The sequence below is a fragment of the Pyxidicoccus sp. M15 genome, assembly GCF_056858435.1.
This window is the reverse complement of the sequence record NZ_CM166495.1, coordinates 2,341,807-2,452,539: the sequence shown is the minus strand read 5'-3', so window position 1 is coordinate 2,452,539 and position 110,733 is coordinate 2,341,807. Positions and strand designations below refer to the sequence as shown.

Genomic DNA, 110,733 nt, shown 5'->3' with positions numbered 1-110,733 from the left:
CAGCTGTGCCCTGACTTCCTCGATGGCCTGACGCGCGTCGTAGGTCTTCGCCTTGCCAGAGACGACATCCCGGGCGCGGCGCTCGAGCTCGGTCGACCACTCGGCTTCGCCGTCAGCCCCTGCTTCCCCTTCTTCGAGGCTGAGCAGCAACCTGTGCGCGAGCCGGGCCCGCTCCTCGGGCGGCAGCTGGAGTGCATCAGGCAGAAGGTCGTCCGCGGAGGAGGCCATACGCGAAGTCTAGCACTGGCCCTGGCGACAAGCTGCCCGCACCGGGAGGGAAGTCTACAGTGCGGCAGTCGGGCAGACAGGCGGGTTCTTCCACGTCCCATCACGCCGTCTTGATGGCCTCCGCGTCCTCCAGCCCCAGCTCGCCCACGGACAGCTCGCGCATGCGGAACTTCTGCACCTTCCCCGTCACCGTCATCGGGAACGCGTCCACGAACTTCCAGTAGCGCGGCACCTTGTACGTGGAGATGCGCCCGGTGCAGTGCTTCCTCAAGTCCTCCGCCGTGAGCGTCACACCGGGCTTCGTCTTCACCCAGGCCATCACCTCCTCGCCGTACTTCTTGCTCGGCACGCCGATGACCTGCGCCTCGCTCACGCCGGGATGCGTGTGCAGGAACTCCTCCACCTCGCGCGGGTAGATGTTCTCTCCCCCCCGGATGATCATGTCCTTGATGCGGCCGACAATCTTCACGTAGCCGTCCGCGTCCATCGTGGCCAGGTCGCCCGTGTGCATCCACCCCGCCCTGTCCACCGCCGCCTCCGTGGCCGTCGGGTTCTCCCAGTACCCCAGCATCACGCTGTACCCGCGCGTGCACAGCTCACCCGGCTGCCCCCGGGGCACCACCGCCCCCGTGTCCGCATCCACAATCTTCACTTCGAGGTGCGGGTGGATGCGCCCCACCGTGGACACCCGCTTGTCCAGCGGGTCATCCAGCGCGCTCTGCGTGGACACCGGCGACGTCTCCGTCATCCCGTAGCAGATGGTGACTTCGCGCATGTTCATCCGCGACTGCACCTGCTTCATCACCTCCACCGGACACGGCGAGCCCGCCATGACGCCCGTGCGCAGCGACTTCAAGTCGAACTCGCCGAAGCGCGGGTGGTCCAGCTCCGCGATGAACATGGTGGGCACGCCGTACAGCGACGTGCACCGCTCCGCCTGCACCGTCTGCAGCACCGCCAGCGCGTCGAACGCCTCACCGGGAATCACCATGGTGGCGCCGTGCGACGTGCAGGCCAGGTTGCCAATCACCATGCCGAAGCAGTGGTAGAAGGGCACGGGGATGCAGACGCGGTCCTCGGGCCCGTAGCGCAGCGCCTCGCCGATGAAGAACCCGTTGTTCAGCACGTTGTGGTGCGACAGCGTGGCGCCCTTCGGGAAGCCCGTCGTCCCGGACGTGTACTGGATGTTGATGGGGTCATCGAACTGGAGCGACGCCTCGCGCTGCTCCAGCGTCCCCTCGCTCACGTGCTTCGCGTTGGAGAGCAGGAGCTGCCAGTCGTCGTCCATCACCAGCGTCACGCGCAGGCCGGGGCAGCGGGGACGGACCTCCTCCACCATGGACTTGTAGTCCGTCTGCCGGAAGCCGCGCGCGAACAGCAGCACGCTGACGCTGGCCTGGTTGAGCGCGTACTCCAGCTCCGAGGTGCGGTAGGCGGGGTTGAGGTTGACGAGGATGGCGCCGATGCGCGCGGTGGCGTACTGGGCCACCACCCACTCGAAGCGGTTGGGAGACCAGATGCCCACCCGGTCCCCCTTCTCCACGCCCAGCGCCAAAAGCCCCAGCGCCACCTGCGTCGTCGTGTCCCAGAGCTGCCGGTACGTGGCCCGGTAGTTCTGCGAGGCCACCACCAGCGCCTCCCTGTCGCCGTACCGCTCGACGGTGCGGCGCAGGTTCTGCCCAATCGTCTCCCCGAGCAGCGGGGTGGAACTGGTGCCGTGGACGTAGGAGGGAGTCATGCCGCCATCGTCCCGCCGCCACCCGGGGCGCGGCAAGCGTGCGCGAGGGCAGGACTACGCGGCGTTGACACCTCGCCGCCGAGTCCTGGCCACGCGAGGCACCGCGTCCACGCCCTGACACCCGGCACAGAAATACAGCCCCCGCCCGCCCAGCTCCTGCTTCCGCACCTTCGCGCCACAGCGTGGACACGGCAACCCGTTGCGGCCGTACACACAGAAGCGCTCCGCGCGCTTCTTCCCCGGCACCGCGTCCGCCACGGGCGGCGCCCCCGGGATGACGATGTGGCCGTCCTTCGCGCCGTCCGCCAGCATCCGCCGGAGCACCTCCCACAGCCGCGCGAAGCCCGCGTCGTCCAGCTCACACGCCGGCATCAGCGGCGGCAGGCCCGCGACGAACAGCCCCTCCGCGCGCAGGATGTTCCCCACCCCCGAGATTCGCGACTGGTCCAGCAGCGCCTGGGCCAGCGGCACACGCGTCCGGCGCAGCAGCGCCAGGGCCCGCTGGGGCACCGCGTCCGCGCGCAGCGGGTCCTCGCCCAGCCGCGCGCGCAGGGCGGCCTCCTCTTCCGGCGCCAGCAGCTCGCACGCATTGGGCCCCGCCAGGTGCAGCGTGGCGAACGGGGACACCAGCCGCAGCCGGCACGCCTCCGAGGGCCGGGGCGCCCCTCCCCGGAAGTGGCGGAAGAGCCCGAACAACCCCAGGTGGATGTGCAGCCGCACGCCACCTTCGAAGGTGTAGAACAGGTGCTTGCCGTGCGCCTCCACGTCCGTGAGCACCCGACCGGACAGGACGAGGGCCCCGTCCACGAAGCGCCCCTGCGGCGAGTCCGCCGTGAAGCGCCGTCCCACGAGCCAGCGGCGGTGCACCCGGGCAACCCGGTGGATGATGTTTCCTTCAGGCATCCCCCTGGGTAACCCACCCCCTTCCGCCCCGCCATCGGCCCCCCGCTGCCTGCTCGGCCTCCGGCCGGAGCGGCCCGCCCGGCTCCGTCCGCCTGTCCCCTGTCCTACATCTGAGGGGCCCCGGGCCGGGTTCCGGGACAGGGGCGACATTCAAGCCGTGCGGCACCCACACACGGCGCGTTAAATGGAGGCGCTCATGGACGACTCCAACTCCCGGTTGGTCGCGGCCCTGCTCGATGCCCGGCAGCGCCACTGCTTCCCCCCAGACGTGCGTCGCGCGGCCCCCGAGTTCGTCAGCCAGGTGCTCGGCCTGCTCTTCCCGCACTTCGCGGAGCGCCTGGAGTGCACCGCCGCCGCCGTGCGCCGCGACGTCACCACCGTGGAGGCCAGCCTCCACCGCATCCGCGAGACGCTCGCCCCGATGTACGCCGAAATCAGCCCGTCGCTGCCCGCGCGCTTCATGGAGCGGCTGCCCGACCTCTATGAGTGGCTGCGCCAGGACGCCCAGGCCATCTTCGAGGCAGACCCCGCCGCGCGCACCGTGGACGAGGTCATCCTCACCTACCCGGGCTTCTACGCCATCGCCATCTACCGCGTGGCCAGCGCCCTGCACGTGCTCGGCTTCCCACTGCTGCCGCGCCTGCTCACCGAGTACGCCCACCAGCGCACCGGCGTGGACATCCACCCCGGCGCCACCATCGGCCGGCGCTTCGTCATCGACCATGGCACCGGCGTCGTCATCGGCGAGACGACGCTCATCGGCGACAACGTGAAGCTCTACCAGGGCGTCACCCTGGGCGCGCTCATGGTGGAGAAGGCGCTGGCGGACAAGAAGCGCCACCCGACCATCGAGGACGACGTGGTGGTGTACGCCAACGCCACCATCCTCGGCGGAGAGACGGTGGTGGGCCGGGGCAGCATCATCGCCGGCAACGCCTGGCTCACGCAGAGCGTGCCCCCGCAGTCCGTTGTCACCCGCCGCAGCGAGGTGCGTCCCCGCGGCGCGGATGGAACGCTGGACGCACTCGAGTTCCACATCTGACCCGACGAGGCCCAAGCCATGAAGGCGAACAACATCCTGGAGACCATCGGTAACACGCCGCACGTGCGCATCAACCGACTGTTCCCCTCGCGCGTCACGGTGCACATGAAGCTCGAGCGCGCCAACCCGGGCGGCAGCATCAAGGACCGCATCGCCCTGTCCATGATTGAGGACGCGGAGAAGCGCGGCATCCTCAAGAAGGACAGCGTCATCATCGAGCCCACCAGCGGCAACACCGGCATCGGGCTCGCCATGGTGGCCGCGGTGAAGGGCTACAAGCTGGTGCTCGTCATGCCGGACTCCATGAGCATCGAGCGCCGCCGCCTCATGGCCGCCTACGGCGCCACCTTCGAGCTCACCCCGCGCGCCCAGGGCATGAAGGGCGCCATTGCAAGGGCGCAGGAGTTGGTGTCCCAGGTGCCCAACGCGTGGATGCCGCAGCAGTTCGAGAACGAGGCCAACATCGAGGTGCACCGCCGCACCACCGTGCAGGAAATCCTCAAGGACTTCCCGGACGGGCTGGACTACCTCATCACCGGCGTGGGCACCGGCGGCCACATCACCGCGTGCGCCGAGGAGCTCAAGAAGGTGTGGCCGAAGCTGAAGGTATTCGCGGTGGAGCCCGTCAAGTCGCCCGTCATCAGCGGCGGAGCGCCGGGCCCGCACCCCATCCAGGGCATTGGCGCGGGCTTCATCCCGAAGAACCTGCACAAGGAGGCGCTCGACGGCGCCATCCAGGTGAACGAGGAGGACGCGTTCGAGTTCACCCGCCGCTCCGCGCGCGAGGAGGGCATCTTCGTGGGCATCTCCTCCGGCGCCGTGCTGGCCGCCGTGAGTCAGAAGATTGGCGACATGCCGGAAGGCAGCCGCGTGCTGTGCTTCTGCTACGACACCGGCGAGCGCTACCTCTCCATCGAGACGCTCTTCCCCGCCCAGCAGTAGCCGCTTCAGCCCAGGCGCGTCCGCACCAGCTCCACCAACCGGTCCATCTCCTCGGGCAGGTTGTAGAAGTGGGGTGACAGGCGGACGCGCCCCCGGCGCACGGAGTGGGCGACGTCGCGCTCGGCGAGCCAGGCGCCCAGCGCCCGCGCGTCCCCGTCCGGAGGCAGGAAGGTGAGGATGCCCGCGCGGTGCTCCGGCGAGGGCCCCACATCGCAGCCCAGCCCGCGCAGCCCCTCCTCCACCCGCGAGAGCAGCGCGTGGATGCGCGTCTCGATGACGCCCACGCCCACCTCGTGCAGCAATTCCAGCGCGGCGCCCAGCGCGTAGATGCCGGTGTACGCGGCGCTGCCCTCCTCCAGCTTGAGGGCATCCGTGCGCAGCTCGAAGTGGCTGCGGTTGAAGTTCCACGCGTCGGTGGTGCTGCGCCAGCCCACCAGCACCGGGCGCAGTCGGGGCAGCACGTCCTTCGCCACGTAGAGGAAGCCGATGCCGGCGATGCCGAGCATCCACTTGTGGCTGTCCGCGCTGAGGAAGTGGATGCGGCTCTTCTTCACGTCCACGGGCATGCAGCCCACGCTCTGGATGCCGTCCACGCAGAACAGGACGCCCGCGCGCTCGCACAGCGCGCCAATCGCATCCAGGTCCGCGCGGTAGCCGGTGGCGAACTGCACGGAGGACAGGGCCACCAGCCGCGTGCGCGGGGTGAGGGCCGCGGCCACCGCCTCCGGGGTGACGCCGCCGGAGGACACCTCGATTTCGCGCACCGCCACGCCGCGGTCCTTCAGGTGCTGCCACGGGTAGACGTTGGACGGGTACTCCAGCGACGAGGCCACGGCCACCTCGTCCCCGGGCTTCCAGTCCAGCCCTTCCGCGACGAGGCCCAGGCCGTGGCTGGTGTTGCGCACGAAGGCCACCTCGCCGGGCTCGGCGTTGACGAGCCGCGCCGCCAGCCCGCGCACGTGCTCGCAGTGCCGCTCCCAGCCGCGCTCGTGCTTGATGCCGTGGTAGACGAGGTCGTCCATCCAGCCGCGCACGGCCTCGGCTGCCCGCAGGCTGGTGGGGGCCACGCCGGCATGGTTGAGGTAGAGCTGCTCCTGGAGGACGGGGAACAGGGCGCGGTAGGACTCGAGCGAGCGCGTCATGCGCGCGACTCTACCTGCTGGCCGCTTCACCACGGGTGCTTCTCGTGGGGGTGGTGTCCACCCCGTGGCACGCCCCCCTCCCTCCCGCGCGGCGGGCGGATGCGGTATTCGTCGGGTGCTGGCCACGAGACGAGGGCACCGCATGCGCCGAGAAGCCGGGGGAGCCGTGAGGAACACGCTGCTGGCGGGGCTCACGCTGCTGCTGGCGGGCTGTGCGGGCACCGTGCGCGCGCCCTACCCTCCCATTCGAGCGGACACGTCCCCGGCGGCGCTGGCGCGGGGCGCCACCATCTTCCATGCGAGCTGCGAGGCGTGCCACCGGGGCAACACCGAGACGGCTTCCGGCGCGCCGCTGCGGGAGCTGCCCTCGTACATGGGGAGCTTCTACGCGGCCAACCTCACGTCCCACCCGACGGCGGGTGTGGGCTCCGCGACGGACGAGGAGCTGGCGCGGGCCATCCGCTACGCGGTGAGCCGTGATGGGCGGTTGATGGTGATGCCCAGCTACGCCATGGGCGACGCGGACCTCGCGGCGGTGCTGGGCTTCATTCGCTCGGGGGACCCGTTGTTCGCCCCGGATGCGCAGCCGGCGCCGCGCTCGGAGTTCAGCTTCATTGGCGGGCTGGGCTTCCGCGTCATCACCGGCAACGAGCCCGTGGAGCGCCCCGCCTCGGGCATCCCCGTGCCGGCGAAGGCGGCCACCCTGGAGTACGGCCGCTATATGGCGCATGACGTGTACGACTGCGCGTCGTGCCACACCGACGGCTTCAGCCCGACCAAGACGGAGGGTGACGACGTCTTCGCCGGCGGCATGACCTTCCTGGACATGGAGGGCAAGAAGGTCCGCTCCAGCAACATCACCTTCCACGAGACGGGGCTGGCGCACTGGACGCTGGAGGACTTCACCCGCGCGGTGAGAGATGGGCTCGCCCCGGATGGCTCCGCGCTGCGCGCGCCCATGCCGCGCTTCCGGGGCATGGACGCGGTGGAGGCCCGGGCCCTCTATGACTTCCTGCGCTCCGTGCCCGAGCAGGACAACGAGGTGAAGGGGGCCCGGCCGCGCCTCACCGCCACCTCCGTGCGCCCGGCCTGGGAGGGGGCGAGCGCGGAGACGTCCGGGGGCACCGACGCGGACACCGCGAGCTCCGTGGCCGAAGCCGCCGCCCTGAGCCAGCACGAGGACGCCGCGAGCGCTCCGTCGTCCACGGGCTCCGGGACGGTGGCGGGAGCTCCAGCCGCCAGCGGCTCCGCGACCTCGAAGATGGGCCCTGGGGTGGGAAGCGCGGAGCCGAAGACAGGCACGGTGGCTCCCGCGCCGACAGCGGGCGGCTCCGTGGTCGCGAGCGCCTCGCCATCGAGCACGGGCGCGGTGGACACGGCCCCCCGCGCTTCCTCCACCGCACCGGCCCCCCAGCGCAAGCCCCGGGCCCCCGAGCCGAAGGTGGATGCGGCGAAGCTCTTCGTGCAGCTCGGCTGTGCGAGCTGCCATGGCCCCGGCGCCCGCTACCACGACCGGCTCGCGCGGGCCTCGGGCCGGAGCGACGCGGACCTGGTGCGCTGGGTCCGCAATCCTGAACAGTTCCTCCCGGGCACACCCATGCCCACCTACGCGGACCTGATTGACGAGCGCACCGCGCGGGCCCTGGTGCGCTGGGTGAAGGCCGGTGGCCCCGCCTCGCTGCCGTCCTCCCGCTGAAGTCCTCCGCCTCCGTCGTCGCCGCGCCGACCTGGGAAGGTGACGTGATTTCCACCCGGCCCGGGTGGGAAATGACGGGCGTAATTGCCAGAGAAAAGCCGGTGCGGCGTATCTGGAGTGGAAGTTCCTCGGGAGTGGTTCTTGGTTCCACCCCCGAGGCGCGTGCCACTCCGGTGCTAACCGGCCCCTGCCCCGGGGTGGCACGTGTGACTTCCATCCGCCATGCCTGTTGCCCCGCGCGTGCTCCCGAGGAGGGAAGGCTGCGCCCGGGGGCCGCCTCGCGTAGCGTGGGCCCCCCATGACGGAGTGCCTCCTCAACATCGACCTGGGCGAGCTGCCCGGGGAGGACGAGCAGCTCTACTCGCTCGCCCACGTGGCCAACATCGCCTGTGGCGGGCACGCGGGGGACGACGCGTCCATGCGCCGCGCGCTGGAGTCGTGCGCCCGCCATGGCACGCGCGCCGGAGCCCACCCCTCCTACGAGGACCGCGAGGGCTTCGGCCGCAAGGCCCTGGAAGTCTCGCCCGAAGTCCTGCGCGGCCAGGTGGCCGGCCAGTGCGCCCGGCTCGCGCGGCTCGCGGCCAGCCAGGGCGTGCCCGTGCGGTACGCCAAGCCGCATGGCGCCCTCTATCACTCGGCCAATGCCGCTCCGGAGCTGGCTCGCGCGGTGGTGGAGGGCGTGGTGGAGGCGCTGGGGCGGAGCATCACCGTCATCGGTCCGGGGACGGGCGCCCTGCGCGACGCGGCCCGGGCGGCGGGGCTCGCCTACGCGCGCGAGGGCTTCGCGGACCGGGGCACCCGGGCAGACGGCTCGCTCATTCCGCGCGGGCAGCCCGGGGCCGTGCTCACCGACGTCGCGAGGGCCCGGGAGAACACCGTGCGGCTGGCCACCGCCGGCACGGTGGACACCCTCTGCGTGCACGGGGACACACCGGGCGCGGTGGAGCTGGCCCGCGAGGTGCGCGCCACGCTGGATGCGCTCGCCCTGCGCGCGGAAGCCCTGGGCGAGGGCGCGCTGAGACTGGCGCTGCCGGAGGGCCTGGAGCGCCGGGCCGTGCGCGACGCCCTGAGCGCGCTGCCTCGCGTGGTGGACGCCGTCATCACCGAGGAGCACGCCTGCGTGTACTTCGACCCGGATGCGCCGCCCGAGGAACCCCGGCTGGCGCTCGCACGGCTGCTGCGGATGCCGCCGCCTCCGGACGCGCGCCCGCCCACCCTCCTGCGCGTGCGCTACGACGGGCCGGACCTGGAGGCGGTGGCGGCGCGCACGGGGTTGACGCGGGACGAGGTGACGCGGCTCCACGCGGCGCGCGAGTACACGGTGCGGTGCGTGGGCTTCCTGCCGGGCTTCGCGTACCTGGGCGAGGTGGACTCGCGCATCGTCGTGCCCCGGCTGGCCACGCCCCGCACGCGGGTGCCGGCGCTGGCGGTGGGAATCGCGGGCGGTCGCACGGGGGTGTACCCCTTCGCCTCGCCCGGCGGGTGGAACCTCATCGGCACCGCGCTGGACTTCACCGCCTTCACGCCGGAGCACGGCGCGGTGCTGCGGCTCGGGGACCGGGTGCGCTTCGAGCGGGTGGACTGATGGCGGGCTGGCTGGAAATCATGGGCGTGGGCGGCCCCGCCACGGTGCAGGACGCCGGACGGCCGGGGCAGATGCACCATGGCGTGCCCCCGGGAGGGGCCTGGGTACCGGAATTGCTGGCGCTGGCCAACCGCGCGGTGGGCAACCCGGGGGGCGCGGCGGCGCTGGAGACCTTCGGCAGGCTGGAGCTGCGGGGGCGCGGGCGAGGGATGCGCGTGTCCGTGGACGGGCGGACCTTCAGCGTGGCGGACGGAGAGGTCTTCACCGTGCCCGCCCCGGAGTCCGCGAGCGTGCGCTACGTCGCGGTGGATGGTGGGCTCGCGGTGCCGGAGGTGCTGGGCGGACGCGGCACGCTGCTGGTGGCACGGCTGGGCGGGCACGAGGGCCGGCTGCTGCGTCCGGGAGATGCGTTGCCGCTGGGCGACGGTGGCGGCGCGACGGAGACACTGGAGCTCGGGGATGCGCTGGACGTGACGGCGCCCATCCGGGTGACGCTCGGTCCGGACCTGGAGCGCTTCGGCGTGGCGACGCGGGCGTCACTGCTGGCGGACCCCTTCACCGTGTCCCCCGCGAGTGACAGGGTGGGAATGCGGCTGCGCGGGACGGCGCTGGCACATGGCGACGAAGGGGCCGGCACGTCGCGCCCCATGGCGCGCGGGGCCATCCAGGTGACGCTGTCGGGAGAGCCCATCGTCCTCGGGCCGGACCACCCCACGACGGGCGGCTATCCGCTCATCGCCACCGTCATCCGCGCGGACTGGGGCCGGCTCTGCGCGCGCCGTCCGGGCACACCCGTGCGCTTCGTCGCCGTCAGCGTCAAGGAAGCGTGCGAGGCGTGGCACCGGCACCTGGAGCGCTTCCGTCCCACCGTGTGACGGTCAGGGCGCCTCCAGCTCCGGAGGCCACAACAAGCCGAGGTCCAGTTCCAGGGCCTCGAAGGGCTCGGCCCGGATGCGCGCCTCGCCGGAGTACGTGCCGCGCTCCACCCATTGCCCCTCCTGCCGCCGGAACACCTCCAGCGTGCGAGCGGCCGGGTCCACCAGCCAGACGTACTCCACGCCCTCGCGCGCGTAGATCTCCCGCTTGCGCTTGCGGTCCAGCGACGCGGTGGACGGAGAGAGCACCTCGCAGACCCAGTCCGGTGCGAGGGTGAAGAAGGGCACTCGCCGCATCTGGGGCATGCGCTCACGCCTCCAGCCGGCGATGTCCGGAACCAGCACGTCCTCGCCGAAGTGCAGCTCGGGCTCGTCGACAATCCACCAGCCCTCTGGAGCCCGCTGTCCGGCCTGGAAGGTCGTGAACAGCAGTCCGCCAATCGCGGAATGCGCCACCGCATGCGGGCTCGCGGGCCGCGGCATGGCGATGAGCTCGCCGTCGATGAGTTGCCCGACCATGTTCTCGGGCAGCGCCTCGAGGTCCGCATAGGTCGCGCGCCGCTTCGTCTCGTTGCCCATCCCGATGCTCCCCTGTCCTCCAACATCCAACCCGTCCATCATCGGCCCCGCCTCCCAGGAGTGAAACCCCACCTTCCATGGTGTGTCCACTCCTTCCTACTCCCTGGGTCTGACAGCCGACCGGGCCCCCTGGCAAATCCCCTGCTTCGCGGCCCCCACCCACACCCCGGGTAGGAGTCGGTGCCGGGCACGCAACTTCAGTTCCTCAATGGCCGATACTGTCGGCATGAAGACGCCTGTCTCCGGACCCCGCATCCAGCCCCGCCCCAGCGAGACGCCCAAGCCGGCCGTCCCCCGCAATGAGGTGAAGCCCGCCCCGAAGGCCCCGGCCGCGCGCGCGGACTCGGTGGGCGTTTCGAAGTTCGACTCGGGCAAGGGCCGCGCGGGGAACGTGGCGCTGTCCTCTCCCGTCACCGCGCCCGCCGCGGGCGCCGTCGCCCCGGGCAGCTACCCCACCGCGGCGGACGTGAAGGCCATTGCCGCCATGAAGGACCCGGTGGCGCGCAACTACGCGATTACGCAGGGCTACCACGACCTGTCCGACGCCATGGGCAAGCTGGTGGGCGACGACAACGCCAACTGGGCCACCTTCGGCACGTGGGCCTCGAAGCAGGCCGGCGTGAGCATCCGCGGCGAGGACATGCCCAAGGTCTTCAACGACGTGCTCAAGGGCGCCGGCGGCGTCATGGGCCCCCTGGGCAAGGTGGACGACTTCCTGCGCAAGCTGGGCCTGCCCGCGCTGCCCCTCGGGGACATCGGCGCGGCCGGACAGCAGGCGCTCGCCCGGGTCAGCGAGGAAATCGCCGGCGGCAACCAGTTCGTCTTCAACGAGATTGGCCAGGAGTTCGCCCGCTTCGTCGACACCTTCAAGGGCGACACGAAGCCCGATCCGGCGAAGCTGCAGACGTACCTGGACAGCTTCCCCAAGGAGAAGCCGCTGCTGCGCGAGGCCTTCGGCCACTACGCGCAGGCGATGACCGAGAAGGACCCGAACAAGAAGGCCGAGCTGATGCTCCTGGCCAACAACAAGATTGGCCTGCACGAGCAGACGCAGCTGCAGCCCTACGTCGAGCGGGCCCTCAACGCGCCGGTGAAGGAGGTCTTCCGGAACATCCTCAAGCAGTCCGTCGAGGGTGCCATCAACGGGCTCCCCTTCCCCGCCAACCTCGCCGGCAAGGCCGCGCTGAAGTCAGGCGCCGTGGACGCGCTGCTCAACCCCGTGGTGGACGGCGCGGCGGGCGTGTTCCGGCGCATCGCCACCGAGCACATGATGAAGCTGGCCGTCCCCGGCGGCGCGCTCAAGATTGGCAATGACCTGCCCCCGCCCAAGGGCATGGAGTCCACCCTCTTCCCGCCGCACCTGCGCTCCATCCAGAACCCGGAGCTGAAGGCGCTGCTCGGCAAGCTGGACCACAGCCCCGACAGCCTGAAGGGCACCGGGGCCAAGGACTGGAGCCAGCTGGGCCAGCGGATGGACTACATCATCGACCTCTTCCGCACGCGCCAGTCGGACCCGCACCTGTTCGACCAGCCCTTCGGCCGCGCCACCACGTACCCGCTGCCGAACGCGCCCCGCTGAACCCCGCGAGCCCGCCCGGCCGTGCCCCAGGCGGCCGGCCAGGCGGCGACTTCCGACGCCGCCACACCTTGGGATGAGGCTCCGGAGTGACCAACTTAGGTCACTCCTATGGAGTCCATCGCCTGGTTCTTCATCATCGGGCTGCTCCTGGTGGCGATGGCGCTGGGCGGCTCCGTGCTCAAGCGCCTGCCACTGTCCACCTCCCTGCTCTACCTGGGCGTGGGCTTCGCGCTGGGGCGGCTGGGCCTGGGCCACCTGCACCCGCTGAAGCAGGCCGCGCTCCTGGAGCGCGTCACCGAGGTGGCGGTCATCATCTCCCTCTTCAGCGCGGGGCTGAAGCTGCGCCTGCCCGTGTCGGACCGGGAGTGGCGCGTCTCCCTGCGGCTGGCCCTCGGGGCCATGCTGCTCACGGTGGCCCTGGTGGCGCTGGTGGGCGTGAGCGCCCTCGGGCTGCCGCTGGGCGCGGCGCTGCTGCTGGGCGCCATCCTGTCGCCCACGGACCCGGTGCTCGCGTCGGACGTGCAGGTGTCCCACGCGCTGGACAGGGACAGGCTGCGCTTCGGCCTCACCGGCGAGGCCGGCCTCAACGACGGCACCGCCTTCCCCTTCGTCATGCTCGGGCTGGGCCTGCTGGGCCTGCATGAGCTGGGGACGGGGCTGTGGCGCTGGGTGGTGGTGGACGTGCTGTGGGCCGCGGCGGCGGGCCTCATGGTGGGCGTGGTGCTGGGAGACCGCGTGGGCCGGCTGGTGCTCTACCTGCGCAAGCACCACCGCGAGGCCGTGGGCCTGGACGAGCTGCTGGCGCTGGGCCTCATCGCGCTCTCGTATGGCACCGCGCTGCTGGTGAAGGGCTACGGCTTCCTCGCGGTGTTCGCCGCCGGCCTCGCGCTGCGGCGAATCGAACGCAAGCACACCGGCTCGCGTCCGGCGGAGCAGGTGGAGGAGGCCGCGCGCGCCGCGGACAAGCTGGAGGCGGCCACGAGCCCCGAGCACGCGCACGCGTACATGGCCAACGCGGTGCTGGGCTTCAACGAGGCGCTGGAGCGCATCGCCGAGGTGGCAGTCGTGGTGGTGCTGGGGTTGCTGCTGGCCGTCACGCCCTTCCCGCCGGAGGTGCTGTGGCTGGCGCCGCTGCTCTTCTTCGTGCTCCGGCCGCTGTCCGTCGTGCTGTCGCTGGTGGGCTCACGGACCGACCCCCACCAGCGGGGGCTGATGGCCTGGTTCGGCGTGCGGGGCATCGGCTCGCTCTACTACCTCTTCTACGCCATCGAGCACGGCCTGGAAGGCGGGCTCGCCCACCGGCTGCTCCCGCTGGTGCTGTGGGTGGTGGCCGTGTCCATCGCCGTGCACGGCATCTCCGTCACCCCGCTGATGAAACGCTACGAGGGGCGTGCGCACGAGCGGCGGCGCGAGGCCCCCGCATAGGCCTGGCTCACACCTCGTCCACGACGAACTGGTCCAGCCGGGCGATGCCCAGCTTCTTCATCCGGCTCTGCAGCGTGGACGGCTTGAGGCCCAGCAGCGCCGCCGCCCCACCCGGCCCGTAGACACGGCCGCGCGTGAGCGTCAGCACCCGCAGGATGTGCTCGCGCTGCACCGTCGCCAGCGTGGGCACCGCGCCCTGCTTCAGCGGCGCCTCCGCCGACGCGGCCTCCGCCACGGCAGCCCCGACACGGCCGTCCTCGGCCCCGGCGGCGCCGCGCACCGGCAAATCGAACGCATCCGGCCCCAGCTCCGAGCCGCGCGAGAGGATGGTGGCGCGCTCCAGCGCGTTGGCCAATTCGCGCAGGTTGCCCGGCCAGTCATACGCCTCCAGCCGCGCCAGCCCGGCTGGCGTCACCCGCATGCCCCGCCGGCCCGTGCGCAGGGCCTGCTCCTCCAGGAGGAAGGCGCACAACTGCGGCAGGTCCTCGCGCCGCTCGCGCAGGGGCGGCAGCCGCAGCGGGAAGACGCTCAGCCGGTAGTAGAGGTCCTCGCGAAAGCGCTTCTGCGCAATCGCCTGCTGCAGGTCCACGTGCGTCGCGGCGAGGATGCGCACGTCTGCGCGCACCGTCCTGTCGCCGCCCACCGGCTCGAAGGTCTTCTCCTGCAGCGCCCGCAAGAGCTTCGCCTGCAGCTCCACCGGCAGCTCGCCAATCTCGTCCAGCAGCAGCGTGCCCCCGTGCGCCATCTGGAAGCGGCCCGCCCTGTCGCGCGTGGCCCCGGTGAAGGCGCCCTTCACGTGGCCGAACAGCTCGCTCTCCAGGAGCCCCGCCGGAATCGCCGCGCAGTTGAGGGTGACGAAGGGCTCGTCCGCCCGCGCGCTCCACCGGTGGATGGCCCGCGCCAGCCGCTCCTTGCCCGTGCCCGTCTCGCCCGTAATCAGCACCGGCGTGTCCGTCTCCGCCACCTGCCGCGCACGACGCGACAAGTCCCTCATGATGGGGCTCAGCGACGTCTCGAGGATGCCCTCCGACTCACCGCCGAGCTGCGCCTCCAGCAGCTTCGCGTGCTCGTGGTCCTGCCGGTGCATCTGCTCGAAGGTGGCCCGCTGCTCCGCGGCCTGAATCGCCGTGGCCAGCATCTGCCCGTACACCTCCACCAGGTCCACCACCGGCTGCGGGTACGTCTCGCACTCGGCCCTGTCCAAGGACAGCACGCCGTAGCAGCGCTCGCCCGCGCACAAGGGCACCACCATGCACGAGTGCCCCGGCGGCAGGTCCAGCACGCCGTCGAACGGGTCCCCGTCCCCGTGCGAGTGGTCCTCCTCCGTGAAGGCGCGCGCGCGCCGCGTCTCCAGCGCGTGGCGCAGCGACGGGAACTCCGCCAGGTTGAGCGAGTGCTGCCGCACCTTCGCGTTGGCCAGGGGCCCTCGCGCGGCCACCGAGACGAGGCGGCCCTCCTTCAGGAGGAACACCGTCGCCAGGTCGAAGCGCACCACCCGCGTCAGCCAGTCCAGTCCCCGACGGAGCAGGTCCCCCACCGAGTCTTCCGTGGTTGCCAGCTCGACCAGGTCCCGAGCATCCTGCGCGCCTTCGATTCGGCCTGACATTTCGTCCGACATGATGCACGAGTAATAGCGGTCCACCGAAATTGCAGTGGCGAAACCCACCGAGATTTCGTTATTCACCGGCCCGCTGGCACCGACCCGTCGGGGGGAGTTTTCAACCCCCTGGAATCACTGAAGTCACAGACTGGCACGGGGCCTGCTTTAGAAGTTGGCACATCACACATTCCCTGGGACGTCCATGAGGGCGCCCCCCAACCCCCAAGGAGTCGTAATGCTGACCGTTGGCGACAAGATCCCGAACTTCAAGGTGAAGGCCACCGTGTCCCTGGAGAAGGGCAAGGAGTTCCAGGACATCACGAACGAGACCTACAAGGGCAAGTGGCTGGTGCTGTTTGCGTGGCCGAAGGACTTCACCTTCATCTGCCCCACGGAGATCGCGGAGTTCGGCAAGAAGAACAAGGACTTCGCTGACCGCGACGCGCAGGTGCTGGGCCTGAGCACCGACAGCGAGTTCGTGCACCACGCGTGGCGCACGCACCACCCGGACCTCAAGGGCCTGCCCTTCCCGATGCTGGCGGACCTGAAGCACGAGCTGTGCAACGCGCTGGGCATCCTCCACAAGGAGGAGGGCGTGGCGCTGCGCGCGACGTTCATCGCGGACCCCGAGGGCATCATCCGCCACGTGACGGTGAACGACCTGTCCGTGGGCCGCAACGTCTCCGAGACGGTGCGCACGCTGGACGCGCTCCAGACGGACGAGCTGTGCCCCTGCAACTGGACCAAGGGCGAGGAGACCCTCACCCAGAAGCTGGCGAAGGCGGGGTAAGGCACCATGGCCTCGCTCGAAGTCGTCCGCTCTGAGCTGGCGGACGCCCACAAGGACACCCGCCTCAACCTCCAGGCCGTCCTGGAGGGAGGGAGCCTCACCCCGGAGCAGCGCTGGGGTGTGGCCGTCGCTTCCGCCTTCGCCGTGCGTAACGAGCGGCTGAAGGAGGCGATGCTCAACGAGGCGAAGAAGGCCCTGACGAATCCGGAGCCGGTCATCGAGGACGCGCGTGCCGCGGCGTCCCTGATGGCGATGAACAACGTCTACTACCGCTTCCGGCACATGATCGGGAAGGAGTCCTACTCGACCAAGCGCGCCGGGCTGCGGATGAACCGGCTCGCGCAGGTGCTGACCAACAAGGTGGACTTCGAGCTGGTCTGCCTCGCGGTCAGCGCCATCAACGGCTGCGAGATGTGCATGCAGTCCCACGAGAAGGTCGTCCTCGAGGGCGGCCTCTCCGAGGAGCAGGTGCACGACGCAGTCCGGGTCGCGGCGGTGATTCACGCCGCGGCGGTGGGCCTGGAGTCTTAAGCCCTCCTGTCGCGAGACATCGCAACTGATTCAAGGCGCCCTCCGGTGGAAACACCGGGGGGCGCTCCTTTTCCGGCTGCCGGGCATCTGAACTGGCAAAGCACACGAGAAAGAAAAGGAACGACACCATGTACCGAAGCCCCAGCCCCCTCCCCGAGAAGGCCCGCTCCGCCATCGCCGAGTCGCTCAACGCCCGCCTGGCCGACGGCCTGGACCTGCACTCGCAAATCAAGGTGGCCCACTGGAACATCAAGGGCCCGCAGTTCGCCGCGCTGCACCCGCTGTTCGAGACCTTCGCGGTGAGCCTGGCCAACCACAACGACTCCATCGCCGAGCGCGCGGTGACGCTGGGCGCGAAGGCCTACGGCACCAGCCGCCACGTGGGCAAGACGAGCCGCCTGCCGGACTACCCGCAGGAGACCTCGAAGGACATGGAGCACGTGAAGCTGCTGGCCGAGCGCATCGAGGTCTACCTGGACGGCCTGCGCCAGAGCCGCAAGACGTTCGAGGAGAACCAGGACACGGACTCGGTGGACCTCGTCACCGGCATCATCACCGAGTTCGAGAAGCACGCCTGGTTCCTGCGGGCGTCTCTGGAAGGCTGACGCACCGCGCGTGAGGCACCGCGCACCCGGGGCAGGCCCGCCCGGAGTGTGCAAGGTGCTTCACGCACCCGGGGTGGCCATGCCGCCTCTTCTCAAGGGGTTGCGTGGGGCACGGGGGTTGCTCTGGAGGGGTGCGAGTCCCACCACCCCAGGAGCGCCCCATGCGACGCATCGCCTGTCTGTCCCTCGCTGTCCTCACCGCCGCCTGCGGCGCGGAGACGCCCACGAAGGAGGAGGTGGACGCCGCGCGCGCCACGGTGGAGCGCGCCGTGGCCGCCGCCCACCAGGCGCGCGGCGCGCTGGAGGTGCTGGGCGTGCTGCCGGTGTACACGTGCGGCGAGCCCCGGCGCTCCTTCGTGAGCCGCGCGGCGGAAGGGGTGCATGCGCGGTACGCGTGCGCCACCGCCACGGTGGAGGCCCACGACGCGGTGACGGACGCGGTGGTGATGCGGTTCGACGCGGGTGGCTGCGACATCCACGGCCTGCGCTTCACCGGGCAGGCGGCCTTCCTCTACCGCGGCGGTGAAGACCTGATGGAGGTGCACGCGGACCTGCGCGGCCTGACGGTGGACGGGCACAACCTCCAGGCAGAGGTCGGCTACGGCACCTGCGGCGACGAGACGCGCCTGTTCGCGGACGTGGAGGGCGGCGTGCCCGGGCGTGAGGGCCACACCTTCCACATCGACGGCCGGGTGGGCCTGCGCGGCGGCGTGCCCGTCATCGGCGGCTCGGAGATGGTGCTGGACGGGCCCGGCACGCTGACGGGCCCGGACGGCACGGACCGCCTCACCCTCACCTCGCTGCTCTATGACGTGGGCCAGTACCTGCCGAAGGAGGGCACCGCCGTCCTGGAGACCGCGGACGGCCACCGGCTGGAGGCCCGGTTCCAGGAGGTGCTGTGGCGCGTGGGCAAGGTGGAAGTCACCGTCGATGACAAGGAGCCGGTGACGGTGCCCATCGTCCGCTAGCAGGCACTTCAGTCCCGGGACGCGCGCGCTCGACTTCCGCTAGGGTGTGCCGCCGTGAGCGACGACGTCACGATTCCGGCCTTCCGCTCCGTGCCCCGCACGGGCGTCATCTACGTCACCGCCGAGGCGAGCCGCCGCGGCTACCGTTCCAGCGACCCCGAGTGGTGCAACCTGGGCCAGGGGCAGCCGGAGACGGGGGAGCTGCCCGGCGCGCCGCCCCGGCTGGGCTCGGTGAACATCGACGTGGCGGACATGGAGTACGCGCCCGTCGCGGGGCTGTGGGAGGTGCGCGAGGTCATCGCGAGCCTCTACAACAAGCTCTACCGCAAGGGCCTGCCCAGCCAGTACAGCGCGGAGAACGTGTGCCTGTCCGGCGGCGGGCGCGCGGCCCTCACCCGCGCGGCGGCGAGCCTGGGCTCGGTCAACCTGGGCCACTTCCTGCCCGACTACACCGCCTACGAGGAGCTGCTGGACGTCTTCAAGGCGTTCACCGCCATCCCCATCCTCCTCGAGGGCGACCGCGGCTACGCCTTCACCTCCGAAGACTTGCGCCGCGAGGTGCAGGGCCGCGGCCTGTCCGCCCTGCTCTTCTCCAACCCCTGCAACCCCACCGGCAAGCTGGTGCAGGGGGACGAGCTGGCGCGCTGGGTGGGCGTCGCGCGCGAGCAGGAGTGCTCGCTGCTCATCGACGAGTTCTACTCGCACTACATCTGGACGGGCCGCCCCGGGCACCTGCCGGTGGAGAGCGCCGCGCGCTACGTCGAGGACGTGAACAAGGACCCCATCGTCATCTTCGACGGCTTCACCAAGAACTGGCGCTATCCGGGCTGGCGCATGACGTGGACGCTGGGGCCGCGGCAGGTCATCGAGGCGGTGTCCAGCGCGGGCAGCTTCCTCGACGGCGGCGGCAGCCGGCCGCTGCAGCGCGCGGCCATTCCGCTGCTCCAGGAGGATCTGGTGGTGGCGGAGACGCTGGCCATCCACAAGACGTTCCGCGAGAAGCGGGACATGTTCCACTCGCGGCTGGAGCGGCTGGGCATCCGCACGGACCGGGCGCCGGACGGGACGTTCTACGTCTGGGGCAACGTGTCCGGCCTGCCCCCGCCGCTCAACGACGGCATGGGCTTCTTCCGCGCCGCGCTGGAGCAGAAAATCATCACCGTGCCCGGCGAGTTCTTCGACGTGAATCCCGGCAAGCGCCGCGCGCGGCGGCCCTCGCGCTTCCGCAACTATGTGCGCCTGTCCTTCGGCCCCTCCATGGAGGTGCTGGACAAGGCGCTCTCGCGGCTGGAGGCGCTGGTGCTGCACCAGACCCACGCGCCCCACTCCGCGCCGCCGAAGCCCTGACGGGCCCGGGCGGCCTCACCGCGCCGAGCGGACGGCCCCGGGCTCGGGGACGGTCCACAGGTACAGCGTGCGGCCGCCCTCCTGGATTTCCTTGTCCGGCTGCCAGTCCCCCATGTCGAAGCCGTGGGACACGATGCGCGTCCCCGGCTTCAGCTCGGCCAGCAGCTTCGGCTTGAGGCGCTCGTTGACGGAGGGCAGCAGGTACAGTGTCACCACGGTGGCGTCCCCGATGTCCGCGTCGAACAAGTCCCCCTGGCGGAACTCCACCCGGTCCTCCACGCCCGCGTTTCGCGCATTCTCGTTCGCCTCGGCAACGCGCTCGGGGTTGATGTCCACGCCCACCGCCCGCGCCGCCCCGTGGCCCTTCACCGCGGAGATGACGATGCGCCCGTCCCCGCTGCCCAAGTCGTAGACGACGTCTCCCGGCTTCACCCCCGCCAGCTTCAGCATGCCCTCCACCGCGGGCTCCGGCGTGGGGACGAAGGGCACCTCCGGAGCCTTCTGCATGGCCGTCTCCGGCGGCTCCGGAACCTGGATGGACTGTTGGACGTCGACGTCCTGCGCGAAGGCCGTGGCTCCCACCACGAGCGACAGCATGAGGATGGAGCGCTTCATGTGACCTCCTTCGGTCTCTGCAGCCTGGGGAAGAGCCGCGCGCGGCGCGGGCTGCCACGCGGCGTGCGGCGGGTGCGGGCCACCTCCACGGCGAGCAGCACGCCGCCGGTGCCCAGCACGGCCAGCCCCGCCAGCGCGCCGGGCCCGGTGTACGCGATGCTCGAGTAGAGGACGTACGCACACAGGCCGATGAAGACGAGCGGCGTGAGCGGGTACAGCGGCACGCGGAAGGGGCGCGGGGTGTCCGGCTCGCGCACGCGCAACACCAGCAGCGACACCCCCGTCAGCAGGAAGAAGAGCCAGAAGACGGGCGCCGTGTACTCCACCATCGTCTGGAAGCCCTGCCGCGTCATCGCCCCCAGCCCCACCAGCGCCAGCGTCACCGCCCCCTGCACGAGCAGCGCGCGCGTGGGCGTGTTGGCCCGCGCGTGCCACTTCCCCAGCCCGTTGAAGAGCACGCTGTCGCGCCCGAAGGCGTAGTGCGTGCGGGCGCCGGTGAGCACCGTGGCATTGGCGGAGGTGAGCGCGGAGATGGCGATGAGCACGCTGATGGCGACCGCGCCCCCGGTGCCCAGCGCCCGCGCCATCAGGTCCGCGGCCACCGCCTCCGAGCCCGCCATCCCCGCGTGCCCCAGGCCGCGCAGGTACGCCACGTTGACCAGCAGGTACAGCGCCGTCACGAAGCCCAGGCTCGCCAGCAGCGCCCAGGCGAGGCTGCGCCGCGTGCCCCGCACCTCCGCGGACAGGTAGGCCACCTCGTTCCACCCGCCATAGGTCAGCAGCACGAACACCATGGCCAGCCCCCACGACGTCGTCGCGGGTGCCGCGGTGGCCACGGGTGCCGCCGCCGCGGGGGCTTCCGGTGCGAGCAGCAGCCCCGCGATGCTGATGGCCACCACACCCAGCACCTCCAGGACGGTGAGCAGGTTCTGCGTGCGCGTGCCCTGCCGCAGCCCGGCGATGTTCACCGCCGTCAGCCCCACCACCATCGCCGCCGCGTACACGGCGGACGAGTGCGGCCCCAGCGGGACGAGCTGCGAGGCGTAGTCCCCGAAGACGAAGGCCAGGAGCGCGATGGAGCCGGTGGGAATCACCGTCAGCCGCGCCCACGCGAAGAGGAAGGCGGGCCCGCGCCCGAGCGCGCGGTGGAGGTAATGGTACTCCCCGCCCGCGTGCGGCCAGGTGCTGGCGAGCTCCGCGTAGCAGAGGGCCCCCACCAGCGAAGCGACGCCGCCCAGCAGCCACGCCAGCAGCATGGCCCCGCCGCTGCCCGTCTGCGCCGCCACCAGGGACGGGGCCTTGAAGATGCCGGCCCCCAGGACGATGCCGACGGTGAGCGCCACCGTGTCGAAGATGCGCAGCGAGGGCGAGGGGGCCGCCGGGCCCTCCCGGGATGCCGGTGCTCGCCGGCTGCTCGCCATCGCCTGCTGCTCCCGCATGGAGTCGCTCCCGACTGTCCGCCGCACGCAACAAGCTGCGCCCGGGGTCCAGGCCCCGCGAGCCATGCGACTTCCGGTCACCCGGCCTGTGCCCATGCGCCGTGGGGCTCCGCCGCGCCCTCGTGGAGGGGGCACCACGGGCGGACGGGCGGGCGCCGACTCCCGCGCCCGCCCGCGCGCGAAGCCCTATGCTGCTCGGGCCATGAGACTTCCGTCATCCCGGCTGATGCTGCTGAGCATGCTCTACCTGGTGCAGGGCATGCCCTTCGGCTTCCAGTCCACCGCGCTGCCCGTGTACCTGCGCACGCAGGGCGTGGCGTTGACGACCATCGGCTTCGCCAGCGCGCTGTCGCTGCCGTGGGCGCTCAAGGCGCTGTGGGCGCCCCTGGTGGACCGGTATGGCTCGGCGCGCGTGGGGCGGCGCCGCTCCTGGATTCTCCCCATGCAGCTGGGACTGGCGGCCAGCTGCGCCCTGGCGGCCTTCGCGGCCTCGCGCGAGGCCATGCCACTCCTGTTCGGGCTCGTGCTGCTGATGAACCTCTTCGCCGCCACGCAGGACATCGCGGTGGACGGCTTCGCGGTGGACACGCTGCGGCCGGACGAGCTGGGGCTGGGCAACACCGCGCAGGTGGTGGGCTACAAGTTCGGGATGATGTTCGCCGGGGGCGGTGTCATTGCCTGGACGGGCAACCGCATCGGCTGGCCGGGCCTGCTGCTCGCCATGGCGGCGCTGAGCCTCGCCGCCTTCGTCGTGATGCTCTTCGCGCGCGAGCCCGCCCCGCGCGAGGGCGCCGCCACCCCGCGCGTGGACTGGGACGAAGTCTTCGGCCGGCTCAAGCAGGCGCTGCTGCTGCCCGGCACCGGCTGGCTGCTGCTCTTCGTCCTCACGTACAAGCTGGGCGAGAGCATGTCAGACGTGCTCTACAAGCCCTTCCTCGTGGACGCCGGTATTCCCGCCGCGCGCATCCTCCTGTGGGTGGGCACGTGGGGCACCGTGGCCTCCATCCTCGGCTCCGTGGCGGGAGGGCTGCTGGCCTCGCGCATGCCGCTGCTCGGCGCGGTGGCCCTCACCGCCACGCTGCGGGTGGTGCCGCTGGTGGGCCGGTGGCTGCTCGCGACGGCCGGCGTCAGCGACGCGGGCGTCATCGGCGTCACCATGGCGGAGGAGTTCTTCGGCGGCGCCCTCACCACGGTGATGTTCGCCTTCATGATGTCGCGCGTGGACCGCCGCATCGGCGCCACGCACTACACGCTGCTGGCCAGCCTGGAGGTGTGGGGCAAGGCTCCCGCCGGCCCGCTCGCAACCTGGCTCGCGGACCCGCGGCACGGGCTGGGACTGGGCTACCCGCGCGTCTTCATGCTCGGCATCGTCCTGTCCGTGGCCTTCCTCGCCCTGCTGCTGCCGATGCGACGCCAGCGGCGCACGGCCACCCCGGCCAGCGTTCCCACCTGAGCCACGGTGACAACGGTTCCGTGGTGATAGGAATTCTTGAAACATACGCGATACATGAATGTCGCGTGAGACATGTCAGGCGTGCGTGTTAACTGCGGAGCGGCAACGTTGCCCCCATCCGCGGGCCCCCCGGCCCGCGAGAGGTCCACCGCATGTCCTCCTCACTGAAGTCGCTCCTGGGCGGTGTCGTCCTGCTGGCCGCGCCCCTGGCCCTCGCCGGCAGCACCACCACCATCCCCGCCTTCGACGCGAAGATTGCCACCGCGCGCACGGCCACCAGCCCGGGCAGCACCACCGTCACCCGCGACGAGATGTCCGGCGCGCTCCGCACCTTCATCGAGTTCGATGACGGCGTGGTGGACGCCGCCGAGCGCGCGTACCTGGGCACGAAGGTAAGCAACACCGCCTTCCTCACCGGCGTCGAGGAGACGGCGAAGAAGTTCCTCACCGACTTCTACGAGCTGAACGACGCGGCCACCACGCCGGCGCCGCTGTCCCTGTACTGGCTGCAGGACTCGCCCGAGGACCTGTACGGCGCGGGCGGCCCGCTGGCGGACGCCTCCACCATCCTGGAGGGCTTCATCCCCTACGGCCAGGGCGTGGCCAACCAGCTCACGCTGCTCGAGACGCTCAAGTCCACCCAGGAGTTCGGGTACGGCGCCCCCAACAGCAGCTTCTACCCCATCACCGAAGCCGAGCTCCTCACCACGCTCTCCGGGACGGCTGGCTACGACTACGAGACGCCCTCCCAGGACGAGGTGAATGGCGCGGCGGCCTTCATCACGCAGATTTCCCGCAACAGCCAGCGCCTCTACCAGGCCAGCTGGGCCTGCTTCCGCGGCTGCCAGGGCGACGTGGGCGGTTACGTCATCGCGGCGGTGAGCACCGACCGGCGATTCGTACGCGTGGTGAAGGTCATCACCTGGGTCGAATAGGGCGCAACCTCCGCTCGCATTTTACGAGAATCCAAGGCATTTCCCAGGTCCGCGCCTACCCCCCGTAGGGGCGGGCCTTCACCCAAGGCAGGCTCATCCATGCGTAATCCCCCCCTCCAGGCGCTCCTCGCGGGCGTCACGCTGCTGGTGTCTCCAGCGGCCCTGGCCGGCACCAGCACGTCGGTCCCCACCTTCGAGGCGCGAATCGCCTCGGCCCGCACGTCCACCAGCCCGGGCGGCACCAGCGTCCTGCGCGCGGAGATGATTTCCGCGCTCGACGCCTTCCGCTCCGACGACTCGACGGTGGACACCGCCGAGCGCCAGTACCTGGGCACGAAGCTGTCCAGCAGCACCTTCCTCACCGGCATCAGCGGCCCCGCGAAGAAGTACCTGCAGGACTTCCACGAGCTGGAGGACGGCGCCAGCACCCCGGCGCCGCTGGGCTCCACCGCCGTGACCACGCCCGCCGCGCAGCTGTACGGCGCGAACGGCCCTCTGGCGAGCACCTCCGTCATCCGCGAGGGCGTCATCCCCAGCGGCCAGGGCGTGGCCAACCAGGTGACGCTCACCGCGACGTACGACACGTACTTCAACGACGGGTATGACGACCCGGTCCATTTCGAGCCCATCTCCCTGAACGAGCTGACGCTCGAGCTCAAGCGGAGCGTCGAGGGCGGCACGCCGACGTCCGACGAGGTGGACGGCGCGCTGGCCTTCATCACCGAAATCTCCCGCAACAGCAGCCGCCTCTACATCGCCTACTGGCACAGCTGGGGCAGCAGCGGCGGCCCCGGCGAGTCGGCGGGCCGCATCATCGCGGCGGTCAGCAGCGACCGTCGCTTCGTGCGGATGGTCAACCTCACCTCGTGGGCGGAGTGATTCACATGAACAGCTCTCTCAAGTCGCTCCTCTCCGGCCTCGTCCTCCTGGCCTCGTCCACGGCCCTCGCCGGCAGCGCCACCACCATTCCCGCGTTCGACGCGAAGATTGCCACCGCCCGTGGCGCGTCCAGCCCGGGCGGCACCACCATCACCCGCGCGGAGATGCGGGGCGCGGTGGACCTGCTCATCAACGACGACAACCAGGTCGACGCCGCCGAGCGCGCGCACCTGGGCGCGAAGCTGGCCAGCACCACCTTCCTCACCGGCGTCAACGGCTCGGCGAAGAAGTACCTCAGCGACACGTACGAGCTGAATGACAACGGCACCGTCGCGCCGCTGGGCAGCTACCCCGTGGCCGGGACGCCCGCCGAGCTGTACGGCGCCACCGGCAGCCTCGCCTTCGCCTCCGTCATCCGCGAGGGCTACATCCCCAACGGCCAGGGCGTGGCCAACCAGGCGACGCTGGTGGAAACGTTCAACGCCAATGCCGGCGGCTACAAGTGGGCGAGCTACTTCACGCCCATCACCACGCAGGAGCTCATCGCGACGCTCGGCGCCAACTACTACGCCACCCATGCCACCGTGGACGAGGTGGAGGGCGCGCTGGCGTACATCTACCAGATCTACCGCAACAGCAACCGGCTGTACGTCGCGGGCTGGTCCGGCAGCTACCACAGCGGCTACATGAATGGCTTCGTCGTGGCGGCGGTGAGCAGCGACCGGCGCTTCGTGCGGTTCGTGGAAGTGATTACCTACGGCGAATAGCCGCGCGCCAGGTGACACCTCCGGCCGGACGGCGCACGCCTCGCGCCCTCCGGCCGGAGTCTTTTCAGGGCCTCAGGCCCGCGACAGACGGCGCCACGTCACGCCGGCGAAGAGGAGCGCCGCGGCAGCGGGAAGGCCCCATGGAAGAGACCTCCGCAGGCGGTGCTCCCAGACGTCCACCCGGTCCGCGAGCAGCAGCACCATCCAGTGCCGCGCCCAGTGGTCGGGGTAGCCGTACGCCGCCTTGCGCAGCACGCCGCTCAGGCCCTTGGGGGGCTGCGCGGTGCCGTACACCGGCGGCATGTGCTTGCGCCCCGCGTGTTTGTAGACGGGCACCGCGGAATGCTGCGGAGTAATCGGCACGCGCGCGCCGGCCAGCGGCTGCACGGCGGTCTCCATGGGGACGCCGGGACGGCTGGACGGCTCCAGGTCCGCGCCGGCGCCGGGAATGGGTCTGTCGGGCATGGCTCGCCTCCTCCTCTTCGTTGTCGTCGTCATGCGTGGCCGTGGGGAGCGAGGACGCACTTGATGCACCCGTCGCGCTTCTGCGCGAACAGGTGGTAGGCCTCCGGCGCCTGCTCCAGCGAGAAGCGGTGGGAGATGATGGCCTTCGCATCCACGCGGCCCGAGCGGATGTGCTCCAGCAGGTGCGGCATGTAGCGGCGCACGTTGCACTGGTTCATCCGCAGCGTGAGCCCCTTGTTCATCGCCGTGCCAATGGGGATGAAGTTCCACGGCGGGCCGTACACGCCGACGATGGAGACGTTGCCGCCCTTGCGCACGGTGTTGATGCACCAGGTGAGCACCGTGGGCGCGCCCGCCTCCATCTTCAGCCCCAGGCCCAGCACGCGGTGCGCCCTCGAGCCCTCCGCCTCCATGCCCACCGCGTCGATGCAGACGTCCGGGCCGCGGCCCTCGAACATGTCCTTGAGGTAGAGGACGATGTCGTCCACCTCCTTGAAGTTCACCGTCTCCACCTTCGCGAAGTGCGCGGCGAAGGCCAGGCGCTCCGGCACGTGGTCCACCGCAATCACCCGGCCCGCGCCCATCAGCCACGCGGACTTCATGGCGAACAGGCCCACCGGGCCGGCGCCGAACACCACCACCGTCTCGCCGCCCTTGATTTCGCCCATCTCCGCGCCCTGGTAGCCGGTGGGGAAGATGTCGCTGAGGAACAGCACGGACTCGTCGTCCATGTCGTCCGGAATCTTCATGGGCCCCACGTCCGCGAAGGGCACGCGCACGTACTCGGCCTGCCCGCCGTCGAAGCCGCCCGTCGTGTGCGAGTAGCCGAACACGCCGCTGGCCACGTCGCTGGCCGGGTTGCTGTTCTCACAGTTCCCCGTCAGGCCGCGCTGGCAGTAGAAGCAGGTGCCGCAGGAGATGTTGAAGGGCACCACCACCCGGTCGCCCTTCTTGAGCTGCGTCACCTCGCGCCCCGTCTCCACCACCTCGCCCGTGAATTCGTGGCCGAAGGTGCAGCCCACCCGCGTGTCCGGGACGAGCCCGTGCAAGAGGTGCAGGTCCGAGCCGCAGATGGCCGCGCGAGTCACCTTCAGGATGACGTCCTGCGGGTGCTCCAGGCGGGGGTCCGGCTTGTTCTCCACTTTGACCCGGTAGGGTCCCTGGTAGGTCAGTGCGCGCATCGAGCGGTGTTCCTCCGTCCCCTACGGGTGAGGATGCGCACCGCGTGCGGCAAGGCGCGGAGCCTCCGCAGCCCCCGCTCGGCCGCCCGGCAGGCTCCGTCGCGCGTCAGCCCTTGAAGGACTCTGGCGGCAGCTCCGTGGCGCGCCACAGGTACCAGCTCGCCACCGTGCGCCACGGGCGCCAGCGCTCGCCGTGCGCCAGGAGCTCCTTCGGGCGGGGCATCTGGGGCAGGCCATAGGCGAGCATGAAGCCCTTGCGCACGCCGTAGTCGTCCACGGGCAACACGTCCGGCCGGCCCAGCCGGAAGATGAGCAGCATCTCCACCGTCCACTGACCGATGCCGCGCACCTGCGTGAAGTGCTCGATGAGCGCCGCGTCGTCCATGCGCTTCACGCGCGCCAGCGGCGGCACCGTGCCGTCCAGCGACTTGCGGGCGAGGTCGCGCATGGCGGCGAGCTTGTTGGCGGACAGCCCCGCCTCGCGCAGCGCCTCGTCCGGCACGTCCATCAGGGCCTGGGGCGTGAAGCGCCGTCCCTCGCCCACGCGCTCACAGACGCGCGCGAAGATGGAGGCGGCCGCGCGGCCATGGAGCTGCTGGTAGACGATGGAGCGCGCCAGCGCGGCGAAGGGGCTGTGCAGCGGGCTGAGCTCCATGCGGAAGGGGCCCACCCGCTTCATCAGCGAGCCCAGCACCGGGTCCGCCCGCACCAGGGCGCGGCGGACCGCGGGGGTGTAGTCCTCGGGAAGGCGCGGGGCGGCGGGAGCGGGACGCGGCATGGAAGCGCATGCTGCCGCGCCAGCCGGCCCGCGCAACCCGTTTCCTGCCCGCGGCGGACTAAATCGGCGCCGCCTGGTCCGTCTGGGCGGGCACCTGCTCGCGAGGCTCGCCCTCCATCAGCTCCTCGAACTCCTGTTGCATCTGCAGGCCCAGGTCCTCCAGCTGCTCCTTGGAGAGGAGCTTGCGGACCTTCTTGAAGAGGTCGCTCTCCTCCTCCTCCACGTGGTGGTCCACCTGCTCCTGGAGCACCTGCATCTTCGCGTCGAACTCCTCGTCGGAGGGCTCCATCTCCAGCAGGTCCGCGATGAGGCGCTTGGCGGAGAGGTGCTCCTCGGCGGCCTCGCGCAGCAGGTCCTCGGTGTCCTCGGCCTTGGCCGCCGGATAGAAGTACTGCTCCTCGATGGCGGTGTGCGCGCTGAGGCGGTCGGCGATGGCCTCGAACAGCTCCTGCCGCTTCTCGTCGGCGTGGTCGGCCAGCTTCTCGTACTTCTTGAAGAGCTTCTTCACCTCGTCGTGCTGCTGCTTCAGAAGGTCGAGTGCGTTCATGGTCTCCAGCTCCAGGTCCAGGTTGAAGGTTGCATGGGGGCCCGTGTCAGCTCCGAGGAGGGGAGCGCTCTTCGCCGTCCAACATCCCTGGCCCAAACTAGGAATGAGACGCGTGTGCGATAAGCCGGCGCGTCGGCTCTTCATGCCTGCCTGCCTGCCCAGCTTCAGGGCCTTTGAGATGTGTACAAAGGGACAGTGGCTACCTTCGGATGTTGGCAAGTCACGTTGGCCGGGAAGCCTTTGTGGGGCGACCCGCACCACCGCGCTACAAGAGGGACGTGGGGGCCAGCACCCACCTCGCGTGCCGCGAGCCCAGGAGTCACACGGATGCCCGTGGAAAGAACGGCCGGAAGCACCAGCCTCGTCGACGTCCTGGACCGGATGCTGGACCGCGGTCTGCGCTGGGATGCGAATGCCCGTGCGACGTCGGGCCAGGCCACCGCGGCCTGGAGCGCGACGCGCATCGTGGTGACATTCATGGATGTCCGCATCGACGACACCCCTGCCCGAGGAGAGGCTCCCCGGGCCCCTTCCCCTGGAGCCTGACGCGTTGGCCTCCCCTGTTCCGCTGACCGCCTCCCACGTGCCCGATGCCGAGGCCCGCCTCGCCCTGGCGGAATCGCTGCTCGCCTGCGAAGCGGCCCGGCCGTGCGCGGAGGCCGTGGTGGAGTGGCTCGTGCGCCACACCCAGGCAGGCATGGCCGCATGCCTGGTGCGCGAGGAGACCGGGGACCGGCTGCAGTGCCTCGCGGCCCGGGGGCTCTCCGGGGCGCAGTGTGACGCGCTGGAGTGGGAGCCCGAGGGGGGCGGCCATCCGCTGGCGGAGGTGCTCGCCCACGCGGCGCCGCGCCATCTGCCGGCCGCGCGCGCGCCCCTGCCGGCGCTGGGCAATTGCTTCGCGGTGCCGCTCGGCCGCCCCGGAGTCGCCGCGGTGGGGCTGCTGCTGATTCCGGCGAGCGGGCCCACGCTGCCGCCCGAGGTGGCGTGGGTGGCCGCGCACGCGGGGCCCACGCTGGCGCGCCTGGCGCCCGCGGGACGGCGCCTGGAGGCCGGCACCGGGCTGCTCCGCCGCATCATCGACGCGGTGGCGGACCCGGTGCTGCTGACGGACCTGGACGGGCGGCCGCGCATCGCCAACGCGCGCGCGGAGGCGCTGCTGGTGGCCGGCCCCGAAGCGAGCCAGGGACGCCGCCGCGCGGTGGAGCTCAACCAGCGGGTGTTCTCCACCGCGCTGGCCAGCGGCTCCAGCGGCGGGGCCTCCGGCACGCGCCGGCGCGAGGTGCCGCTGGTGGACCCGGCGGAGGGCATGGACCTGCTCTTCGAGCTCATCAGCACGCCCGTGCACGCGCCCGACGGCCACGAGGCCATGGTGAGCGTGCTGCGCAACGTGACGGACCTGGGCCGCGCCACGCAGGCGCTGGGCGAGAGCTACCGCCGCCTGCGGGCCACCGAGCGCGAGGCGCGCAGCGAGCGCCACCGGTTGGACCGGGTGCTGGACTCGGTGGCGGACCCCATCATCCTGTCGGACCCGTCCGGCGGCACGGTGATGCTGAACGGCCCCGCGGAGAAGCTCTTCGCCCTGCCCCTGGACGGGGGCAAGGCCGCGCAGCGCCGCGTGCGCTCCAACGTGGCGACCTTCTCCTCGTTCCTCGCCAACCTGGTGGATGGCGGCGCGGCCCCGCGCTGGCGCGGCCAGCTGAGCCTGGCGGACCCGGCCACCGGCGCCACCATTCCCGTGGAGGCGGTGGCGAGCAAGGTGCTCGGGGACAACGGCGAGCTGACGGGCATCGTCACGCTGTTCCATGACCGCACCGAGGCCCTGGAGAAGGCGCGCCTGCTGGAGCGGGTGAAGGAGGTCTCCAGCCAGCTGGAGGCGCGGGTGCAGGTGGCCACCGCGGAACTGGCCGAGCAGAACGAGAAGCTGCGCCGGCAGGCGATTCAGCTGGAGCAGGCGAGCGCGGCCAAGTCGCAGTTCCTGGCCAACATGTCGCACGAGTTCCGCACGCCGCTCAACGCCATCCTCGGCTACACCAACATGCTGCTGCAGGGCGTGTCGGGAGAGCTGTCACCGGCGCAGAAGCGCAACCTCACGCGCATCGACTCGAACGGGCGCCACCTGCTGGAGGTCATCAACGAGATTCTCGACATCACCCGCATCGAGGCGGGGCGGATGCCGCTGCACCTGTCGGACTTCGCGATTCCGGAGCTGCTCCAGGAGGTGATGGCGGAGCTGGACCCCATCATCGCCCGCAGCAAGCTGGCGGTGAGCACGGAGCTGGTCACCCGCCTGCCCCCGGTGCACAGCGACCGGCAGAAGGTGAAGCAGATCGTCCTCAACCTGCTGTCCAACGCGCTGAAGTTCACCCACCAGGGCTCGGTGACGGTGCTGGCCGAGTACGTCACGGCGACGTCCACGCTCTCCATCTCCGTGCAGGACACGGGGATTGGCATCGACCCCGCGTACCAGGAAAAAATCTTCGAGGACTTCCAGCAGGTAGACAGTTCGCCGACGCGGGCCTATGGAGGGACGGGCCTGGGGCTGTCCATCTGCCGTCGACTGGCCACCATGCTCGGGGGGCGCGTCACCCTCCAGAGCGCTCCGGGCCAGGGCTCGACGTTCACCCTGCACTTTCCACGACGCGCGAGGCGCGCATGACCAATCCCTCTCCGACAACGAAGCCGCTCGTGCTGGTCGTCGACGACTACCAGGATGCGAGGGAGATGTACGCCGAGTACCTGGAGTTCTCGGGCTTCCGCGTGGCCGAGGCGAAGAACGGGCAGGAGGCGTTGGACAAGGCCTTCGAGCTGCGGCCGGACATCATCCTGATGGATTTGTCGCTGCCCATCATCGACGGGTGGGAGGCGACGCGGCGGCTGAAGAACGATGACCGCACGCGCACCATCCCCGTGGTGGCCCTCACCGGCCATGCGATGACGGGCCAGTCGGACGAGGCGAAGGGCGCAGGCTGCGACTCCTTCGTCACCAAGCCGTGCCTGCCGGACGCGCTGGTGGACGAGGTGCGCCGGGTGCTCGCCACGCGTGGAGGCGCCCGACCAGGGTGAGACGCGCGATGCCCCGGATGTCACGGACGCGAAAAGGCTCCACTCCCAAGGCACCGGGTGCCTCGGCTGGGGCGAAGACCTCCGAGCCAGCGCCGAAGAAGGCCCGGGCGAAGCGTCCCGCCCGGGTGAAGGCCCCGGCTGCGCCCGCGACGGTCATCGTGACGACCTCCTCGGAGGGCGCGCCGCTTCCTCCGGAAGCCTGGACGGAGGGTGCCCCCCCCGAGCCCATGGCCGCACGTCCCGAGCCGAAGCCACCGAGGGACGCGGGCCCGAGCCGCGCGGCCCGGGTGGAGCTGGAGGACGGCCCGCGGTACCTCTACGGCGTGGTGCGCGCGGTGGGCGACCTGGACTTCGGGCTCATCGGCCTGGGCGCGCCACCGGCCGACGTGCACGCGGTGCGCGAGGGAGACCTGGCGGCGCTGGTGTCCGTCGCGCCGGCACTGGTGGTGGACCCCACGCGGGCACACCTGCTCGTGCACCAGCGCGTCACCGAGGCCGTGCTGCGCGAGCACACGCTGCTGCCGGTGGCCTTCGGCACGGTGCTGCGCTCGGAGGCGCAGGTGCGGGAGCTGCTGCGCACCGCGCACGACGCGCTGTCCGACACGCTCACCGCGCTGGAGGACAAGGTCGAGCTGGGGCTGAAGGTCCTCTACCACCGGGAGCACCTGGCACGGCGGCTGGAGCTGGAGGACGCCACGCTGGGCCGCCGCGAGAACGAGTCCGAGGCCGAGCACGAGCAGCGCCTCAGCGTCGCCATCGAGGACCGCGTGGGGCGCGACATGGCCGCGCTGCTGGAGGGCCTGCGGCCGCTGTCCTTCGCGTCCCGCAACTCGGCCCCGGTGGGGGACAGGATGCTGCTCAACGCGGCCTTCCTGGTGGGCCGCGACTGGGTGGAGTCCTTCGAGGCGCGGGTGAAGTCCCTGGCGGCGCGCTGGGACACCTACGCCTTCCGCTTCACCGGCCCCTGGGCCCCCTACAGCTTCGTGGACCTGCGCCTGGGGCTGGCGCCGGAGCCCGACGCGGCGGCCTGAGGCGGGCCGCCGCGCGGGACGCTCACTTCCCCGCGGCCGACGACACCGGCGCGGACACCTTCGCCGCCTCGGCGGCCAGTGCGTCCACGCCCGCGTGCAGGCGCGTCCAGCCGGTGGTGTGCTCGGTGCGGGCGAAGAAGCCACCCTGCCCCTTCGCCACCGTCAGCTCGCCCACGGGCTTGCCGCCCTTGCGGTACTCCACGCGGAAGGCCACTTCCGGCTCGCCGCCCGGCGGCAGCTCACCCCGGCCGAGGAAGTCGAGCGGCAGCAGCCGCCACACCCGGTCATGCCAGTTGCGTGCGAATTCGTCCGGCCGGTCCGGCGACTCCTCCGGCGCCAGGGCCACCGCGCCGGGCGTCTTGCCGCTCGCGGTGAAGGTGCGCGACGTGCCCCCGGCGGTGATGACCACCGCGTCGAAGTCCCCCACGTCGAAGGTGTGCAGCCGTCGGTCCACGAGCCGGCTGGAGGCGTTCTCCAAATCGGGCAGCAGCGCCGGGCCCAGGAGGAACACGCGGCCGTCCTCCTCGCGGCGCAGGTACGGCGTGCCCCAGCCGCCCGGCGGTGAGGCCAGGGAGAAGAGCTGCGGCTTGCCCCCCACCGTCAGCGTCAGCTTGCGCGCGGTGCTGGCCAGCCCCACTTCCTCCAGCTTCTTCCCGTCCATCTCCCCCAGCGCGCGCAGGGCGCGCAGCGGTGCGAAGCGGGCGAACAGCTTCTCCGCCGTCTCGTTGGCGCGCAGCTCACGCGGAGGCTCCGTCGCCGCGGCCACCGGCGCCGTGCCCGCATCCGCGCGCAGGGCCACGGCCGTGCCCGCGTCGCCCGTGCTGGTGGTGGCCACCGCCGTGCCACCATCCGCGCCCGGACCGGCCACCGCCGTGCCGCCATCCGTCGCGCCCACCACCGGCGGCTTCGGCGGCTTGGAGCCCAGCCGCACCCACAGCCTGTCGCGGTCCTTCTCGTCGCGGAACAACTCCACGAAGCGCGTGTCGTCCTCGTAGCGCACGGCATCCAGCGCGCGCGCCGGGGCGTCCACCACCGTCACCTCGCCCGGAGCGCCCGTGGGCTCGCGCTGCCAGACGAAGAAGGCGGCCACGAGCGCCACGGCCGCGAGGCCCCCTTGCAGGGCCAGGTCCCGAACCTTCATCGCTCACCTCCCGCCGCCACCGCGGCCCGAGGAGCACGCCGGCCCCGCCGCCGCGTCTTCACGAAGCCCACCGCCAGCACCAGGGCCGGGCCCAGGAAGACGGTGGCGTAGAACCAGGCCACGTCCTGCTCCCGCGTGTGTTGGATGGGCACGTCCTCCTCGGTGGACACCGTGCCGGAGAGGGCCTCTTCTCCAGTGAGCCACTTCAGCGTGTCCACCGCGAGGTACGCGTTGCCCAGGTTGGTCAGCACGCCATCGCCCAGCGCATCCGCGTCCGCCATGACGACGGCGCGCGTCGGCACCTTGCCGTCCGGCGAGGGCTTCTCCACCGCCACCACCAGCGGCCACGAGCGCCGCAGCTCCCCCGCGTCCTGGGTGAAGTTGCCGTTGGCATCCGCGAACGTCGCGCCGTGCGCGCGCACGGAGATGTCGTGCAGGACGCCGTTGGGCAGCGGCTGGAGCGGGTCCATGGCGCCCGCGCCGGGGAAGGCCACCGGCGCCTGTCCCGCCAGCGCCGACAGCGCGGTGACGGACGGGTGCGAGGAGAAGCTCGCCGTGCCCAGGTTGCCCCGGTCGCTCTGCTGACGCGTGGTGCGGAAGTACACCTGGTCATTGGCCAGCGGCGTCTTGAGGTACTTCAACCCCAGCGGCGCCAGCACCTCCTGGAAGTCCGGCCCGTCCGGCTCCAGCGCCAGCCACAGCCGGCCGCCCCGGTTCGCGTACTCGTTCAGCGCCGTCAGCTCCTCGGGGAGGAACTCGCGCGTGGGGCCCACGACGACGACGGCGGCGGCGTCCTTCGGGATTTCAGCGCCCAGCCCCTCCGCCATGCCCAGTGAGCGCACGTCCACGTTCTGCGCGCGCAGCAATTCCTTGAGCTGAGACACGGCGGGACGGGGTGTCTCGCCCGGCACCGGCCGCGACTCGGCGCGCTCGCCGTGGCCCGCGGTGAAGTAGACGACCCGACGGGGCCGCGCCACCGCCAGCAACCGGCGTTGCACCTCCTGGTCCAGCCGCTGGAGCTGCCCACGCGCGCGGTCGATTTCGAGCCCCACCGTGAGCGGCTCCTTCCTGTCCCCGCGCGCGACGACGATGGTGCCGTTGTTGAAGACGCCCAATGCGCGCGCCCGTGCCGGGTCCACCGCCTGGTCCAGCCGCTCCACGTTGAGCAGCTGCGGGCTCTCCACCGCGAGGTCTCGGAAGTACTGCCCCACCGCCTCGCCCACCTCGTTCGCGGGCGGGAAGAAGAGCGTGACCTGGAGCGGCTCGTTGAGGCCGCGAATCACCTTGCGCGTGGAGTCGCCGGGCTTCGCGGTGCGGAAGTAAGACAGGTCCCACGTCACGTCCGCCTGCGTGGCGACGTACATGGTGGCGAAGGAGAAGACGGCGACGAAGGCCAGCCCCAGGCCGGAGTAGAGCGCGCTGCGGGCGCGGCCCGTCTCCATCACCGGCGCGCGGGCCATGGCCGAGGAGGCCGCTTCCACCAGCGCCAGCGGCAGCAGCGTGCACAAGAGCAGCGCCGGGAAGAGCGCCGCCAGCACCACCGCCAGCTTCGGCGCCTTCTGCGACAGCGGCCCGCCGAAGAGGGCCGCCCCCACGTCCGACTGGAGGAAGTAGAGCAGCAGCGCCACCAGGCCCACGCCGTACAGCCCCAGCACCTGGCCCTCCACCGTACGCCGGTCCGCCGCGGCCGAGCGCATGCGGGTGAAGCGCCACACCGCCGCGCCCACCGCCAGCGCCACGCCGAGCCCGGTGAGGACGGTGCGGCCCGTGCCCACGCCGAAAATCCGCTCGCCGATGAAGATGGCGAGCAACCCCACGACGTACGCCAGCGTCATGGGCAGCCCGCTGCCGACAGGACGCGTGCTCATCGCCACCTCCGGGCCTCGAGCACCCGGGTGGCCGCGAACAGCGCCACGTAGGTGACCACGAGGTAGTAGACGACGTCGCGCACGTGGACGAGCCCCGACTGGAACGGCGGGAAGTGCTGGTTCCACAGCGACATCGCGCTGAAGACGTCCGACAGCGGCTGCTCCGTGATTCGCGCCAGCAGCCAGCAGAGGATGAGGGCCACCAGCAGCACCGCGGACGTAATCGCCGCGAGCAGCTGGTTGCGCGCCAGCGCCGAGCCGAACGTCCCCACCGCCAGCGACGCGCTGCCCAGCAGCATCAGGCCCAGGTAGCCGGCCGCCACGTGCCCGAAGGACACCTTGCCGTGCACCATGACCAGCAGCGGCATGTACAGCGTGCACAGCACATACAGCCCGAGGAACGTCAGCCCCGCGAGGAACTTGCCCAGCACGATGTCCCTGTCGCGCAGCGGCGACGAGTACAGCAGCGGCAGCGTGCCCGTCTGCCGCTCCTCCGCGAGCAGGCGCATGGAGATGAACACCGACGCGACGATGGTGAAGCCGCTCGAGTAGTAGAAGAACTGCGACAGCACCTCGGCGGAGCGCTTGCTGGCGCCGCCCAGGGCGTACGCGTTGAAGAACAGGCCGTTCAACGCGAGGATGACCGCGATGACGACGTAGCCGCTGAGCGTGCGCAGGTAGCCGGCCAGCTCGCGGCGGGCAATCAGGAGCGCCTTCACGCCCGCACCTCCTGGCCGTGCGTCAGCCGCAGGAAGATGGACTCCAGCTGGCCCGCGCCCTGGTCCAGCCGCAAGAGCTCCAGGCCCGCGCCCACCACCGCCTGCGCCACGCGCGGCCGCTGGTCCGGCGAGGCGCGCACCGTCAGCGCGACGACGCCGTCCGCCACGCGGCCCACGTCCACCGCGCCAAACGCCTTCAGCACCTCCACCGCGCGCGCCCTGTCACCGCGCACCTCCACCTCGATGGAGCCCCCGCCGCCCATCTTCGTCCCCAGCTCCTCCTCCGTCCCCTGCGCCACCAGCGTCCCCTTGTGGATGATGAGGAGCCGGTCGCACGTCTGCGAAATCTCCGGGAGGATGTGGCTGGAGACGAGCACCGTGTGCGTGCCCTTGAGGCCGCGGATGACGTCGCGCATCTCGACAATCTGCCGCGGGTCCAGGCCGCTGGTGGGCTCGTCGAGGATGAGCAGCGCCGGCTTGTGCACCAGCGCCTGCGCCACGCCCACGCGCTGGCGGAAGCCGTGGCTGAGCGTGGAGATGAGCTCGCCGTCCACCTCGCGCAGCCCCGTCTTCTCCTCGGCCTCGCCCACGCGGGCGGCGGTGTCCCGGGCCGTCACGCCGCGCAGTTGCGCGACGTAGGCCAGGTACTCGCCCACCGTCATCTCCTCGTAGAGCGGCGGCACGTCCGGGAGGTAGCCGATGCGCTGGCGCACCTCGTGCGGGTTGTTCACCACGTCGTGGCCGTCGATGACGACGCGCCCGGCGGTGGGTAGCAGCACGCAGCCGAGAATCTTCAGCGTGGTCGACTTGCCCGCGCCATTGAGGCCCAGGAAGCCAATGACCTCGCCCTGGCCAATGGTGAAGGCCAGCTCGCGGATGGCCGCGTGCTCACCGTAGTACTTGGTCAGCCCTTCGACCTGAATCATCAGGGTGTCCTCTCCCCTTCGGAAGCGGCGTTTTTTCTGGCGCAGCCGTTGGGAAAGTCAAGCGACCAACGCGCTAGGAAAGGCGGTATTCCGGCCCCTCCGTCGTGCGGCCGAGCGTGAAGCGCAGGGCGCCTTCCAGGTCGGGCAGGAGGAAGGAGAAGCCGAGCCGCTCGGCGGCCGAAGGCAATACATGCGCCCCGCTCAGCACCGTCTCCTGCCCCATCTCCCCGAAGAGGGTGCGAATGAGGGGGGCGGGCACCGGGAAGAAGGCCGGCCGGCGCAGCACCCGGCCGAGCGTCCGGGCGAAGTCCACCTGTCGCACCGCGCCGGGCGCCACCGCGTTGATGGGGCCGCGCGCGGCTTCCGTGAAGACGGAGAAGTGAATGAGGCCGAGCACGTCCTCCAGCGACACCCAGCTGAACCACTGGCGTCCGGAGCCGACGGGGCCCCCGCCGCCCGCGTTGAAGGCGGGCACCATCTTCGCCAGGGCGCCCTCGCGCGCGTCCAGCACGGGGCCGATGCGCAGGTGCACCACGCGGATGCCGGCGGCCTCGGCCGGGGCGGTGGAGGCCTCCCAGGCCCGGCACACGTCGGCGAGGAAGCCGGTGCCCGGGGCGCTCTCCTCGGTGAGGGGCTCGTCCCCGCGGTCTCCGTAGATGCCTGCGCCGACGGCGCACACCAGCACCTTCGGCTTGCGCTTCATCCGCGCCAGGGCCTCGCACAGCGTGCGTGTGCCCTCGGTGCGGCTCTTGAGGATGACGTCCTTGTACTCGGGGGACCAGCGCTGGCCCGCGACGTTGGCGCCGGCCAGGTGAACCACCGCGTCCACGCCCTCCAGGGACTCCGTGTCGACCTGCCCCTTGTCGGGCGACCACGCCACCTCGCCCTTCGCGGCGTCCGCCTTCCCGCGCACCAGCCGCTTCACCCGGTGGCCGCCGGTGGTGAGGAAGGGCGTCAGCGACGAGCCCAGCAGGCCCGACGCGCCGGTGATGGCCACCGAGAGCGGCCCCTGGCCGGCAAAGGCCGCGTGTCGGCGCAGGTCCTCGCGGGTGATGCGGTGCCGATACGCGAACATGCGCGACAGCTTGTTGCGGGTGAAGCCATTGCCGAAGGCGCTGCCCAGCGGGCCCACGGGCAGGACGTACTCGATGGCATCCTGGAGGATGGAGGCCTTGGGGGACGCCGGGTCCGGCAGCATGCGGTGGGTGTGGACCCACTTCGAGAAGGGGCCCGACAGCTGCTCGTCCTGGAAGAGGGTGCCCTCCTCGTAGAGGGTGTGCTCGGCCACCCAGCGCTGGGAGATGGGGCCCAGCTTCATGCGGACGACGGCGCGGGAGCCCTGGCGGATGCCGTCGCCGGTGCGCTCCACCACCTCCACCCGCTCCCAGGGGGGTGTCAAACGCTCGAATGCTCCCTCGTGGGTGTGCCAGGTGAACAGCGCTGAGGCGGAGACTGGCATCTGGCTGCGCGCATCGAAGACGTGCGACTTGCCCATGTTCCCTCCCGGGGCGACAGTGCGACCGCGCATGCTTAATCCGGACTCAATCGAGCGCGCAGTGGATTTGCTGCGCCGCGGCGGTGTCGTCGCCCTGCCCACGGAGACGGTGTACGGCCTCGCGGCCAACGCCGAGGACGAGTTGGCCGTGCGCCGCGTCTTCGCCATCAAGGGCCGCCCCGCGACGCACCCGCTCATCGTCCACATCCCGGGTGTCGAGCACCTGTCGTCCTGGGCCCGGGAGGTACCGGACGCGGCGCTCCGGCTCGCCAGCGCGTTCTGGCCCGGTCCGCTGACGCTGGTGCTGCCGCGCACGTCGCGCGCGACGGATGCCGTCACCGGCGGGCAGGACACGGTGGCGCTGCGCGTGCCGAACCACCCGATGGCGCTCGCGGTGCTCCAGAAGCTCGGAGGCGGGCTGGCCGCGCCGAGCGCCAACCGCTTCGGCCGGGTGAGCCCCACCACGGCGGAGCACGTGTCTCGGGATTTGGGCGGCGACGTGGACCTCGTGCTGGATGGAGGCCCGTGCACGGTGGGCGTGGAGTCGACCATCGTGGACCTGAGCTCGGACGCGCCCGCGATTCTGCGCCCCGGAGGACTGGCGACCGAAGAGGTGGAGCGCGTGCTGGGGCAACACGTGCCAGTTCGCACGGAGTCCAAGGTGCGCGTGTCGGGCTCTCTGGCGTCGCACTACGCGCCGCGCGCGGGCGTGGTGCTGGTGGAGCCTCGCGAGGCGCTCGCACGTGTGCAGGCGCTGCGAAGCCAGGGCCAGCGCGTGGGCGTGCTGGGGCCCGCGAGCCTCTCGCTGCCGCCGGACGTCCCCCGCTTCGACGTGCCGGAAGACGCGGCAGGCGCCGCGCGCGTGCTGTATGCGCGGCTGCGCGAGGCGGATGAGCAGGGCCACGACGTGCTGGTGGCCTGTCTGCCCGAGGCGAGCGGCCTGGGCCTCGCGGTGCGAGACAGGCTGGCCCGGGCGGCCGCGCCACGCACCTGAGCCGCCGTTCCAGACCCCGGCCTGCGCGCCAGTCAGAGCCGCAACTGAAGGCGCACGCCACCGATGAGCCAGTAGTGAAGCGCTTCCTCGTTGACGTTCGAATACTCGCCCACCGTGAATGTCACGAAGGGTCCCAGCCACGCGCGCCCACCGAGGCGGAAGTCGAGGCCGCCCTGCACGTTGACGAGCTCCAAGCCCTTGAAGACGTGGCCGGTCCCCTGAGTCTCGAGGTCGATGACCGAAGGGGACTGGTCGGGCGCGAAGGCCTCGAACCCGACCCCGAGTCCCAGCCAGGGGCTCAGGGTGTCTGACACCGGCAGGTGGTAGCTCGCGTTGATGCCGAACCGCATCGCGCTCGCGAGGCAGCTCGAACCCCCGACGCAGTCGTCCGCGGGGAGCCCCACGGCATACTGGAAGGACGCCCCCACGTAGATGCGCGAGCTGAGGAAGTACCCCACGTCGAGTTGCACCGGGATGATGGCGGAGACGACCTTGCTCATCGGTACGTCCGAGTGACCGTCCCCGCCTTGCAGGAGGCCTCCTGGCAGACCGAAGCCGGCGCGCAGGCCGATGGCAACGCCTTGGCCCTGGGGCGCGGCCTCGGCGCGGGGCGCTCCTCCGATGGCGAGTGCAACGATGATGGCGCCAAGCATGGCGACTGCGCTGCGCATGGGTCTTCCTCTCGCGGTGATGGATGTGACTCACCGGCTCGACTTCGGCGAGCTCGGCCGACCCCGGTTCGCGCGCCGCCGTGCGGCTGCAAACCCGGTGCCCTCGCCGCGCGCACGGTCAACCGCGCACGGGAGATGCCGGGCCGTGCTTCATGGCGCCTCAGAATTTCGAGACCTCACGCCATGCTGGCCGTGGTCCGCGCGGAGCCCCCCCGAGGCGGGCGACGAGTCACGGACGACCGCGGCACTTCGCGGTTCAGACGCCGGCCAGTCTGCGGATGACCGACGCCCGCACACGCTGCTGAAGGCTCGGCTTGCCGAAGGTGAGGCTGCCGATATCCGTCGGCACGCGCCCCGTCAGCACGCGGTAACCCCCGTCCGTGACGAGCACGGTGTCCGAGTGCCGATACCCACCGACGCCCGGCACGTAGATACCGGGCTCGATGGAGATGAGCATGTTCCGCTCCAGCCGGTGCTCACTGCCCACGGCCACCCACGGCGGCTCGTGATTCCCCAACCCGAATCCATGCCCCGTGCGGTGCAGCCGCCGCGCCGGGTCGCCGAAGCCCTCACGCGTGAGGAACTCATTCACGGCCGCGTCGATGTCCGCCGCGAGCACGCCCGGACGCACCTTCTCGAACGCAACCCGCCGCGCCTCCAGCATCAGCGCGAAGAGCCGCGCCTGCTCCGCCGTGGGCCGCGCGGTGAAGAAGGTCCGCTCGCACTCGGCCGCGTAGCCGTTGACGCGCGTGAGCACCAGCGCGACGTGCGGCCCGCCCTCCAGCTTCATCGTCGCGCCGGGCACCGAGTGCGGCTCGCTGCTCAGCGGCGCGGGCCACGGCGCCGCGAGCACGTCGGTGGCCAGCGCGTCGAAGTGCGCCTCCTCCTGGATGATCTTCCGCCGCAGCGAGGTCGTCGTCATGTAGCCCTCGATGACGGTCGCCCCCTGGTACGCCGAGCGCAGAATCTGCTCCACGCCCCACATGGCGTAGTACGCGGCGCGTTCAATCCGGGCCACCTCGAAGTCCGACTTCACCATCCGCAGGGGCTCGAGCACCTCCAGCGAGTGCCCACCCGAGGCCACCAGCACCGCCGCCCGCTCATGCGGCGTGCTCGGCTCGAAGACGAAGCCGGGCCGGAGCAGCGCCAGCAGCGCGTCCTTCCACCCCTGCCCCGCCGGCGCGGGGAACTCCGCGTACGAAAGCACCTCCTGCTGCGAGCCCGGCCCCCATCCCTTGCGCAGGTGCTCCTGCTCCAGCCGTGGCACCACCAGGAAGCGCCGCGCCCGGGCCACGTCGACGACGAGGAAGAACGGCCGCTCCAGCGGCTCGGCCGTCGCTCCCGTGAGATAGAAGATGCTCTCGGTCGAGGTGAGCACCAGCTGTTCGAGCCCCCGCGTCTCCAGCTCGGCGATGAGCCGGTCATGCCGCCGCTGGAACTCCGCGCTTTCGGCCGCCGAGTAGACACGCTCCACGGTTCCTCCTCCCGGTACGCAAACCCTTCGGGACGGTACTTGAACAAGCCCCTCCGTGCCCCGCGCGATATGCGCCCGCGCCAGGCACGTTTCCTGGGATGCGCCGCGAGAAGCTCCCCCACCTGCGGCGCGGATGGAGCGCATATGACGACGAAGCACGGGCTCGTGGCGCTGGTCGGCGCGCTGCTCATCACGGGTTGCGCCGGCAGCCCGCGCAAGACGCTGCTGGAGCGCACCGGCAGCCTCGTGGTCTACGACCTGCCCGCGCAGCAGGTGATGGACGCCGCGGAGGCGGAGCTGGGCGAGCGCGGCTACTCGCTGCTGCCCAGCACGGACCCGAACTTCCTCCAGACGCCGTGGAAGGTCTTCGGCAACTTCGACGTCTACACCGCCTGGTCCCGCCGCTACGTCGAGGGCCACAAGCTCCCCGACGGCCGCTTCGTCGTGCGCGCCTACGAGACGTCCGCCAACATTCCCGCGCGCACGCAGCTCCTGCCGGGCTTCGCCTCCTCGGCCCAGGTGAATCCGGACGAGCAGCCCAACACCACCCCCACCGTCCTCCTCGCTACCGAGCCCGTCATGGGGCGCAACTCCACCCGGCCCGTCATCCGCAGGGACCTGGCCATGGAGTGGGCCATCATGGAGCGCCTCAACCCCGAGTTCGCCGGGCGCGTCAAGAAGCAGGTGGACCATTACCTCGCCAGCAACGCCCCCCAGCACACACGGTGACGCGCCCGGACAGACGGTGACGCGTCCGGGTGACGGACTTGAAATGTCCTCACCGGCTCCGATATCCCGCTAGGTACTCCAGAGGAGCGTCCCCGCGTGAAGCGAAGCCTGTCTGGCCTGGTCGTCGCCCTGTCCCTGTTCGCCTGCAAGGAAGAACCCCGAGGAGCATTGGAGCCCATTCCCCGCCCGCCGGGGATGAATGACACGCCCGCCCCGGCCGAGGCCAAGGCCCCGGCCGCGCCCGCGAAGCCCGCCGTGGACCCCTCCAAGGTGACGCTGCGCTGGAAGCTCGCCGCGGGCACGCCCGTCACCTACCGCCTCACCCTGGAGCGCACCGGCCGCGCCCCCGAGGCCGCTGCCCCCGAGGCGGACGAGAAGCCCACCCGGGGCCGCAAGGGCAAAGGCAAGGCGAAGGAGGAGGCTCCGGCCGAGGAGAAGGCCCCCGCCTCCGCCAGCTTCGTGCCCACCGCGCTCACCTTCGTCCTGGCGCACACCGACTCGGGGGACGCGCACCTGCGCGTCATCACCGAGAGCCGGGGCGCCCCTCCGCCCGAGGACCAGGGCACCCTCAGCGAGCGCGGCTTCGTGCTGGAGGGCCTGCAGGGCATGACGCGCAACACGGCCACGCTGGTGCTGGAGCTGCCCAGGGACCCCGTCGGCCCCAATGACACCTGGGCGCTGGGCACCGAGCTGGTGTCCCCGGACGCGCTCGGCGCCTGGTTCCAGGGGCCCACCCCGGAGCGGCGCAACCGCGTGAAGCTCGCGGGGCTCGTCCCCGCCGACGGCGGCGAGCAGGTGGCCACCGTGGAGTACGACCTCTACGAGCTGCGCACCGGCAAGGTCCGCACGATAAAGAGGCAGACCGTCGTGCCCGCGCGCGAGGGCGCCGAGGCACTGGAGGCCAACGGCGCGGGCGAGGCCGACGTCAGCGCCGAGGTGAAGATTACCGGCCGCGGCGAGTTCCTGGTGAAGGCCGGCCGCTGGCGCTCGTGGGAGGGCACCCTCTCCACCGTCACCAAGGGCCCCTTCCCGCCCGAGGCCCTCCAGGTGCCCCCGGGAAACATGGCGCTGCGCCTCACCGCGCTCGAGTCGGCTCCGCAGCCCACGGCGCAGCCGCAGCAGTAGGCGCCCCGTCCGACTCGCGCACCATCCGCACCACCGCGTCCACCCACGTCGGGTGGGCGTTGAGCGAGGGGACGAGCCGCAAGGCCTCGCCCCCCGCCTCGACGAACTGCTCGCGGGCGCGGATGCCAATCTCCTCCAGCGTCTCCAGGCAGTCCGCGACGAAGGCCGGGCACATCACCGCCAGCCGCTTCACGCCCCGCTGCGCCAGCTCCGGCAGCACCAGGTCCGTGTAGGGCTTCACCCAGGGCGTGCGCCCCAGCCGCGACTGGAAGGACACGCTCCAGCCCTGCCCCTGCGGCCCCAGGCCCAGCCGCTGGGCCAGCCCGCGCGCCGTCGCGAAGCACTGGGCGCGGTAGCAGTGGCGGTTGGCGTCCGTCAGCGCGTCACAGCACCCCGCGGACATCAGGCAGTGCTTGCCCGTCGCGTCGCTCTTCTTCACGTGCCGCTCCGGCACGCCGTGGAAGCTGAAGAGGACGTGGTCCGCGCGCAAGTCACTGATGACGGGCCGCGCGACGGCGGTGAAGGCGTCCAGGAACCCCGGGTGCTCGTAGAAGGCCGGCACCGCGCGCACGTTGGGCACGTCCCACGACTGCGCCATGACCTCGTAGATGCGCGCCAGCGAGGACGCCGAGGAGGACGCGGCCTCGTGCGGGTACAGCGGCAGCACCGTGAAGTCCGACACGCCGCGCGCGCGCAGCGCCGCCACCGCGGCCGGAATGGACGGGTTGCCGTAGCGCATGGCGAGCTCCACCTCGTACTCGCCCTTCAGCCGCTCGCGCACGGCGGTCGTCAAATCCCGGCTGAACACCAGCAGCGGCGAGCCCTGCTCCGTCCACACCTTCCGGTACGCCTCCGCGCTCTTCGCCGGGCGCACCGGGAGGATGATGAGGTTGAGCAGCAGCCAGCGGCCCACCGGGTGGATGTCCACCACGCGCGGGTCACTGAGGAACTCGCGCAGGTAGCGCCGCACCGGCCCCGTCTCCGGCGCGTCCGGCGTACCCAGGTTGACGAGCAGCAGTCCCCGCTTCGCGCCTGGCGTGGTCATCAGTGCAGGGAGTTGGGCAGCGTGAGGGCGAACTCGGCGATGCGGGCCTCGAAGTGGGAGCCATCCGGCCGCACCATGTCGTAGGTGCCGCGCATGGTGCCGAAGGGCGTTCGCAGCATCGCCCAGCTCGTGTACTCGAAGCGCTCGCCGGGCTCCAGGCTGGGCTGGCGTCCCACCACGCCCTCGCCCTTCACCTCCTCCACCTTCCCGGTGGCGTCGGTGATGAGCCAGTGGCGCGCCTTGAGCTGCGCGGGCGCGCTGCCCTCGTTGGCAATCTCCACCGTGTACATGAAGGCGAACTGCCCGGACTCCGGCGCGCTGCGCTCAGGCCAGAAAGCGGGCTTCACGGTGACGCGGATACCGTCGGTGGTGGCGCTGGAAGACATGCCCCACAATTGGCGCCAACCCCTGCCGGTTGCAAGCAAAACGCGGGGTTGGGCGAGCGGCCTCTCAAGTCTTCGGGAGCTCTTCCTCGGCCGCCTTGGGCCAGATGAGCGAGGCGACAATCGCCGCCACCAGGATGCCGCCAATCACCCCCAGCGACACGCCGATGGGGATGTGGATGTCGAAGTACGTAATCAGCATCTTCACGCCGACGAAGGCGAGGATGGCGCTCAGGCCCACCTTCAGCAGGTGGAACTTGTCCATCAGGCTGGCCACCACGAAGAACAGCGAGCGCAGGCCCAGGATGGCGCACACGTTGGACGTGTAGATGATGAAGGCGTCCTGGCTGATGCCCAGCACCGCGGGGATGGAGTCCAGCGCGAAGAGCAGGTCCGTGGCCTCCACCACCAGCAGGACGATGAACAGCGGCGTCACCTTGCGCCGGCCGTCCTCCATGAGGAAGAAGCGGCTGCCCTCACCCTGGCGGGACACCGGCAGCACCCGGCGGGCGAACTTGACGATGCCCTTCTGCTCCGGGTCCATCTCCTCGTCCCCGGAGAAGAGCATCTTCGCCGCGGTGTAGACGAGGAACGCGCCGAAGACGTAGATGAGCCAGTGGAAGCGCAGCACCAGCGCCGCGCCGGCGATGATGAGCACCGCGCGCATGATGAACGCGCCGATGATGCCCCAGAAGAGCACCCGGTGCTGGTGCTCCGGCGCCACCCGGAAGTAGCTGAACACCAGCAGGAAGACGAAGAGGTTGTCGACGGAGAGCGCGTACTCCACCACGTACGCCGTCAGCCACTGGAGCCCTTCGGTGGGGCCGTAGTAACGCCAGATGAAGGCACAGAAGCCCAGGCTGATGGTGATCCACACCACCGTCCAGATGCCCGCCTCCTTGGGCGTCACCACATGTTCCTTGCGGTGGAACAACCCGAGGTCCATCGCGAGCATCGCGAGGACGAAGACGTTGAAACCCACCCAGAGAGCGACTTGCGTGTTCACGTGAGAGTCCTGGTGCAGTGTCCAGCGGGCGCACCCTATCGGCGGCGCGCCCGGGCGTCGACCCCCGTGTCTACTCCGTCGCGGGCCGGCGCAGCACCACCACGGAGCGTCCGGCCGCCTGCACCTTGCCGCCCGCGGGTGTGTGTGTGCGCTGCGACTCCCCCGCCGCCGCCGTGTCCACCACCAGTTCCCAGTCCGCGCCCCACTCCAGCGCCGGCAAGAGGAAGGTGATGGGCTCGTGGTGCGCGTTCATCAGCACCAGCACCGTGTCCCCCACAATCCGGTTGCCCTCGTCGTCCGGCGTGGCGATGGCGTCTCCGCCCAGGAGGAAGGCCAGGGAGCGCACATAGGGCTTCTCCCAGTCGTCCTTCTTCATCTCCTTGCCGTCCGGCCGGAACCACGCGAGGTCCTTCAGCTCGCTGTCCCACATGTGGGCGCCGCGGAAGAAGCGCCGCTTGTGCAGCACGGGCTGCTCGCGCCGCAGCTTGGCCATGCGGCTGGTGAACTCGAGCAGCGCGCGCTGCGTCTCGTTCAGCTCCCAGTTCACCCAGGACAGCTCGTTGTCCTGGCAGTAGGCGTTGTTGTTGCCGCGCTGGGTGCGCCCCATCTCGTCGCCGCCCACCAGCATGGGCACGCCCTGGGACAGGAAGAGCGTGGCGAGGAAGTTGCGCTTCTGCTGCTCGCGCAGGGCGTTGATTTTCGGGTCCGCCGTCTCGCCCTCCACCCCGCAGTTCCAGGAGTGGTTGTCGTTGGCGCCGTCCCGGTTCTCCTCGCCGTTCGCCTCGTTGTGCTTCTCGTTGTAGGTGACGAGGTCGTGCAGCGTGAAGCCGTCATGCGCGGTGACGAAATTCACGCTGGCCGTCGGCTTGCGCCCCGACAGCGAGAACAGGTCCGAGCTGCCGGTGAGCCGGTAGCCAATCTCCGCCGCCTGCCGGTCGTCGCCCTTCCAGTAGCGGCGGATGGTGTCGCGGTACTTCCCGTTCCACTCGCTCCACAGCACCGGGAAGTTGCCCACCTGGTAGCCGAAGTCGCCCACGTCCCAGGGCTCGGAGATGAGCTTCACCCGGCTGAGCACCGGGTCCTGGTGGATGATCTGGAAGAAGGCCGCGCGCGTGTCGTAGCCGTGCCTGTCGCGGCCCAGCGTGGTGGCCAGGTCGAAGCGGAACCCGTCCACGTGCATCTCCTCCACCCAGTAGCGCAGGGAGTCGGCGACGAGCTTCAGCGCGTACGGGTGCGTGGCGTTCCACGAGTTGCCGCACCCGGTGACGTCCATGTAGTAGCGCGGGTCCTTGTCCGTCAGCCGGTAGTACGCGCCGTTGTCCAGGCCCTTGAAGGACAGCGTGGGGCCAAGGTGGTTGCCCTCGCAGGTGTGGTTGTAGACGACGTCGAGGATGACCTCGATGCCGGCGCGGTGGAGCGCCTTCACCATGCCCTTGAACTCGTCCACCTGCTCGCCGCGCGTGCCCGTGGCGGCGTAGCGCGAGTCCGGCGCGAAGTACCCCAGGGTGTTGTAGCCCCAGTAGTTCACCTTCCCGCGCTGGATGAGGAAGGGCTCGTCCACGATGTGGTGGATGGGCAGAAGCTCCACCGCGGTGACGCCCACCTTCTTGAGGTGCTCGATGCTGGCCGGGTGGGCCAGCCCCGCGTAGGTGCCGCGCAGGGCCTCCGGCACGCGCGGGTGCAGCTTCGTGAAGCCCTTGACGTGCAGCTCGTAGAGGACGGTGTCGTGCCAGGGGATGCGGGGCGCCTTGTCGCCCTCCCAGTCGAACGCGTTCGCCAGCACCACCGCCTTGGGCACGCCCGCGGCGTCGTCGCGTGAGTCCAGGACGAGGTCCTCGTCCTTGCCCGTCGCGGGGGCGGGGTAGCCGTAGATGGGGGCCTTGTAGTCCACCTTGCCGTGGATGGCCCGGGCGTACGGGTCCACCAGCAGCTTGGCGGGGTTGAAGCGCAGGCCCTTCTTCGGCTCGTGCGGGCCATGGACGCGCAGGCCGTAGAGCGTCCCGGGCTGCAAGCCCGGCACGTAGCCGTGCCAGACGTGGTGGTTCGCCTCCAGCAGGGGGAAGCGACGGGTCTCCTTCGCGGGGTCCTCCGGGTCGAAGAGGCAGACCTCCACCTTCTTCGCATGCTCGCTGAAGACCGCGAAGTTGACGCCCTGCCCGTCAAACGTGGCGCCCAGGGGGTACGGCTTCCCTGGAAGCACCTCGGCCCGCCTCATCCCGTGCTCCTCTCCAACAGCACCACCGGGAACTCCGCCAGGAGCGGTCCGAGGGGCAGCACCACGCCGCCCGGCCCACGCTCCGGCCGCACCTGACGCCCGGTGAAGACACTGCGGAACATCATGCCCGCATATGCCTCGGGAAGGTCGAGGAACGTGCTCCCGTACGCGCCCGCCAGACCTTCCGGGGAATCCAGAGCGGACAGGGTGTAACGCGGTGCACAGGTGAGCACCACCGCGTCCCCGTGCTCGCGGGCGAAGGCGACGGCCGCCTTGGCGCGGGGGCCCGTCAGGTCCAGGGCGCGGTAGCCGCCGGAGCGGAACAGCACCGGCTGGCGCTGGCGCAGCCGCAGCGACTCGGCGAGGACGAAGAGCTTCACCCGGCCGTCATCCATGTTCGCCGTCAGCCGCGCGCACAGGCCGGGCCTGTCGGTGGCGGCCTCCGCGTCGAGCGCGTCCAGCAGCCGCGCGCGCTGGGTGAAGTCCACCGGCCGCCGGTTGTCCGGGTCCACGAGGGACAAGTCCCACAGCTCGCAGCCCTGGTACGTGTCCACCACGCCGGGCGAGGCCAGCTTCAAGAGGAGCTGCCCCAGGGCGTTGTGCTGTCCCGCGCGCTCGAGGTGCCGCTTGAATTCGCGCACGTCCTCCAGGAAGGCGCCGCCCTCCTTCGCGTCGAAGCAGTGGTCCACGAAGCGCGCCACCGCGTCGTCGTAGGCGCCGTCCGGGTTGGTCCACGAGGTGCGGACCTTGGCCTCCTTCATGGCCTTGGCCATGTACTCGCGCACCCGGCGCTGGAAGTCCGCGAGCTCCTCCTTGGAGTGGGACTCGCCCATGGGCCAGGCGCCCACCACCGTCTGGAAGAAGAGGTACGTGTCGTTGGCCGAGGGCGCGGGGCCGGAGGGCAGCGAGGTGACGAATCTCTCCACCAGGCGGGACCACTTCTTCACCCGCTTGCGCCACTCCTCGGGCACCTCGGACAGCACGTTGATGCGGGCGCGCACGTCCTCGCTGCGCTTGGTGTCGTGGGTGCTGGAGGTGAGCTGGCTCGCCGGCCAGCGCTCCGCGCGCTCCTGGTTGCGCAGGTGGAAGGTGGTGGCGCGTACACCGAAGCGCTCCGGCTCGCCGCCCACCTCGTTGAGGCTGACCAGCCGGTTGTAGATGTAGAAGACGGTGTCCTCCAGCCCCTTGGCCATGACGGGCCCCGTCACCTGCTGCAGCTTCATGGCGAAGCGCAGCATGACGGCGCGCTCCTGCTCATGGGTGTGCTCCGGGTAGCGGCGCAGGAGGATGTCGCGGAGGAAGTCGAAGATGGAGGCGTTGGTGGTGGCGTTCTTCTCCTTGGCGCGCTGAATCGTCCACTCGACGTACTGCACGTCGCGCGCGTCCAGCTCCGGGCGCCAGCCGTCCACGTAGGTGCGGTAGACGGGGAACAGGGCGATGAACTCCACCAGCGCGCGCCGCAGCGAGTTGAGCGTGAAGTCGCGCGTGCGGCGGTTCATCTCGGAGATGCGGTTGAGCTCGTGGGCCAGCACGTTGATTTCGCTGGCCATGGACACGCGCATGATGAGCAGCTTCTTCTGGTACACGAGCTCCGCGAAGTCGGTCTTCTCGCCGACGAAGCGCTCGTAGATGTCGGTGAGGGCCTCCTCCGCCTCCGGCTGGACGAAGATGCCGCTCACCGCGTTGGCGAAGCGGTAGCCGGTGGTGCCGTGCACCGCCCAGGACTCGGGCATGCGCTCGCGCCCGCCCTGAATCTTCTCCACCACCACGTACAGCGCCTTGCGCAGCGGGCTGTCCGGGTGCGCCGCCACCTCCGCGCGCCAGCGCTCGCGCAGCGCCGTCTCCACCGCGGGCCAGCGCGTGTCCGCCTCGCCGTGCTCCTTCAGGAACAGGGCCCGGGCGCGCTCCAGGAAGTAGCGCTCCTGCAGGTCCAGGAAGTAGGCGGTGGGGTCGAACAGGCCGTCCGGGTGGTCGATGCGCAGGCCGGTGACGCAGCCCTCGCGCAGCCAGCGGAAGATGAGTGCGTGCGCCTCCTGGAAGACGTCCGGGTCCTCCTCGCGGATGGCGGCCAGGCCGTTGATGTCGAAGAAGCGGCGGTAGTTGATTTCCTCCCCCGCCACGCGCCAGTGCGCCAGCCGGTAGCTGCTGGAGGAGAGCACCGAGTCGAGCAAATCAAAGGAGCGCGCGTTGCCGGGCTCGCCGTTGAAGACGCGGACGTTGTCCTCGATGTAGGCCGTCACCTCGGGGCTGGCGGCCGCCACCGCGGCGAGCCGGCGCTTGATGACCTCCTTCTCCCGGTGGCGCTCCACCACCTTCGCCCGCTCCACCTCGGTGCGCGCGGGCAGGTGCTCAATCGCGGTGAGCACGGAGAGCAGCTCCACCATGCACGCGTGCTCGGCGCCGAGCTTCGCCTCCAGCCGCTCCAGCCCGTGCCGGAGGATGCGCGCGTACTGGCGGGGCGCCACCGGCAGCAGGTGGTCATAGTAGTGGACGAAGAAGGCGCCCTCGCGGAAGGACAGCTTCAGCTCGCCGCGCTCCAGGACGATGCCGTACTGGTCGCCCAGAATCGGCAGCAGCACCTTGTCGCGTAGCTCCTCCTTCACCGGGGCCCAGTCGATGTCGAAGTACTTCGCGTAGACGGACGAGGGGCCGTTCTCCAGCACGTCGAACCAGAGGCGGTTGTCCCGCTCGATGCCCATGTGGTTGGGCACCACGTCCAGCAGTTGACCCATGCCGTGCTCGCGCAGGGCCGAGCACAGGGCGGCATGCTCCTCCGCCGAGCCCACCTCCGGGTTGAGCTGCTGGTGGTCCGTGCAGTCGTAGCCGTGGGTGCTGCCCGGCGTCGCCTTGAGGTACGGCGAGGCGTACAAGTCGCTCACCCCCAGCCGGGCGAGGTAGGGCACCACCTCGCGGGCCTGCTGGAAGGTGAACCCCTTGTGGAGTTGCACCCGGTATGTGGACAGCGGCGTGTGGGGCCGGGAGTCCAGGTCCCCCTGCACACGTGTGTAGAGGCCCTCGGCCAGGACCTCCGCGCTCATGGTGGCGCCCCCGACCGCCGTGGAGGCGGTCCCCTCTTCTTCCAAACCGTCGCGCAGCATGCGGCCCTGAGGTAGGTCCTACGGAGACCTTCCGCCAGCACGCAGACGGCCGTCCGCCCTCTATCCAACGCTCCATGGGGCCCGGTGGCCCGTCAAAGAGCAGAGGGCCCGCCGCGCAAAGCGCGACGAGCCCTCGAGTACGGCTACTGCCAGGGACTTCCGGCGGTGCTCAGCTCAGCTGCTTGTTCACCAGCGCCGTCATCTCGAACATGGTGACGTTCTTCTTGCCACCGAAGATGGGCTTCAGCTTGTCGTCGGCGTTGATCTGCCGCTTGTTCTTGGCGTCCTGGAGGCCCTGCTTCTTGATGTAGGCCCAGAGCTTCTTGACGACCTCGGTCCGGGGCAGCGGCTTGGGGCCGACGATCTCAGCGAGCGCGGCAGAAGGGGTCATCTCCTTCATGAACGACGCGTTCGGCTTGCGCTTCGCGGCAGCGGGGGCCTTCTTGGCAGCGGGAGCCTTCTTCGCAGCAGCTTTCTTGGCGGCCATTCGTCTTGAGTCTCCTCCCCTCCGAAGGGGACGTTGTACGGCTTTGCTTATGTGAAGCTGGAGCCGATGCGGCGTAGAAGTAGCACGCCCAAGGCCGAAAAACAGCCCTCTGATGCGTTTTTCCCTCGGGATTCCCTCGGAAGAACGCCTCCGGAGGCCGAAAATCCGGCCCCGCAGCACGGTTTTCCCTCGGGAGCACGGCGCACGAAACGCCTCCGGAGGCCGAAAAATCGGCTCCGGAGCGCGTTTCTCCTCGGGAAATAGGCTTGGGAACGCTTCCGGAGCCCGACAAACCGGCTCCGCCGCAGTCGGCTGCTCGGAGGAGAAGAGGACATCCGCAGGGGATTCTCCTTGCGGACGTGGTGTGTTTTTTTGGATGAATCGCCCATGAAAGCCCTCATCACCGGTGCCGGAGGCTTCCTCGGAGCCTGGCTGGCGAAAGCCCTGGCGGCGCGCGGGGACACCGTGACGTGCCTGCTGCGCCCTGGAGGAGACGCCTCCGCGCTGGCCGGCGTCACCTATCAGCGCGTGGACGGAGACGTGACGGTGCCCGCCTCGCTGGCCCCCGCCGTGGCGGACCAGGACGTCGTCTTCCACCTCGCGGGCGCGCGACGCGGCGCGACGCGAGACGACTTCATGCGCGTCAACGCGGAGGGCACCCGCCACCTGTGCGACGCCATGGTGGCCACCGGACACCGGCCGCGGCTGGTGCTGGCCGGCTCGCTGGCCGCCATGGGTCCCTCCTCCCCCACCCGCCCCCATGTGGAGGAGGACGCCTTCCACCCCCACGAGTGGTACGGCGAGAGCAAGGCGGAGGCGGAGCGCATCGCTTTTTCATATAACGACCGGCTGCCGGTGACGGTGACGCGCCCCCCGCGCATCCTCGGCCCGGGTGACCGGGAGAACCTCACCTTCTTCAAGCTGGCGGTGAAGGGCATCCGCCTGGAGCTCAAGGGCGGCCCCCGCCCGCTGACCATGGTGGACGTGGAGGACGTCGTGGACCTGATGCTCCTCCAGGCCGGGCACCCCCAGGCGCTGGGCGAGGCCTTCTTCTGCGCGGGCCCCGGCGGCCCCCTCACCCTGGAAGCGGTGCAGGACCTGGGGGCGAAGGCCCTGGGGCTGCACCCCCGCACGGTGCGTCTGAGCCCCGGGGTGCTCCAGGCCCTGGCCTCGGCGGCGGACGGCGTGTCCCGGGTGACGGGCCGGAAGCTGCCCCTGAACCGGAAGCTGGCGAGGCAGCTGCTCGCCCCCGCCTGGACGTGCTCCGGGGCCAAGGCCGAGCGCATGCTCGGTTTTCACCCACGGCGCGACCTGGGCGACTCCATCCGCCGCAGCGCGGAGTGGTACCGCCAACAGGGCTGGTTGTAGAGATTTCCCATCGTTGACCACACCCCCCCAGGAGTGTCAGGAAGCCCGCTGCCCCCATGCCCGCGAAAGCTGCCTTTTTCGATGTCGACGGGACGCTCGTGAAGACGAACGTCGTCCACGTCTACGCGTACTACGCGATGAACCGTGGCTCGGTCCTGGGCATCGCCGGAAGGACGCTGAGCACCGCCGTCAGCGTGCCCCTGTTCGGCGTCATGGACGTCGTCAACCGCAAGACGTTCAACGAGTTCTTCTACCGCTACTACGCGGGGTTGAGTGAAGACCGGCTCGTCACCATTGCCCAGGACATGTTCGAGGACGTGCTGCAGCCGGCCCTCTTCGAGCAGTCCCAGGACCTCATCGACCAGGCCCGCCGCAGCGGGTGCAAGGTGGTGCTCGTCACCGGGGCGCTGGACTTCACCATGCGCCCGCTCGCCCGCCACCTGGGCGTGGACGACATGATCGCCAACAAGATGCAGTTCGTGGGCGGCAAGGCCACCGGCAAGGTGATTCCGCCCATCATCGAAGGCGCGAACAAGGCCAACGCCATCCGCGCCTACTGCGTGAAGGAGGGCCTGGCGTTGGAGCAGTGCCACGGCTACTCCGACAGTGCCTCCGACTACGCGATGCTCGCGGTGGTGGGCCGTCCCACCGCCGTGAATCCGGACATGCGCCTGCGCTCCATCGCGCGCGCGTACAACTGGCCCATCCTCGACCTCAAGTAGGCCCCGTTCCCCATGCGCCCGTTCAAGACGCTCCAGAAGCTGTACGACGAGGAAAGCCAGGTGGTCATCACGGAGAAGGGCAGCCCCCCGCGGGCGCTCTTCTACGGTGAGGGCTTCCTGCAGGAAGACCTGCCCGTGGGTACGCGGGTCATCTTCCCCCGCCCCCCGCTGGCCGGCGTGCCCAACGTCAAGGCCGCCATCCGCTGGGCCATCAACCACCCGGAGGGCATGGAGCCGCTGCACGCGCTGCTCAAGCCGGGCATGCGCCTGACGTGCGTCATCGACGACATCAGCGTGCCGCTGCCGCCCATGGTGACGCCGGACGTGCGCCAGTCCATCCTGGAGGTGGTGCTGGAATTGGCCGCCGACAGCGGCGTGGACGACATCCACCTCGTCATCGCCAACGCCCTGCACCGCCGCATGACGGAAGCGGAGATGCGGCGCATGGTGGGGCAGAAGATCTACGACGCGTACTACCCGGACCGGTACTACAACCACGACGCCGAGGACCCGGACGGCATCGTCGCGCTGGAGCGCACCTCGCACGGTGAGGAGGTGTCGGTGAACCGCCGCGTGGCGGAGAGCGACCTCATCATCTACGTGAATGTGAACTTCGTGCCCATGAATGGCGGGCACAAGTCCATGGGCACCGGCGTGTCCAACTACGCCTCGCTGCGCCACCACCACAACCCGAAGACCATCCGCGAGTCGGACTCCTACATGGAGCCGAAGGCGAGCGCGCTCTACAAGAGCAACGAGCGCATCGGGCGCAACATCGACAAGCACCTGAAGGTCTTCCACATCGAGACCTCGCTGAACAACCGCATGTTCGGCGCGCCCGTGGACTTCCTCGCCAAGCGCGAGGAGGACTACACGGAAGGGGACCGGCTGAAGTTCCAGGCCATGCGCTACGCGCTGTCGAAGATGCCGCGCGCGGCGGCGCGCAAGGTGCTCAACGCGATTCCGGCGCCCTACGACGTCACGGGCGTGTACGCGGGGGCCACCGAGCCGGCGCACCAGAAGACGCTGGAGACGAGCTGGAAGCAGTACGTGGTGCCGGTGGAGGGGCAGAGCGACATCGTCATCTTCCCCATCCCCTTCATCTCGCCGTACAGCGTCAACTCCATCCTCAACCCGCTGCTCGTGCAGGTGATGGGGCTGGGCTACTTCTACAACCTGAACCGCGGCGTGCCGCTGGTGAAGAAGGGCGGCGTGCTGATTCTCCTGCACCCGGCCTACGACGAGTTCGACCCCGAGCACCACCCCAGCTACATCGAGTTCTTCAACCGGCTGCTGCCGGAGACGCGCGACTCGATGAAGCTGGAGCACAAGTACGAGAAGGAGTTCGCGGAGAACCCCAGCTACGTGCACCTGTACCGCAAGGGCAACGCCTACCACGGCGTGCACCCCTTCTACATGTGGTACTGGGGCGAGAATGGCCGCCAGCACGTGGGCAAGGTCATCGTCGCGGGCGCGGAGAACAACCACGTCCCGGCCCTGATGGGCTGGGACCGCACCGACACCCTCACCGAGGCGATTGAAGAGGCGCGCGGCTTCATGGGCCGCTCGGCCACCATCAGCCTGCTGCGGATTGCGCCCACGGTGATGGTGGACGTGAAGTGAGGCCGGTCATGAGTCAGCCGCAGCTTCCCGAGCTGAACGTCTCCCGCGTCTTCACCGGCAAGCGCCTGCTGTTCGCGGGCTCCACCGGCTTCGTGGGCAAGGTGACGCTGTCCATGCTGCTGCACCGGTACGGGCAGGAGCTGGACAAGGTGTACGTGCTGGTCCGCAAGGGCAGCGCGGCCTCCGCCGAGCGGCGCTTCTTCGACAAGGTGGCCACCAGCGAGCCCTTCCAGCCGCTGCGCGACGCGTACGGCGACGCGGGGGCCCTGGAGTTCATCCAGAAGAAGTGCCAGGTGCTGGACGGCGACATCACCGACCCGTGGGTGGGCCTGGAAGAGGCCCAGGTGGCGGAGCTCACCGGCAAGGTGCACGCGTTCATCAACTGCGCGGGCCTGGTGTCCTTCAACCCGTCGCTGGAGGTGGGCCTCAACGTCAACACCCACGGCGTGAAGTACGCCGCGGAGCTGGCGGTGCGCTGGGGCGTGCCGCTGGTGCACATGTCCACCGCCTTCGTGGCGGGCAACCGCGACGGGCTCGTCTTCGAGGACGAGGAGGTCCGCGGCTACTTCCCCCGCCGGGACGAGCTGGACGGGCGCGACTTCAGCCTGGAGCAGGAGCTGGCGGACGCGGAGCGCATCGTCGCCCGCCTGCGCGAGCAGGCCGACGACAAGGCCCTCACGTCCACCTTCCGCAAGAAGGCGTTGGACCGGCTGGCCGAGGAAGGCCGCGACGTCAACGACGAGAAGACGCTGCGCCTGGCGGTGGGCCGCGAGCGCAAGCTGTGGCTCAGCGGCGAATTGGTGCGCGCCGGCATGGAGCGCGCCGCGCACTGGGGCTGGCCCAACACGTACACGTACACGAAGTCCCTGGGCGAGCAGGTGCTCGCGAGCACGCCGGGGCTGCGCTACGCGATTGTGCGGCCCTCCATCGTCGAGAGCGCGATGCACTTCCCCTTCCCCGGGTGGAACGAGGGCTTCACGACCTCGGCGCCGCTGGCCTTCGCGGGCATCAAGGGGCCGGGCGGCATCCCCGCCGGTGAGAGCACCATCCTGGACATCATCCCGGTGGACCAGGTGGCCGGGGCCACCATCGGCATCACCGCGCACACCATGGAGGTGGAGGAGCGGCGCGTCTACCACCTGGCCTCCGGTGACGTGAATCCGTTCTACGCCAGCCGCTCCGTGGAGCTGGTGGGCCTGTACCGGCGGCGCTACTACCGCAACCGCGAGACGGGCAACGCGCTGATGAACTCGCTGCGCTCGCGCCTGGAGCCGCAGCCCGTCAGCAAGAAGGAGTTCGAGCTGTTCAGCGCGCCCATGCTGGTGCGCGGCGCGAAGTTCCTGAAGAAGGCCATCGACGAGGTGCGGCCCGCGTGGGGCGCGCCCGGCGTGCAGGCCATGCTGGACAAGGCGAAGGTGTCGCTGGACGACGTGGAGCAGCAGAACCAGGGGCTCATCGCCCTCACGGACCTGTTCCTCCCCTTCCTCTACGAGAACCGGTACGTCTTCCGCTGCGACAACACGCGCTCCGTCTACACGCGCATGGCGCACGCGGACCGGCTCAAGGTCCCCTGGGCCCCCGAGCACATCGACTGGCGCGCGTACTTCATGGAGACGCACCTGCCCGGCCTGGAGAAGTGGGTGTTCCCCGGCCTGGAGGAGGAGCGCGAGAAGCGCACCGTCATCCCCGCGCACCGCGACTTGCTGGAGCTGCTGGAGGCGACGGTGCACGCGTACCGGCACCGGGTGGCCTTCCGCATGGTGGTGGGCGAGCGCGAGGAGCGCTTCACCTTCGGCGAGGTGCACCGCTACGCGTCGCGCGTGGGCAGCTTCCTTTTGGGCAAGGGCATCAAGCACGGCGACCGCGTGCTGCTGGTGTCGGAGAACCGGCCCGAGTGGGGCATCTGCTACTTCGGCATCCTCCGCGCGGGCGCCACCGCCGTGCCGGTGGACCCGGGCCTGAGCGAGGCGGAGCTGCTCAACATCTCCCGCCGGGCGGAGGCGCGCGCGTGCCTCTTGTCCGAGGACGCGGCCCAGGACTTCCCCGGCCTGGTCACCGCGCTGGGCGACGGCGTCACGGTGGCGAGCCTCGCGGAGGCGATGACGGGCGACCCGGCGCACCCGGACCGCATCGGCCCGGTGAAGAAGTCGGCGTCCGCGGACGACCTGGCGAGCATCATCTTCACCTCCGGCACCACGGGCACGCCCAAGGGCGTCATGCTCACCCACCGCAACTTCGCCTCGCTGGTGGCGAAGCTGGCCGGCGTGTTCGACATCGGCGTGGGTGACGGCGTGCTGTCGGTGCTGCCGCTGCACCACACCTTCGAGTTCTCCTCCGGCTTCCTCACCCCGTTCTGGCGCGGGGCGGAAATCACGTACATCGACGAGCTGACGTCGGACCGGCTGGGCGACGTGTTCGAGACGGGCCGCATCACCGCCATGGTGGGCGTGCCCGCGCTGTGGCAGCTGTTGCACCGCAAGATTACGCAGGAGTTCGCCAGCAAGCCGCCCTTCGTGGAGCAGGCGCTCAAGGCGCTGATGGCCACGCACGGCGAGCTGCGCAACCGGGGCAACATCAACCTGGGCAAGCTGCTGTTCTGGCCGGTGCACCGCAAGTTCGGCGGCCGCATCAAGGTGCTCGTGTCGGGCGGCTCGGCGCTGCCGGATGAAGTGCACAAGGCCTTCCACGAGCTGGGCTTCAACATCACCGAGGGCTACGGCCTGACGGAGTCCGCGCCGGTGCTGTCGGTGACGGAGCCCGGCAACAAGCGCCAGGCCGGGACGGTGGGCCGGCCGCTGCCCGGCATCGAGCTGCGCATCGCCAACCCGGACAACGACGGGCTGGGCGAGGTGCTCGCCAAGGGCCCCAACGTCATGCCCGGCTACTTCGGGGACCGCGAGGCCACGGACGCGGTGCTCAAGGAGGGGTGGCTCCACACCGGTGACTTGGGGCGTCTGGACGCGGAGGGCCGGCTGTACCTCGTCGGCCGAGCGAAGGACGTCATCATCGACCACAACGGGAAGAACATCTACCCGGACGAGCTGGAGGAGCTGTACCAGGACCACCCGCACATCAAGGAACTGTCCATCGTCGGGCTGCCCGACGAGGCGGGCGGCGAGAAGGTGGCGTGCCTGTGCGTGCCGGACTACGTCGAGCGCCCGCGTGAAGAGGTGCGGCGCGAGGTGGAGGAGCACTTCCGCAAGGTGAGCGCGGACATGCCCTTCTACCGCCGGGTGAAGGTGCTGCGGCTGTGGGACGGCGAGCTGCCGCGCACCGCCAAGCGCAGCGTGAAGCGCAAGCAGGTGGTGGAGGAGCTGCAGCGGCTGGAGCGCATGGCCGCCAGCGCCAGCAAGGCGCGCGAGAAGGTGGCCAACCCCGGCACCGGCGGCGTGGGCGACTGGCTCTACCCGCTCATCGCCGAGGTGTGCCACCGGCCGGTGACGGACGTGCGGCCGGACGCGCTGCTCACGGGAGACCTCGGCTTCGACTCGCTGATGCTCACCGAGCTGTCGTCGGCCCTGGAGGGCGCCGGGGTGCCGCTGCCCGCGATTGAAGACCTGACGCAGGTGCAGACGGTGGAGGACCTGCGCAAGGTGGTGCTGGCGTCCGGCAAGCGCCCCACGGTGGAGACGCGGGCGAAGGACATCAGCAAGGAGAACGCGCGCGCGGAGGAGGTGGAGATTCCGGTGCCCGAAGTCGTCGCAGACGTGGGCCGTCAGCTCCTCGCCTTCGGGCAGAAGGTGCTCTACGGCGGCGTCTTCGACACCAAGATAACGGGCAAGCCCTTCATCCCGCAGAACCGCAACTTCCTCGTCATCGCCAACCACTCCAGCCACCTGGACGCGGGGCTGGTGCGCGTGGCGCTGGGGGACCAGGGCGAGCGGCTGGTGTCGCTGGCGGCGCGCGACTACTTCTTCAACACGCCGCTCAAGCGTGCGTGGTTCGAGAACTTCACCAACCTGATTCCCATTGAACGGCAGGGCTCGCTGCGCGAGTCGCTGCGCATGGCGGGCGAGGCCCTGCGCCAGGGCTACAACGTCCTCATCTTCCCGGAGGGCACGCGCTCCACCACCGGGGAGCTGTTGGAGTTCAAGTCCACGCTGGGCTACCTCGCCCTCACCTACAGCGTGGACGTGCTGCCGCTCTACATCGAGGGTGCCTTCGACGCGCTGCCCAAGGGCACGGTGTTCCCCAAGTCGAAGAACCTCGAGGTGCACATCGGCCCGGTGCTGGGGCACGAGACGCTGCGCGCGCGCGTGCAGGGCATGGCGCGCTCGGAAGGCTACCGCTACGCCACCCGCATCGCCGAGGACGCGATGCGCGCGCTCAAGGCCGGCCGGGTGCTGGACCTCAACGCGCAGGAGCCGACGTCGACGGCGCTCACCCGCGCCTCCACCGGAGGGAAGGACTCGTGAAGCTGCTCGTAACGGGAGGCACGGGGTTCCTCGGCTCGCACCTGGTGCCGCGGCTCTTGACGGCGGGGCACTCGGTGCGGCTCATCGGCCGCTCGAAGCCCTCGGGCACGGCCTACGCGGGCGCGGAGTACGCCCCTGGTGACTTGAAGGACCGGGACGCGGTGCGCCGCGCGCTGGCGGGCGTGGACGCCGTCTACCACCTGGCGGGGCTCGTCTCCTTCCAGCAGAAGGACGCGCGGAAGATGTTCGAGCTGCACGTGGACAGCACGCGCGAATTGCTGCGCGACGTGCGCGAGGCCGGCGTGAAGCGCGTGGTGCTGGCCTCCACCTCCGGCACCATCGCCGTGTCGAAGGAGGAGCATGTCGGCACCGAGAGCGACGACTACCCGATTACGGTGGTGGGACGCTGGCCGTACTACCTGTCCAAAATCTACGAGGAGAAGCTGGCGCTGGAGTACTGCCGCAAGCACGCCATTCCCCTCGTGGTGCTCAACCCCAGCCTGCTGATGGGGCCGGGAGACGACAGGCTGTCCTCCACGTGGACGGTGGTGAAGTTCCTCAACCAGGAGATTCCGGCCATGCCGGGCGGCGGCATCTCCTTCGTGGACGCGCGCGACGCGGCGGACGCCTTCGTCAACGCGCTCACCCGGGGCGAAATCTACGGCCGCCACCTCATGGGCGTGAACCTGTCCATGGTGGACTTCTTCAAGCGCCTGGAGCGCATCACCGGCGTGCCCGCGCCCCGGCTGCGCCTGCCCTCGCAGGTCAACGTGCTGGGCAGCAAGCTCTTGGAGCGCTGGGCGAAGGTGCGCGGCACCAAGCCCGTGCTGGACCCGCAGGAAGTGGAGATTGGCGAGCACTGGTTCTGGCTGGACGCGTCCAAGGCGGAGGCCGAGCTGGGCTTCCGCGCGCGCGACATCCACGAGACGCTCAGCGAGACGGTGCAGCACATCTACGGGAAGATGCCGCCCCAGGCCCTGCCGGGCACCAAGGGCCGGCTGGGCGACCTGCGCGAAGGCACCTGAAGTACCGCGGGGCCCGCCGCTCAGCGCCCGACCTGGCCCCGCGCGTCCTCCACGAGGCGCGCGGCCCAGGGCTCGGAGCGGTGGCTCCATACCCAGGCCGCGCCCAGGAAGCCCAGGCCCAGCAGCACCAGCAGCAGCCGCGCGAAGGCGGAGGGGCCCGCTTGCTTCGCCACGGCCTAGCCCACCACCCGGTTGCGGCCCGTCTTCTTCGCCTTGTACAGGTTGGCGTCCGCGACCTTGATGAAGTGCGCGGGCTCCGTCATGTCCTGCGTCATCTCCGCCACGCCAATGGAGATGGTGACGGGAATCTCCTTCTCGTCGTAGACGAAGGCCTTCTCCGCGATGAACCGGCGAATCTTCTCCGCGAACACGCGCGCCTTGTCGGGCCCGTCCTCGGGCATGACGAGGGCGAACTCCTCGCCGCCGTAGCGGGCGAAGCACTGCTCGCGGCGCACCATGCGCTTGATGGACTGGGCCAATTCACGCAGCACGTAGTCCCCGGCCAGGTGGCCGTGGACGTCGTTGATCTGCTTGAAGTGGTCGATGTCGAACATCATCAGCGTGAGCGAGCGCTGGTAGCGCGCGGAGCGCCCCATCTCCTTCTCGAGGTACTCGAGGAAGTAGCGCTTGTTGTTGATGCCGGTGAGGCCGTCGGCAATCGTCAGCGTGTAGATGGTCTCGTGGTACTGGGTCTCGATGTTGTCGCCATCGAGGAACTTGAAGATGGAGCCCCCCACCTTGATGAGGTCCCCGCTGCGCAGCGGCGAGGCCTGCAGCACCTCCTGGTCGTTCAGGTAGGTGCCGTTGGTGGACCCCAGGTCCTCCACGAACATCCGTCCCCCGTGGCCGCGGACGCGTGCGTGCCGGCGTGAGACGTTGTCCAGGTCCACCCAGATGTGGTTGCCCTGGTCTCGTCCGATGGTGAGCTCGGAGTCGATGAGGTACTTCTTGCCCAGCTCGGGGCCGTGAATCTGCACGAGGCAGCACTCGGTGCTGCGCTCGGAGCTCACGTCCTTGAGCGTGGAGATTTTGGTAACGCGGGTTTCGTCTCCGGACATCGCGAGGGAAGGCTAGCAGCCCGCCCCTCTCCGGGGAAGCCGCGCAACCCGCCTGCCCCCGTCTGTCGCCCGGGGCCCCCGGGAACCCCCGACGGCGCGTTTCTCCCACATCCGGCGCCTCTCGTGAGGACGGCCGACCTGAACAGGCGGTTCGGCACTCAACGAAGGCGGGCGAGCGGGCACGTGTGCCCTTGTCGGACGGAGGCGGACGGTTAACGTCGGCGGCCTATGTCCAAAGTGCTGGCGATGATTCTGGCAGGAGGTGCGGGAACCCGCCTGGAGCCGCTCACCCGTGAGCGCGCGAAGCCGGCGGTGCCGTTCGGTGGCCGTTACCGCATCATCGACTTCGTCCTCTCCAACTTCGCGAACTCCGGCGTGTACCGGATGAAGGTGCTGACGCAGTACAAGAGCGACTCGCTGAACAACCACCTGTCCCGGGCGTGGCGGATGACGGCCTTCCTGGGCCACTACGTGGAAGCGGTGCCGGCGCAGATGCGCACGGGCGTGGACTGGTACAAGGGCAGCGCGGACGCCATCTACCAGAACCTCAACATCATCACCGACGAGGAGCCGGACCACATCTTCGTCTTCGGCGCGGACCACGTGTACCGGATGGACACGCGGCAGATGCTGGACTTCCACTGCGCGAAGAAGGCGGCGTGCACGGTGGCCGCGATTCCCGTCCCGATTGAGCAGGGGCGCGAGTTCGGCATCATCGACGTGGGGCCGGACGGGCGGATGCTCCAGTTCCTGGAGAAGCCCAAGAATCCGCCGCCCATGCCGGGCAACCCGAAGATGTGCCTGGCCTCCATGGGCAACTACCTCTTCACCACGGACGTGCTGGTGCAGGAGGTGGTGCGCGACGCGGCGAACGAGACGAGCGCGCACGACTTCGGCAAGTCCATCATCAGCGAGCTGTACAAGACGGCGCCGGTGTACGTGTACGACTTCGCCCAGAACGAGATTGCCGGGCAGGAGGAGAAGGAGCGCGGCTACTGGCGGGACGTGGGGAACATCGACGTCTACTACGACTCCAACATGGAGCTGGTGCAGGTGGACCCGGTGTTCAACCTGTACAACGACCGGTGGCCCATCCACACGCAGCCCAACAACTACCCGCCGGCCAAGTTCGTCTTCGCGGACAAGGAGAACAAGCGCGTGGGCCACGCCACGGACTCGCTGGTGGCGGAGGGCTGCATCATCTCCGGCGGCCACGTGAATCGCTCGGTGCTGTCCCCGAAGGTGCGCGTGAATTCGTACTCGGAGGTGGAGGACTCGCTCCTCTTCGAGAACGTCACCATCGGCCGGCGCTGCCGCATCCGCCGGGCCATCATCGACAAGAACGTGGAGATTCCGCAGGGGACGACGATTGGCTACGACCCGGTGGAGGACAAGCGACGCTTCCACGTCACGCCGGGCGGGGTGGTGGTCATCCCCAAGGGCATGAAGGTGACCTGAGGGACGCCATGGGTGCGGCGGGGGGCCTCCACCTCAGGCCAGCGAGGGAGCCGGACCGGCGCACCCTGTGGCGCATCCACACGCAGGCGGTGGAGGCGCACTGCCGGGGTGTGTACGCGCCGCACGAGGTGGCCACCTGGGTGCGGCTGCTCCGGCCGGAGGGCTACCTGCGGCCGGACAGGCCCCGCACGGTGCTGGTGGCCGAGCGCGGCCGGAAGCTGGTGGGCTTCGGCCAGGTGGACACGCGCGCGGGGGAGTTGGAGGCGCTCTACGTGGTGCCGGACGAGGTGGGCCAGGGCGTGGGCTCCACCCTGCTGGCGGCGCTGGAGTCCGTGGCGTGGAGCGAAGGGGTGCCGCTGCTCGGCCTGGACGCCAGCCTCAACGCGGAGGCCTTCTACCGGCGCCATGGCTACGTGTGGATGCACGCGGCCCGGCGCCCGCTCACGCCCGACGTGCAGCTGGCGTGCGTGAGGATGCAGAAGCGGCGGCCGGCCTCCGCCCTGCGGGAGGAGCCGGCCGCGCGCTGAAGGCCGCGGCTCAGGTGAAGGCGGAGCGGACCTCGGGCTTGCGCAGCACCACCAGCGCCCAGATGCCCAGGGGAATGCCGAAGCAGCCGCAGGGGCCGCAGCAGGGGACGAGCGCGAGGATGGCGGCCGTCGTCGCCAGCCCGTAGCTCTGGAGGCCGCGCATCTTCAGCGCGCCCAGGAAGACGAGGCCGTTGAGGACGATGTACGGCAGCGAGATGGCCAGGCGCCCGCCCGTCGACGTGAGGAACTCGAAGAACCCCCGCATCGGCTCCATCTGGGGGTCCTGCATCATCTCCTGCAGCTTCGCCATCTGCTCCGCGTCACCGGGGGTGACGAGGCTCACGAGGCCGTAGAGCAACGTCAGCGCCGAGGTCACCATCAGCAGGATGGCGGGCAGCGAGACGGCCTCGCGCGCCTGCGCGGGCGAGCCTCCGGGCGACATCGGTGAGCCGAAGTTGTTCTCCATGTTCCCCTCTTCCGTCGAATGCGAATGCCACGGGTGGTGCGCGGGCACCGGCCCGGGCGGAGGCATTCCACCCGGAGAACGGCGGGCACGCCAAGTGAAATGACGTGTCCGCCGGACAGCGGACGCTTCCGGGGCCGATCTACCGGCCCCGGACCACTCTCAGGCCTTGAAGGTCAGCAGGGGCGCCAGCCGCGCCACCTCGCGGACGATGCCGGCCTCCACCTGCGAGTCCACCACCGGGCGGATGGGCTTGTACGCCGCGGGCGCCTCCTCCACCCGCCGCTCCGCCCTCAGGCTGATGCAGTCCACCCCGGTGAGGCCCAGCGCCGCCTCGCTGTGGTCCGCCCCGCCGCGCGACATGCTGAAGCGCGAGCGCGCCCGCCCTGCCCCATGGGACGCGGACTCCAGGGACTTCGCGTCGCCACACCCGACCATGAGGAAGGACGTGGCCCCCATGGAGCCGGGGATGATGACGGGCTGCTCCGCCCCCGCCGGGCATGCGCCCTTGCGCGCCAGCCACCCGCCCTCGTACGGGAGCGTGAGGTTGTGCGGCACGTCGTAGACGAGCGGGGCCTCCACCTCGCCGAACAGCTCGCGCAGCGTCTGGCGCAGCAATTCCGCCAGCAGCAGCCGGTTGAGGAAGGCGTAGTTGGCCGCGGTGGCCTCCGCCTCCAGGTACTCGGCCACCAGCCGCTCGTCCCCCAGCGGGAGGATGCCGCTGTCCGGGAAGGGCTGGCCCGCGGGCCACGCCTTGCGCGCCCGCTCCTGCCAGGCCACGCCCACGTGCTTGCCCACGTCGCGGCTGCCGGAGTGAATCATGAACGCGAGCTGTCCCTCGCGCACACCCCACTGCCAGGCCCGCGCCCGGTCCTCCACGGCCTCCACGCGCTGCACCTCGACGAAGTGGTTACCCCCTCCGACGGTGGCCAGCCCCGCGTCGCGCACCACGCCCTCGCGGGTGAAGATGTCGGGCGCCCAGGACGGGTTGCCCCGCAGCCCTCCGCCCAGGTGGATACGGTCCACCTCCGCGTCGAGCTGCTTCAGGTCCGCCCTGGCCGTGCACCCCAGCGGGCGCTCCAGCGTCTCCAGCAGCCAGCCGGGGATGCCGTCGCGCAGCAGGGCTTCCGAGGCACGCGAGGACATGGCGACATCCCGCGTGCCGTAGAAGTAGTGGCCCTTCATCCGCTCCACGAAGGCGTCCCGCTTCGCGAGGAAGGTGTCCACGGAGAGGTCCGCGACGTGCAGTCGCATGCCGCAGTTGATGTCGGTGCCGATGGCACCGGGAACGACCAGGCCCCGCGTGTGCAGCACCGAGCCGATGGCCACACCGGAGTCGCCGGGGTGGAAGTCGGGGGTGGCGCGCACGCGCAGCACCTGGCCACCGCCCGGGTGCTTCAGGGCGGCGAGGTTGGCGAGTTGCCGGAAGGCCTTGCCCTCCACGGGCAGGTCCGGCGGGAGGAGCACCTCGGCGGGCGGCGCATTCGCGTCGTCCAGGAGGCGCACGGAGTAGAGGCGACCGTCATAGGTCACCTCGAGCCCCTCACGGGCAAGCGCCCGCAGGAGCCGATTCAGTTTCGGCTGCATGACCCAGCTCAGGAATGCCCCGGCGCGCGCACGCATGCACGGCACCAGGGGGACGTGACGGAGAGATAGGGGGACCAGGGTTCAGCAGCCGCGGTCGCCGGAACGGCGCAAGGCCGTCCTCACCGTGCACGGACGGGAGCGGGGAGGATTCCTGACAGGGGGCGCGGCGCTACACGGCGGCGGACAGGCCGCCGTCCACGTTGATGGCCGCGCCGCTGATGTAGCCGCCCCGGGGGGACAGCAGGAAGGCGACGAGGTCCGCGAACTCCTCGGCCCTGCCCACCCGGCCCAGGGGGATGCCGGCGTGGCGCGCCATCTCCGTCTGGAAGGACTCCACCGGCTTGCCCACCTCCTGGGCCCGGCGCACCCACTGGCCGCTCTCGATGATGCCCACCAGCACGGCATTCACCCGGACGCCGTGCGGGCCGAACTCCTTCGACAGCGCCTTCGTCAGCGCCATGCCCGCCGCGCGGGACACCGACGAGGGCGTGGAGTGGGCGCCCGGCGTCTTCGCGGAAATCGCCAGCACGTTGATGATGGAGCCCCCGCCGGACTCGCGGATGAACGGGAGCGCCTGGCGCGAGGCGCGCACGGCGGCGAGGAGCTTGAGGTTGAGGTCCTCCTCCCACTCCACGTCCGTCACCGACATGAAGGGCCGCGCGGCCGCGGAGCCGGCGTTGTTCACCAGCGCGTCCACCCGCCCGAAGCGCGCGTGCGCCGCGTCCACGAAGTGCTCCACCTGCCAGGCCTTGGACACGTCGGCCTGGACGGTGAGCACGTCCCCGCCCTCGGCGCGCAGGGACTCCGCGGTGGCCTCCAGGCGCTCCACGCCCCGGGCACACAGCGCCACCTTCGCGCCCTCCCGGACGAGCCTCCGGGCCACCGCCGCCCCCAGCCCGTCCGAGCCCCCCGTCACCAGCACCACCTTGCCACCGAGCTCCAGGTCCACGTGTCGTCTCCTTCGCTGGCGCCACGCACGGCGGCTGGCGCGCACACCGAGCCGGAAGCTACGCCATCACGCCGGCTGCTTCATCGCCGTCCGCTTCTTGTCGAAGGCGGCCAGCGTGGTCGCAATCTCCTGGTTCACCGCGCGCAGCATGTCCTGCTTCTCGCGGAACGGGAGGAAGGCGCTCTTGAAGCCGGAGACGAGGATGGTGACCAGGTCCTCCAGCGACAGGCCCAGCTCCTTGTGCGCCACCCACAGCTCCTTCGTCACCGTGGTGTCGGTGATGAGGCGGTTGTCGGTGTTGATGGTCACCCGCAGGCCGTAGTCGAAGTAGAACTTCAGCGGGTGCGCCGAGAGGCTGGACACCGCGCCCGTCTGCACGTTGGACGTCGGGCAGACCTCCAGCGGAATCCGGTGGTCGTTGACGTAGTTGAGCAAATCCCCGTCCTCGCGCAGCCGCGTGCCATGGCCGATGCGGTGCGCGCCCAGGTTGTGGATGGCCTGGGAGATGGACTCGGGGCCGTAGGCCTCGCCCGCGTGCGCGGTGCAGTTGACGTTGTTCTTGAGGATGAGCTGGAAGGCGTCGCGGTGGTCCTTGGCGGGGAAGCTGGCCTCGGCGCCGGCGAGGTCGAAGCCGATGACGCCCCGGTTCTTGTAGGCCACGGACAGCTCGGCCAGCCGCATGGACGTCTGCGGGTTGATGTGGCGGATGCCGCAGACGATGACGCCGCACTTGATGCCCGTCTCGCGCTTGGCGGCGCGCAGGCCCTCCAGCACCGAGTCGATGACGGTGGTCATCTTCAGGCCCTTCTGGAGGTGGAGCGCGGGCGAGTAGCGCACCTCCAGCCAGCGCACGTTCTCCGCGGCGGCGTCCACCGCCAGCTCGTACGCGGAGCGGTAGAGGGCGTCCGCCGTCTGGAGCACGGAGAGCGTCACGTCGAAGGCGACGAGGTACTCCTCCAGGCTCTTGCACACCTCGCCCATGTGGATGGCCTTGGCCAGGCCGTCCTCGGTGTCCGCGGGCAGCTTCACCTTCTGCTGCTCGGCCAGCTCCAGAATCGTCTTCACCCGCATGGAGCCGTCGAGGTGGCAGTGCAGGTCCGTCTTGGGCAGCGCGAGGAGCAGCTCCTCCGTCACCGCCAGCGTCGGGGGCGGCACGAAGTCCGTCCGCCGGGCGGAGGAGGGGATGCCGGTCGCGTTGGGAAACTCGTCTTCACGAATGGTAGGCATGGTCGAAGTTCCTTCCTTGCGCCATCCTCCAAACCATGTCGCCCCGCGCCTGTCCATGCATGCCCCTGTTGCCCGCCCTGGCGGTGACATTGGTGGTGGCCGTGGGCTGCCGGGAGCCGGCGGACACGGCCTTCCGCCATTCCACCGACGCCTCCTCGCGCGCCGGGCTGGTCGCCCTGGCGGATGGCGTCATCACCGGCAACGAGGCCGGCGCCGTGGTGCGCCTGGACCGGGACGGACGCGTGGTGTGGCGGGTGTCGCTCGGCCGGGAGGTGGCCGCCCGGCCCGTGGTGGTCGGCGACAGCGTCATCGTGGGCACGGTGGCGGGGGACGTGGTGCGGCTGGGGCTGGACGACGGCGCGGAGCGCTGGCGCCTCACCGGCGAGCCCCCCGTCCTCACTCCTGCCGTGGTGGATGAGACCCGGACCTCCGTGTATTTCGTGGCCCCGGACGGCGCCGTGCGGGCGCACGCGGTGGACACGGGGAAGGTGCGGTGGCGGCACCCCGCGCCCAAGGCCACCGAGCCCGCGCCGGACACCCCTCGCGGCCTTCCGGCCCCCGTCCTGGCGGAGGGGCTCCTGGTGGTGGCGCGCGGAAATGCAGGACTGGTGGCCCTGTCCACGGCCGACGGGACGCAGGCCTGGGCGCGGGACGTGCGGGACGTGGTGGGGCTGGAGGCGTGGCGGGACGGGCTCTATGTGAGCACGCGCCCGGGGCGGCTCGTGGCCCTCCGGGTGAAGGACGGAAGCCCGCTGTGGGAGCAGGCCGTGGCCGACAGCCTCACCGGGCCGCCGGCCATGGCACTGGGGACGTTATGGGTGGGGGCCGGAGCCCCGACTCCCGTGCTGCTGGGGCTGGCCCGGGAGAGCGGCAAGGAGGTGGCGCGAGTCCCCCTGCCCGACCCGCTCCTCACCCGGGTGGCGCCGATTCGCGGGGAGTTGCTGCTCGTCCCCACCAGCGGGCGCGAGGGACGGCTCCTGGTGCTGAAGCCGCCGGCCTGGGAGCGCGCCTTCTCGCTGCGCACGGATACGCCGCTGCGCACCCCGCCCGTGGTGCTGGGGGACGAGTTCTTCGTGCTGGGCCTGGACGGGCGGGTGCTGGCGTGGCGGCTGAAGCCTCCAGAGGAGAAGTGAGCCGGGTGCTCAGGCGGTACGGCCGTCCCAGTCGACTTTGTAGGCGTACACCCAGGCATTCGCCTCCGCCGCGCGGCTGAGGAAGAGCGGCAGCAGCCTGTCCCGGAACCAGGCGCCGACGGGGCCGGGTGCACCCTTCGTGTTGCCGGTGCGCCGGGCCTGCCGCGTCAGCTTCTCTACGCGCGCCTTGCGCAGGCCCTGGTAGCGGGCGAAGGCGGCCTCCGGCTCCGGGGCGTCCCGCAGGCACCGGGCCAGCATGAGCGCGTCCTCCATGGCCATCGACGCGCCCTGCCCCACGTGCGGCGATGTGGCGTGCGCGGCATCCCCTACGAGGCAGACGCGCCCCTGGTGCCAGCGTGGCAGGAAGGGAATGTCGTGGATGGGGTAGCAGGAGATGCTGCCCTCCTCCGTCGCGCGGATGATGTCGGGGATGGGCGCGGCGTCATCGCCGTGCAGCGCCAGCAGCCGCTCCTTCCAGGCTCCGGCGGTGGCGGGCTTCAGCGAGCCTCGCGCGGGCTCCTCGGCCTGGGACTCGTTGCTGAACCAGTAGACCTCTCCGGACGGGGCGACGCAGTAGCCGAAGAAGGCCCTCCGGCCGAAGGTCATCTGCATCAGCCCTCCGGGCGGAGCAGGTACGGCGCAGCGGGAGAAGCCGCCCCACCCCAGCTGGCCCGTGTACTCGGGGCCCTTGGCTCCCGGTAGCAGCAGCTCGCGTGTGCGAGAGCGCAGGCCGTCGCAGCCGAGGAGGAATTCGCCCCTCGCGGTGCTGCCATCCTTGAAGCAGGCTTCCACGCCGTCCGCGGTGGAGTCGAAGGACTCGAGCGCCTTGCCCAGCTCCACCCGGATGCCCCGGCGGAGCGCCTCCTCGCGCAGCACCCGGTGCAGCAGGCCTCGCTTGATGACCAGGCTCGCGGCGCCGTAGCGCTGTTTCTCGGGCCCGTTGTCCATCACCCCGAGGCGCCGCCCCGCTCCATTCCAGAAGGCGATGCCTCCGCACGGAAAGCCCGCCGACTGGACCTGGGCGTCGACCCCCAGCGTCTTGAGCACGTTGACGCCGTTGGGCGCCAGGTTGAGGAAGGCGCCCGCCTCGTCCATGGCCTCGCTCCGGGCTTCGTAGATGACCGACTCGATGCCCGCGCGCTGCAGCGCCATGGCCACCACCGGCCCGGCGATGCCACAGCCCGTTATCAATGCGTGTCCGTTCCTCGTGCGCATCCGTGTTCCCTCCTGGAACCTGATGCACCGACTCTTGCTTCATCCGGCCAGGCGCTTCTTTCCAGCGCTTGCCGGCGATTGCCCGTTCTTGCGGCGTTGTTGCCGCTGTCCGCTGCAGCCCCGCGTCTGCACGCCGGCTATGCGCCGTCCCCGCCGGCAATGCCCTTGCGGTACCTCGCGGGCGTGAAGCCCGTGGCCCTGCGGAAGGCGGTGGTGAGCCGGCTCTGTGAGCTGAAGCCACACGCGAGCGCGATGTCAGCCAGGGGCAGCGCCGGGTCTCGGAGGAGCTCCTGCGCCTTCTCCACGCGCAGCCGCTCCACGTAGGCCCTGGGCGTTTCCCCCGTGGAGGACTTGAAGGCCCGCGCGAAGTGGTACGGGCTGAGCTGCGCGCGCTCGGCCAGGTCGGCCAGCCGGAGCGGGCCGTCCAGGTGCGCGACGGCGAAGAGGTGGACGCGCCGTACCGCCGCCGGGGAGAGGCCACCTCGCGCGCGGTTCGGCCTCGGGCGGCTGGAGGCGGGCTCGGTCGCGAGCGCACGGAGCCGGGCCGTGTGCTCCTCCTGGATGGCCCGCGCCTCGGAGAGAAAGCGGGCCACCACCTTCAGGTCGCTCGTGCGCCACGTGGAGAAGCGACGGAAGCCCTCGTCGCGCAGGGGCCCCCAGAGGCTCTCAATCCACTCCAGCGCGTGCGGGGTGAGCTCCACCCGCGCCTCACGCCGGGCGTCCCCAGCGGAGCGCGCCCGGACGTAGCCCGCCAGCTCCAGCCGGTCGAGCACGGCCGCGTGCTCGCGCGTCCCCAGGCCCGCGGCGGTGGCCAACTCCGGTTCCGTGACGGGCCCGTAGCGCAGCCGGTCCAGGTACTGGAGCTCGGTCCGCCCGAGCGCGAGCACCGCCCCGGCGGCATCGTTGACGGACTCGGCGGCGCTCTGGAAGAGCGGCACCGCATGCGCGAACTCGGCGAACAGCGCTTCACGCTTCGCATTGCCGCGCCGGGAGGGAGCCTGGGCCATGTCGCCCCGAATCTGCCACGGCCCGCATGTCCCCGCAGCCCGGCTGTCAGGAACGCAGGTGACACCGCGTCCCTGTGAGTGCGCCCGGCCGAAGAGGCCCTACACGCCCAGGACTTCGCTGGTTCGAATCCAGCCCCCTCCGCTGCATGGAGGGGTAGCCAAGTGGTCGAAGGCACCAGACACAAATCTGGCAGGTCTCCAACCCACGGCTTCTCCACTCGGGCGCACCCGACTCACCCCGGAATCAGGAAGCGGGCGATGACGCGCTTGAGGCCCACGCCTCCGCCGAACTCCACCGTCACCTTCGCATTCGGCCCGCTGCCGTCCGTGGACACCACGCGGCCCATGCCGAACTGCTCGTGGCGCACGCGCATGCCGCGCACGTCGCCGCCCACCCCGTCCATGTCCGACGACGCCTGCGAGTACGAGCGGTCGATGCGCGGCCCGTCGTCCTCGTCCCATGTGCGCTTGCGCGGCGCCACCGCGACGGCGCGGGGAGCCTCGGGCACGTCCTGCTCGCTGATGCCGAAGAGCGCCGGCGGCACGTCCCGCAGGAAGCGGCTGGGCGGGTTGTAGCGCAGCTCACCGAACAGCGAGCGGCACTGCGCCAGGCTCACGAACAGCCGCTTGCGCGCCCGCGTGAAGCCCACGTAGCAGAGGCGCCGCTCCTCGGCCATGTCCTCGCTGTCGTCTGGGTCCTCGCCCTTCAGCGCGCGCGCGTGCGGGAAGACGCCGTCCTCCAGGCCGGTGAGGAACACCGCGTCGAACTCCAGCCCCTTCGCCGCGTGCAGCGTCATCAGCGCCACCCGGCCCTCGCCCACCTCCGCGTCCGCCTCGCCCACCAACGAAATCTGCTCCAGGAACGCCTGCAGCGGAGGCGTGTCCGCCGTCAGCGGCGCCGCGTCCACCTCCGGCGGCACCTCCGCGGGCGCGTTCTGCGCCGCCTGCACCGCCGCGGCCGCGCGGTTCAAATCGAACTCCTGCGCCGCGCCCAGGAACTCCTTCAGGTTCTCCGCGCGCGTCTGGGACTCGTCGCTGCCCTCGGCCTGCAGCGTGTCCACCAGCTTCGTCTCGCGCAGCATCTGGTCCACCGCGCCCGCCGCGTCCTTCGCGTCCTGCGCGAAGGCGGCCAGCGAGGCCAGCAGGTTGCGGAAGACCTTCAGCCGCTTCACCGCCGTGGCGTTGAGCGCGGGGATTTCCTCCGGCTGCGCCAGCGCCTCGTACAGGCTCACGCCCTTCGAGTTGGCATGGTCCGTCACCCGCTCCACCGTGGTGTCGCCAATGCCGCGCGCCGGCGTGTTGATGATACGCAACAGGTCCGCATCCGACTTCGGGTTCACCATCAGCCGCAGGTACGCGGACGCGTCGCGCACCTCCGCCCGGTCATAGAAGCTGCGCCCGCTCACCAGCGTGTACGGCACCCGCGCAAGCCGCAGCGCCTCTTCCAGCACGCGGCTCTGCGCGTTCACCCGGTAGAACACCGCCATGCTGGAGAACTTGATGAAGCCCTCCCGCTGGAGCGCCAGAATCTGCCGCGCCACCTCCTGCGCCTCGGAGCGCTCGTCGCGGTTGAGCAGCAGGCTCAGCGTCTGGCCCTTCTGCCGGTCCGACCAGAGCTTCTTCGGCATGCGGCGCGCGTTCTTGCTGATGACCTCGTGCGCCGCCGTGAGGATGTTCTGGTCCGAGCGGTAGTTCTGCTCCAGCTTCACCACCTTCGCGCCCGGGTACTGCTCGGGGAAGTTGAGGATGTTGTCCACGTTGGCGCCGCGCCAGCGGTAGATGGACTGGTCGTCGTCGCCCACCACCACCAGGTTCGCCGACGGGGGCGGCGCCAGGTGCTTGAGCAGCTCGTACTGCACCGGGTTGGTGTCCTGGAACTCGTCCACCAGCACGTGGTGGAAGCGGCGCCGGTAGTTCTCCAGCACGTCCGGCCGCGTGCGGAACAGCGTCACCAGCAGCAGCAGCAGGTCACCGAAGTCCACCGCGTTCGCCGTGCGCAGCCGCTCCTGGTACGCCGCGTACACCTTGCGGATGAGCTGGCCGCGCTCGTCCCCCGGCTCCACCTGCATGTGCTGCGGCAGGCGCGCCGCGTTCTTCTCCTGGTCGATGCGGTGCAGGATTTCGCGCGGCTGCATGGGCACCTCGATGCCCGCGTCGCGCATGGCCCGCTTCACCACGTTGAGCTGGTCCCCGTCGTCGTAGATGACGAACGAGCGGGTGAGCCCCACGTGCTCCGCCTCGCGGCGCAGAATCATGGCCGCCGACGAGTGGAACGTGCTCACCACCAGGTCGTTCGCCTGGGAACCAAGCAGGTGGGTGAGGCGCTCGCGCATCTCGCGCGCCGCCTTGTTCGTGAAGGTGACGGCGAGGATGCGCCACGGGAAGACGCGGCGGACCATCACCAGGTGCGCCACCCGGCGGGTGATGACGCGCGTCTTGCCGCTGCCGGCGCCCGACAGGACGAGCAGGGGACCGTCGCCGTGCAGCACGGCCTCGCGCTGGGGCGGGTTCAGGTCTTCGAGGAGGGCGGATTCGTGGGGGTTCACGGGAGGCTCGAAAAGGAACCCCTGCTTCTAACGTCTTTCCCCCACCGGTGGGCGTCCTTCCACCGCGCCACCGCCTGCCCGGTCCCCCCCGCGGCGTACGCTCGGGTATAAGGAAGCGGCACATGTCCGACACCCCGTCCGGCCCCCCCTCCCGGCCGACCCAGGCCGACCTGGACCGCTACGCCGAGCTCTTCAACAAGAGCCTCACCCTGCGCCACTTCGGCGCGCACCTGTCCTTCCCGGAGGGCACCAAGGTGGTCATCACCCTCCCTGAATTGCGCCCCGAGCACCGCGGCGGCCTGGGCAGCGGCGCGGCCGTCAACGGAGGCATCCTCGCCGCCATGTTCGACCTCGCCATCGGCTGCAGCGGCGCCCTGGTGGACCCCAGCCGCCGCTGCGCCACCGTGCAGCTCTCCATGAGCTTCGAGCGCCCCGTCACCGGCGCCGACTTCCGCGTGGAGGCGGAAATCGACAACAAGAGCGTCTCCCTCCTCTTCGCCAGCGCCCGGGCCTTCGACGGGCAGGGCCGCGAGTGCGCCCGCTGCCAGGGCGTCGTGAAGCTCTCCAACCTCCCCTGGCCCTCCGGCGAGAGCCCCGCCATCAATTAAGCCCCGGCGTCACCACACCTTTGGCCACTCCTCCCCACATATTCACGGCACCCACCGATATGTCCGGCACGGACAGTCGTTACCCGGGCACCGGGGAGCAGACCGTTCCCTCAGACGCCTCAGTGCGACGGGAAGACGGCATGAGTGCAGCCGTGCAGGGCCTGCGGATGACGCTGCGGATGCCAAAGGAAGCCGAGGAGCCAGTGGAAGCCGAAGCGCCGCGCGTTGGGGACGAGGAGACCCTTGCGCGGCGTGCGCTGGCCGGCGACCGGGCGGCCTGGGACGCGTTGGTGGCACGCCACCACCGCCGGGTCGTGGTATCGCTGCTCGCCAAGGGCGTCCGGGTGGACCGGGCGCATGAGCTGGCCCAGGAAACGTGGGCGCGGCTCATCCAACAACAGCAGCGGGGGCTGCTGACGGAGCTGCGCCTGCCCAACCTCGCACTCACCCAGGCGGCCTTCCTGGCCGCGGACGATGCCCGCCGCTCCCGGCGGGAGTCCATCTCCGGGGCGGTGGAGGAGTTGCCGGAGCGGCAGCACCCGGTGGACCCGTCGGTGTCCGCGGAGCGGCGCCTCCTGTCGGAGGAGCAGCTGTCGCGCGCCCATGCAGCGCTCGCACAGGTGTCGCCGAGCGCGAGAACCGTCTTCCTCCTGGCCTGTGACGGCCAGGAGCTACCCCATGCCGAAGTCGCCGCCCGTGTCGGGCTGTCCGTCCAGCGCGTGCGACAGATCCTGTGCGAGGTCCGCAAGAAGCTGCGGACCGCGCTCGAGGAGGAGACCCATGCTTAAGCCCCACCTGACCCGCGACTCCGCGGAGCAATACATCCTGGGGGCACTCTCACCCGAGGCCTCGGCCACGCTGGAGGCGCACACGCTGGAGTGTGAGCCGTGCGCCAGGCTCCTGCAGGAAGAGGCTGCCCTGTCCGAGCAGCTCGAGGAGGTGGCCCAGGCGTTCCCTCGGGAGGACCGCGTCATCCGCCCCGCCCGCTGGCACGTGCGGCGCGTGGCGGCGGGCGCAGTCGGCGCGGCGCTCGCGGCGGCCGCCTCGCTGGCCCTGGTCCTGCTGCCCGGCGGCCGCGTCCACCCCCCGTCCGACGGCGGCGGAGGCGCTCTGACTTCGCCCGGCGTGGCGCTGGAAGTCGGCGCGCCGCGAGCCATCGTCGTGGCGTGCCCGGACCTGGCCACCCAGGACTCCTGCACGCAGAACGCGGCGGACCGCGGGCTGCTGGTCCAGAACCCCTGGGGCACGGGTGAGGTGCCGCGCTACGAGGCCCGCACCGGCCTCCCCGAGGGCGCGCTGAGCGCGCGCCAGCCCGCGTTGCTGTGAGGACCCACGTCATGGACTTCCGGAAGAAACTCGCCGCCCTGCTGCTCGCGCTGGCCGCCACCGCGGCCGGGGCGCAGCCGTCGGATGGCGCCCAGAAGCTGCCGGTGGGCTGGTACGTGACGGAGAGCGCGCCCAAGCGCTACGAGGCGGGCGTGGACAACTCCGCCCGGTGCGAGGGCACCCGCAGCGCCTACCTCCGCTCGCTGACGCCGGACGAGAACGGCTACGGCACCTTCATGCAGGCCTTCGGCGCGCAGGACTTCCGCGGCAAGCGGCTGCGCTTCTCCGCCGCCGTGCGCTTCAAGGACGTGGAGGGCTGGGCCGGCCTGTGGATGCGCGTGGAGGGGCCGGACCCGAAGCAGCCGCTCGCCTTCGACAACATGCAGTCGCGCGCCCTGGTGGGCACCGCGGGCTGCAAGCGCTACGACGTGGTGCTGGACGTGCCCAAGGAGGCCACCACCATCATGGCCGGCCTCATCATGAGCGGCACCGGTCAGGCGTGGCTGGACGGCGTGCGCTTCGAGGTGGTGGACACCTCGGTGGCGGTGACGGACCTGCTGGCCTCGCGCCCCGTGGTGGCCTCCAACGGCCCCGCCGGCCTGGACGAGCCCGTCCCGGTGGCGAAGAACGACCAGGTGCCGCTGGGGCGCGTGGGCGACGTCTGGTTCAACCATGGCCGCGTCGCAGCGGACAAGCCGTACACCCGGCGCACCGACGGCGTCTGGGTGAGCATCCTCTCCGAGGAAGTCTATGAGCACGGCATCGAGGTGACGGGCACGTACGGCCAGCGCCGGCTGGACCTGAAGGTGAAGGCGGGAGGCCCCAAGACGCTCATCGAAGGGGCGTGGGGCGGCGAGCCCGTCAACATCCTCATCTCGCCGGAGAAGCTCGTCATGCGCTGGGGCCGCCTCACGCGCGAGCTGCCGCGTGACAAGAGCCCGCAGGTGGACGCCACGTGCAACCGCTACCAGGTCAGCGACGGGCCCCGCGTGACGGACCAGCTGGACGTGTGCGGCGCGGCGCTGAGCACCCGGCCTCCGTCCGCGCAGCTGGTGGTGGCCCTGCTGGCCAACGGCTTCCGCGCCACGCTGCCGCCCCAGACGTTCCCCATTCCGACGCCGCCGGTGCGCAGCCGGCAGGCGCTGGACACCGACCGCGGCATCAACGGCACCGCCTCCGAGTGAGCACGAGGGGCCCCTGACTCGGGGCCCCGCCCTCGGGGTGCCGCCCTTCAGAAGGCGAAGTCGCGCTCCAGCGTCTCGCTGCCCGCCTGCACGGACAGGTGGGCCGAGTGCGCGCCCGTGGAGGACGCCGTCGTCAAGTCGAACGACAGGCCCTCGGGCCCGCTCGTGGGCTTCAGCGAGGGACGGCCGGGACTGAGGAACACCGCCGCCGTCACCGCGCGGCCCGACAGGGGCTGCACCAGGAGGCGGACGCGCTGGCGCTCGCGGACCAGCACCACGCGGAAGTCGCGCCGCTCATCCAGCACCTCCCGCTGCTCCGGGTGACGGGCCGCGGAAGGACGTCCGGACACGGGCGCGCGGGAGCTGCGCGCGGCGCGGCCCACCGCGCCCTCCTCCATGTCCATGTCCAGGGCCTCCTCCACCGCCTCCTCGCCCTCGCCCAACGCCAGCACGGCCTGGGCGCACTCGCCACAGCGGGCCGTGTGCGCGTCCACCCGCGCGCGCTCGTCCTCGTTCATCAGCCCCATGTCGAAGCGCCAGAGGTCGTCCGCGGTGAGGTGACGACGCGGTGGCGCGTCCACGGGCGCCGCGTCTGCCATGTCCGCGCGGCAGTCCACACAGCCCTGGAGGTGGGGAGTCAGTGACTGGGGCCTGCTCGTCCAGGTGGCCACCAGGTCATCGCAACCGGCCCGGGCGGAGAACCACCAGGCCGTTTCCTGCTCGGTGGGCTCGAGAAGCTCCAGCTCCTGCCGTCGCTGCGGATTCAACGGGATGAACCAGCGGGCTCTCGGGCGGAGTGACGAATCCAATGTCCCGAGCGCGGAGAGGAACGAATCTCGAAGCTGCGCGGCGTCACCTTGAAGTCCGCCGTGAAGGCCCTCCCAGGCGGCCAGGGCGCGGGCGGCGGAGGCGGCCCTGTCGCGGGCGGCAAGTCCCTCCAGCGCCGAGGCCCGCCACATCTCCGCCTCCTCCCCCCCGTCCAGCGCGACTTCGACCGCTTCTTCCGCGGCCCTCAACAACAACGGCTGCAGCGACTGCGGCTTCTGTGCCTTCAACCAGGCCTCGACCTGCGGTCGACCCAGGCCCCGGAGGGCGTCCTCCACACCTTCCATCCCCACCCGGGAGGAGCGGCGGAGAAAGTCTCCCGCGGCCTCCAGGATTTCACCGGGAGATGACTTCGCCGAGGACAGCACGGAGCGGCGGGCGGAATAGCGGGACAGAGCGTCAATCATGATTTCAATCCTCCTGGGTACCCCGGGGTATGGCCGGGAAGGAGGCTCACGCTTCCTCCCCTTGCGTCTCGCGCTGGAGATCCAGCAGGTAGAGCTTCAGGTAGGCCTGCGCGCGGCTGACGCGCTTGTAGGAGTTGACCACCGTGATGTTCAGGCGCCGGGCACATTCTTCGTGATCCTCGACGTCTTCGTGGTGGTACAGCTCCCAGGCAGAGGCCTCCTTCGGGTGCTCCTGCTGGAGTCGGGCAAACGCCGCCCAGTACAGCTCCTGGGCCTCGGCGCGCTGCTCGCTGCGCTTTCCCGCCTCGACAGCGCGGGCCACCTCGGAAGGCGGCTCCTCCATGGCGTCATCGGGGTCTGACGGAGGCGCCGCGAGCTCCTCGCGGTGCCGCCGGTAGAAGTCGATGGCCACGTGCTTGACGATGCGCAGGAAGAACGTCTTGGGAGACGCGCTCCGGCCGGGCATCTGCTCGGAGACGCCCCTGAACTGGTCGAGGCCGCGGTCGATGAACTTCCCCACCGCGTCCTGGAAGAGCTCGTCCGCGTCCGCTGGGGAACCGCGGCCGTAGCTCGCCTGAATCTTGCTGATGACATAGCGCGCGGGGCGGCCCCAGCGGTCCACCAGCGAACCGAGGTGGGCCCCGACGGGCTCGCCAGCGGCGCGGCGGCGGACCACCTCCGCGAACAATTCGTCATCCGTGAGCTGCTCGTACACCGGAAGGACCTGAGGCCTGCGCCGGGAGAACCCCCCCGGGAGATGGGGTGACGGGGATGTGGCGCGGCAAAGTACCACGTTGGCATCCGCAGGCAGCCTCCGAGACGAGCAGGAAGGCCCCAAACCGCCTGGAAATGCGGACAGTTGGAACCTCCAGGGGCCGGACGCGGGACGCGCTGATTTCCTGACAAAATGCCTCCAAGGAGGGGAAAGGGGCCCGGAACCCGGAAAATCACCCCGTCAGGAACGAAAAAAAGGCCGCGTCCCTGCCCGCATCGCTTTCGAGCGCCCGGCCGAAGCGGCCCTACAAGCCAGTGGTTCAACTCCACGCACCCACCCTGGTGGTTGTCCGTCGGCGGTCCGACACTGACCTCTCAAGTCAGCATTTCCGGCTTCTTCACTCGGGCGCTCATTCTTCTTTCGAGGTCTTGCCGTCATGTCCGCCCGCACCATCGTCATCGGAGACCTCCACGGCTGCCACGACGAGGCCCTGGAGCTGCTCGCCAAGGTGGGGGCCACCTCCAGCGACCGCGTCATCTTCGCGGGGGACCTGGTGGACCGCGGCCCCAAGCGGCGCGAGTGCGTGGAGCTGGCGATGCGGCACGAGGCCATCCTCGGCAACCACGAGGAGAAGCACCTCCAGCAGCGCCGCCGCTCGGACGACCGGCTGCTGCCGGACCACCTCGAGACGCGCCGCGTCCTGGAACCGGAGCACTACGACTGGATGGCGGGCCTGCCCCACTTCATCCGGCTGCCGGAGCACAACGCCGTCGTCGTGCACGCCGGCATGCTGCCCGACAGGACGGTCGAGGCGCAGGACCCCTACCACCTGCTCCACGTGCAGTGCATCCAGCCGCCCTCGCCCAAGAGCTTCTGGCCCTCCAAGGCTCCGGAAGGGGCGACGTTCTGGACGCACCACTGGAAGGGTCCGGAGCGGGTCATCTTCGGCCACACCGTCTTCGACCGGCCGCTCGTCACCGAGCACGCGGTGGGTATCGACACCGGCTGCGTGTATGGCCGCTCACTGACGGCGGTGGTGCTCCCCACCTGGGAGCTCGTCTCGGTGCCAGCCCGGAGTCCATACCGGGGCGGCAAAGAGGTGGCGAAGTTCCCCGTGCACGGCGACGTGTGCGTCTACTCGTAAGCACCTGACAGCTTTCGCGCCCGTCCGACGGGGTCCCACACGCAAGAGGCGCGGGTTCGAATCCCGCCGGCTGCTTCGCGGCCGTAGCTCAGTTCGGTAGAGCGCTGGACTCTGACTCCAGAAGACAACCGGCCTCGTCACTCGGGCGCGATTTTTTCCTTCCTTCCAACGACTTCGCACGGGCGGCCTTCGCTGACGTGAAGGCCGCCCGTGCGTTCCACGCGCGGTGCACTCCCCTCGCCCCTCACGCGAGAGGTCCGCCCCGCGCCTGACCCGCGGCATGTCCCGAAAGGGGGACACACCCATGACGACCACGACGCAGAACACGAACCTGTTGCCCGAGGCGCAGCGCGGCCCGGCCGAGCGGCTGCTGGACCTGGTGCTCGGGGGCTCGGCGCACCTGTGGCACAACCGGCCCGGGCTGGACGTGAATGGCACCTGGTACGCGGCGGCGCACGCCACCGCGGCGCAGAAGGCCAGCGGGCGGCCGGTGAAGCCGGGCCTCTTCGTGCCGGCGGCGGTGAAGCTCTACCGGCAGCTGCTGGACATCTACAAGCTCAACGCGGAGCTGATGGCGCACTTCGCGTCGTACGCGCTGACGCAGACGGACTGGCGTGACCTGAAGGTGGCCACGTGCGCGCTCATGCTGGTGCAGGAGCACGCGGGCCAGCCCGTGCGCGACGACAACGGCCAGGTGGCGTTCCACGACGACGACTGGCGGGCCATCGGCGAGGCGATGGTGCTCCACTACGAGCGCAAGTCCACGCGCATGCTCGCGCCCAAGGCCGTGCTGCGGGTGGCGGAGCTGCTCGAGCAGCCGGAGATTGCGCGCCTCAACCGCGAGGCGGGTTTCGGTGACCCCGCGTCCCGCAAGGCGCCGCTGGGCCGCTGGAAGCGCGTCGCGTCCAAGTGGCTGGCGGCACGTGAGGCGAACCTGCCGATGCTCCAGGGTCTGGTGAAGGCCGGGTACAAGGAGACGTTGAAGAAGCTGGCGCGCAAGGCGGGGTACAAGCCGAGCACGCAGGGCTTCTTCGAGGTGCTCGGCTGGAAGCAGAAGCAGTCCGAGGCGGGCCACCGCACGGTGGGCCTGAGCGGCCTGACGCTGGTCAAGCGCGAGCGCTTCGACGGACTGTCGGAGGCGGAGATCTGCGAGTGGGTGGAGCTGGAGCGCCTCTCCTACAAGGAGGTGGTGGGCCGGCTGCCGAAGGACGTGGGCCTCACGCCGGCCATCATGGCGGCCCTGCTCCCGTCCCTGTCGGACCGCGACTTGCGGCTGATGACGCCGACGCTGGAGGAGCTGGGCCTGTTGGCGGAGCCCACGGTGCGCGCGCGCTGGGAGAAGGCGGTGGCGAACGCCACGGACCAGCGGGCGCTGAACATCGCGAAGAACGTGCGCAGCGTGGTGCTGCGGCAGAAGCTGGAGGAGGCGAGCGACAACGCGGCCCGCGCCGCGGTGACGGAGGCGACGGCGGAGACCGACGTGAGGGTGATGTTCCTCATCGACAAGTCGGGCTCCATGGAGGGGGCCATCGAGAACTCGAAGGAGGCGCTCGCGCGCATCCTCGCGGGCTTCCCGGTGGAGAAGCTGCACATCGCGGCGTTCGACACGATGGGCACGGTGCTGCGGCCGAAGGCGGCCAACCGCACCGCCGTCCAGCACATGCTGGCCGGGCTGAAGGCGTCGGGTGGCACCACGCACGCGGCCGCGTTGCAGGCACTGCACCGCGACGGCGTGAGGGTGCCGGAGGGGGCGAAGCTGGTGGTCATCGTGGTGGGTGACGAGGCGGGCGAGGCGGGTGACCAGTTCGCCCGGGCGTTCCGCGACTTCGGCTACACCGTGGCGGCCATGGCGTTGCTGGTGTCCGTGGCGGGTGCGCGCGGCAACACGGTGCGCACGTGCGCGGGGCAGCTGAAGGTGCCGTTCAGCGAGGTGAACGTGGACCAGTTCGCGGACCCCTACCAGGTGCCGCGCGTGCTGAAGGCGCTGCTGGACGCGCCGGCGGCACAGGGCGGTGCCACCACCGTGCAGTCCGGGTGGGTGGAGCGGGTGATGCGCACGCCGCTGCTGAAGGTGGCGTGAGTCCGACGTAGCAGTGGGAAAGGAGGAGGCGGCGTGGACTACCGGAAGTTCCTCGGGAAGGTGGAGTCGGCGGTGCTGCCGTATCTGGGCGGCGGCACCGTGGACGCCCCCTCGCGCCGCCTCCGTGTCGCCACCCCGGTCCGTCCGGGGTGGTGGCGCTTCGAGGTGCAGGGGCGGGTGGCGACGGCGCGCGAGCCGGCCGGGCCGGAGGGCCTGGACGGACTGCCGCGCGTGCGGGGCCATGTGTGGGGCGGCCGGCTGGTGCGCGAGGGCGCGGTGGCCGAGCCGCTGGAGTTGATGCCGGAGGAGGAGCCGCCGCGGCTGGCGCTGGTGAGCGCGCGGCGGTGGCATGACGGCTCGCTGCTGTTCGACGGGCTGGAGTTCGAGGGGGAGGCGGAGGACGCGGCGCGCCGCGCGCTGGAGGAGGGGCAGTCCCTGTCCGGTGCGAAGGGCGTGAGCGCGGCGCTGCGGGCGGCGTTCGGCTACGCGCTGCTGGAGGCGGCGTCGCGCGTGCTGGCCATCCGATTCGCGCCGGCCGAGGTGCGCGCGCGGGTGCTGGACGTGGCGGAGGGCGGCCGCGAGAAGGCGGAGGCGTGCCTGCGCCACCTGGTGGCCGAGCGCGAGGCACACCTGCGCGCGCGGGCGGTGCGGGAGGCGCGGACGCAGGAGGAGCGCGAGGCGGCGCAGGCTCGCGAGTACGCGGCGGGGCTGGTGTCGGAGGCCCAGCGGCGGGCGGCGCTGGAGGGCGCGTACGCGGCGGGCACGCTGTCCGAGGCCCAGCGGCGGGCGATGGCGGGAGGCGCATACCCTGGGGGCACGATGTCCGAGGCCCAACGGCGGACGCTGGAGCGCGACGCTGCGGCGGGACGGGCGCACACGGCGCAGGTGGTGGCCGAGGCGCTGCGCCAGTCCGCGCGGCACGGGCGGCGTGGCACGCAGGAGGACAGCGTGGAGCGCGCGGAGCGGGCGCTCCAGAGTGCCGGTGCGCGGCTGCGCGACGCGCGGCGGCTGGGCAACAACCGGCTGGAGGTGACGTACGCCTTCATGGGCGAGCGCTTCATCTCCATCGTGGATGCCCACTCGCTCCAGGTGGTGGACGCGGGGGTGTGCCTGGCGGGTGCGGACAGCGCGGTGACGCTGGAGAGCCTGCCGTCCGTCATCCGCGAGGCCATCGACACGGGCGTGCTGGTGATTACGCGGCACGCGTAGACGGGAAGGAGGAAATCATGAGGACGCGAGAGGTGTGCCTGCTCATCGGCCGGAGCGGTGACGTGCTGTGGAGCGACGAATCCGACAACCCGTTCCTCCTGCCGGACTCGCGCGAGCGGTGGCAGGCCATCTGGCAGAACCGAGCGGAATTGGAGGAGGTGGCGCACAGCCACCCCGAGGGCCCGCTCGGTTTCTCCGCCGAGGACGAGAGCACCATGTCCGCGCTCACTTCCGCGCTCGGGCGCCCCCTGCGGTTCTCCGTGGTGGCGCCCGGGGGCATGGTGGCGCGCGTGAACGGGCGCGACGTGCTCGTGTCCGAGGAGCCCTGGTGGGCGGAGCCGCTGCGGCGTGTGTCCGGCATGCGGAGTGAGCCGCTGGCCCTCGCCTGAGCCGGGCCGTGGAGGGCCCGGCCCCGGAGCGCCCGCGAGCCGGGCCTCGCCCCCCAGGAGCGAGGTCAGGTCAGAGGTCGAGCTGCTTCTTCAGCTCGGCGTAGGCGAGCCCCGAGGCGGAGAGGCTCAGCTTGTCATCCAGTGAGGACTCGGCGATCTCCGCGAAGGTCTTCGTGCGGCCCTGGGGAATGAAGATGGAGTCCCAGTCGAAGCCGCCCTTGCCGCGCGGTGCATCCGCCAGCGTCCCTTCCACTTCCTTGAGAATCACCTTCCGCTGCCTGCCATCGCAGAAGCAGACAGCGGTCCGGGTGATGACCCTCTTGCGGTCGGGATGGACCAGGTCGCAGAGCCGGGTCCCGAGCGTCTCCCAGAAAGGACGGATGAGCGCCCCCGGGAGCCAGCCGAGGTCTTCGATACAGAAGGCGCCATGCTCGACGATGAGGGGAAACCGGACCCGGGAGTAGGCCGCCGCGGCCTTGTTCAGGACGAGCGTCTTCAGGTCCGTCTCGAGGAGCTCGACGAAGCCCGACCTGCGCACCTTGACGAAGCCCAGCTTCGACGAGCCCTGGAAGAAGTGCTCGGCCTCACGGAGCCTGTCGGCATTCGACGTGAGGTAATAGGCGGTCTTCATTCCAATCCCCTCCCGTCATCCGCCAATGCTTCTCAGGAGCTCCGCGACGCTTGCCGTCTTGTCCTCCGGGTCGAGCTGGATGACGTCGACGTTCCACTGCTCGAGCAGCATCGGCTGGACCGGCCCGGAGCCATGCGTGGCGAAGAAACACTTGCGAGGCGCCAGCGGCGCGCGGCTTCCAGCCTGGCTGCGCTGGCGAAGCTGGTGCATGCGGTACCAGATGTACCGGATGTTCATGTCGCTGAAGCTGTAGCCGATGAACAGGAAGCTGTGGCTGAGCAGGTCCGCCCGCAGTCGCTGGTCCGCGGCGTCCTCCAGCGCCATCCGGTCGAAGAAGCCGCTCTCCGTCAGGATGATGGTGTTGCGGACCTCCAGCGTGCCGTGGAACTTGATGACATCGCAGGCACCGGCCTCCTGCTTGTCCTGGAAGTCCACGAAGGAGGCCAGCACGGAGACCTTCCTTCCCGCATCCCTGAGTGCGTGCTCGATGTGGCAGTCGAAGTTCGTCGTATAGATGGTGTGGAACTGGTCCAGGAGGGCCAGGGCCTTGTGCGTGGGAGAGGACTGGCGGCGTTGACAGGCCTCTTCCGAGTTGAACTTCCGCGCCATGCCATAGACGAGGCGCTCGAAGTTGTTCGGGTGCGCCACGGCGAAGAACTCCGCGAGCTGCTCGGAGCTGCCGTGCTCCTTGAACAGCTCCGGCTCGAAGCCCAGCGGCTCCGCCATGGACGCGATGAGCTCGCTCCAGTCCGGCAGGTGCAGCGGCTTGGAGAAGCCCGCGCCCAGGAAGGGAATGAGCCGGCCTTCCCGGTATTCCTGCTGGAGCAGCGGTGCGGCCTGGGCCAACTCGAGAACGGCCATGGTCACCTCCGTGGCCCGCGAGCACGTTCCTGCCATCGCACCTTGTCCACGTGGCCCCATCGCCACAAGCCTGGGGCCTGCCCGCCCCTGCCACCCTCCAGGGTCAGATGGCCCGGCCCCAGAGGTCCCGCAAGTCATGCGGGAGCTGGGACATCACGTCCTCGGCCTCGCCCTCGGAAATCTGGTGTCGGAGCGCGTCCAGCACGGCGCGCACCACCGGCTCCACCGCGTCCGGATTGAGCGACAAATCCTCGCCCACGCGCTTGAGCAGGTGCTCGCGGCCGAACTTGGGCGGCAGCTCCTCCTCGTGCCGCTCGCAGCGGTGCAGCAGCGCCGTCAGCTTGAGGGGGAGCTGGGCCTCCAGGTCGGCTGCTTCCTCGGCCAGGATGCGCTGCTCCAGCGCGCACAGCACGGAGACGGCCGCCTGCTGGGCCACCGAGGGAGACATGCCTCCCCGCTCGCACAGGTGGTCGAGGAAGGCCTTGTACGTCTGGCTGGCGCGAGACTCGCTCCGCTGGGCGCGCCGGACCTCGAGGGGAAGGTCGCGGCGGCTGACCGGTCGCTCGTCCTCCTGTGGGGCGCCCTTTCCCTGCTGCTCATGGTCATCGGCCATGGGGTGTCGTTCCTCCGGGGACTGGTGCTGTCTGGGCATCACGGTGCCCACGGCGCCCCGGAGGAGCACGCCCGAGGCGGACACGCACCTCGCGCGTCCGCCTCCCCGCCCGCTACGCCGCCTTGCGCACGTACGTGTCGAAGAGCGTCCCGAAGAAGATGCGCCCGAAGCGGGCCAGCGCCGCCAGCCGCTGCGCCGAGTCCCGCGCGTGCAGCACCCGCAGGGTGGACAGCTGCACGGTGAAGTCCTTCGCGTTCAGCCGCAGGAACCCCCGGTACACGCACGGCCCCGACGCGTCCGAGCCCCGGTACACGGATACGAGCAGCCGCGTGGTGTCCACCCAGAGGTCCAGGCCCGCGTCGTCGTGGACGTCCTTGTACCCATCCATGAAGAAGCGCTCCCCCGACTCGGAGACGAGCGGGAGCTGGTAGCGCATCCGCCGCCCCCCCATCCGGGCCCCGTCCTTCGTCATCAGGTGCAGCACGCCCCCCTCCACCGTCAGCGGCCGGGAGGACAGCACCGGCGCCTGCACGCAGCCGGACATGCTCAGCGGATGGAGGGGGTGGGCGAACACGGCCTCCAAATCATTCGCCTCGACGGTGAGGATGAAGCGGAAGGGCGAGGTGTCCAGCCGCTCCGGGTCCCCCGCGCGCAGGAAGTCCTCGTCCACCGCGCCGGAGATGTAGCCGTACATCGTCTCGGTGAACTGCACGGACAGCGGCCGCGACGGCAGCGGGGCGGGCGTCTCGGAGGCGGGTGAGTAGTCCACCGTCCACCCGTGGCGCCGCGCCATCAGCGCCACGCAGCGCTCCGCCACCGCGGAGATGGTGAGCAGCGGATTGGTGCCCAGCGGCCGCGGAATCACCGAGCCGTCGCTGACGTAGAGCCCCTCGTGCACGTCGGTGCCGGCCGCGCCCGCGAAGAGGCGGCCCTCGTCGTCCACCACGCCCTCCTCCGCGCGCTCCGCCATGGCACAGCCGCCGAGCGGATGGGTGCACAGCAGCTCATGCCCGGTGAGCTTGCTCCACAGCGGGTTGCGCACGAAGGTGCCGCCCAGCGCCTCGGTGGTGCGCCGCAGCCGCTCGTCCACGCGGGTGAAGACGGGCTGCAGCCCCGCGTCCGGCCAGTACACGCGCACCCGGTCTCCGGCCAGGCGCATCTCGCCCCTGCCATCGTCGTGCGACATGACGAGGAACGTCTGCGTGTTGCGCATGGCCCCGAAGTACGGCCCGCGCAGGGCGCTCTCCGCCATGCGCGCCATCTCCTCCAGGCGGTCCTTGATTCCGCGGTCCGTGTCCACCCCGGAGAGGGCGGAGGCCGCCGCGAGCAGCGCCGTCACCGGCCGGGCCAGGGCCCCGGGGATGACGCCGTTCTCGATGACCATGCCGTCTTCCTGATGCGGCGTGGCCCGGTCGTCGATGATGCCGCTGATGGTGGGACCCACCGGCTCGAGCGTGTCGTGCGGCTTGTCCCCATGCCCCACGCCGTTGATGGTGACGTCCGTGTTGTAGCCGAAAGCCATGACGTCGCCGTTGTTGCTGAAGCGCCGGCCGAGCTGCTCCGACAGCGGCAGCCCCAGCGCCTTCGAGCGCAGCAGGATTTCCGTCGTGCCCACCGTACCCGCCGCGAGGATGACCCGGTCCGCGGTCACCCACAGGTCCGGCGCGTCGAAGCGCTCGCGGCCGACGTTCATCGGGCGGTAGTAGACGCGCCAGCGCCCGCCGTCGCGCGCCAGATAGCGCACGCCCACCTCGGTGAAGATTTTCGCCCCGTGCCGAGCGGCGTCCGGCAGGTAGTTCATCAGCACCGAGTTCTTCGCGCCGACGTTGCAGCCCGTCATGCAGTCACCGCACAGCGAGCACCCGGGCTGGCGCACTCCGGCGGCGTTGACGCCCGGCGCGAAGGTGACGGCCAGCGGCGGCCGGCGGAAGGTGCCGCCCAGCTTCTTCGCGGCGCGCTCCAGCGCATTCAGCGTGGCCAGCGGCGGCGCGTCCTCCGGGTAGGGCGTGGGGCGCAGCATGTGCTCGGCCCAGGCGAAGCCGTCCTCCAGCAGCCCGTCCACGTCGTCCCGCAGCGCCTCGGGCCAGCGCGGGTCCAGGAAGACGCGCGGGTCCGGCCGCAGGGCCACGCTGGCGTTGATGAGGGACGTGCCACCCAGGCCGCAGCCGTTGACGACCGAGACGTCGCCGCCCCGGTGCACCTCGAACAGCCCCGTGGGGTTGCCCACGTCCAGGCCGCTCTCGGGGTCGAAGTGGACTTGCAGCTCCTTGAAGAACTCGGACTCGGTGCGCGGATAGTCGCCGGGCAGCAACTCACGGCCGCGCTCCAGCACGCAGACCTGCTGCCCCGCCCGCGCCAGCCGGCTGGCGCTGATGGCGCCTCCATACCCCGAGCCCACCACCACGACGGAGTAGTGGGACTGCAGCTCGCTCCACGGTGACGACAGCCTGCGCATCGACGCTCCCAATGACTTCTCCTGCCCTGCCCCGCCCCTCTACGCACTCCAGGTGCTACAGCCAGAGCAGGCGGACGGGGAAGAGCGACCAGGAAGACAGACGCCCGAGCCGCCATTCCCTGGGCCCGCGGGGCCCGCGGACTCCCCTCGGACATAGAAGGGCTTCTGGCACCGGTCAAAATCCGTCGCGGTGAGGCCGCGTCTCACTCCAGCTCCGCCGCCTCCCCGTCCGCGCGGCGGAGCGCGTTGACCAGCCGGTGCGCCTGCCGCGTCGTCTCCGGCTCGCGGTACTTCGGGCTCACCTTCAGCACCAGGTCCACCGCGGTGGGGAGGTCCATCAGGTGGCCCGGCGACACGTACACGGGCTGCACGCCCTTGCGCGTGCGCACCGCCATGCCCACCACCTCGCCCTTGTGGGTGATGGGCGCGGTGGCGCCCCGCGCGTCCCCCAGCTTCCCGTACGTGCCCACCAGCAGCGACTTGGCGCACCCGATGGACGGAACGCCGAACAGCAGCCCGCCGTGACAGGCAATCCCCATGCGCCGCGGGTGCGCCGTGCCCTGCCCGTCGAAGATGACCACGTCCGGACGCACGGTGAGCCGCTCCCACGCGGCCTTCACGATGGGCAGCTCCCGGAAGGACAGCAGGCCGGGCACATAGGGGAACGTCAGCGTCACCGCCGCGCCCGACTGCGCCACCGGCGCCAGCGTGGCCGCGTCGAGGACGACGATGCCGCCGTAGCCCGTGTCGTTCCCCTTCTCCGTGGAGATGTCCGCGCCCGCCACGCGCGCCACCTTCAACCCCGCCGGGGGCTGGAGCACCAGCAGCTCCCGCAGCCGGCGCTGCAGCGCCACCGCCTCCGTGGGCGTGACATCCCAGCGGCCCACTTCTTCCTGAAGCTCCATGTGCCAGCCCTCCCGTGACTGCCGCCAATCTGGAGCCCTCCTGCTCCGAGGCAACCCACCACGTCACGTCCCTTTCAGCCAACCGTGGACTACCTGACGCGGGGCCCCCCCGCGGCACCAGGCCCCTGTTCTTTGGTCGGGCGGCCTCGCGTCCCCCCTCTTGTGGAGGCGGGGGACGGCGGGCGTAGCGTGGACCCTCCCTGGTACGGGAGGTCGTGATGCATCGGTTCCTCGCAGGCTGTCTCGCAGTGTCCGCGCTGGTGTTCGCCCACTCCGCCAACGCATCCGAGTGTGGCTACACGTCCGCCGGCTGGAATGCCCCCAATGGCGCGGTGGTGTTCGACCGGGGCGAGGGCCCCATCCGCAACGTGATTGACGCCATCGGCGAGTACCGGACGCACTCCATGCTGTCCCACGGCGCCATCGGCGGCGTGTCCCACGCGACCATGAAGGACCCGGACCAGAACGGCTGGCCCACCGTGTGCGGGACGCCGCTCAACGTGAATCAACTCCAGTACGGCTACCCGGGGCTGGAGCAGATCAACCAGGGCGGCATCTACCACTACATGTACGACCCGAACGGCAGCGGCCCCGAGTGGGCGGCCTGGCAGCTCGGAGATGCCATGGGCGCGGCCCAGGTGGCGGACAACCTCTGGTTCAACCACCCGTATGTCAGCGACACCTCGCGCGTGGACTCGGGCCAGTACATCGACCGGCCGCTGTGGAACGGCGCGCGAGTGCCCTACTCGCTCTTCCAGTACCGGGACCTCCAGAGCGTCCACCACATGCCGGGCAGCGCGACGAACAACGGCATGGTGTGCTCCACCTTCCTCGCCTACGCGCACAACTACGCGGGCCGGGGCTTCGTCTCCGCGTACATCTATCCGCATGACCGCATCGCCAATGCGTCCAACTCGCTCTATTCGGGCGTCTACAACCACTGCAAGTCGTCGCTCGGGTGGTTCGAGAACGCGGCCCTGACGGTCATCTGCCCCATCTTCTGGAATGTGTGTGGCAACGCCGGCAACCAGGTGGCCAACTGCATGTCCGCCGGCCGCTGCGACACGAGCAACAGCAGCATCTGGAAGGGCGTGCGCGACAACGCCTCCACCACCGCCACCTCCATCAGCCCGGACCGCATCGGCGGCTGGGGCGTCCACCCCATCTCCGCCACGCTGTGGGCGAGCGACTACTCGCACCAGCTCCAGTGGAACTCGGGCGGCAACGTGTACGGCTGCTGGCAGTGACGCGCGTCGCGATTCCCTGACGGGAAGAGAGGAAGCCTCGAATGAAGCCGGTGGACCGTCCCTGCTGGAAGCGGCGCTGGGCACGCATGATTGGGCTGGCCACGCTGGTGCTCGTGGCCGGGTGGTTCCTCTCCCGGGAGCGGCCTCCGCCTCCAGGTCCGGCCCCGGAAGTCGCCCGGGCGCCCGAGCCCGAGCGCCGCTCCCCTGCCCCACCTCCAGCGCCCCCAGCGCCGCCGACCACGGTGGCGGTGGACGCACCCCGGGCCGCACCGGTGCCTCCGCCCGTCATCGACGCGGTGACGGTGGAGAAGCAGGAGGTGTGCTCCGGCGAGGACAACCTCATCAGCGTCCGGGCGCACTCGCCGGATGGCAATGACACGTACCTGCACTCCACCATCGGCACGGGCACCGGCATGCGTGTTCCCCTGCGCGTGTGGCTGGAGCCTGATGGGACGTACGCGCAGCCGGTGGTGACGGTGTTCGGGAAGGACAACGTGTCCACGACGGTGCCGGTGCCTCGATACACGGTGAAGCCGTGCGAGCCCGAGCGGCTGGTGGAGGTCCTCTCCCGGCGCCTGCCCAACGCCGACGAGGACTACGAGTTCCTCGCTCGCATCGTCGAGGTGCCGAAGCGGGAGGCAGCTCCCCGCACGCCCTTCACGCCGGTGAAGTACGTGTGGACATTCGACGACCGGCACACGGTGACGACGACGGCGCCTACGACGTCGCACACGCTGACTGGCGCGGGTGCGCAGCCGTGGGCCATGTACCTGCAGCACCAGGTGCGGGTGGACGTGTTCGACGCGAAGGGCCGGAAGCTGACGGGGCGCTCGTCGATGCAGGTCCTCAACACGTCCTTCGAGAACTTCGACAAGAAGGGCGTCGTCACGCTGCTGGCCCGGGGTACGCCGCGCTTCCCGGAGCTGGGTGGAGACGGAGTGGTGCGGCAGAAGTTCCGCCTGTATCACCAGTGGAAGGGGCTGGTGCGCCTGGAGCGGGTGATGGCCCTCCGCGCCCGGGCGCCGGAGCGCGGCGCGCCGCCATTGCCAGAAGAAGCGGCCGAGGTGTCCCTGGGCGTGGACGTCATTCCCGAGGGCCAGGGCGTGGAGGTGACGGTGTCGCTGGACACCAAGGCCGAGCCGGAGGTGTCCGTCGTCACGTACGCGCTGGAGGGCAACACGCTGGACGGCCACCCGGCGCGGGGGACGTTCTCGGTGATGAGGCCTCCGCCCCGGCCCACGAAGGAGAACAGCACGCCCATCAACGACCCGATGCTGACGGCGAAGGTGAAGAAGGCTCGCGAGCTGCTCGGTCAGCCCTTCGTGACGGACGAGGACCTCTGGCGCCTGGAGAGAGAGGGGCGCTTCGACGACCTCAAGGTCCAGCGCGAGGTGCCCTGACCGCTGCGTCCCGAAGCCCGGAATGGGCGTTCCGCTCGGGGGATGGGGGCTGCCGGGGCCGGGAGTCCGGAATGAGCGTTCCTTCCGGGACGACCAGTGCCCCCCCGAGCCGGCCTTTCGCCGGAATGAACGTTCCTTCCGGGACGGCCAGTGGCCCCCCCGGGCCGACCTTTCGCCGGAATGAACGTTCCTTCCGAGACGACCAGTGCGCCCCGAGCCGGCCTTTCGCCGGAATGAACGTTCCTTCCGGGCCGACCAGTGCACCCCGAGCCGGTCTTTCGCCGGTATGCACGTTCCTTCCGGGACGACCGGTGCGCCCCGAGCCGACCTCCCGCCGGAATGAGCGTTCCTTCCGGGACGGCCAGTGGCCCCCCGGGCCGACCTCCCGGCGGAATGAACGTTCCTTCCGGGACGACCAGTGCCCCCCCGGGCCGACCTTTCGCCGGAATGAACGTTCCTTCCGGGCAACCGGCGGCGGCCCGGCGGCCCACCCGGCCGGAACGACCGTTCCATTCCGGGTTCCGACCGGCGACCACCGCGAGCGCCGCGGGCACACGGGGACGTGGTGACGTCTCCGCGCATGTCCGGAGCCTCCTCTTCCTTCCGTGGCTGGCGGGCCCTGCTCCCGCTCCTGGCGCTGTGCTGCTGCGTCCCGGTCGCCGCGCGCGCGGAGGGCCCGCCGACCGACGGGGGCACCACCGCGCCCCTTCCCTCACCGGAACCCACGACGGACGCCCTTCCCAGGGACGCACTGGAGGCGCTGGAGCAGCGCATCCTCGGCAAGGGCTGCGAGCCCAAACTCCTCGGCGACGCCAACCGCAGCTTCATCGAGGCGCAGCTCCTCTGCGATGCACACCTGTCCTTCATCCTCGTCCAGGCCGCGCTGGACGGGCACCCACTTCCGGACACCCGGCGGCGACTGAAGGCGCTGCTGGCGGATGTGCTCGGGCGGGCCCGGGGCCCCTTCAAGACCAAGGGCGCCACGAACATCGCCGGACATGCACTCCCGCCCAGCGTGCTCTACCGGGGCTACGTCCTGCTGATGCTCGCGGGCATGGAGCGCGCCGGGCTCGCGGACGCGGAGTCCACCGCCCTCTTCGATGGCCTGGCCGCACAGCTCGTGGACGCGCTCTCTCGACAGCTCCTGCTGCCCAGCTTCGGCCAAACCATCTGGCCCTGCGACAGCGCTCCAGCCGCGGCGGGACTGCTGCTGCACGGGCGACTCCGGGGCAACGCGGAGTCCCACGCCATGGGTGAGAAGCTCATCGCACGGCTGGTGGAGCTGTCGAACCTGCCCACCGGCTTCCCAACGAAGGTGGATGCGAAGGGACGACTGGTGGAGCCCACGCAGCGTGCCACCACCCTGGCGTGGACGGGCGCCTTCCTGGCCATGGCCTCGCATCCGGCGGCGCGGCGCTTCACGGCCACGCTGGTGGACGGCTACTGCGACCATCCCGCCGGCAGCGCCCTGCCCCTCGCCGCCTGCCGCGAGTGGCCACGCGGGGTGAAGGGCCGGGAGGACTCCGCCAGCGGACCGCTCGTCTTCGGCGGCTACTCCTTGGGCGCGAGCGCACTGGCCATCGCCGCCACCCGGCTCTCCAACGAGCACTCGCAATGGCACACCCACCTGCTCAACGCCGCCAGGGAGATGGGCATCCGCACCAAGCTGGAGCAGCCCCGGAAGCAGCCCCTGGAGGCCGCCCTCTACTGGTGGGGCACCACCGTGCGCCCGTGGTAGCGCGAGGCTACGGCGTGTCTCGCGCCTGGGCCGGCCGGCCCTCCTTCACCAGGAGGTAGCCACGGTTCTCCTGCACGTCCGGCGTGCGCATGGACGCGAAGAGAGCGGAGGCCGTCACCCACACCCAGCGCTGGTCCGTGGCGTTGACGTCCATGACCAGGAACGAGTCGGACTTCGCGTCATACGCCGCCAGCGGCGAGACATGTCCGCCGCCCTGCTGTCCCAGCACGGGCCGGAAGTAGTTGATGATGACGTAGTCGCCTTCCGTCTTGAGGTTCTTCTTCAGCTCCTCACGGACGGCGGCGTCCTTCAGCGAGTCGTCGAGGACGCGCAGCTTCACGTCCAGCCCCTGCGCCGCGAGCATCCCCGCGAGCTGGCGAATCTGGATGCCGGCGTCCGACTTGCCGCCCTCGCCGCGCGGCTGGCCGAAGACCTCCGCGCGCGTCTTCACCTCGCGCACCTTCTCGTCGAAGAAGTTGTTCTGCGTGTAACGGTGGAAGAGCGGGTCGAAGCCCGCCGGCAGCTGCGCACGGTCCTCAGCGGACACGAGCAGCGGGTCCTGGGGCTTCGCCACCGCGTCGTTCCCCATGCGCACGGCGTTGAGCACGATGACGGACGAGGTGGGGCCGCAGAAGGCCTTGTTGCCCTGGGACTCGAACTGGTTGGCCAGGTGGAAGAAGTCCACCTTGTAGCGGCTGCGCTCGAGGCGCTTGATGGACTCGGGGGCCGAGAAGCTGACGACGACCGGGGCCGCGGGCCTGGAGCCCTTGGCGGGAACCGTCATCGGCGCGAGGGCGGCGAGCCCACCACCGAGCACGAGCAACGTGGTGCGGAGCGTCTTCATGGAGGCCTTGACCTGGGGTGTGCGTACGAAGCGCGTGCGCGCAGCCTGCCATGGGCCCGCGAACAGCGGAAATCCCGCGCCGCCGCCTCCCTGCCTGCTCCACCCCGAGACCGCCACCCTGCAAAACCATACACGTCCCCCCTGACATCCCCACACGCCTGTTCATTGAAGAACCGCTGTCTCATCCCAGAGGGCCGAATCAGGGATAAACCGCTTTTAACGTCGATCCGTTTCACCCGGACAACTCCTTTTCCAAAGGTGAAACATGTATCGACACATCCTGAAGTGGACGCTCACCGTGGGCGCGCTGGTGTTCCTGGGTGCGTGTGCGTCGCAGCAGGCGCCGTGCAGGGACCCGGCCGCCAAGAGCATCACCGTCAGCCAGCAGCGCACGGGGAAGTTCCTCACCGTCCGCAAGAAGGTGCCGGGCGAGTACATCGTCGTGCTGAAGGCGCCGGAGGCGAGCCTGACGCAGATGGCGGTGACGCAGGCCACGCACAGCCTCACCGCGAAGTACGGCGGCAGCGCCTTCGCCGTGTACGAGCACGCGCTGCGCGGCTTCGCCAGCAAGATGAGCGAGGCCCAGGCGCGGGCCATGGCCAGAGACCCGGCCGTGGACTACGTGCAGGAGAACGGCGTCGTCTCCCTCGCCGAGAGCCAGCCGCGTCCCACCTGGGGCATCGACCGGGTGGACCAGCGAGACCTGCCGCTCGACCGGCTCTACATGTACAACGCCACGGGGCTGGGCGTGCATGTGTACGTCCTCGACACGGGCGTGCGCTTCTCGCACCGGGAGTTCAGCGGCCGGGCCTCGGCCGGCTTCGACTCGGTGGGCGACAGCATGAAGGGCAATGACTGCCACGGCCACGGCACGCACGTGGCGGGCACCGTGGCGGGCGGCACCTACGGCCTCGCCAAGAACGCCACCGTCCACTCCGTCCGCGTGCTCGGGTGTGACGGCTCCGGCTCCACGTCGGGCGTCGTCGCGGGCATCGACTGGGTGACGAAGAACCACCAGGCCCCCGCCGTCGCCAACATGAGCCTTGGCGGTGACACCGACCAGGCCATCGACGACGCGGTCCGCCGCTCCATCGCCGCGGGTGTCACCTACGTCGTCGCAGCGGGCAACGAGGACGCGGACGCGTGCAAGCGCTCTCCCGCGCGCACGGCGGAGGCCATCACCGTGGCCGCCACCGACGACGAGGACCAGCGTGCGTCCTTCTCCAACTGGGGTGACTGCGTGGACGTCTTCGCGCCCGGCAACAAAATCACCTCCTCGTGGCACTACGGCGACGACGCGACGCGCGTCCTCAGCGGCACCTCCATGGCGGCCCCCCACGTGGCGGGCGTGGTGGCCCTCTTCCTCGAGATGAACCCCAAGGCCACGCCGGAGGAAATCACCACCGCCATGCTCTCCAACTTCACCACCGACAAGGTGGCCAACCCCGGCTGGTGCTCGCCCAACCGGATGGCCTACTCGGGCTTCATTGGCGCCGTGCCCCTGCTCCCCACCGTCATGAGGGCGCGCATCCAGGCACCGGCTCCTGTCACTGATAGCACCCCGCGGTAACCCCTCCCACGCGGAGGTGCTCCAGGCAGCCCGGCTCCCCGCCTACGGGAGCCGGGCTGTCTGCTTTGCGGGCCCCTCTGGCCCGGTAGACGTCAGGAAGCCGCCCCCGCCCGCGTCCCGGCCACAGTGCCCGGCCGGCCGCGTTCCTCGCGTCCCGCCCGCGGCGTGAGGAGGCACGAAGCCATGGCGACGCTCAACATCACCTATGACGGGATGTCCGCGGACGTGCCGGTGGAGCTGGACCGGCCGGTGTCGGACACGGACGTGCGGCGCATCGCCGCGGAGCTGGTGCGCTCCGGCGGGGTGCCCGGCCTGCACCTGAACCACCTGCGCGAGGACGCCTTCCAGCACTACGTGGTGGACCGGTTCCGCGGTGCGCGCGGCGACGAGCGCATCTACCTGCGCCCCAAGGTGCCGTTCGGCGCCCGGTGAGGTGAAGCCATGCGCATCCTCTTCTGTGGCGTGGGGGCCATCGGCTCCTCGGCGGCGGTGCTGTGCCGCAACCTGGAGGCCCAGCTGGCCTTCATCGACTTCGACCGGGTGGAGTCCAAGAACCTGCTCGCCCAGGCGTACGTGAAGCCCTCGGTGGGGAAGAACAAGGCCGAGGCCCTCAAGCTGCAGCTGCTCAACCTGCACGGCGTGAAGGCCGAGTCCTTCGGCGTGCGCCTCACCCGCGACAACGTGGAGGCGCTGTGCGGCGGAGGTGACTTGCTGGTGGACTGCTTCGACAACCAGGACAGCCGCCTGCTGCTCAGCGAGTTCGCGCGCAAGGCGGGCAAGCCGCTCGTCCACGGGGCGGTGAGCGCGGACGGCACCTTCGGCCTGGTGCGCTGGGACGAGCGCTTCACCCCGGACGCCGAGGACACCGCGGGCCAGGCCACCTGCGAGGGCGGCGCGCACCTGCCCCTGCTGGGCCTGCTGGCCGCGACGCTCGCCCGCGCCGTGCAGGACTTCGTGAAGCACGGCGTGAAGCGGGATGCCCTGGTCAACCTGACGGCGGTCATTCCCACCATGGGCGCTTGAAGACACGGAGGCCCCGGGGCTCGCGCTCCGGGGGCTCTTCTCGTGCCTACTCCAGCGCGCGAAGGAGCGCCTGGGCCAGCCGTCGCACGGCGTAGCCCTCGAAGTCATCGACGGGGTCGAGGCTCGAAGGGAACACCTCGACAAGACTGCCCAGGAGCAGCTTCACCCGACGCTGGCGCTCCTCGCGTTCAGGCGTGCCGCCCAGGGCGAGCGTTGCCCCATCGTCATCGAGGAGGAGGGCGGTGTGGAGCAGGTGCTGCCAGCGGTCCTCGCGCATGGTGTCGTTCCCGGGCTCGGACGCGCTCACAGGTGGAAGTGTCCCGCGGCCTCGGGCTGGTAGGGCACGGACACCACCCGCAGCCGGCGTCGGCGGCCACCGGGCACGTCCAGCTCCACGCGCTGCCCCTGCGACAGTCCCAGGAGGGCCACGCCCACGGGCGCGAGCACCGACACGCGGCCGGGAGCACTCCGCGCGTCCTTGGGGTAGCTGAGCGTCACCTGCTGGAACTCACCCTTCCCCTCATCCTCGAAGAGGACGGTGCTGTTCATCGTCACGAGCCCCGGCGGCACGGCCTCGGGCGAGGTGACGTGCGCCTTCGAGAGCTTCCACTCGAGCGCCTCTGCGTGCTCGGTGGAGGCGTCATTTCCATGGAGGTCGAGCACCCGCTGCAGGCGCTCCAGGTCCAGCTCGGTGACGGCAACGGTGTGGAGGGTGTGCATGGGGATTCCTTTGCAATGGGAGTCGTGCCCCGCCAGCGACGGCGGAGGCAGTGAGAGAAGGGTGGCTGTGGAGGCGCCCCACGAGCGGGGGCGCTGTCGAGCAGCGGGGGACGACGCTGGGCTCAGAGCAGGATGAGAGGGGGAGGACGCCGCACGCTAGGAAAGGCGCGTGGCGTCCGTCCCAAGCCAGGCCGTGGCCCGGCCGTGCGCGAGCATGACCCGGCCGTCCGCGACCTGGCGGGTTCCAGTGCTCACCAGGGCTGACGTCACGAGGGCCATGAGGGCGGTCACACCGTGGAGGGCCGACGGCCCTCCGCATCCATGCCGCCGAGTGTAATACGCCAACGCCGTTTCGCAACCGGCGGGGCGTGAGCGTCCGGGCCTCGTCGCCCGTGGATTGACTTCCCCACATCTCACCGTCCGTGCAGGGGCCACACCCATGGGATGAGCAGCACGAGCGCGGCGAGCATCAGCGCGGTGAGCGGCCCCCCGAGCCGGAGGAAGTCGCTGAAGCGATAGCGCCCGGGCCCGAAGACGAGCATGCAGCTGGGCTCCAGGGGCGTGAGGAACGAGCACGATGCGGCGAGCGCAATCCCCATCGCGAAGCCGCGCGGGTCCACGCCCAGCCCCGCCGCCGCGCTCAACCCCACCGGCAGCACCACGAGCGCCGCGGCCTGGTTGCTCATGGGAATGGAGAGGACGACGGTCAGCACCATCAGACACAGCAGCACCAGGCGGGGGCCCCCCACCTCCCCGAGCTCCGAGGCGAAGCCGCCGAGCAGCTGCCCCGCCCCGCTCTTCTCCATGGCGAGCCCAAGCGCCATCATCGACCCGATGAGCAGCACCACCCGCCAGTCGATGCGGAACACGAGCTTCGCGTCCAGGCACCCGGTGAGGACCATGAGCAGCACGCCGGCCACTCCCGCGAACGCCAGGGACACCGCGCCGCTCGAGCCCGCCACCAGCGCGGCGACGAAGATGAGGACGGCGAGCAGCGCCCGCGAGCGGCGTGGCAGCGGCAGGAAGCCCAGGTCCGGCATCAAGAGCAGCGTGGGCGCGTCCACCAGCGCGAGAAGGCGCTCGCGCGGGCCGGCGAGCAGCAGCGCGTCTCCGGGCTGCAGCCGCACGTTGCGCAGGGAGCCCAGCTCCCGCGAGCGCAGGGGCCGCTGGATGGACGGGTGGCGGTGGATTGCCAGCAGGCGGACGCCGAAGCGCCGCGAGAAGCCCACGTCCCCCACGAGGGCTCCCGCGAGCCCGCTCGTCGGCTGCACGATGGCCTCGGCGAGCACGGGCTCCGGCCCGCCCCGCGTCGGGCGCGCTTCCACGCCGTGCGCCGGCTCCAGGCCGCGCAGCTGGACGGGGCGCAGGATGTCCCGGCGCCGCCCGCTGAGCAGCAGCCGGTCCCCCGGCGCCAGGAGGACGCCCGGCCCCGGTGCCAGCATGGAGCCGGCCTGCGTGAGCGAAACCACCTCCAGCCCCAGGCGGCGCTCGAGCCAGCTCAGCCCCTTCCCCACGAGCCGGGAGCCATGGGGCACCCGCGCCTCGGTGACGAAGTGGCGGCCCTGCCCACCGTCCGCCTCCGCGCCCGCGCGAACGGGAAGCACCCGGGGCGCCAGGAGGACGACCAGCGCGATTCCCAGGAGCGCCAGGGGCACCCCGGCGGGGCTCAGCTCGACGAGGCCGATGGCCCCGAGGCCGAGGTCCTCGAGACGCGCGGAGACCACCAGGTTGGTGGAGGTGCCGTAGAGAAAGCCCATTCCCCCCAGCATGGACGCGAAGGCGAGCGGCATCAGGACCTGGCCGCGGCGCAGCCCCGCGGCCTTCGCACCGCTCAGGACCACTGGCAGGAAGGCCGCCGTGGTGACCGTGTTCGAGACCACCGAGGAGAAGGCCGCGACCAGGAACATCACCCCCACCAGGAAGCCCCTCGGCCCGAGCCGGCCCAGGTGGGACAGCCAGCTGCCGGCCCGGTGCATCACTCCCGCCGAGGCCAGCCCCTCCGTCATCGCCAGCAGCGCGAAGATGAAGATGACCGTCTCGTTGGAGAACCCGGCGAAGGCCTCCGAGGGGGTCAGCACGCCCGTGAGCCCCAGCAGGCAGACCACGGCCAGCGACGTCACCTCGAGCGGGATTCGCTCGAGGGAGAAGAGGACGATGGTCACCAGCACGATGGCCAGCACGAGGGCGATATCGGTCGACATGTGACGCTCCTGGTGGGTTGCACGGGCGCACCAGCCGCCCCCGCCTCAGGCCGCCAGCGCGTAATGGTGGGCAATGACGCCGCACACCTCGCGGCGGCTGTCCGCGGCGGGCAGCTCGTAGCGGCGCTCGATGGCGGAGACCTTCCGGGCGAGCGCGTCGTCGTGCAGGGCGTCCCGGAGCCAGCGGGAGAAGTCTCCGTTCCAGAGGTGGAAGAGCCAGGTGTCGTCGTCCACCTGCGCCGCCAGGTGGCAGAAGGCGCGCAGGTTGTGCGCTCGCGATCCGGTCCGCCCGTGGCTGCCCCGGAAGGCGAAGCCGCGGGCGCCCAGGTCCCCCTCCACCTGCTCGGGGGCACGGCGTAGACGCTCGGCCCTCCGCGACGGTACCCGCAGCCGCAGCGGCCAGCGCCCCTCCGCGATGAACCAGGCGAGCACGGCATGCTCCGCCCCCGCGGACAGGGGCAGGTGCAGCGCCGTCTCACCGAGCGCGCCGGCGAGCTGCTGGAGGGCCCGGGCAGGCGCCGGCCCCACCCCCACCGCGACGTCCATCTGTTCGAGGATGGGGCGCGCCACCGCGCCCGGGTCCTCGACCCGCAGGAGTGTCTCCCCGAGCTTCGGCACGTCGCGATGGGCGGAAGGCGCCCCGGCGGGCCACACACGCTGCGCGCCGTTGACGATGAGCCAGTGGGGACGCCCCGTCCGCAGCCGCATCCCCTCGAGCGCGGGGAGCAGCTCACGGAAGAAGCCGGGCTGCGCCTCTGGCGCCAGCGCGCCGAGGCTCACCACGGGCTTCACGGCCGGGGAGGACAGGGCCGCCATCACCTGGGACACCCGGGGGACGTGCAGCCTGTCGCCCAGCTTCACCATGTCGTCGCGCGGCTCGAAGTCCCCGATGCAGTCGATGACGCAGGGCTGGTAGCGCCGCTGGAGGAGGCGCTCGAGGAAGCCCTGCACGTAGCTGGCCCCCTCGCCCCCGCGCGGTCCGACCACGAGGAGGTTCTCGCCGTACGCGGGGAGCCCTACGCGCTCACCCGACGGGCCGTACCCGAGGGTCAGCGCGTCCTGCGGTGTCCACACCCCGTCCGTCCGAAGGTCGTGCTGGACCAGCTCCTCGACGAGCTCGACCACCCCCGCGCCCGCCGCTCCGCGCGTCGTGAAGGCAGCCCGCTCCTTGAGCGCCGGCAGGGCGTTGGCGACGGCCACCGCGCACTCACTCACGTCGAGCAGCGAGTGGTCATTGGCGCCGGCTCCGAGGCTGACGACCTCGTGCACGGACAGCCCGAGCGACAGCAGGGCCTCACGCAGGCCCTCCCCCTTGTTGATGCCCGGTGGCACGGCGAGGACCCGCTCCCCGGCGAAGATGACCTGCAGCTCGAGGCCCAGCTCGCCCACGGCCTCGACGAACGCGCCGGCCTGGGCGCGCGGAGCATGGACCACGGCCTGTCCGCGCACGAGCGGGGTGACACCCCGCTGGAGCATCGTGCGGACGAAGGACTCGGGAACCGGACGGCAGAGGGCCGTGCTCTCGCGACGCGCGGGCCAGTAGAGGAGCGCGCCGTTCTCGGCGACGACGCAGTCGAAGGGCTCCAGGGTCGCGAAGACAGAGGTGAGGTCCGCAAGCCGTCGCGAGGTGACCAGGACGACGCGGCGCCCGGTGTGGCGCAGGCGCGAGAGTGCCGCCAGCGCGGCCACATCGGCACGGCCGCCGGTCGCGAGGGTTCCTTCCAGATTCATGGCAAGGGCGAGGTAGCGCATGGCACTCCCGGGGTCAGGGGTTGGAGGAGGACAGCAAGCGCGAGACCCCTCTACGAGCGAGGCGTCCCGACGCGAGCGAGGAGCCAGGCGGCAGCCCGGTGACGGATGCACGAACGAAGGCGCGGCCCTGCCCGGCGGGTGGGGTGCTTCCCGAGGGCTGGCAGCGGCGACGTGGGCATCTCGACCTCCTTGGGAGCAACCCCTCCTGCGCGACGCTTCTTCCCCCGGCGCCACGGGCTCGCGAGGGCCCCGCGAAGAAAGAAATCAGCGCGCTGTCAGGGATGAATTATCGCCGCGTCAGTCCCCCATGAAAGGAGCGGTGGCCATGAACACGACGAACCGGAAGAGCCTGATGCAGTCCAAGTTTCAGAACAGCAACCCCTGGCACAGCATCTCTGTCCTCCCGTGCATCCGCCCGGCCGCCGTCCCGAGCTTTTCCGTGGGACTCCGCTCGTATCACGGCCTCTCGCCCGACTCCTGCTGACGCTCCCGCTGTGTCTCCGACACGCGAAGCCATGCAGAGGCCGGGCTCCCCAAAGGGAACCCGGCCTCTCGGCTTTTGGGCTCCCGCTCCTTCCGGGGACGTAGAGCGTTACGGAGACGCGCCAGCCTGTAGAGCTGGAGCCCGAGAGGGCCCGCTGGGTTCGACTCCCAGCGTCCCCATCACCGCAGATTCGCAGCACCACTCCTGGGTGTAGCTCAGTCTGGCCAGAGCGCACGGTTCGGGTCCGTGAGGCCGCAGGTTCAAATCCTGTCACCCAGATACGCAGCCAGATGCAGTGCACGGGGTATGGCTCAAAGGCAGAGCACCCGCTTGATAAGCGGGCGGTCCCGGTTCGACTCCGGGTGCCCCGATAGCAGCTCTCTGACAACTGAATCGCAGTGGTGAAAGCACGCCGCCCGCTCACTCCAGGGGCGGCACGCAAACACCTCCGTAGCTCAACGGCTGAGCACCCGGCTCTTACCCGGGCGGTGAGGGTTCGAATCCCTCCGGAGGTACTCACGCGGGTGTCGTCCAGCGGCAGGATTTCGGTCTCCCATACCGACGACACGGGTTCGAATCCCGTCACCCGCTTTCACGTCTCTCTACCAGGGTGGTCAAACGGCTACGACGGCGGATTCTGACTCCGCAAGCGCAGGTTCGATTCCTGCCCCTGGTTCTCGGTAGCACGTAGCACATTCCCCGGTAGCTCAATGGCGGAGCACGCGGCTGTTAACCGCGGGGCTGAAGGTTCGAGTCCTTCCCGGGGAGCTGATTCATGGCCTGTTCCGCCTGGGGCGGCAGCGGTCTGCAAAACCGTTTGAGGCGGGTTCGACTCCCGCACTGGCCTCTCCGTCTCACAAGAAGCATCTGCCGGCCTGGCGTAGGTGGTCCGCGCGCCTGTCTGAAGCACAGGAGGACTCGGTTCGATTCCGGGGGCCGGCACTCGCAGCACGCAGCACCGTCGCAATGCAGCACCTTCATAGGCCGCGCTCCGGGGAGCAGCCTCGACTCCAAATCGAAGCCAGCGGGGATCAACACCCTGGCGGCCTGTTTCAAACGCTCCTGTAGCTCAGCTGGTAGCAGCACCGGTTTCGTAAACCGGGGGTCGTCGGTTCGAACCCGACCGGGAGCACTCGTCGCACCGCGGTACCGTTTCATGGGGCCATGGCTCACGGCCCCTTCAAGGGGCCATGGCTCAATGGGAGAGCGCTCGGCTTGCACCCGAGATGTCCGGGTTCGAATCCCGGTGGTTCCACTTCACGCCTCTGTAGCTCAGTGGGATGAGAGCGCACGGTTCCGAACCGTGAGGCCGCAGGTTCGAGCCCTGCCAGAGGCATCTGTCACACGCTTCCGTAGCTCAGTGGATTCAGAGCGGGCGCGTCCTAAGCGCACGGTCGCAGGTTCGAGTCCTGCCGGGAGCATCACCAACGTCTTTCATGCGGAGTGGGACCGGACGTCCCACTGGGCCTCATAAGCCCGGGCTGCAGGGTTCGACTCCCTGCTCCGCAACTCTTCATGCACGCCGAGCCAGCTGGAGACGGCGACGGTCCCACACACCGTATCGGCCGGGTTCGATCCCCGGGGCGTGCACTCGCAGTCGCAGTGAGCAGCAAGAGGTGTGTCAGAGAAACTCCCGAAGCACGTCCGCGTAGCCCAATTGGGAGAGGCCGCCGGCTCAAACCCGGCCGAGTGCGAGTTCGAATCTCGCCGTGGACATCAACCCGAGAGGCGCCGTGTCATGGAGACGCTGGTACTGAGTCAATCCTACGAGCCCGTCGCGCGGGTCCCCTGGCAGCGCGCGGTGATGTTGATCTTCCAGGGCAAGGTCGAGGTGGTCGAGGAGTACGAGGACCGCTTCGTGCGCTCGGTGACGGTGGCGGTGAAGATGCCGTCCGTCATCCGCTTCATCCGCGGGCTGCGCAGGGGTCCCAAGGGCGTGAAGTTCAGCCGGGAGAACGTGTACCTGCGCGACAACTGCCGCTGCCAGTACTGCGGCAACAAGGTGTCGCGGCCCGAGGCCACGTACGACCACGTCCTCCCCCGCGCGCAGGGTGGCAAGACCTGCTGGGAGAACGTCGTCATCGCGTGTGTGCCCTGCAACCAGAAGAAGGGCAACCGCACGCCGGTGGTGGCGAAGATGGCGCTGCGCAGCACGCCGACGAAGCCGAAGAAGCTGCCCGAGGCGCTGCACCTGACCTTCCTGTTCGAGAAGGGCATGCCCGTGTCGTGGGCCAAGTTCCTGGGTGACATGGCCTACTGGCACGTCGAGCTGGAGGAGTAGTGAGGTCGCGGGATGAAGGGAGGCCACCAGAGGTGGCCTCCGCCCCCGCACCGTCCCGGGACGGTGCACCGAGGGGGTAGGAGGTCCCACCAGAGGTGGGCTTCCCGCTCCGCGCAAACCTCCCCGCGCGCCGGCAGGCGGGAACGCTGCTGCCGGCACTTTTCACCTGGGAGGTCGACGCCGGAGGCCGGCGGCCCGTTTCGAAAACGGTGCGAGCGCACGGCGCTTGGGGTTCGAGTCCCCTGCCTTCCGCTGTCTTTTTCTGGAGCATGCGGGCCGGGTGGCCGGCCGCCTGGCTGGAAACCAGGAGGGCCCTTCACGGGGCTCGTGGTTCGACTCCACCCTGCTCCGTCTTTTCTGGAAGTTGGACTGGCGATGGCGCCAGGCCCCGCTGCTACCGGGTGCGAGCCGGACTCCCGGCTTGAGGTTCGAGTCCTCCGACTTCCGCATGACCTGCCCCGTGGGGCCGGGCCCCGCGCCGGGTGTGCACCGGGCGACGCGGCCCCCACACCGGCACGCAGCATGGCCGCGCCCCGCGCCGTCCCTAGCCTCCCGCCACCGGGACCACCCCGGTGCAGGGAAAGGATGCGCGCACATGAAGGACTTCCGGATGGGCCATTGGGCGGCGGCGGGGCTGGGGTTGCTCACCGTCACGACGGGCCTTGCCCTCGGCTGCGGGTCGGACGGTTCCACCACGGACACGCCCCAGGAACAGCACACCCAGGACCCGGTGGGCACCGAGGACCGCGAGCGCATCGAGCGGGGGCTGCAAATCTCCCCGGTGCCCGTCGACCTGACGGGGCTGGACCGGGACCTGGTGGGGCTGGGCAGCTACATCGTCAACGCCCAGTCCGCATGCAATGACTGCCACACCAACCCGCCCTTCGCCGTCGGCGGCGACCCCTTCCAGGGCGAGCCGACGCAGGTGAACGCCGCGAACTTCCTGGCGGGCGGGGTGTCCTTCGGCCCGGTGGTGTCGCCCAACCTCACCCCCGACGCACAGGGTCTGCCGGCGGGCCTGTCCTATGAGGCCTTCCTGGCCCTGATGCGCACCGGCCGCGAGCCCGACGGGGACATCCTCCAGGTGATGCCCTGGCCCATCTACGGCCTGATGCGGGACACGGAACTGCGGGCCATCTACGAATACCTGCGGGCCATTCCCCCGGCCCAGCCAGGGACGACGCCCGCCCCGCCCTGAGAGCGGCCACTCGCCGCCCTCACGCCGGGCCCTTCCGGGGCCCGCTGGCGGCCTCTCGGGATTGCGCGCTCACCACGGCGGTTCAGCAAGGTTAGAGTGCGCAACCGGCGAGGGGGCGTCTGACGACATGGCGACGAGGAAGAGCGAGGACCAGGAACGGCTCATCGACCGCGACCTCACCGCGCTGGCGCGGGAGGGCAAGCTGCCGGCCGCCCACGGCGTGGACGCCGCCGTGACGGAGGTGCTCGGCCTGCTCACCCGCGGAGGCAAGCACCCGCTGCTGGCGGGCGAGCCCGGCGTGGGCAAGAGCGCGCTCGTGCAGGAGGTGGCGCGCCGCATCGGGGAAGGGCGCGTGGACGCCGAGCTGGCCCAGGGACGGCTGGTGGAGGTGTCCGTCGCCAACATCCTCGCGCGCAGCACCCAGCGCCAGGCCGCGGAGAGCTTCGAGGAGCTGCTCGCGCACCTGGGCCGGCACTCCTGCCCCATCGTCTACATCCGTGATTTGCCGGCGGCCCTCGGGGGCCCCCTGGCCCCGGTGGCCGTGCGCGCGCTGCGCACCGGCGGGCTGCGCTTCATCTTCGAGACGGAGCCCAAGCGCGTGCAGGAATTGCTGCGCTCGGACGAGGCGCTGGCCGAGCGGCTCCACCTGCTGCCCCTGCACGAGCCCCCGCTGGAGAAGGCGCGCTGGGTGCTGGGCCGCGTGGCGGAGGAGCTGGAGAAGGAGCTGCGGCTGCCCATCGACCCGGCCGCGTGTGACCTCGCCCTGCGCCTGTCGTCCAAGTTCCTGCTCGCGCAGCGGATGCCGCGCAAGGCGATTGAGCTGCTCAAGGAGACAGCGGCGGAGGCCGCCAGCGCGGCCAAGGACCACGTGGGCCCGGAGGACGTGCTCACCCGCTTCTGTTCCGCCACGCGCCTGCCGCGCTTCGTGGTGGACGACGCGATGCCGCTCGATTTGGACGAGACAGAGCGCTTCTTCGGGGAGCGGCTGCTCGGCCAGACGGACGCGGTGGGCGCGGTGCTGCGCTCGGTGGCGCTGCTCAAGGCGGGCCTCAATGACCCGCGCCGCCCGCTGGGCGTGTTCCTGTTCGCCGGCCCCACCGGCGTGGGCAAGACGCAGCTGGCGAAGCTGCTGGCGGAGTACCTCTTCGGCTCGGCGGACAGGCTGGTGCGCCTGAACATGGCGGACTACCCCAACGACGGCGACGAGAGCGTCCCCTTCGGCGCGGCGTGGGCCCCGGCGCTGGAGACGCGGCGCGGAGAGCTGAGCGCGCTGCTCGACGGCAAGGTGTTCACCGTGCTGCTGCTCGACGAGTTCGAGAAGGCGGCGCGCAGCGTGCACGACCGCTTCCTCCAGCTCTTCGACGAGGGCACCTTCGTCAACGGGGCGGGCGAGACGGTGTCGTGCAACAACACGCTCATCGTCGCCACGTCCAACGTGGGCGCGGAGGTGTACCGCGAGTCGGGCATGGGCTTCGTGGGCCACAAGCGCTCGGAGGAGATGGTGACGGAGGTGGACCGCCGCATCGGCGAGGCCTTCCGCCCGGAGTTCCTCAACCGCTTCGACGCCATCTGCCACTTCCGGCCGCTGTCCAAGGTGGACATCCGCAAGATTGCCCAGCGCGAGGTGGGCCGCGTGCTGGAGCGCGAGGGAATCCGCGCGCGCTCGCTGGACGTGGAGGTGACGCCGCAGGTGGTGGACCTGCTGGTGGAGCGCGGCTACTCGCCGCAGTTCGGCGCGCGCTACCTGCAGCGTGAAATCGAGAAGACGCTCACCGCGGCGCTGGCGGTGGAGATTGCGCGCAAGCCGCTGCCTCCGGGCACGCCGGTGCGGGTGGAGACGCGCCCCGGAAGCCGGGTGGTGGCCGTGGCCGAGCCTCCCGCCGCGCCGCCCTCCCCCACCGCGCAGCTGCTGCTGCCGTCCGCGCGCGCGGCCCCGGTCAAGCGGCGGCTGGACCGCAAGTCGCTCCTGTTCGAGATGGACCGGCTGGTGGGCAAGACGCGCGCGCTGGCGGTGTCCTCGGGCCGGCCGGAGCTGGAGACCCGGCGCGCGGCGCTGCTGGCGGAGACGCAGGCGCCCAACCTCTGGGACGACCCCACGCGCGCGGCGGAGGTCATCCGCGCCTTCCGCTCCGTGGAGGCACACCTCAACGAGCTGGAGCGGCTGGAGGCCGCGTGCCTCTTCGCGCGCCGGCTGGTGCGCGAGGCGAAGAACGAGGTGCAGCTCGCCTCCGCGGCGAAGCAGGTGGAGGACGTCGCGCGCGAGGTGCAGATGGCCGAGGCGCTGCATGCCTCCGGCGCCACGCAGCAGGACAACGAGGCGCTGGTGGACATCTGCGCCAGCGACTCGGCGGAGGCGCAGGACGCGTGGGTGCAGGAGCTGGCCACCATGTACCTGGGCTGGGCGCAGCGGCGCGGCTACGAGGCGGTGGCGGTGGCCGAGGCGGAGGAGCCCGCGCGCGTGGTGGTGCGCATCGCCGGCCCGGGCGCCTACGGCTTCCTCGCGGGCGAGGCGGGCCTGCACCGGCGTCTGGAAGACGAGAAGCGCCAGCGCGCGTACGTGCGCGTGCACCGGGGCGGCGCGCTGGGGGAAGACGACCTGGAGCTCTTGGACGTGCAGGGCCGTCCGGTGAAGAGCCACGAGGGCGCCTACCTGCAGCGCGTGCGCACGGAGGTGACGGTGAAGGACGAGTCCACCGGACGCGTGCTCACCCTCACCGGCGCGGGCGAGCTGGACGAGCTGAAGGACATCGCCGCGCGCGTGGTGGCCGGCCAGGGTGGCTCCACGGACGAGGCCCGGCGCTACTACGTGGGCCGGGGCGCCCGCGTGGAGGACCCGCGCACCGGCGCCGGCAGCCCGCGCGTGAAGGACGTGATGCGCGGCGAGCTGGACGTGTTCATCGCCGCGTGGATTTCCCGTCCCCCCGCGGAGCCCCCCGCCACGGGGAGCTGAACCCGGGGCCCTCCAGCTTCAGGGTAGGATGCGGCCCATGCTCCGCATCCTGGGCGCGTCCACGTCGCTGGTGTTCCTGCTCTTCTGGTCCTCGCTCACCCTGGTGGCGGATGGGTTCGCCCTCCAAGGCATGGTGAAGGGCCTCCGGGCGACGTCCTGGCCCGAGGCCCCGGGCACCATCACCCACAGCTCCGTCAGCACGTCCCGGGGCAGCAAGAGCACCACGTACAAGCTGGCCGTGCGGTACAGCTACTCCGTCGACGGCAGGCCGTACGAGGGCCACCAGCACCGCTTCTCCAGTTGGAGCACCTCCAACCACGGGGCGGCCGAAGCGCTGGTGCGGCGCTACCCCGTGGGCTCGCCCGTCACGGTGTTCCACGCCCCGGATGCCACCGACTCCGTGCTGGAGCCTGGCATCCACGGGGGAGACCTCTTCCTGCTGCTGTTCCTGCTGCCCTTCAACCTGCTGATGGTGGGCCTCGCGCTCGGCGCGCTCCAGGGCAAACGGCCGGAGGACACGGCGGTGGCGGCCGTGCAGAAGGAAGGCAGGCTGCACGTGACGCTCAATGACGTCTCGCCGAAGCTCGCGGGTGCCTTCGGTGCGGGCGGCGCGGGCTTCGCGTCCCTGTTCATCGTGGGCATCCCCACGGACTTCGACCCGCCGCTGCCCGTGGCCCTCCTCACCTGGGGGGCCGTCGCGGCGGCGGGGGTGTATGCGTTCCGGTGGACGCGGGCGCGCGTGGTGTCCGGCCACTACGACCTCGTGCTGGATTCCCGCGCACGGCGGCTGTCCGTGCCCGCCATCTCCGGTCGCAACGCGCGGCTGGACGTGGCGTGGGACGAAGTCCAGGCCGTCACGGTGGAGCCCCACCAGCAGAAGACGGGCAAGGGCATCCGGACGACGTACCGCCCCACCCTCGAGCTCCCCGGCGACGGCGGGCCCCGCCGGGAGGTCATCGTCGACGTGTCCGACGCGGAGCGGGCGGAGGCCCTGTCGGCCTGGCTGCGCTCCCAGTTGAGGCTCGGCCGGGAGGGCGGAGCGACCGCGCTGTCCGCCTGAGCCGCGAAGGGCAGGCGCCACGGCGGGCCCCTGCCCTCCTTGGAGGTGCTGCGACCGGGTCACCTCGAAGGCCCGGTCCGCCCATGGAAGGGCCAGAAACGCGCCGCGGGTGCCCCTCCAAGGAGGGAGCACCCGCGGAATGCGTCCGTCAGCGGCCGCTCGGCCGGTGACTCTCTTGGTCAGGGCGTCCGGTCAGCCACCCTGGCCGGCGCGTTGCTGCCCATGGCCTGGCTGAGCTTGCGGGCGCTGTCCGGGAAGGGGCCGCGAGCGACTTCCTGGCCGGAAGGGTTCAGCACCGCCGCGACGACCTGGTCGAAGCCCTTCTTCAGGCCCACGGACTTGTGCGGCTCACCCTTGGAGTCCGCCACCATGAAGAGCGACGACTCCATCTCGGCCGGCGCCGCCTGCCCGTGCGCACGGAACTCGTCGCGCATCAGGTCGAGCGACTCCTGGTGGCTCTTCTTGATTTCACCCTTCGCCATGCCC

At 70.6% G+C, this 110,733-nt stretch carries 96 protein-coding genes and 16 tRNA genes (2 of these 112 cut by a window edge); 65 read left to right on the top strand and 47 right to left on the bottom strand.

All coding sequences use genetic code 11. The features are described from left to right. The 3 genes from ACX9TP_RS09900 to ACX9TP_RS09890 all read right to left on the bottom strand — a co-directional run. On the bottom strand, positions 1-228 hold the 5' portion of the coding sequence (locus ACX9TP_RS09900; protein WP_482979476.1) for an addiction module protein. Its footprint begins 21 nt before the window's first position; only the first 228 of its 249 coding nucleotides appear in the window; its start codon is at positions 226-228; the stop codon falls past the left edge of the window. 100 nt (positions 229-328) lie between these two features. Next, a complete protein-coding gene (locus tag ACX9TP_RS09895; RefSeq protein ID WP_482979475.1) occupies positions 329-1,966 on the bottom strand; it encodes an AMP-binding protein in 1,638 nt (545 codons plus the stop codon). 54 nt (positions 1,967-2,020) lie between these two features. Then, positions 2,021-2,869: an Fpg/Nei family DNA glycosylase gene (locus ACX9TP_RS09890; protein ID WP_482979474.1), complete on the bottom strand. Its 849-nt coding sequence runs from the start codon at positions 2,867-2,869 to the stop codon at positions 2,021-2,023. A 196-nt stretch (positions 2,870-3,065) separates the two neighbouring features. Between ACX9TP_RS09890 and epsC the strand changes: the two genes are divergently transcribed. Both epsC and cysK read left to right on the top strand, forming a co-directional pair. Then, a complete protein-coding gene (epsC, locus tag ACX9TP_RS09885) occupies positions 3,066-3,911 on the top strand; it encodes a serine O-acetyltransferase EpsC (RefSeq protein WP_482979473.1) in 846 nt (281 codons plus the stop codon). Positions 3,912-3,929: 18 nt separating this feature from the next. Beyond that, a complete protein-coding gene (gene cysK / locus ACX9TP_RS09880; protein WP_482979472.1) occupies positions 3,930-4,853 on the top strand; it encodes a cysteine synthase A in 924 nt (307 codons plus the stop codon). A gap of 5 nt (positions 4,854-4,858) precedes the next feature. Here cysK and ACX9TP_RS09875 read toward each other — a convergent pair whose 3' ends face one another. Beyond that, the gene (locus ACX9TP_RS09875; protein ID WP_482979471.1) at positions 4,859-5,995 is read right to left on the bottom strand and encodes an aminotransferase class V-fold PLP-dependent enzyme; all 1,137 of its coding nucleotides are present in this window, start codon (positions 5,993-5,995) and stop codon (positions 4,859-4,861) included. A 142-nt stretch (positions 5,996-6,137) separates the two neighbouring features. Between ACX9TP_RS09875 and ACX9TP_RS09870 the strand changes: the two genes are divergently transcribed. The 3 genes from ACX9TP_RS09870 (at position 6,138) to ACX9TP_RS09860 (ending at position 10,151) form a co-directional block, all read left to right on the top strand. Next, on the top strand, positions 6,138-7,691 hold the full coding sequence (locus ACX9TP_RS09870) for a c-type cytochrome (protein WP_482979470.1): 1,554 nt from the start codon (positions 6,138-6,140) through the stop codon (positions 7,689-7,691). Positions 7,692-7,989: 298 nt separating this feature from the next. Further along, positions 7,990-9,276, top strand: coding sequence for a LamB/YcsF family protein (locus ACX9TP_RS09865; RefSeq protein WP_482979469.1), 1,287 nt, complete (start codon positions 7,990-7,992; stop codon positions 9,274-9,276). Beyond that, positions 9,276-10,151, top strand: a complete 876-nt coding sequence (locus ACX9TP_RS09860) for a 5-oxoprolinase subunit C family protein (RefSeq protein WP_482979468.1) — start codon at positions 9,276-9,278, stop codon at positions 10,149-10,151. Before ACX9TP_RS09865 ends, ACX9TP_RS09860 begins: the two co-directional genes overlap by 1 nt. A gap of 3 nt (positions 10,152-10,154) precedes the next feature. On the opposite strand, the gene ACX9TP_RS09855 is transcribed toward ACX9TP_RS09860, so the two are convergent. Then, positions 10,155-10,730 carry a Uma2 family endonuclease gene (locus tag ACX9TP_RS09855; RefSeq protein WP_482979467.1) on the bottom strand — a complete coding sequence of 192 codons (576 nt, stop codon included), beginning with the start codon at positions 10,728-10,730 and terminating at the stop codon, positions 10,155-10,157. Between the two features lie 226 nt (positions 10,731-10,956). Here ACX9TP_RS09855 and ACX9TP_RS09850 point away from each other — a divergent pair, with 226 nt between their 5' ends. Both ACX9TP_RS09850 and ACX9TP_RS09845 read left to right on the top strand, forming a co-directional pair. Then, the gene (locus ACX9TP_RS09850) at positions 10,957-12,309 is read left to right on the top strand and encodes a hypothetical protein (RefSeq protein ID WP_482979466.1); all 1,353 of its coding nucleotides are present in this window, start codon (positions 10,957-10,959) and stop codon (positions 12,307-12,309) included. 108 nt (positions 12,310-12,417) lie between these two features. Then, positions 12,418-13,734 (top strand): cation:proton antiporter, encoded by a 1,317-nt coding sequence (locus tag ACX9TP_RS09845; RefSeq protein WP_482979465.1) that lies wholly within the window; start codon positions 12,418-12,420, stop codon positions 13,732-13,734. 7 nt (positions 13,735-13,741) lie between these two features. On the opposite strand, the gene ACX9TP_RS09840 is transcribed toward ACX9TP_RS09845, so the two are convergent. Beyond that, entirely contained in the window at positions 13,742-15,352 is a 1,611-nt protein-coding gene (locus ACX9TP_RS09840; RefSeq protein WP_482979464.1) for a sigma 54-interacting transcriptional regulator, read from the bottom strand. A 217-nt stretch (positions 15,353-15,569) separates the two neighbouring features. Between ACX9TP_RS09840 and ACX9TP_RS09835 the strand changes: the two genes are divergently transcribed. The 5 genes from ACX9TP_RS09835 to ACX9TP_RS09815 all read left to right on the top strand — a co-directional run bounded on the left by ACX9TP_RS09835 (position 15,570) and on the right by ACX9TP_RS09815 (position 19,575). Next, complete coding sequence (locus ACX9TP_RS09835; protein ID WP_482979463.1) at positions 15,570-16,124, top strand: peroxiredoxin; 555 nt, start codon at positions 15,570-15,572, stop codon at positions 16,122-16,124. A 6-nt stretch (positions 16,125-16,130) separates the two neighbouring features. After that, positions 16,131-16,655 (top strand): carboxymuconolactone decarboxylase family protein, encoded by a 525-nt coding sequence (locus ACX9TP_RS09830; protein ID WP_482979462.1) that lies wholly within the window; start codon positions 16,131-16,133, stop codon positions 16,653-16,655. Between the two features lie 128 nt (positions 16,656-16,783). Further along, positions 16,784-17,260 (top strand): DNA starvation/stationary phase protection protein Dps, encoded by a 477-nt coding sequence (gene dps / locus ACX9TP_RS09825; protein ID WP_482979461.1) that lies wholly within the window; start codon positions 16,784-16,786, stop codon positions 17,258-17,260. A gap of 161 nt (positions 17,261-17,421) precedes the next feature. Next, entirely contained in the window at positions 17,422-18,228 is an 807-nt protein-coding gene (locus tag ACX9TP_RS09820) for a hypothetical protein (RefSeq protein WP_482979460.1), read from the top strand. 54 nt (positions 18,229-18,282) lie between these two features. Then, positions 18,283-19,575: a pyridoxal phosphate-dependent aminotransferase gene (locus ACX9TP_RS09815; RefSeq protein WP_482979459.1), complete on the top strand. Its 1,293-nt coding sequence runs from the start codon at positions 18,283-18,285 to the stop codon at positions 19,573-19,575. Positions 19,576-19,590: 15 nt separating this feature from the next. On the opposite strand, the gene ACX9TP_RS09810 is transcribed toward ACX9TP_RS09815, so the two are convergent. Beyond that, complete coding sequence (locus tag ACX9TP_RS09810; RefSeq protein ID WP_482979458.1) at positions 19,591-20,190, bottom strand: SAM-dependent methyltransferase; 600 nt, start codon at positions 20,188-20,190, stop codon at positions 19,591-19,593. Continuing rightward, positions 20,187-21,629 (bottom strand): APC family permease, encoded by a 1,443-nt coding sequence (locus ACX9TP_RS09805; protein ID WP_482979457.1) that lies wholly within the window; start codon positions 21,627-21,629, stop codon positions 20,187-20,189. The genes ACX9TP_RS09810 and ACX9TP_RS09805 overlap by 4 nt, the downstream gene beginning before the upstream one ends. Positions 21,630-21,831: 202 nt before the next feature. On the opposite strand from ACX9TP_RS09805, the gene ACX9TP_RS09800 reads away from it, so the two are divergent. From ACX9TP_RS09800 to ACX9TP_RS09785, 4 genes are all read left to right on the top strand, one after another. Then, a complete protein-coding gene (locus tag ACX9TP_RS09800; RefSeq protein WP_482979456.1) occupies positions 21,832-23,082 on the top strand; it encodes an MFS transporter in 1,251 nt (416 codons plus the stop codon). Positions 23,083-23,234: 152 nt separating this feature from the next. After that, a complete protein-coding gene (locus ACX9TP_RS09795; RefSeq protein WP_482979455.1) occupies positions 23,235-24,017 on the top strand; it encodes a hypothetical protein in 783 nt (260 codons plus the stop codon). Positions 24,018-24,116: 99 nt separating this feature from the next. Next, positions 24,117-24,896 carry a hypothetical protein gene (locus ACX9TP_RS09790; RefSeq protein WP_482979454.1) on the top strand — a complete coding sequence of 260 codons (780 nt, stop codon included), beginning with the start codon at positions 24,117-24,119 and terminating at the stop codon, positions 24,894-24,896. A gap of 5 nt (positions 24,897-24,901) precedes the next feature. Then, a complete protein-coding gene (locus tag ACX9TP_RS09785) occupies positions 24,902-25,663 on the top strand; it encodes a hypothetical protein (RefSeq protein ID WP_482979453.1) in 762 nt (253 codons plus the stop codon). A gap of 72 nt (positions 25,664-25,735) precedes the next feature. Here ACX9TP_RS09785 and ACX9TP_RS09780 read toward each other — a convergent pair whose 3' ends face one another. The 4 genes from ACX9TP_RS09780 to ACX9TP_RS09765 form a co-directional block, all read right to left on the bottom strand. Beyond that, on the bottom strand, positions 25,736-26,128 hold the full coding sequence (locus ACX9TP_RS09780; protein WP_482979452.1) for a hypothetical protein: 393 nt from the start codon (positions 26,126-26,128) through the stop codon (positions 25,736-25,738). A gap of 29 nt (positions 26,129-26,157) precedes the next feature. Continuing rightward, a complete protein-coding gene (locus tag ACX9TP_RS09775) occupies positions 26,158-27,309 on the bottom strand; it encodes a zinc-dependent alcohol dehydrogenase (RefSeq protein WP_482979451.1) in 1,152 nt (383 codons plus the stop codon). A gap of 106 nt (positions 27,310-27,415) precedes the next feature. Further along, complete coding sequence (locus ACX9TP_RS09770) at positions 27,416-28,087, bottom strand: DNA-3-methyladenine glycosylase family protein (RefSeq protein ID WP_482979450.1); 672 nt, start codon at positions 28,085-28,087, stop codon at positions 27,416-27,418. A 58-nt stretch (positions 28,088-28,145) separates the two neighbouring features. After that, positions 28,146-28,634, bottom strand: coding sequence for a hemerythrin domain-containing protein (locus tag ACX9TP_RS09765; protein ID WP_482979449.1), 489 nt, complete (start codon positions 28,632-28,634; stop codon positions 28,146-28,148). 327 nt (positions 28,635-28,961) lie between these two features. On the opposite strand from ACX9TP_RS09765, the gene ACX9TP_RS09760 reads away from it, so the two are divergent. The 4 genes from ACX9TP_RS09760 (at position 28,962) to ACX9TP_RS09745 (ending at position 32,728) form a co-directional block, all read left to right on the top strand. Then, positions 28,962-29,180, top strand: coding sequence for a hypothetical protein (locus ACX9TP_RS09760; protein WP_482979448.1), 219 nt, complete (start codon positions 28,962-28,964; stop codon positions 29,178-29,180). 4 nt (positions 29,181-29,184) lie between these two features. Continuing rightward, the gene (locus ACX9TP_RS09755; protein WP_482979447.1) at positions 29,185-31,290 is read left to right on the top strand and encodes a PAS domain-containing sensor histidine kinase; all 2,106 of its coding nucleotides are present in this window, start codon (positions 29,185-29,187) and stop codon (positions 31,288-31,290) included. Continuing rightward, positions 31,287-31,697 (top strand): response regulator, encoded by a 411-nt coding sequence (locus ACX9TP_RS09750; protein WP_164002033.1) that lies wholly within the window; start codon positions 31,287-31,289, stop codon positions 31,695-31,697. Before ACX9TP_RS09755 ends, ACX9TP_RS09750 begins: the two co-directional genes overlap by 4 nt. Positions 31,698-31,924: 227 nt before the next feature. Continuing rightward, the gene (locus ACX9TP_RS09745; RefSeq protein ID WP_482979446.1) at positions 31,925-32,728 is read left to right on the top strand and encodes a GvpL/GvpF family gas vesicle protein; all 804 of its coding nucleotides are present in this window, start codon (positions 31,925-31,927) and stop codon (positions 32,726-32,728) included. 22 nt (positions 32,729-32,750) lie between these two features. Here ACX9TP_RS09745 and ACX9TP_RS09740 read toward each other — a convergent pair whose 3' ends face one another. The 5 genes from ACX9TP_RS09740 to ACX9TP_RS09720 form a co-directional block, all read right to left on the bottom strand. Continuing rightward, positions 32,751-33,869 (bottom strand): hypothetical protein, encoded by a 1,119-nt coding sequence (locus ACX9TP_RS09740; RefSeq protein ID WP_482979445.1) that lies wholly within the window; start codon positions 33,867-33,869, stop codon positions 32,751-32,753. Further along, positions 33,866-35,737: a Gldg family protein gene (locus ACX9TP_RS09735; RefSeq protein WP_482979444.1), complete on the bottom strand. Its 1,872-nt coding sequence runs from the start codon at positions 35,735-35,737 to the stop codon at positions 33,866-33,868. Before ACX9TP_RS09735 ends, ACX9TP_RS09740 begins: the two co-directional genes overlap by 4 nt. Further along, entirely contained in the window at positions 35,734-36,456 is a 723-nt protein-coding gene (locus ACX9TP_RS09730) for an ABC transporter permease (RefSeq protein WP_482979443.1), read from the bottom strand. Before ACX9TP_RS09730 ends, ACX9TP_RS09735 begins: the two co-directional genes overlap by 4 nt. Beyond that, positions 36,453-37,382, bottom strand: a complete 930-nt coding sequence (locus ACX9TP_RS09725) for an ABC transporter ATP-binding protein (protein WP_482979442.1) — start codon at positions 37,380-37,382, stop codon at positions 36,453-36,455. Before ACX9TP_RS09725 ends, ACX9TP_RS09730 begins: the two co-directional genes overlap by 4 nt. 73 nt (positions 37,383-37,455) lie before the next feature. Beyond that, positions 37,456-38,877 (bottom strand): TIGR01777 family oxidoreductase, encoded by a 1,422-nt coding sequence (locus ACX9TP_RS09720; protein ID WP_482979441.1) that lies wholly within the window; start codon positions 38,875-38,877, stop codon positions 37,456-37,458. Positions 38,878-38,908: 31 nt separating this feature from the next. Between ACX9TP_RS09720 and ACX9TP_RS09715 the strand changes: the two genes are divergently transcribed. Next, on the top strand, positions 38,909-39,871 hold the full coding sequence (locus ACX9TP_RS09715) for an L-threonylcarbamoyladenylate synthase (protein WP_482979440.1): 963 nt from the start codon (positions 38,909-38,911) through the stop codon (positions 39,869-39,871). Between the two features lie 32 nt (positions 39,872-39,903). On the opposite strand, the gene ACX9TP_RS09710 is transcribed toward ACX9TP_RS09715, so the two are convergent. Both ACX9TP_RS09710 and ACX9TP_RS09705 read right to left on the bottom strand, forming a co-directional pair. After that, on the bottom strand, positions 39,904-40,542 hold the full coding sequence (locus tag ACX9TP_RS09710; RefSeq protein WP_482979439.1) for a hypothetical protein: 639 nt from the start codon (positions 40,540-40,542) through the stop codon (positions 39,904-39,906). A gap of 256 nt (positions 40,543-40,798) precedes the next feature. Further along, positions 40,799-42,016, bottom strand: a complete 1,218-nt coding sequence (locus ACX9TP_RS09705; RefSeq protein WP_482979438.1) for a M24 family metallopeptidase — start codon at positions 42,014-42,016, stop codon at positions 40,799-40,801. 144 nt (positions 42,017-42,160) lie between these two features. Between ACX9TP_RS09705 and ACX9TP_RS09700 the strand changes: the two genes are divergently transcribed. Then, positions 42,161-42,745: a hypothetical protein gene (locus ACX9TP_RS09700; protein WP_482979437.1), complete on the top strand. Its 585-nt coding sequence runs from the start codon at positions 42,161-42,163 to the stop codon at positions 42,743-42,745. Positions 42,746-42,841: 96 nt separating this feature from the next. Beyond that, on the top strand, positions 42,842-43,870 hold the full coding sequence (locus tag ACX9TP_RS09695; RefSeq protein WP_482979436.1) for a hypothetical protein: 1,029 nt from the start codon (positions 42,842-42,844) through the stop codon (positions 43,868-43,870). Here the strand turns inward: ACX9TP_RS09695 and hemH are convergent. The 6 genes from hemH to ACX9TP_RS09665 all read right to left on the bottom strand — a co-directional run bounded on the left by hemH (position 43,821) and on the right by ACX9TP_RS09665 (position 52,104). Continuing rightward, positions 43,821-44,915, bottom strand: coding sequence for a ferrochelatase (gene hemH / locus ACX9TP_RS09690; protein ID WP_482979435.1), 1,095 nt, complete (start codon positions 44,913-44,915; stop codon positions 43,821-43,823). The two genes, ACX9TP_RS09695 and hemH, sit on opposite strands and share 50 nt — an antisense overlap. Then, the gene (gene apaG / locus ACX9TP_RS09685) at positions 44,915-45,301 is read right to left on the bottom strand and encodes a Co2+/Mg2+ efflux protein ApaG (protein ID WP_482979434.1); all 387 of its coding nucleotides are present in this window, start codon (positions 45,299-45,301) and stop codon (positions 44,915-44,917) included. Before apaG ends, hemH begins: the two co-directional genes overlap by 1 nt. A gap of 64 nt (positions 45,302-45,365) precedes the next feature. Further along, positions 45,366-46,304, bottom strand: coding sequence for a TerC family protein (locus ACX9TP_RS09680; protein ID WP_482979433.1), 939 nt, complete (start codon positions 46,302-46,304; stop codon positions 45,366-45,368). Positions 46,305-46,374: 70 nt separating this feature from the next. Beyond that, positions 46,375-48,519, bottom strand: coding sequence for a glycogen debranching protein GlgX (gene glgX, locus ACX9TP_RS09675; RefSeq protein WP_482979432.1), 2,145 nt, complete (start codon positions 48,517-48,519; stop codon positions 46,375-46,377). Beyond that, complete coding sequence (treY, locus tag ACX9TP_RS09670) at positions 48,516-51,557, bottom strand: malto-oligosyltrehalose synthase (protein ID WP_482979431.1); 3,042 nt, start codon at positions 51,555-51,557, stop codon at positions 48,516-48,518. Before treY ends, glgX begins: the two co-directional genes overlap by 4 nt. A 229-nt stretch (positions 51,558-51,786) precedes the next feature. Then, positions 51,787-52,104, bottom strand: coding sequence for an SWIB/MDM2 domain-containing protein (locus ACX9TP_RS09665; protein WP_482979430.1), 318 nt, complete (start codon positions 52,102-52,104; stop codon positions 51,787-51,789). Positions 52,105-52,491: 387 nt separating this feature from the next. On the opposite strand from ACX9TP_RS09665, the gene ACX9TP_RS09660 reads away from it, so the two are divergent. Genes ACX9TP_RS09660 through ACX9TP_RS09640 form a run of 5 tightly spaced genes read left to right on the top strand, consistent with a single transcriptional unit; the run spans position 52,492 to position 61,257 of the window. After that, entirely contained in the window at positions 52,492-53,472 is a 981-nt protein-coding gene (locus ACX9TP_RS09660) for an NAD-dependent epimerase/dehydratase family protein (protein ID WP_482979429.1), read from the top strand. A gap of 56 nt (positions 53,473-53,528) precedes the next feature. Next, the gene (locus ACX9TP_RS09655) at positions 53,529-54,194 is read left to right on the top strand and encodes an HAD family hydrolase (RefSeq protein WP_482979428.1); all 666 of its coding nucleotides are present in this window, start codon (positions 53,529-53,531) and stop codon (positions 54,192-54,194) included. A gap of 12 nt (positions 54,195-54,206) precedes the next feature. Continuing rightward, positions 54,207-55,817 carry an NPN-dependent hydroxyacid isomerase, LarAH14/15/16 family gene (gene larAH / locus ACX9TP_RS09650; protein WP_482979427.1) on the top strand — a complete coding sequence of 537 codons (1,611 nt, stop codon included), beginning with the start codon at positions 54,207-54,209 and terminating at the stop codon, positions 55,815-55,817. An 8-nt stretch (positions 55,818-55,825) separates the two neighbouring features. Beyond that, positions 55,826-60,232 carry an AMP-binding protein gene (locus ACX9TP_RS09645; RefSeq protein WP_482979426.1) on the top strand — a complete coding sequence of 1,469 codons (4,407 nt, stop codon included), beginning with the start codon at positions 55,826-55,828 and terminating at the stop codon, positions 60,230-60,232. Further along, positions 60,229-61,257 (top strand): NAD-dependent epimerase/dehydratase family protein, encoded by a 1,029-nt coding sequence (locus ACX9TP_RS09640; RefSeq protein WP_482979425.1) that lies wholly within the window; start codon positions 60,229-60,231, stop codon positions 61,255-61,257. The genes ACX9TP_RS09645 and ACX9TP_RS09640 overlap by 4 nt, the downstream gene beginning before the upstream one ends. 20 nt (positions 61,258-61,277) lie before the next feature. Here the strand turns inward: ACX9TP_RS09640 and ACX9TP_RS09635 are convergent, their stop codons facing one another. Together ACX9TP_RS09635 and ACX9TP_RS09630 are read right to left on the bottom strand one after the other, a co-directional pair. Beyond that, positions 61,278-61,430 carry a hypothetical protein gene (locus tag ACX9TP_RS09635; protein WP_482979424.1) on the bottom strand — a complete coding sequence of 51 codons (153 nt, stop codon included), beginning with the start codon at positions 61,428-61,430 and terminating at the stop codon, positions 61,278-61,280. A 3-nt stretch (positions 61,431-61,433) separates the two neighbouring features. Then, a complete protein-coding gene (locus ACX9TP_RS09630; RefSeq protein WP_482979423.1) occupies positions 61,434-62,315 on the bottom strand; it encodes a diguanylate cyclase in 882 nt (293 codons plus the stop codon). Positions 62,316-62,543: 228 nt separating this feature from the next. Between ACX9TP_RS09630 and glgC the strand changes: the two genes are divergently transcribed. Then, positions 62,544-63,773: a glucose-1-phosphate adenylyltransferase gene (glgC, locus tag ACX9TP_RS09625; protein ID WP_482979422.1), complete on the top strand. Its 1,230-nt coding sequence runs from the start codon at positions 62,544-62,546 to the stop codon at positions 63,771-63,773. Between the two features lie 8 nt (positions 63,774-63,781). Next, positions 63,782-64,300, top strand: a complete 519-nt coding sequence (locus ACX9TP_RS09620) for a GNAT family N-acetyltransferase (protein WP_482979421.1) — start codon at positions 63,782-63,784, stop codon at positions 64,298-64,300. A gap of 10 nt (positions 64,301-64,310) precedes the next feature. Here the strand turns inward: ACX9TP_RS09620 and ACX9TP_RS09615 are convergent, their stop codons facing one another. The 4 genes from ACX9TP_RS09615 to add all read right to left on the bottom strand — a co-directional run bounded on the left by ACX9TP_RS09615 (position 64,311) and on the right by add (position 68,526). After that, entirely contained in the window at positions 64,311-64,766 is a 456-nt protein-coding gene (locus ACX9TP_RS09615) for a hypothetical protein (protein WP_482979420.1), read from the bottom strand. 159 nt (positions 64,767-64,925) lie between these two features. Further along, positions 64,926-66,350, bottom strand: coding sequence for an RtcB family protein (locus tag ACX9TP_RS09610; RefSeq protein WP_482979419.1), 1,425 nt, complete (start codon positions 66,348-66,350; stop codon positions 64,926-64,928). 169 nt (positions 66,351-66,519) lie between these two features. Then, positions 66,520-67,299: an SDR family oxidoreductase gene (locus ACX9TP_RS09605; protein WP_482979418.1), complete on the bottom strand. Its 780-nt coding sequence runs from the start codon at positions 67,297-67,299 to the stop codon at positions 66,520-66,522. 66 nt (positions 67,300-67,365) lie between these two features. Next, positions 67,366-68,526 carry an adenosine deaminase gene (gene add, locus ACX9TP_RS09600; protein WP_482979417.1) on the bottom strand — a complete coding sequence of 387 codons (1,161 nt, stop codon included), beginning with the start codon at positions 68,524-68,526 and terminating at the stop codon, positions 67,366-67,368. Positions 68,527-68,585: 59 nt separating this feature from the next. On the opposite strand from add, the gene ACX9TP_RS09595 reads away from it, so the two are divergent. Then, positions 68,586-69,659: an outer membrane protein assembly factor BamB family protein gene (locus ACX9TP_RS09595; protein WP_482979416.1), complete on the top strand. Its 1,074-nt coding sequence runs from the start codon at positions 68,586-68,588 to the stop codon at positions 69,657-69,659. Positions 69,660-69,668: 9 nt separating this feature from the next. On the opposite strand, the gene ACX9TP_RS09590 is transcribed toward ACX9TP_RS09595, so the two are convergent. The 3 genes from ACX9TP_RS09590 to ACX9TP_RS09580 all read right to left on the bottom strand — a co-directional run bounded on the left by ACX9TP_RS09590 (position 69,669) and on the right by ACX9TP_RS09580 (position 74,427). Continuing rightward, positions 69,669-70,874, bottom strand: coding sequence for an FAD-dependent oxidoreductase (locus tag ACX9TP_RS09590; RefSeq protein ID WP_482979415.1), 1,206 nt, complete (start codon positions 70,872-70,874; stop codon positions 69,669-69,671). Between the two features lie 137 nt (positions 70,875-71,011). Next, positions 71,012-71,881 (bottom strand): helix-turn-helix domain-containing protein, encoded by an 870-nt coding sequence (locus ACX9TP_RS09585; protein WP_482979414.1) that lies wholly within the window; start codon positions 71,879-71,881, stop codon positions 71,012-71,014. A gap of 233 nt (positions 71,882-72,114) precedes the next feature. Beyond that, positions 72,115-74,427 (bottom strand): ATP-dependent helicase, encoded by a 2,313-nt coding sequence (locus ACX9TP_RS09580; RefSeq protein WP_482979413.1) that lies wholly within the window; start codon positions 74,425-74,427, stop codon positions 72,115-72,117. Between the two features lie 122 nt (positions 74,428-74,549). Between ACX9TP_RS09580 and ACX9TP_RS09575 the strand changes: the two genes are divergently transcribed. The 4 genes from ACX9TP_RS09575 (at position 74,550) to ACX9TP_RS09560 (ending at position 77,545) form a co-directional block, all read left to right on the top strand. After that, the gene (locus ACX9TP_RS09575; RefSeq protein ID WP_482979412.1) at positions 74,550-75,035 is read left to right on the top strand and encodes a PaaI family thioesterase; all 486 of its coding nucleotides are present in this window, start codon (positions 74,550-74,552) and stop codon (positions 75,033-75,035) included. Between the two features lie 140 nt (positions 75,036-75,175). Beyond that, the gene (locus ACX9TP_RS09570; protein WP_482979411.1) at positions 75,176-75,823 is read left to right on the top strand and encodes an RNA polymerase sigma factor; all 648 of its coding nucleotides are present in this window, start codon (positions 75,176-75,178) and stop codon (positions 75,821-75,823) included. Continuing rightward, positions 75,816-76,361 (top strand): anti-sigma factor, encoded by a 546-nt coding sequence (locus ACX9TP_RS09565; RefSeq protein ID WP_482979410.1) that lies wholly within the window; start codon positions 75,816-75,818, stop codon positions 76,359-76,361. The genes ACX9TP_RS09570 and ACX9TP_RS09565 overlap by 8 nt, the downstream gene beginning before the upstream one ends. A gap of 11 nt (positions 76,362-76,372) precedes the next feature. Beyond that, positions 76,373-77,545 (top strand): AraC family transcriptional regulator, encoded by a 1,173-nt coding sequence (locus ACX9TP_RS09560; RefSeq protein WP_482979409.1) that lies wholly within the window; start codon positions 76,373-76,375, stop codon positions 77,543-77,545. Between the two features lie 47 nt (positions 77,546-77,592). Here ACX9TP_RS09560 and ACX9TP_RS09555 read toward each other — a convergent pair whose 3' ends face one another. Both ACX9TP_RS09555 and ACX9TP_RS09550 read right to left on the bottom strand, forming a co-directional pair. Then, positions 77,593-78,777: a hypothetical protein gene (locus ACX9TP_RS09555; protein ID WP_482979408.1), complete on the bottom strand. Its 1,185-nt coding sequence runs from the start codon at positions 78,775-78,777 to the stop codon at positions 77,593-77,595. 46 nt (positions 78,778-78,823) lie between these two features. After that, a complete protein-coding gene (locus tag ACX9TP_RS09550) occupies positions 78,824-79,492 on the bottom strand; it encodes an RNA polymerase sigma factor (RefSeq protein WP_267856042.1) in 669 nt (222 codons plus the stop codon). A 436-nt stretch (positions 79,493-79,928) separates the two neighbouring features. Between ACX9TP_RS09550 and ACX9TP_RS09545 the strand changes: the two genes are divergently transcribed. From ACX9TP_RS09545 to ACX9TP_RS09530, 4 genes are all read left to right on the top strand, one after another. Continuing rightward, positions 79,929-80,636, top strand: coding sequence for a metallophosphoesterase (locus ACX9TP_RS09545; protein WP_482979407.1), 708 nt, complete (start codon positions 79,929-79,931; stop codon positions 80,634-80,636). Between the two features lie 304 nt (positions 80,637-80,940). Then, complete coding sequence (locus ACX9TP_RS09540) at positions 80,941-82,716, top strand: vWA domain-containing protein (protein ID WP_482979406.1); 1,776 nt, start codon at positions 80,941-80,943, stop codon at positions 82,714-82,716. A gap of 33 nt (positions 82,717-82,749) precedes the next feature. Continuing rightward, a complete protein-coding gene (locus ACX9TP_RS09535; RefSeq protein ID WP_482979405.1) occupies positions 82,750-83,925 on the top strand; it encodes a hypothetical protein in 1,176 nt (391 codons plus the stop codon). A 17-nt stretch (positions 83,926-83,942) separates the two neighbouring features. Next, complete coding sequence (locus ACX9TP_RS09530; protein ID WP_482979404.1) at positions 83,943-84,314, top strand: MPN domain-containing protein; 372 nt, start codon at positions 83,943-83,945, stop codon at positions 84,312-84,314. A 70-nt stretch (positions 84,315-84,384) separates the two neighbouring features. Here the strand turns inward: ACX9TP_RS09530 and ACX9TP_RS09525 are convergent, their stop codons facing one another. The 5 genes from ACX9TP_RS09525 to nfi form a co-directional block, all read right to left on the bottom strand. Beyond that, positions 84,385-84,945 carry a non-canonical purine NTP pyrophosphatase gene (locus ACX9TP_RS09525; protein WP_482979403.1) on the bottom strand — a complete coding sequence of 187 codons (561 nt, stop codon included), beginning with the start codon at positions 84,943-84,945 and terminating at the stop codon, positions 84,385-84,387. A gap of 15 nt (positions 84,946-84,960) precedes the next feature. Continuing rightward, positions 84,961-85,806 carry an SIR2 family protein gene (locus tag ACX9TP_RS09520; protein ID WP_482979402.1) on the bottom strand — a complete coding sequence of 282 codons (846 nt, stop codon included), beginning with the start codon at positions 85,804-85,806 and terminating at the stop codon, positions 84,961-84,963. Positions 85,807-85,909: 103 nt separating this feature from the next. Beyond that, a complete protein-coding gene (locus ACX9TP_RS09515) occupies positions 85,910-86,419 on the bottom strand; it encodes a DUF2267 domain-containing protein (protein WP_482979401.1) in 510 nt (169 codons plus the stop codon). Between the two features lie 112 nt (positions 86,420-86,531). After that, positions 86,532-88,874, bottom strand: coding sequence for a GMC family oxidoreductase N-terminal domain-containing protein (locus ACX9TP_RS09510; RefSeq protein WP_482979400.1), 2,343 nt, complete (start codon positions 88,872-88,874; stop codon positions 86,532-86,534). A gap of 203 nt (positions 88,875-89,077) precedes the next feature. Further along, on the bottom strand, positions 89,078-89,779 hold the full coding sequence (gene nfi / locus ACX9TP_RS09505; protein ID WP_482979399.1) for a deoxyribonuclease V: 702 nt from the start codon (positions 89,777-89,779) through the stop codon (positions 89,078-89,080). A 218-nt stretch (positions 89,780-89,997) separates the two neighbouring features. Between nfi and ACX9TP_RS09500 the strand changes: the two genes are divergently transcribed. The 3 genes from ACX9TP_RS09500 (at position 89,998) to ACX9TP_RS09490 (ending at position 94,164) form a co-directional block, all read left to right on the top strand. Continuing rightward, a complete protein-coding gene (locus tag ACX9TP_RS09500) occupies positions 89,998-91,026 on the top strand; it encodes a hypothetical protein (protein WP_482979398.1) in 1,029 nt (342 codons plus the stop codon). A 41-nt stretch (positions 91,027-91,067) separates the two neighbouring features. Beyond that, complete coding sequence (locus ACX9TP_RS09495; protein WP_482979397.1) at positions 91,068-92,426, top strand: hypothetical protein; 1,359 nt, start codon at positions 91,068-91,070, stop codon at positions 92,424-92,426. 580 nt (positions 92,427-93,006) lie between these two features. Then, positions 93,007-94,164 carry a hypothetical protein gene (locus ACX9TP_RS09490; protein WP_482979396.1) on the top strand — a complete coding sequence of 386 codons (1,158 nt, stop codon included), beginning with the start codon at positions 93,007-93,009 and terminating at the stop codon, positions 94,162-94,164. A 7-nt stretch (positions 94,165-94,171) separates the two neighbouring features. Here ACX9TP_RS09490 and ACX9TP_RS09485 read toward each other — a convergent pair whose 3' ends face one another. Continuing rightward, positions 94,172-95,008 carry a phytochelatin synthase family protein gene (locus ACX9TP_RS09485; RefSeq protein WP_482979395.1) on the bottom strand — a complete coding sequence of 279 codons (837 nt, stop codon included), beginning with the start codon at positions 95,006-95,008 and terminating at the stop codon, positions 94,172-94,174. 265 nt (positions 95,009-95,273) lie between these two features. Here ACX9TP_RS09485 and ACX9TP_RS09480 point away from each other — a divergent pair, with 265 nt between their 5' ends. The 3 genes from ACX9TP_RS09480 to ACX9TP_RS09470 all read left to right on the top strand — a co-directional run bounded on the left by ACX9TP_RS09480 (position 95,274) and on the right by ACX9TP_RS09470 (position 97,601). Next, complete coding sequence (locus tag ACX9TP_RS09480) at positions 95,274-96,578, top strand: S8 family peptidase (RefSeq protein ID WP_482979394.1); 1,305 nt, start codon at positions 95,274-95,276, stop codon at positions 96,576-96,578. Positions 96,579-96,761: 183 nt separating this feature from the next. Continuing rightward, a complete protein-coding gene (locus tag ACX9TP_RS09475; protein WP_163996058.1) occupies positions 96,762-97,010 on the top strand; it encodes a hypothetical protein in 249 nt (82 codons plus the stop codon). Positions 97,011-97,019: 9 nt separating this feature from the next. Next, complete coding sequence (locus tag ACX9TP_RS09470; protein WP_482979393.1) at positions 97,020-97,601, top strand: HesA/MoeB/ThiF family protein; 582 nt, start codon at positions 97,020-97,022, stop codon at positions 97,599-97,601. Between the two features lie 46 nt (positions 97,602-97,647). Here ACX9TP_RS09470 and ACX9TP_RS09465 read toward each other — a convergent pair whose 3' ends face one another. The 4 genes from ACX9TP_RS09465 to ACX9TP_RS09450 all read right to left on the bottom strand — a co-directional run bounded on the left by ACX9TP_RS09465 (position 97,648) and on the right by ACX9TP_RS09450 (position 102,274). Beyond that, positions 97,648-97,878, bottom strand: a complete 231-nt coding sequence (locus tag ACX9TP_RS09465) for a hypothetical protein (protein WP_482979392.1) — start codon at positions 97,876-97,878, stop codon at positions 97,648-97,650. Between the two features lie 26 nt (positions 97,879-97,904). Further along, positions 97,905-98,321: a nucleoside diphosphate kinase regulator gene (rnk, locus tag ACX9TP_RS09460; protein ID WP_482979391.1), complete on the bottom strand. Its 417-nt coding sequence runs from the start codon at positions 98,319-98,321 to the stop codon at positions 97,905-97,907. Between the two features lie 413 nt (positions 98,322-98,734). Beyond that, positions 98,735-100,522 carry an SLC13 family permease gene (locus ACX9TP_RS09455; RefSeq protein WP_482979390.1) on the bottom strand — a complete coding sequence of 596 codons (1,788 nt, stop codon included), beginning with the start codon at positions 100,520-100,522 and terminating at the stop codon, positions 98,735-98,737. Between the two features lie 45 nt (positions 100,523-100,567). After that, a complete protein-coding gene (locus ACX9TP_RS09450; protein WP_482979389.1) occupies positions 100,568-102,274 on the bottom strand; it encodes an HAD family hydrolase in 1,707 nt (568 codons plus the stop codon). A 578-nt stretch (positions 102,275-102,852) separates the two neighbouring features. Between ACX9TP_RS09450 and ACX9TP_RS09445 the strand changes: the two genes are divergently transcribed. From ACX9TP_RS09445 to ACX9TP_RS09350, 20 genes are all read left to right on the top strand, one after another. Next, positions 102,853-102,937 (top strand) — tRNA-Tyr (locus ACX9TP_RS09445). Positions 102,938-102,962: 25 nt separating this feature from the next. Further along, positions 102,963-103,037 (top strand) — tRNA-Pro (locus ACX9TP_RS09440). A gap of 21 nt (positions 103,038-103,058) precedes the next feature. Next, a tRNA-Ile gene (locus ACX9TP_RS09435) sits at positions 103,059-103,129 on the top strand. Between the two features lie 73 nt (positions 103,130-103,202). Further along, positions 103,203-103,273, top strand: a tRNA-Lys gene (locus ACX9TP_RS09430). A 5-nt stretch (positions 103,274-103,278) separates the two neighbouring features. Continuing rightward, positions 103,279-103,349, top strand: a tRNA-Gly gene (locus tag ACX9TP_RS09425). Between the two features lie 13 nt (positions 103,350-103,362). Continuing rightward, positions 103,363-103,434 (top strand) — tRNA-Gln (locus ACX9TP_RS09420). Positions 103,435-103,454: 20 nt separating this feature from the next. Beyond that, a tRNA-Asn gene (locus tag ACX9TP_RS09415) sits at positions 103,455-103,526 on the top strand. Between the two features lie 9 nt (positions 103,527-103,535). Beyond that, positions 103,536-103,605: transfer RNA gene (locus tag ACX9TP_RS09410), tRNA-Cys, on the top strand. Between the two features lie 22 nt (positions 103,606-103,627). Next, a tRNA-Phe gene (locus tag ACX9TP_RS09405) sits at positions 103,628-103,700 on the top strand. A 116-nt stretch (positions 103,701-103,816) separates the two neighbouring features. Then, positions 103,817-103,890: transfer RNA gene (locus tag ACX9TP_RS09400), tRNA-Thr, on the top strand. Positions 103,891-103,942: 52 nt separating this feature from the next. Next, positions 103,943-104,013, top strand: a tRNA-Ala gene (locus tag ACX9TP_RS09395). Positions 104,014-104,019: 6 nt separating this feature from the next. Then, positions 104,020-104,094, top strand: a tRNA-Arg gene (locus ACX9TP_RS09390). 10 nt (positions 104,095-104,104) lie between these two features. Continuing rightward, a tRNA-Arg gene (locus tag ACX9TP_RS09385) sits at positions 104,105-104,179 on the top strand. A gap of 16 nt (positions 104,180-104,195) precedes the next feature. Continuing rightward, positions 104,196-104,267, top strand: a tRNA-Met gene (locus tag ACX9TP_RS09380). Between the two features lie 133 nt (positions 104,268-104,400). After that, positions 104,401-104,474: transfer RNA gene (locus tag ACX9TP_RS09375), tRNA-Leu, on the top strand. Positions 104,475-104,496: 22 nt separating this feature from the next. Beyond that, a complete protein-coding gene (locus tag ACX9TP_RS09370; protein WP_482979388.1) occupies positions 104,497-105,039 on the top strand; it encodes an HNH endonuclease in 543 nt (180 codons plus the stop codon). A 264-nt stretch (positions 105,040-105,303) separates the two neighbouring features. Further along, positions 105,304-105,390: transfer RNA gene (locus ACX9TP_RS09365), tRNA-Ser, on the top strand. A gap of 244 nt (positions 105,391-105,634) precedes the next feature. Further along, complete coding sequence (locus tag ACX9TP_RS09360; RefSeq protein ID WP_482979387.1) at positions 105,635-106,237, top strand: cytochrome C; 603 nt, start codon at positions 105,635-105,637, stop codon at positions 106,235-106,237. Between the two features lie 127 nt (positions 106,238-106,364). Continuing rightward, positions 106,365-109,187: an AAA family ATPase gene (locus tag ACX9TP_RS09355; RefSeq protein WP_482979386.1), complete on the top strand. Its 2,823-nt coding sequence runs from the start codon at positions 106,365-106,367 to the stop codon at positions 109,185-109,187. Positions 109,188-109,224: 37 nt separating this feature from the next. Then, a complete protein-coding gene (locus ACX9TP_RS09350) occupies positions 109,225-110,247 on the top strand; it encodes a DUF3592 domain-containing protein (RefSeq protein ID WP_482979385.1) in 1,023 nt (340 codons plus the stop codon). A 179-nt stretch (positions 110,248-110,426) separates the two neighbouring features. Here ACX9TP_RS09350 and ACX9TP_RS09345 read toward each other — a convergent pair whose 3' ends face one another. After that, positions 110,427-110,733, bottom strand: partial view of a hypothetical protein gene (locus tag ACX9TP_RS09345; RefSeq protein ID WP_482979384.1) — the 3' portion only. 254 nt of this gene lie beyond the right edge of the window; only the last 307 of its 561 coding nucleotides appear in the window; the start codon falls outside the window, past its right edge — the gene reads right to left on this strand; it ends in the stop codon at positions 110,427-110,429.

What these genes read in the sequence shown, in the direction of transcription:
- ACX9TP_RS09895 (WP_482979475.1), bottom strand. Translation starts at nt 1,966, where the DNA reads ATGACTCCCTCCTACGTCCACGGCACCAGTTCCACCCCGCTGCTCGGG.
- ACX9TP_RS09890 (WP_482979474.1), bottom strand. Translation starts at nt 2,869, where the DNA reads ATGCCTGAAGGAAACATCATCCACCGGGTTGCCCGGGTGCACCGCCGC.
- epsC (WP_482979473.1), top strand. Translation starts at nt 3,066, where the DNA reads ATGGACGACTCCAACTCCCGGTTGGTCGCGGCCCTGCTCGATGCCCGG.
- cysK (WP_482979472.1), top strand. Translation starts at nt 3,930, where the DNA reads ATGAAGGCGAACAACATCCTGGAGACCATCGGTAACACGCCGCACGTG.
- ACX9TP_RS09875 (WP_482979471.1), bottom strand. Translation starts at nt 5,995, where the DNA reads ATGACGCGCTCGCTCGAGTCCTACCGCGCCCTGTTCCCCGTCCTCCAG.
- ACX9TP_RS09870 (WP_482979470.1), top strand. Translation starts at nt 6,138, where the DNA reads ATGCGCCGAGAAGCCGGGGGAGCCGTGAGGAACACGCTGCTGGCGGGG.
- ACX9TP_RS09865 (WP_482979469.1), top strand. Translation starts at nt 7,990, where the DNA reads ATGACGGAGTGCCTCCTCAACATCGACCTGGGCGAGCTGCCCGGGGAG.
- ACX9TP_RS09860 (WP_482979468.1), top strand. Translation starts at nt 9,276, where the DNA reads ATGGCGGGCTGGCTGGAAATCATGGGCGTGGGCGGCCCCGCCACGGTG.
- ACX9TP_RS09855 (WP_482979467.1), bottom strand. Translation starts at nt 10,730, where the DNA reads ATGGGCAACGAGACGAAGCGGCGCGCGACCTATGCGGACCTCGAGGCG.
- ACX9TP_RS09850 (WP_482979466.1), top strand. Translation starts at nt 10,957, where the DNA reads ATGAAGACGCCTGTCTCCGGACCCCGCATCCAGCCCCGCCCCAGCGAG.
- ACX9TP_RS09845 (WP_482979465.1), top strand. Translation starts at nt 12,418, where the DNA reads ATGGAGTCCATCGCCTGGTTCTTCATCATCGGGCTGCTCCTGGTGGCG.
- ACX9TP_RS09840 (WP_482979464.1), bottom strand. Translation starts at nt 15,352, where the DNA reads ATGTCGGACGAAATGTCAGGCCGAATCGAAGGCGCGCAGGATGCTCGG.
- ACX9TP_RS09835 (WP_482979463.1), top strand. Translation starts at nt 15,570, where the DNA reads ATGCTGACCGTTGGCGACAAGATCCCGAACTTCAAGGTGAAGGCCACC.
- ACX9TP_RS09830 (WP_482979462.1), top strand. Translation starts at nt 16,131, where the DNA reads ATGGCCTCGCTCGAAGTCGTCCGCTCTGAGCTGGCGGACGCCCACAAG.
- dps (WP_482979461.1), top strand. Translation starts at nt 16,784, where the DNA reads ATGTACCGAAGCCCCAGCCCCCTCCCCGAGAAGGCCCGCTCCGCCATC.
- ACX9TP_RS09820 (WP_482979460.1), top strand. Translation starts at nt 17,422, where the DNA reads ATGCGACGCATCGCCTGTCTGTCCCTCGCTGTCCTCACCGCCGCCTGC.
- ACX9TP_RS09810 (WP_482979458.1), bottom strand. Translation starts at nt 20,190, where the DNA reads ATGAAGCGCTCCATCCTCATGCTGTCGCTCGTGGTGGGAGCCACGGCC.
- ACX9TP_RS09805 (WP_482979457.1), bottom strand. Translation starts at nt 21,629, where the DNA reads ATGCGGGAGCAGCAGGCGATGGCGAGCAGCCGGCGAGCACCGGCATCC.
- ACX9TP_RS09800 (WP_482979456.1), top strand. Translation starts at nt 21,832, where the DNA reads ATGAGACTTCCGTCATCCCGGCTGATGCTGCTGAGCATGCTCTACCTG.
- ACX9TP_RS09795 (WP_482979455.1), top strand. Translation starts at nt 23,235, where the DNA reads ATGTCCTCCTCACTGAAGTCGCTCCTGGGCGGTGTCGTCCTGCTGGCC.
- ACX9TP_RS09790 (WP_482979454.1), top strand. Translation starts at nt 24,117, where the DNA reads ATGCGTAATCCCCCCCTCCAGGCGCTCCTCGCGGGCGTCACGCTGCTG.
- ACX9TP_RS09785 (WP_482979453.1), top strand. Translation starts at nt 24,902, where the DNA reads ATGAACAGCTCTCTCAAGTCGCTCCTCTCCGGCCTCGTCCTCCTGGCC.
- ACX9TP_RS09780 (WP_482979452.1), bottom strand. Translation starts at nt 26,128, where the DNA reads ATGCCCGACAGACCCATTCCCGGCGCCGGCGCGGACCTGGAGCCGTCC.
- ACX9TP_RS09775 (WP_482979451.1), bottom strand. Translation starts at nt 27,309, where the DNA reads ATGCGCGCACTGACCTACCAGGGACCCTACCGGGTCAAAGTGGAGAAC.
- ACX9TP_RS09770 (WP_482979450.1), bottom strand. Translation starts at nt 28,087, where the DNA reads ATGCCGCGTCCCGCTCCCGCCGCCCCGCGCCTTCCCGAGGACTACACC.
- ACX9TP_RS09765 (WP_482979449.1), bottom strand. Translation starts at nt 28,634, where the DNA reads ATGAACGCACTCGACCTTCTGAAGCAGCAGCACGACGAGGTGAAGAAG.
- ACX9TP_RS09760 (WP_482979448.1), top strand. Translation starts at nt 28,962, where the DNA reads ATGCCCGTGGAAAGAACGGCCGGAAGCACCAGCCTCGTCGACGTCCTG.
- ACX9TP_RS09750 (WP_164002033.1), top strand. Translation starts at nt 31,287, where the DNA reads ATGACCAATCCCTCTCCGACAACGAAGCCGCTCGTGCTGGTCGTCGAC.
- ACX9TP_RS09745 (WP_482979446.1), top strand. Translation starts at nt 31,925, where the DNA reads ATGGCCGCACGTCCCGAGCCGAAGCCACCGAGGGACGCGGGCCCGAGC.
- ACX9TP_RS09740 (WP_482979445.1), bottom strand. Translation starts at nt 33,869, where the DNA reads ATGAAGGTTCGGGACCTGGCCCTGCAAGGGGGCCTCGCGGCCGTGGCG.
- ACX9TP_RS09735 (WP_482979444.1), bottom strand. Translation starts at nt 35,737, where the DNA reads ATGAGCACGCGTCCTGTCGGCAGCGGGCTGCCCATGACGCTGGCGTAC.
- ACX9TP_RS09725 (WP_482979442.1), bottom strand. Translation starts at nt 37,382, where the DNA reads ATGATTCAGGTCGAAGGGCTGACCAAGTACTACGGTGAGCACGCGGCC.
- ACX9TP_RS09720 (WP_482979441.1), bottom strand. Translation starts at nt 38,877, where the DNA reads ATGGGCAAGTCGCACGTCTTCGATGCGCGCAGCCAGATGCCAGTCTCC.
- ACX9TP_RS09715 (WP_482979440.1), top strand. Translation starts at nt 38,909, where the DNA reads ATGCTTAATCCGGACTCAATCGAGCGCGCAGTGGATTTGCTGCGCCGC.
- ACX9TP_RS09710 (WP_482979439.1), bottom strand. Translation starts at nt 40,542, where the DNA reads ATGCGCAGCGCAGTCGCCATGCTTGGCGCCATCATCGTTGCACTCGCC.
- ACX9TP_RS09700 (WP_482979437.1), top strand. Translation starts at nt 42,161, where the DNA reads ATGACGACGAAGCACGGGCTCGTGGCGCTGGTCGGCGCGCTGCTCATC.
- hemH (WP_482979435.1), bottom strand. Translation starts at nt 44,915, where the DNA reads ATGACCACGCCAGGCGCGAAGCGGGGACTGCTGCTCGTCAACCTGGGT.
- apaG (WP_482979434.1), bottom strand. Translation starts at nt 45,301, where the DNA reads ATGTCTTCCAGCGCCACCACCGACGGTATCCGCGTCACCGTGAAGCCC.
- glgX (WP_482979432.1), bottom strand. Translation starts at nt 48,519, where the DNA reads ATGAGGCGGGCCGAGGTGCTTCCAGGGAAGCCGTACCCCCTGGGCGCC.
- treY (WP_482979431.1), bottom strand. Translation starts at nt 51,557, where the DNA reads ATGAGCGCGGAGGTCCTGGCCGAGGGCCTCTACACACGTGTGCAGGGG.
- ACX9TP_RS09665 (WP_482979430.1), bottom strand. Translation starts at nt 52,104, where the DNA reads ATGGCCGCCAAGAAAGCTGCTGCGAAGAAGGCTCCCGCTGCCAAGAAG.
- ACX9TP_RS09660 (WP_482979429.1), top strand. Translation starts at nt 52,492, where the DNA reads ATGAAAGCCCTCATCACCGGTGCCGGAGGCTTCCTCGGAGCCTGGCTG.
- ACX9TP_RS09655 (WP_482979428.1), top strand. Translation starts at nt 53,529, where the DNA reads ATGCCCGCGAAAGCTGCCTTTTTCGATGTCGACGGGACGCTCGTGAAG.
- larAH (WP_482979427.1), top strand. Translation starts at nt 54,207, where the DNA reads ATGCGCCCGTTCAAGACGCTCCAGAAGCTGTACGACGAGGAAAGCCAG.
- ACX9TP_RS09645 (WP_482979426.1), top strand. Translation starts at nt 55,826, where the DNA reads ATGAGTCAGCCGCAGCTTCCCGAGCTGAACGTCTCCCGCGTCTTCACC.
- ACX9TP_RS09630 (WP_482979423.1), bottom strand. Translation starts at nt 62,315, where the DNA reads ATGTCCGGAGACGAAACCCGCGTTACCAAAATCTCCACGCTCAAGGAC.
- glgC (WP_482979422.1), top strand. Translation starts at nt 62,544, where the DNA reads ATGTCCAAAGTGCTGGCGATGATTCTGGCAGGAGGTGCGGGAACCCGC.
- ACX9TP_RS09620 (WP_482979421.1), top strand. Translation starts at nt 63,782, where the DNA reads ATGGGTGCGGCGGGGGGCCTCCACCTCAGGCCAGCGAGGGAGCCGGAC.
- ACX9TP_RS09615 (WP_482979420.1), bottom strand. Translation starts at nt 64,766, where the DNA reads ATGGAGAACAACTTCGGCTCACCGATGTCGCCCGGAGGCTCGCCCGCG.
- ACX9TP_RS09610 (WP_482979419.1), bottom strand. Translation starts at nt 66,350, where the DNA reads ATGCAGCCGAAACTGAATCGGCTCCTGCGGGCGCTTGCCCGTGAGGGG.
- add (WP_482979417.1), bottom strand. Translation starts at nt 68,526, where the DNA reads ATGCCTACCATTCGTGAAGACGAGTTTCCCAACGCGACCGGCATCCCC.
- ACX9TP_RS09595 (WP_482979416.1), top strand. Translation starts at nt 68,586, where the DNA reads ATGCCCCTGTTGCCCGCCCTGGCGGTGACATTGGTGGTGGCCGTGGGC.
- ACX9TP_RS09590 (WP_482979415.1), bottom strand. Translation starts at nt 70,874, where the DNA reads ATGCGCACGAGGAACGGACACGCATTGATAACGGGCTGTGGCATCGCC.
- ACX9TP_RS09585 (WP_482979414.1), bottom strand. Translation starts at nt 71,881, where the DNA reads ATGGCCCAGGCTCCCTCCCGGCGCGGCAATGCGAAGCGTGAAGCGCTG.
- ACX9TP_RS09575 (WP_482979412.1), top strand. Translation starts at nt 74,550, where the DNA reads ATGTCCGACACCCCGTCCGGCCCCCCCTCCCGGCCGACCCAGGCCGAC.
- ACX9TP_RS09570 (WP_482979411.1), top strand. Translation starts at nt 75,176, where the DNA reads ATGAGTGCAGCCGTGCAGGGCCTGCGGATGACGCTGCGGATGCCAAAG.
- ACX9TP_RS09565 (WP_482979410.1), top strand. Translation starts at nt 75,816, where the DNA reads ATGCTTAAGCCCCACCTGACCCGCGACTCCGCGGAGCAATACATCCTG.
- ACX9TP_RS09560 (WP_482979409.1), top strand. Translation starts at nt 76,373, where the DNA reads ATGGACTTCCGGAAGAAACTCGCCGCCCTGCTGCTCGCGCTGGCCGCC.
- ACX9TP_RS09555 (WP_482979408.1), bottom strand. Translation starts at nt 78,777, where the DNA reads ATGATTGACGCTCTGTCCCGCTATTCCGCCCGCCGCTCCGTGCTGTCC.
- ACX9TP_RS09545 (WP_482979407.1), top strand. Translation starts at nt 79,929, where the DNA reads ATGTCCGCCCGCACCATCGTCATCGGAGACCTCCACGGCTGCCACGAC.
- ACX9TP_RS09540 (WP_482979406.1), top strand. Translation starts at nt 80,941, where the DNA reads ATGACGACCACGACGCAGAACACGAACCTGTTGCCCGAGGCGCAGCGC.
- ACX9TP_RS09530 (WP_482979404.1), top strand. Translation starts at nt 83,943, where the DNA reads ATGAGGACGCGAGAGGTGTGCCTGCTCATCGGCCGGAGCGGTGACGTG.
- ACX9TP_RS09525 (WP_482979403.1), bottom strand. Translation starts at nt 84,945, where the DNA reads ATGAAGACCGCCTATTACCTCACGTCGAATGCCGACAGGCTCCGTGAG.
- ACX9TP_RS09520 (WP_482979402.1), bottom strand. Translation starts at nt 85,806, where the DNA reads ATGGCCGTTCTCGAGTTGGCCCAGGCCGCACCGCTGCTCCAGCAGGAA.
- ACX9TP_RS09515 (WP_482979401.1), bottom strand. Translation starts at nt 86,419, where the DNA reads ATGGCCGATGACCATGAGCAGCAGGGAAAGGGCGCCCCACAGGAGGAC.
- ACX9TP_RS09510 (WP_482979400.1), bottom strand. Translation starts at nt 88,874, where the DNA reads ATGCGCAGGCTGTCGTCACCGTGGAGCGAGCTGCAGTCCCACTACTCC.
- nfi (WP_482979399.1), bottom strand. Translation starts at nt 89,779, where the DNA reads ATGGAGCTTCAGGAAGAAGTGGGCCGCTGGGATGTCACGCCCACGGAG.
- ACX9TP_RS09500 (WP_482979398.1), top strand. Translation starts at nt 89,998, where the DNA reads ATGCATCGGTTCCTCGCAGGCTGTCTCGCAGTGTCCGCGCTGGTGTTC.
- ACX9TP_RS09495 (WP_482979397.1), top strand. Translation starts at nt 91,068, where the DNA reads ATGAAGCCGGTGGACCGTCCCTGCTGGAAGCGGCGCTGGGCACGCATG.
- ACX9TP_RS09490 (WP_482979396.1), top strand. Translation starts at nt 93,007, where the DNA reads ATGTCCGGAGCCTCCTCTTCCTTCCGTGGCTGGCGGGCCCTGCTCCCG.
- ACX9TP_RS09485 (WP_482979395.1), bottom strand. Translation starts at nt 95,008, where the DNA reads ATGAAGACGCTCCGCACCACGTTGCTCGTGCTCGGTGGTGGGCTCGCC.
- ACX9TP_RS09480 (WP_482979394.1), top strand. Translation starts at nt 95,274, where the DNA reads ATGTATCGACACATCCTGAAGTGGACGCTCACCGTGGGCGCGCTGGTG.
- ACX9TP_RS09475 (WP_163996058.1), top strand. Translation starts at nt 96,762, where the DNA reads ATGGCGACGCTCAACATCACCTATGACGGGATGTCCGCGGACGTGCCG.
- ACX9TP_RS09470 (WP_482979393.1), top strand. Translation starts at nt 97,020, where the DNA reads ATGCGCATCCTCTTCTGTGGCGTGGGGGCCATCGGCTCCTCGGCGGCG.
- ACX9TP_RS09465 (WP_482979392.1), bottom strand. Translation starts at nt 97,878, where the DNA reads ATGCGCGAGGACCGCTGGCAGCACCTGCTCCACACCGCCCTCCTCCTC.
- rnk (WP_482979391.1), bottom strand. Translation starts at nt 98,321, where the DNA reads ATGCACACCCTCCACACCGTTGCCGTCACCGAGCTGGACCTGGAGCGC.
- ACX9TP_RS09455 (WP_482979390.1), bottom strand. Translation starts at nt 100,522, where the DNA reads ATGTCGACCGATATCGCCCTCGTGCTGGCCATCGTGCTGGTGACCATC.
- ACX9TP_RS09450 (WP_482979389.1), bottom strand. Translation starts at nt 102,274, where the DNA reads ATGCGCTACCTCGCCCTTGCCATGAATCTGGAAGGAACCCTCGCGACC.
- ACX9TP_RS09370 (WP_482979388.1), top strand. Translation starts at nt 104,497, where the DNA reads ATGGAGACGCTGGTACTGAGTCAATCCTACGAGCCCGTCGCGCGGGTC.
- ACX9TP_RS09360 (WP_482979387.1), top strand. Translation starts at nt 105,635, where the DNA reads ATGAAGGACTTCCGGATGGGCCATTGGGCGGCGGCGGGGCTGGGGTTG.
- ACX9TP_RS09355 (WP_482979386.1), top strand. Translation starts at nt 106,365, where the DNA reads ATGGCGACGAGGAAGAGCGAGGACCAGGAACGGCTCATCGACCGCGAC.
- ACX9TP_RS09350 (WP_482979385.1), top strand. Translation starts at nt 109,225, where the DNA reads ATGCTCCGCATCCTGGGCGCGTCCACGTCGCTGGTGTTCCTGCTCTTC.